This is a genomic window from Actinocorallia aurea (assembly GCF_054783995.1).
Genome location: NZ_BAAGPQ010000038.1, coordinates 1 through 109,050 on the forward strand (window position 1 = coordinate 1; position 109,050 = coordinate 109,050).

General features: G+C 72.5%; 107 protein-coding genes and 4 pseudogenes (1 of these 111 only partly in view). 58 read left to right on the forward strand and 53 right to left on the reverse strand.

Going from position 1 to position 109,050, the window contains the following annotated elements:
- The coding region (locus tag ACYVOM_RS38355; RefSeq protein WP_460308533.1) for a sortase domain-containing protein at window positions 1-509 on the forward strand (509 nt) is incomplete at its 5' end.
- A gap of 6 nt (window positions 510-515) precedes the next feature.
- On the opposite strand, the gene ACYVOM_RS38360 is transcribed toward ACYVOM_RS38355, so the two are convergent.
- Window positions 516-989, reverse strand: a complete 474-nt coding sequence (locus tag ACYVOM_RS38360; protein WP_460308534.1) for a MarR family winged helix-turn-helix transcriptional regulator — start codon at window positions 987-989, stop codon at window positions 516-518.
- Window positions 990-1,046: 57 nt separating this feature from the next.
- On the opposite strand from ACYVOM_RS38360, the gene ACYVOM_RS38365 reads away from it, so the two are divergent.
- Window positions 1,047-1,844, forward strand: a complete 798-nt coding sequence (locus tag ACYVOM_RS38365; RefSeq protein WP_460308535.1) for an alpha/beta fold hydrolase — start codon at window positions 1,047-1,049, stop codon at window positions 1,842-1,844.
- Between the two features lie 6 nt (window positions 1,845-1,850).
- Here the strand turns inward: ACYVOM_RS38365 and ACYVOM_RS38370 are convergent, their stop codons facing one another.
- Window positions 1,851-2,690: a helix-turn-helix domain-containing protein gene (locus ACYVOM_RS38370; RefSeq protein WP_460308536.1), complete on the reverse strand. Its 840-nt coding sequence runs from the start codon at window positions 2,688-2,690 to the stop codon at window positions 1,851-1,853.
- A gap of 102 nt (window positions 2,691-2,792) precedes the next feature.
- On the opposite strand from ACYVOM_RS38370, the gene ACYVOM_RS38375 reads away from it, so the two are divergent.
- The 3 genes from ACYVOM_RS38375 to hemQ all read left to right on the forward strand — a co-directional run bounded on the left by ACYVOM_RS38375 (window position 2,793) and on the right by hemQ (window position 5,606).
- Window positions 2,793-3,386 (forward strand): NADPH-dependent FMN reductase, encoded by a 594-nt coding sequence (locus tag ACYVOM_RS38375; protein WP_460308537.1) that lies wholly within the window; start codon window positions 2,793-2,795, stop codon window positions 3,384-3,386.
- Window positions 3,387-3,510: 124 nt separating this feature from the next.
- Window positions 3,511-4,917: a protoporphyrinogen oxidase gene (hemG, locus tag ACYVOM_RS38380; protein ID WP_460308538.1), complete on the forward strand. Its 1,407-nt coding sequence runs from the start codon at window positions 3,511-3,513 to the stop codon at window positions 4,915-4,917.
- 47 nt (window positions 4,918-4,964) lie between these two features.
- Complete coding sequence (hemQ, locus tag ACYVOM_RS38385; RefSeq protein ID WP_460308904.1) at window positions 4,965-5,606, forward strand: hydrogen peroxide-dependent heme synthase; 642 nt, start codon at window positions 4,965-4,967, stop codon at window positions 5,604-5,606.
- A 119-nt stretch (window positions 5,607-5,725) separates the two neighbouring features.
- On the opposite strand, the gene ACYVOM_RS38390 is transcribed toward hemQ, so the two are convergent.
- Both ACYVOM_RS38390 and msrB read right to left on the reverse strand, forming a co-directional pair.
- A complete protein-coding gene (locus tag ACYVOM_RS38390) occupies window positions 5,726-6,373 on the reverse strand; it encodes a VanZ family protein (protein ID WP_460308539.1) in 648 nt (215 codons plus the stop codon).
- A 107-nt stretch (window positions 6,374-6,480) separates the two neighbouring features.
- Window positions 6,481-6,879, reverse strand: a complete 399-nt coding sequence (gene msrB, locus ACYVOM_RS38395) for a peptide-methionine (R)-S-oxide reductase MsrB (RefSeq protein WP_460308540.1) — start codon at window positions 6,877-6,879, stop codon at window positions 6,481-6,483.
- Window positions 6,880-6,971: 92 nt separating this feature from the next.
- Between msrB and ligD the strand changes: the two genes are divergently transcribed.
- Complete coding sequence (ligD, locus tag ACYVOM_RS38400) at window positions 6,972-8,015, forward strand: non-homologous end-joining DNA ligase (RefSeq protein ID WP_460308541.1); 1,044 nt, start codon at window positions 6,972-6,974, stop codon at window positions 8,013-8,015.
- Window positions 8,016-8,048: 33 nt separating this feature from the next.
- Here ligD and ACYVOM_RS38405 read toward each other — a convergent pair whose 3' ends face one another.
- Entirely contained in the window at window positions 8,049-8,255 is a 207-nt protein-coding gene (locus ACYVOM_RS38405) for a hypervirulence associated TUDOR domain-containing protein (protein WP_460308542.1), read from the reverse strand.
- Between the two features lie 58 nt (window positions 8,256-8,313).
- Between ACYVOM_RS38405 and ACYVOM_RS38410 the strand changes: the two genes are divergently transcribed.
- Complete coding sequence (locus ACYVOM_RS38410; RefSeq protein WP_460308543.1) at window positions 8,314-9,588, forward strand: NAD(P)/FAD-dependent oxidoreductase; 1,275 nt, start codon at window positions 8,314-8,316, stop codon at window positions 9,586-9,588.
- Here ACYVOM_RS38410 and ACYVOM_RS38415 read toward each other — a convergent pair.
- The 4 genes from ACYVOM_RS38415 to ACYVOM_RS38430 all read right to left on the reverse strand — a co-directional run bounded on the left by ACYVOM_RS38415 (window position 9,585) and on the right by ACYVOM_RS38430 (window position 13,447).
- Window positions 9,585-10,118 (reverse strand): hypothetical protein, encoded by a 534-nt coding sequence (locus tag ACYVOM_RS38415; protein ID WP_460308544.1) that lies wholly within the window; start codon window positions 10,116-10,118, stop codon window positions 9,585-9,587. The two genes, ACYVOM_RS38410 and ACYVOM_RS38415, sit on opposite strands and share 4 nt — an antisense overlap.
- A gap of 142 nt (window positions 10,119-10,260) precedes the next feature.
- Window positions 10,261-11,706: an aldehyde dehydrogenase family protein gene (locus ACYVOM_RS38420; RefSeq protein ID WP_460308545.1), complete on the reverse strand. Its 1,446-nt coding sequence runs from the start codon at window positions 11,704-11,706 to the stop codon at window positions 10,261-10,263.
- A gap of 69 nt (window positions 11,707-11,775) precedes the next feature.
- A complete protein-coding gene (locus ACYVOM_RS38425; protein WP_460308546.1) occupies window positions 11,776-12,309 on the reverse strand; it encodes a hypothetical protein in 534 nt (177 codons plus the stop codon).
- An 82-nt stretch (window positions 12,310-12,391) separates the two neighbouring features.
- On the reverse strand, window positions 12,392-13,447 hold the full coding sequence (locus ACYVOM_RS38430) for an ATP-dependent DNA ligase (RefSeq protein ID WP_460308547.1): 1,056 nt from the start codon (window positions 13,445-13,447) through the stop codon (window positions 12,392-12,394).
- Between the two features lie 22 nt (window positions 13,448-13,469).
- Here ACYVOM_RS38430 and ACYVOM_RS38435 point away from each other — a divergent pair, with 22 nt between their 5' ends.
- The 4 genes from ACYVOM_RS38435 (at window position 13,470) to ACYVOM_RS38450 (ending at window position 16,592) form a co-directional block, all read left to right on the forward strand.
- Entirely contained in the window at window positions 13,470-14,186 is a 717-nt protein-coding gene (locus ACYVOM_RS38435; RefSeq protein WP_460308548.1) for a dihydrofolate reductase family protein, read from the forward strand.
- A 142-nt stretch (window positions 14,187-14,328) separates the two neighbouring features.
- Complete coding sequence (locus ACYVOM_RS38440) at window positions 14,329-15,294, forward strand: peptidoglycan-binding domain-containing protein (RefSeq protein WP_460308549.1); 966 nt, start codon at window positions 14,329-14,331, stop codon at window positions 15,292-15,294.
- A 120-nt stretch (window positions 15,295-15,414) separates the two neighbouring features.
- Window positions 15,415-15,951 carry a SigE family RNA polymerase sigma factor gene (locus ACYVOM_RS38445; protein WP_460308550.1) on the forward strand — a complete coding sequence of 179 codons (537 nt, stop codon included), beginning with the start codon at window positions 15,415-15,417 and terminating at the stop codon, window positions 15,949-15,951.
- A complete protein-coding gene (locus ACYVOM_RS38450) occupies window positions 15,948-16,592 on the forward strand; it encodes a hypothetical protein (RefSeq protein ID WP_460308551.1) in 645 nt (214 codons plus the stop codon). Before ACYVOM_RS38445 ends, ACYVOM_RS38450 begins: the two co-directional genes overlap by 4 nt.
- A 150-nt stretch (window positions 16,593-16,742) precedes the next feature.
- Here the strand turns inward: ACYVOM_RS38450 and leuC are convergent, their stop codons facing one another.
- From leuC to purB, 3 genes are all read right to left on the reverse strand, one after another.
- Window positions 16,743-18,140: a 3-isopropylmalate dehydratase large subunit gene (leuC, locus tag ACYVOM_RS38455; RefSeq protein WP_460308552.1), complete on the reverse strand. Its 1,398-nt coding sequence runs from the start codon at window positions 18,138-18,140 to the stop codon at window positions 16,743-16,745.
- Window positions 18,141-18,240: 100 nt separating this feature from the next.
- Window positions 18,241-18,873 carry a TetR/AcrR family transcriptional regulator gene (locus ACYVOM_RS38460; protein ID WP_460308553.1) on the reverse strand — a complete coding sequence of 211 codons (633 nt, stop codon included), beginning with the start codon at window positions 18,871-18,873 and terminating at the stop codon, window positions 18,241-18,243.
- A gap of 82 nt (window positions 18,874-18,955) precedes the next feature.
- Complete coding sequence (gene purB, locus ACYVOM_RS38465; RefSeq protein ID WP_460308554.1) at window positions 18,956-20,389, reverse strand: adenylosuccinate lyase; 1,434 nt, start codon at window positions 20,387-20,389, stop codon at window positions 18,956-18,958.
- Between the two features lie 196 nt (window positions 20,390-20,585).
- Between purB and ACYVOM_RS38470 the strand changes: the two genes are divergently transcribed.
- Window positions 20,586-20,759, forward strand: a complete 174-nt coding sequence (locus ACYVOM_RS38470; protein ID WP_460308555.1) for a hypothetical protein — start codon at window positions 20,586-20,588, stop codon at window positions 20,757-20,759.
- 4 nt (window positions 20,760-20,763) lie between these two features.
- Here ACYVOM_RS38470 and ACYVOM_RS38475 read toward each other — a convergent pair whose 3' ends face one another.
- From ACYVOM_RS38475 to ACYVOM_RS38485, 3 genes are all read right to left on the reverse strand, one after another.
- The gene (locus ACYVOM_RS38475) at window positions 20,764-21,903 is read right to left on the reverse strand and encodes a lipase family protein (protein WP_460308556.1); all 1,140 of its coding nucleotides are present in this window, start codon (window positions 21,901-21,903) and stop codon (window positions 20,764-20,766) included.
- A gap of 151 nt (window positions 21,904-22,054) precedes the next feature.
- Window positions 22,055-22,882 carry an alpha/beta fold hydrolase gene (locus ACYVOM_RS38480; RefSeq protein WP_460308557.1) on the reverse strand — a complete coding sequence of 276 codons (828 nt, stop codon included), beginning with the start codon at window positions 22,880-22,882 and terminating at the stop codon, window positions 22,055-22,057.
- A gap of 117 nt (window positions 22,883-22,999) precedes the next feature.
- A complete protein-coding gene (locus tag ACYVOM_RS38485) occupies window positions 23,000-23,335 on the reverse strand; it encodes a hypothetical protein (RefSeq protein ID WP_460308558.1) in 336 nt (111 codons plus the stop codon).
- Window positions 23,336-23,486: 151 nt separating this feature from the next.
- Between ACYVOM_RS38485 and ACYVOM_RS38490 the strand changes: the two genes are divergently transcribed.
- Window positions 23,487-23,876: a hypothetical protein gene (locus ACYVOM_RS38490; protein ID WP_460308559.1), complete on the forward strand. Its 390-nt coding sequence runs from the start codon at window positions 23,487-23,489 to the stop codon at window positions 23,874-23,876.
- Here ACYVOM_RS38490 and ACYVOM_RS38495 read toward each other — a convergent pair.
- From ACYVOM_RS38495 to ACYVOM_RS38525, 7 genes are all read right to left on the reverse strand, one after another.
- Complete coding sequence (locus tag ACYVOM_RS38495) at window positions 23,837-24,397, reverse strand: DUF6328 family protein (protein ID WP_460308560.1); 561 nt, start codon at window positions 24,395-24,397, stop codon at window positions 23,837-23,839. The two genes, ACYVOM_RS38490 and ACYVOM_RS38495, sit on opposite strands and share 40 nt — an antisense overlap.
- 16 nt (window positions 24,398-24,413) lie before the next feature.
- A complete protein-coding gene (locus ACYVOM_RS38500; protein WP_460308561.1) occupies window positions 24,414-25,802 on the reverse strand; it encodes a cytochrome P450 in 1,389 nt (462 codons plus the stop codon).
- Window positions 25,803-25,916: 114 nt separating this feature from the next.
- Window positions 25,917-27,179: an ABC transporter substrate-binding protein gene (locus ACYVOM_RS38505; RefSeq protein WP_460308562.1), complete on the reverse strand. Its 1,263-nt coding sequence runs from the start codon at window positions 27,177-27,179 to the stop codon at window positions 25,917-25,919.
- The gene (locus ACYVOM_RS38510) at window positions 27,176-28,327 is read right to left on the reverse strand and encodes a branched-chain amino acid ABC transporter permease (protein WP_460308563.1); all 1,152 of its coding nucleotides are present in this window, start codon (window positions 28,325-28,327) and stop codon (window positions 27,176-27,178) included. Before ACYVOM_RS38510 ends, ACYVOM_RS38505 begins: the two co-directional genes overlap by 4 nt.
- The gene (locus ACYVOM_RS38515; protein WP_460308564.1) at window positions 28,320-29,210 is read right to left on the reverse strand and encodes a branched-chain amino acid ABC transporter permease; all 891 of its coding nucleotides are present in this window, start codon (window positions 29,208-29,210) and stop codon (window positions 28,320-28,322) included. The genes ACYVOM_RS38510 and ACYVOM_RS38515 overlap by 8 nt, the downstream gene beginning before the upstream one ends.
- Window positions 29,207-30,025, reverse strand: coding sequence for an ABC transporter ATP-binding protein (locus ACYVOM_RS38520; protein WP_460308565.1), 819 nt, complete (start codon window positions 30,023-30,025; stop codon window positions 29,207-29,209). The genes ACYVOM_RS38515 and ACYVOM_RS38520 overlap by 4 nt, the downstream gene beginning before the upstream one ends.
- Window positions 30,022-30,867 carry an ABC transporter ATP-binding protein gene (locus ACYVOM_RS38525; protein ID WP_460308566.1) on the reverse strand — a complete coding sequence of 282 codons (846 nt, stop codon included), beginning with the start codon at window positions 30,865-30,867 and terminating at the stop codon, window positions 30,022-30,024. The genes ACYVOM_RS38520 and ACYVOM_RS38525 overlap by 4 nt, the downstream gene beginning before the upstream one ends.
- A 191-nt stretch (window positions 30,868-31,058) precedes the next feature.
- On the opposite strand from ACYVOM_RS38525, the gene ACYVOM_RS38530 reads away from it, so the two are divergent.
- Window positions 31,059-32,228: a PucR family transcriptional regulator gene (locus ACYVOM_RS38530; RefSeq protein ID WP_460308567.1), complete on the forward strand. Its 1,170-nt coding sequence runs from the start codon at window positions 31,059-31,061 to the stop codon at window positions 32,226-32,228.
- Window positions 32,229-32,247: 19 nt separating this feature from the next.
- Here ACYVOM_RS38530 and ACYVOM_RS38535 read toward each other — a convergent pair whose 3' ends face one another.
- Window positions 32,248-33,186, reverse strand: coding sequence for a LysR substrate-binding domain-containing protein (locus ACYVOM_RS38535; RefSeq protein WP_460308568.1), 939 nt, complete (start codon window positions 33,184-33,186; stop codon window positions 32,248-32,250).
- Window positions 33,187-33,232: 46 nt separating this feature from the next.
- Here ACYVOM_RS38535 and ACYVOM_RS38540 point away from each other — a divergent pair, with 46 nt between their 5' ends.
- Window positions 33,233-34,177 (forward strand): EamA family transporter, encoded by a 945-nt coding sequence (locus tag ACYVOM_RS38540; RefSeq protein WP_460308569.1) that lies wholly within the window; start codon window positions 33,233-33,235, stop codon window positions 34,175-34,177.
- Here the strand turns inward: ACYVOM_RS38540 and ACYVOM_RS38545 are convergent.
- Window positions 34,128-34,676, reverse strand: a complete 549-nt coding sequence (locus tag ACYVOM_RS38545) for a hypothetical protein (RefSeq protein WP_460308570.1) — start codon at window positions 34,674-34,676, stop codon at window positions 34,128-34,130. The two genes, ACYVOM_RS38540 and ACYVOM_RS38545, sit on opposite strands and share 50 nt — an antisense overlap.
- Before the next feature lie 145 nt (window positions 34,677-34,821).
- Between ACYVOM_RS38545 and ACYVOM_RS38550 the strand changes: the two genes are divergently transcribed.
- The 3 genes from ACYVOM_RS38550 to ACYVOM_RS38560 all read left to right on the forward strand — a co-directional run bounded on the left by ACYVOM_RS38550 (window position 34,822) and on the right by ACYVOM_RS38560 (window position 38,535).
- Window positions 34,822-36,219, forward strand: a complete 1,398-nt coding sequence (locus ACYVOM_RS38550) for a CoA transferase (RefSeq protein WP_460308571.1) — start codon at window positions 34,822-34,824, stop codon at window positions 36,217-36,219.
- 124 nt (window positions 36,220-36,343) lie between these two features.
- A complete protein-coding gene (locus ACYVOM_RS38555) occupies window positions 36,344-37,687 on the forward strand; it encodes an APC family permease (RefSeq protein WP_460308572.1) in 1,344 nt (447 codons plus the stop codon).
- 425 nt (window positions 37,688-38,112) lie between these two features.
- Window positions 38,113-38,535, forward strand: coding sequence for a VOC family protein (locus ACYVOM_RS38560; protein WP_460308573.1), 423 nt, complete (start codon window positions 38,113-38,115; stop codon window positions 38,533-38,535).
- Between the two features lie 45 nt (window positions 38,536-38,580).
- Here ACYVOM_RS38560 and ACYVOM_RS38565 read toward each other — a convergent pair whose 3' ends face one another.
- Window positions 38,581-38,922, reverse strand: a complete 342-nt coding sequence (locus ACYVOM_RS38565; RefSeq protein ID WP_460308574.1) for a DUF5713 family protein — start codon at window positions 38,920-38,922, stop codon at window positions 38,581-38,583.
- Window positions 38,923-39,149: 227 nt separating this feature from the next.
- Here ACYVOM_RS38565 and ACYVOM_RS38570 point away from each other — a divergent pair, with 227 nt between their 5' ends.
- Entirely contained in the window at window positions 39,150-39,914 is a 765-nt protein-coding gene (locus tag ACYVOM_RS38570) for an SDR family NAD(P)-dependent oxidoreductase (RefSeq protein ID WP_460308575.1), read from the forward strand.
- A 27-nt stretch (window positions 39,915-39,941) separates the two neighbouring features.
- Here the strand turns inward: ACYVOM_RS38570 and ACYVOM_RS38575 are convergent, their stop codons facing one another.
- Window positions 39,942-41,183, reverse strand: a complete 1,242-nt coding sequence (locus ACYVOM_RS38575; protein WP_460308576.1) for a multidrug effflux MFS transporter — start codon at window positions 41,181-41,183, stop codon at window positions 39,942-39,944.
- A 51-nt stretch (window positions 41,184-41,234) separates the two neighbouring features.
- Window positions 41,235-41,591, reverse strand: coding sequence for a hypothetical protein (locus tag ACYVOM_RS38580; RefSeq protein ID WP_460308577.1), 357 nt, complete (start codon window positions 41,589-41,591; stop codon window positions 41,235-41,237).
- 214 nt (window positions 41,592-41,805) lie between these two features.
- Here ACYVOM_RS38580 and ACYVOM_RS38585 point away from each other — a divergent pair, with 214 nt between their 5' ends.
- Window positions 41,806-42,183 (forward strand): YidB family protein, encoded by a 378-nt coding sequence (locus ACYVOM_RS38585; RefSeq protein ID WP_460308578.1) that lies wholly within the window; start codon window positions 41,806-41,808, stop codon window positions 42,181-42,183.
- A gap of 91 nt (window positions 42,184-42,274) precedes the next feature.
- Here the strand turns inward: ACYVOM_RS38585 and ACYVOM_RS38590 are convergent, their stop codons facing one another.
- From ACYVOM_RS38590 to ACYVOM_RS38600, 3 genes are all read right to left on the reverse strand, one after another.
- Window positions 42,275-43,075 carry an alpha/beta fold hydrolase gene (locus ACYVOM_RS38590; protein ID WP_460308579.1) on the reverse strand — a complete coding sequence of 267 codons (801 nt, stop codon included), beginning with the start codon at window positions 43,073-43,075 and terminating at the stop codon, window positions 42,275-42,277.
- 101 nt (window positions 43,076-43,176) lie between these two features.
- Window positions 43,177-44,565, reverse strand: coding sequence for a sensor histidine kinase (locus ACYVOM_RS38595; RefSeq protein WP_460308580.1), 1,389 nt, complete (start codon window positions 44,563-44,565; stop codon window positions 43,177-43,179).
- A 4-nt stretch (window positions 44,566-44,569) separates the two neighbouring features.
- On the reverse strand, window positions 44,570-45,247 hold the full coding sequence (locus ACYVOM_RS38600; protein WP_460308581.1) for a response regulator transcription factor: 678 nt from the start codon (window positions 45,245-45,247) through the stop codon (window positions 44,570-44,572).
- 166 nt (window positions 45,248-45,413) lie between these two features.
- On the opposite strand from ACYVOM_RS38600, the gene ACYVOM_RS38605 reads away from it, so the two are divergent.
- Window positions 45,414-46,025 (forward strand): PepSY domain-containing protein, encoded by a 612-nt coding sequence (locus ACYVOM_RS38605; RefSeq protein ID WP_460308582.1) that lies wholly within the window; start codon window positions 45,414-45,416, stop codon window positions 46,023-46,025.
- A 45-nt stretch (window positions 46,026-46,070) separates the two neighbouring features.
- Here the strand turns inward: ACYVOM_RS38605 and ACYVOM_RS38610 are convergent, their stop codons facing one another.
- The 3 genes from ACYVOM_RS38610 to ACYVOM_RS38620 all read right to left on the reverse strand — a co-directional run bounded on the left by ACYVOM_RS38610 (window position 46,071) and on the right by ACYVOM_RS38620 (window position 49,677).
- Complete coding sequence (locus ACYVOM_RS38610; RefSeq protein ID WP_460308583.1) at window positions 46,071-46,802, reverse strand: SIR2 family NAD-dependent protein deacylase; 732 nt, start codon at window positions 46,800-46,802, stop codon at window positions 46,071-46,073.
- Window positions 46,803-47,932: 1,130 nt separating this feature from the next.
- Window positions 47,933-48,436, reverse strand: coding sequence for a hypothetical protein (locus tag ACYVOM_RS38615; protein WP_460308584.1), 504 nt, complete (start codon window positions 48,434-48,436; stop codon window positions 47,933-47,935).
- A 77-nt stretch (window positions 48,437-48,513) separates the two neighbouring features.
- The gene (locus ACYVOM_RS38620; protein WP_460308585.1) at window positions 48,514-49,677 is read right to left on the reverse strand and encodes a metallophosphoesterase; all 1,164 of its coding nucleotides are present in this window, start codon (window positions 49,675-49,677) and stop codon (window positions 48,514-48,516) included.
- A gap of 180 nt (window positions 49,678-49,857) precedes the next feature.
- Between ACYVOM_RS38620 and ACYVOM_RS38625 the strand changes: the two genes are divergently transcribed.
- A complete protein-coding gene (locus tag ACYVOM_RS38625; protein WP_460308905.1) occupies window positions 49,858-51,384 on the forward strand; it encodes a class I adenylate-forming enzyme family protein in 1,527 nt (508 codons plus the stop codon).
- Between the two features lie 248 nt (window positions 51,385-51,632).
- Here the strand turns inward: ACYVOM_RS38625 and ACYVOM_RS38630 are convergent, their stop codons facing one another.
- A complete protein-coding gene (locus ACYVOM_RS38630; protein ID WP_460308586.1) occupies window positions 51,633-52,412 on the reverse strand; it encodes an SDR family NAD(P)-dependent oxidoreductase in 780 nt (259 codons plus the stop codon).
- An 86-nt stretch (window positions 52,413-52,498) separates the two neighbouring features.
- Between ACYVOM_RS38630 and ACYVOM_RS38635 the strand changes: the two genes are divergently transcribed.
- Complete coding sequence (locus ACYVOM_RS38635; protein WP_460308587.1) at window positions 52,499-53,359, forward strand: helix-turn-helix transcriptional regulator; 861 nt, start codon at window positions 52,499-52,501, stop codon at window positions 53,357-53,359.
- Window positions 53,360-53,407: 48 nt separating this feature from the next.
- On the opposite strand, the gene ACYVOM_RS38640 is transcribed toward ACYVOM_RS38635, so the two are convergent.
- Window positions 53,408-54,121: a GntR family transcriptional regulator gene (locus ACYVOM_RS38640; RefSeq protein WP_460308588.1), complete on the reverse strand. Its 714-nt coding sequence runs from the start codon at window positions 54,119-54,121 to the stop codon at window positions 53,408-53,410.
- An 805-nt stretch (window positions 54,122-54,926) separates the two neighbouring features.
- Between ACYVOM_RS38640 and ACYVOM_RS38645 the strand changes: the two are divergent.
- The 11 genes and pseudogenes from ACYVOM_RS38645 to araB all read left to right on the forward strand — a co-directional run.
- Window positions 54,927-55,286: pseudogene (locus tag ACYVOM_RS38645) on the forward strand (hypothetical protein); the annotation flags it as partial.
- A gap of 73 nt (window positions 55,287-55,359) precedes the next feature.
- Window positions 55,360-55,500 carry a hypothetical protein gene (locus ACYVOM_RS38650; protein WP_460308906.1) on the forward strand — a complete coding sequence of 47 codons (141 nt, stop codon included), beginning with the start codon at window positions 55,360-55,362 and terminating at the stop codon, window positions 55,498-55,500.
- Between the two features lie 176 nt (window positions 55,501-55,676).
- Window positions 55,677-55,976 (forward strand): helix-turn-helix domain-containing protein, encoded by a 300-nt coding sequence (locus ACYVOM_RS38655; RefSeq protein ID WP_460308589.1) that lies wholly within the window; start codon window positions 55,677-55,679, stop codon window positions 55,974-55,976.
- A 242-nt stretch (window positions 55,977-56,218) separates the two neighbouring features.
- Complete coding sequence (locus tag ACYVOM_RS38660) at window positions 56,219-57,202, forward strand: LacI family DNA-binding transcriptional regulator (protein ID WP_460308590.1); 984 nt, start codon at window positions 56,219-56,221, stop codon at window positions 57,200-57,202.
- Between the two features lie 186 nt (window positions 57,203-57,388).
- On the forward strand, window positions 57,389-59,512 hold the full coding sequence (locus ACYVOM_RS38665; RefSeq protein WP_460308907.1) for a glycoside hydrolase family 36 protein: 2,124 nt from the start codon (window positions 57,389-57,391) through the stop codon (window positions 59,510-59,512).
- Window positions 59,513-59,576: 64 nt separating this feature from the next.
- The gene (locus ACYVOM_RS38670) at window positions 59,577-60,890 is read left to right on the forward strand and encodes an ABC transporter substrate-binding protein (RefSeq protein ID WP_460308591.1); all 1,314 of its coding nucleotides are present in this window, start codon (window positions 59,577-59,579) and stop codon (window positions 60,888-60,890) included.
- Window positions 60,891-60,960: 70 nt separating this feature from the next.
- Window positions 60,961-61,929 (forward strand): carbohydrate ABC transporter permease, encoded by a 969-nt coding sequence (locus ACYVOM_RS38675; protein ID WP_460308592.1) that lies wholly within the window; start codon window positions 60,961-60,963, stop codon window positions 61,927-61,929.
- The gene (locus tag ACYVOM_RS38680) at window positions 61,926-62,783 is read left to right on the forward strand and encodes a carbohydrate ABC transporter permease (protein ID WP_460308593.1); all 858 of its coding nucleotides are present in this window, start codon (window positions 61,926-61,928) and stop codon (window positions 62,781-62,783) included. Before ACYVOM_RS38675 ends, ACYVOM_RS38680 begins: the two co-directional genes overlap by 4 nt.
- An 81-nt stretch (window positions 62,784-62,864) precedes the next feature.
- Window positions 62,865-63,527 (forward strand): L-ribulose-5-phosphate 4-epimerase, encoded by a 663-nt coding sequence (locus ACYVOM_RS38685; protein ID WP_460308594.1) that lies wholly within the window; start codon window positions 62,865-62,867, stop codon window positions 63,525-63,527.
- Between the two features lie 26 nt (window positions 63,528-63,553).
- Window positions 63,554-65,050 (forward strand): L-arabinose isomerase, encoded by a 1,497-nt coding sequence (gene araA, locus ACYVOM_RS38690; RefSeq protein ID WP_460308595.1) that lies wholly within the window; start codon window positions 63,554-63,556, stop codon window positions 65,048-65,050.
- 73 nt (window positions 65,051-65,123) lie between these two features.
- The gene (gene araB, locus ACYVOM_RS38695; RefSeq protein ID WP_460308596.1) at window positions 65,124-66,767 is read left to right on the forward strand and encodes a ribulokinase; all 1,644 of its coding nucleotides are present in this window, start codon (window positions 65,124-65,126) and stop codon (window positions 66,765-66,767) included.
- A 59-nt stretch (window positions 66,768-66,826) separates the two neighbouring features.
- On the opposite strand, the gene ACYVOM_RS38700 is transcribed toward araB, so the two are convergent.
- The gene (locus ACYVOM_RS38700; RefSeq protein ID WP_460308597.1) at window positions 66,827-67,864 is read right to left on the reverse strand and encodes a saccharopine dehydrogenase family protein; all 1,038 of its coding nucleotides are present in this window, start codon (window positions 67,862-67,864) and stop codon (window positions 66,827-66,829) included.
- 93 nt (window positions 67,865-67,957) lie between these two features.
- Between ACYVOM_RS38700 and ACYVOM_RS38705 the strand changes: the two genes are divergently transcribed.
- Window positions 67,958-68,926: a helix-turn-helix domain-containing protein gene (locus ACYVOM_RS38705; protein WP_460308598.1), complete on the forward strand. Its 969-nt coding sequence runs from the start codon at window positions 67,958-67,960 to the stop codon at window positions 68,924-68,926.
- Between the two features lie 113 nt (window positions 68,927-69,039).
- Here ACYVOM_RS38705 and ACYVOM_RS38710 read toward each other — a convergent pair whose 3' ends face one another.
- Both ACYVOM_RS38710 and ACYVOM_RS38715 read right to left on the reverse strand, forming a co-directional pair.
- The gene (locus tag ACYVOM_RS38710) at window positions 69,040-70,107 is read right to left on the reverse strand and encodes a dipeptidase (protein WP_460308599.1); all 1,068 of its coding nucleotides are present in this window, start codon (window positions 70,105-70,107) and stop codon (window positions 69,040-69,042) included.
- Window positions 70,104-71,405, reverse strand: coding sequence for an amidohydrolase family protein (locus ACYVOM_RS38715; RefSeq protein ID WP_460308600.1), 1,302 nt, complete (start codon window positions 71,403-71,405; stop codon window positions 70,104-70,106). Before ACYVOM_RS38715 ends, ACYVOM_RS38710 begins: the two co-directional genes overlap by 4 nt.
- A gap of 116 nt (window positions 71,406-71,521) precedes the next feature.
- Between ACYVOM_RS38715 and ACYVOM_RS38720 the strand changes: the two genes are divergently transcribed.
- Window positions 71,522-72,265 carry an IclR family transcriptional regulator gene (locus ACYVOM_RS38720; RefSeq protein WP_460308601.1) on the forward strand — a complete coding sequence of 248 codons (744 nt, stop codon included), beginning with the start codon at window positions 71,522-71,524 and terminating at the stop codon, window positions 72,263-72,265.
- On the forward strand, window positions 72,262-73,227 hold the full coding sequence (locus ACYVOM_RS38725) for an ornithine cyclodeaminase family protein (RefSeq protein ID WP_460308602.1): 966 nt from the start codon (window positions 72,262-72,264) through the stop codon (window positions 73,225-73,227). Before ACYVOM_RS38720 ends, ACYVOM_RS38725 begins: the two co-directional genes overlap by 4 nt.
- An 8-nt stretch (window positions 73,228-73,235) precedes the next feature.
- Here ACYVOM_RS38725 and ACYVOM_RS38730 read toward each other — a convergent pair whose 3' ends face one another.
- Both ACYVOM_RS38730 and ACYVOM_RS38735 read right to left on the reverse strand, forming a co-directional pair.
- Window positions 73,236-73,607, reverse strand: coding sequence for a DUF1330 domain-containing protein (locus ACYVOM_RS38730; protein WP_460308603.1), 372 nt, complete (start codon window positions 73,605-73,607; stop codon window positions 73,236-73,238).
- Between the two features lie 28 nt (window positions 73,608-73,635).
- Window positions 73,636-75,264: a protein kinase domain-containing protein gene (locus ACYVOM_RS38735; protein ID WP_460308604.1), complete on the reverse strand. Its 1,629-nt coding sequence runs from the start codon at window positions 75,262-75,264 to the stop codon at window positions 73,636-73,638.
- On the opposite strand from ACYVOM_RS38735, the gene ACYVOM_RS38740 reads away from it, so the two are divergent.
- The gene (locus ACYVOM_RS38740) at window positions 75,163-75,375 is read left to right on the forward strand and encodes a hypothetical protein (RefSeq protein ID WP_460308910.1); all 213 of its coding nucleotides are present in this window, start codon (window positions 75,163-75,165) and stop codon (window positions 75,373-75,375) included. The genes ACYVOM_RS38735 and ACYVOM_RS38740 overlap by 102 nt on opposite strands.
- Before the next feature lie 60 nt (window positions 75,376-75,435).
- Here ACYVOM_RS38740 and ACYVOM_RS38745 read toward each other — a convergent pair.
- Window positions 75,436-75,801: pseudogene (locus ACYVOM_RS38745) on the reverse strand (copper amine oxidase); the annotation flags it as partial.
- 69 nt (window positions 75,802-75,870) lie between these two features.
- A pseudogene (locus ACYVOM_RS38750) lies at window positions 75,871-76,362 on the reverse strand (gamma-glutamyltransferase); the annotation flags it as partial.
- 698 nt (window positions 76,363-77,060) lie between these two features.
- Here ACYVOM_RS38750 and ACYVOM_RS38755 point away from each other — a divergent pair.
- Complete coding sequence (locus ACYVOM_RS38755) at window positions 77,061-77,822, forward strand: hypothetical protein (RefSeq protein ID WP_460308605.1); 762 nt, start codon at window positions 77,061-77,063, stop codon at window positions 77,820-77,822.
- Window positions 77,823-77,853: 31 nt separating this feature from the next.
- On the opposite strand, the gene ACYVOM_RS38760 is transcribed toward ACYVOM_RS38755, so the two are convergent.
- The gene (locus tag ACYVOM_RS38760) at window positions 77,854-79,203 is read right to left on the reverse strand and encodes a type I glutamate--ammonia ligase (protein WP_460308606.1); all 1,350 of its coding nucleotides are present in this window, start codon (window positions 79,201-79,203) and stop codon (window positions 77,854-77,856) included.
- Between the two features lie 340 nt (window positions 79,204-79,543).
- On the opposite strand from ACYVOM_RS38760, the gene ACYVOM_RS38765 reads away from it, so the two are divergent.
- Window positions 79,544-80,689, forward strand: coding sequence for an NDMA-dependent alcohol dehydrogenase (locus ACYVOM_RS38765; RefSeq protein ID WP_460308607.1), 1,146 nt, complete (start codon window positions 79,544-79,546; stop codon window positions 80,687-80,689).
- 260 nt (window positions 80,690-80,949) lie between these two features.
- Window positions 80,950-81,981, forward strand: a complete 1,032-nt coding sequence (locus ACYVOM_RS38770; RefSeq protein ID WP_460308608.1) for a class I SAM-dependent methyltransferase — start codon at window positions 80,950-80,952, stop codon at window positions 81,979-81,981.
- A gap of 291 nt (window positions 81,982-82,272) precedes the next feature.
- Here the strand turns inward: ACYVOM_RS38770 and ACYVOM_RS38775 are convergent.
- Window positions 82,273-82,548 (reverse strand): annotated as a pseudogene (locus ACYVOM_RS38775) (helix-turn-helix domain-containing protein); the annotation flags it as partial.
- 147 nt (window positions 82,549-82,695) lie between these two features.
- Window positions 82,696-83,232, reverse strand: coding sequence for a MarR family winged helix-turn-helix transcriptional regulator (locus ACYVOM_RS38780; RefSeq protein ID WP_460308609.1), 537 nt, complete (start codon window positions 83,230-83,232; stop codon window positions 82,696-82,698).
- Window positions 83,233-83,393: 161 nt separating this feature from the next.
- Between ACYVOM_RS38780 and ACYVOM_RS38785 the strand changes: the two genes are divergently transcribed.
- From ACYVOM_RS38785 to ACYVOM_RS38820, 8 genes are all read left to right on the forward strand, one after another.
- Complete coding sequence (locus ACYVOM_RS38785; RefSeq protein ID WP_460308610.1) at window positions 83,394-84,269, forward strand: FAD binding domain-containing protein; 876 nt, start codon at window positions 83,394-83,396, stop codon at window positions 84,267-84,269.
- Window positions 84,262-84,768: a (2Fe-2S)-binding protein gene (locus tag ACYVOM_RS38790; protein WP_460308611.1), complete on the forward strand. Its 507-nt coding sequence runs from the start codon at window positions 84,262-84,264 to the stop codon at window positions 84,766-84,768. Before ACYVOM_RS38785 ends, ACYVOM_RS38790 begins: the two co-directional genes overlap by 8 nt.
- Entirely contained in the window at window positions 84,765-87,155 is a 2,391-nt protein-coding gene (locus ACYVOM_RS38795; protein ID WP_460308612.1) for a xanthine dehydrogenase family protein molybdopterin-binding subunit, read from the forward strand. Before ACYVOM_RS38790 ends, ACYVOM_RS38795 begins: the two co-directional genes overlap by 4 nt.
- Window positions 87,156-87,166: 11 nt before the next feature.
- Window positions 87,167-87,826 carry an SRPBCC family protein gene (locus ACYVOM_RS38800; RefSeq protein WP_460308613.1) on the forward strand — a complete coding sequence of 220 codons (660 nt, stop codon included), beginning with the start codon at window positions 87,167-87,169 and terminating at the stop codon, window positions 87,824-87,826.
- 105 nt (window positions 87,827-87,931) lie between these two features.
- Window positions 87,932-88,948, forward strand: a complete 1,017-nt coding sequence (locus ACYVOM_RS38805) for an ABC transporter substrate-binding protein (RefSeq protein WP_460308614.1) — start codon at window positions 87,932-87,934, stop codon at window positions 88,946-88,948.
- A gap of 40 nt (window positions 88,949-88,988) precedes the next feature.
- Window positions 88,989-89,831, forward strand: a complete 843-nt coding sequence (locus tag ACYVOM_RS38810; RefSeq protein ID WP_460308615.1) for an ABC transporter ATP-binding protein — start codon at window positions 88,989-88,991, stop codon at window positions 89,829-89,831.
- 3 nt (window positions 89,832-89,834) lie between these two features.
- Window positions 89,835-90,710: an ABC transporter permease gene (locus ACYVOM_RS38815; protein ID WP_460308616.1), complete on the forward strand. Its 876-nt coding sequence runs from the start codon at window positions 89,835-89,837 to the stop codon at window positions 90,708-90,710.
- 11 nt (window positions 90,711-90,721) lie between these two features.
- On the forward strand, window positions 90,722-92,203 hold the full coding sequence (locus ACYVOM_RS38820; protein ID WP_460308617.1) for an aldehyde dehydrogenase: 1,482 nt from the start codon (window positions 90,722-90,724) through the stop codon (window positions 92,201-92,203).
- 100 nt (window positions 92,204-92,303) lie between these two features.
- On the opposite strand, the gene ACYVOM_RS38825 is transcribed toward ACYVOM_RS38820, so the two are convergent.
- The gene (locus ACYVOM_RS38825; RefSeq protein ID WP_460308618.1) at window positions 92,304-93,107 is read right to left on the reverse strand and encodes an aspartate dehydrogenase domain-containing protein; all 804 of its coding nucleotides are present in this window, start codon (window positions 93,105-93,107) and stop codon (window positions 92,304-92,306) included.
- 121 nt (window positions 93,108-93,228) lie between these two features.
- Here ACYVOM_RS38825 and ACYVOM_RS38830 point away from each other — a divergent pair, with 121 nt between their 5' ends.
- From ACYVOM_RS38830 to ACYVOM_RS38850, 5 genes are read left to right on the forward strand one after another with little or no spacing between them, the layout of a single operon-like run.
- Complete coding sequence (locus tag ACYVOM_RS38830; protein ID WP_460308619.1) at window positions 93,229-94,029, forward strand: SDR family oxidoreductase; 801 nt, start codon at window positions 93,229-93,231, stop codon at window positions 94,027-94,029.
- Window positions 94,022-95,689, forward strand: a complete 1,668-nt coding sequence (locus ACYVOM_RS38835) for a thiamine pyrophosphate-binding protein (RefSeq protein ID WP_460308620.1) — start codon at window positions 94,022-94,024, stop codon at window positions 95,687-95,689. The genes ACYVOM_RS38830 and ACYVOM_RS38835 overlap by 8 nt, the downstream gene beginning before the upstream one ends.
- Window positions 95,690-95,745: 56 nt before the next feature.
- Complete coding sequence (locus tag ACYVOM_RS38840; protein ID WP_460308621.1) at window positions 95,746-96,651, forward strand: VOC family protein; 906 nt, start codon at window positions 95,746-95,748, stop codon at window positions 96,649-96,651.
- Between the two features lie 47 nt (window positions 96,652-96,698).
- Window positions 96,699-97,223 carry a cupin domain-containing protein gene (locus ACYVOM_RS38845; protein WP_460308622.1) on the forward strand — a complete coding sequence of 175 codons (525 nt, stop codon included), beginning with the start codon at window positions 96,699-96,701 and terminating at the stop codon, window positions 97,221-97,223.
- Window positions 97,223-98,008 (forward strand): alpha/beta fold hydrolase, encoded by a 786-nt coding sequence (locus ACYVOM_RS38850; RefSeq protein ID WP_460308623.1) that lies wholly within the window; start codon window positions 97,223-97,225, stop codon window positions 98,006-98,008. The genes ACYVOM_RS38845 and ACYVOM_RS38850 overlap by 1 nt, the downstream gene beginning before the upstream one ends.
- Window positions 98,009-98,563: 555 nt before the next feature.
- Here the strand turns inward: ACYVOM_RS38850 and ACYVOM_RS38855 are convergent.
- From ACYVOM_RS38855 to ACYVOM_RS38875, 5 genes are all read right to left on the reverse strand, one after another.
- The gene (locus ACYVOM_RS38855) at window positions 98,564-99,046 is read right to left on the reverse strand and encodes an NUDIX domain-containing protein (RefSeq protein WP_460308624.1); all 483 of its coding nucleotides are present in this window, start codon (window positions 99,044-99,046) and stop codon (window positions 98,564-98,566) included.
- Window positions 99,047-99,089: 43 nt separating this feature from the next.
- Window positions 99,090-99,683, reverse strand: a complete 594-nt coding sequence (locus ACYVOM_RS38860) for a YdcF family protein (RefSeq protein WP_460308625.1) — start codon at window positions 99,681-99,683, stop codon at window positions 99,090-99,092.
- Entirely contained in the window at window positions 99,680-100,963 is a 1,284-nt protein-coding gene (locus ACYVOM_RS38865) for a helix-turn-helix transcriptional regulator (protein ID WP_460308626.1), read from the reverse strand. The genes ACYVOM_RS38860 and ACYVOM_RS38865 overlap by 4 nt, the downstream gene beginning before the upstream one ends.
- Before the next feature lie 316 nt (window positions 100,964-101,279).
- Entirely contained in the window at window positions 101,280-102,086 is an 807-nt protein-coding gene (locus tag ACYVOM_RS38870) for an IclR family transcriptional regulator (protein WP_460308627.1), read from the reverse strand.
- A complete protein-coding gene (locus ACYVOM_RS38875; protein WP_460308628.1) occupies window positions 102,083-103,210 on the reverse strand; it encodes an FAD-dependent monooxygenase in 1,128 nt (375 codons plus the stop codon). The genes ACYVOM_RS38870 and ACYVOM_RS38875 overlap by 4 nt, the downstream gene beginning before the upstream one ends.
- 80 nt (window positions 103,211-103,290) lie before the next feature.
- Between ACYVOM_RS38875 and ACYVOM_RS38880 the strand changes: the two genes are divergently transcribed.
- Window positions 103,291-104,361, forward strand: coding sequence for an XdhC family protein (locus ACYVOM_RS38880; protein ID WP_460308629.1), 1,071 nt, complete (start codon window positions 103,291-103,293; stop codon window positions 104,359-104,361).
- Between the two features lie 14 nt (window positions 104,362-104,375).
- Here ACYVOM_RS38880 and ACYVOM_RS38885 read toward each other — a convergent pair whose 3' ends face one another.
- A complete protein-coding gene (locus ACYVOM_RS38885; RefSeq protein WP_460308630.1) occupies window positions 104,376-104,960 on the reverse strand; it encodes a TetR/AcrR family transcriptional regulator in 585 nt (194 codons plus the stop codon).
- Window positions 104,961-105,117: 157 nt separating this feature from the next.
- Here ACYVOM_RS38885 and ACYVOM_RS38890 point away from each other — a divergent pair, with 157 nt between their 5' ends.
- Together ACYVOM_RS38890 and ACYVOM_RS38895 are read left to right on the forward strand one after the other, a co-directional pair.
- On the forward strand, window positions 105,118-106,305 hold the full coding sequence (locus ACYVOM_RS38890; RefSeq protein ID WP_460308631.1) for a YbfB/YjiJ family MFS transporter: 1,188 nt from the start codon (window positions 105,118-105,120) through the stop codon (window positions 106,303-106,305).
- Window positions 106,302-106,979, forward strand: a complete 678-nt coding sequence (locus tag ACYVOM_RS38895; protein ID WP_460308632.1) for an alpha/beta fold hydrolase — start codon at window positions 106,302-106,304, stop codon at window positions 106,977-106,979. Before ACYVOM_RS38890 ends, ACYVOM_RS38895 begins: the two co-directional genes overlap by 4 nt.
- 7 nt (window positions 106,980-106,986) lie before the next feature.
- Here the strand turns inward: ACYVOM_RS38895 and ACYVOM_RS38900 are convergent, their stop codons facing one another.
- Window positions 106,987-108,549 carry a pentapeptide repeat-containing protein gene (locus ACYVOM_RS38900; RefSeq protein WP_460308633.1) on the reverse strand — a complete coding sequence of 521 codons (1,563 nt, stop codon included), beginning with the start codon at window positions 108,547-108,549 and terminating at the stop codon, window positions 106,987-106,989.
- Window positions 108,550-108,788: 239 nt separating this feature from the next.
- On the opposite strand from ACYVOM_RS38900, the gene cynS reads away from it, so the two are divergent.
- On the forward strand, window positions 108,789-109,050 hold the 5' portion of the coding sequence (cynS, locus tag ACYVOM_RS38905) for a cyanase (RefSeq protein WP_460308634.1). It continues 182 nt past the right edge of the window; only the first 262 of its 444 coding nucleotides appear in the window; the start codon lies at window positions 108,789-108,791; the stop codon falls past the right edge of the window.

The window sequence follows — 109,050 nt, forward strand, 5'->3', positions numbered from 1 at the left end:
CGGACGCCGCGGGCGGGGCGCGGGGCCCCCGGCGGCGCGCCGCGCCGGGCGCGGACCGCGCGGCGAGGGTCGGCGCGCCGGTGCGCCTGCGGATCCCCGCGATCGGGCTCTCGACCGCGCTCGTCCCGCTCGGCCTCGACCGCCGCGACCGGCTCATCGCGCCCGCCCGGTTCGACGTCGCGGGCTGGAACCGCTCGGGTCCCGAGCCGGGCGAGCCGGGCGCGGCGGTGATCGCCGGGCACGTCGACTCGCGGTCGGGCCCCGCCGTCTTCCACCACCTTCCCGACCTGGTTCCGGGCGCCGTCGTCCACGTGGACACCGACCGCTCGCAGACCTTCTCCTTCGCCGTCCGGCGCCTGGAGCACCATCGGAAGGCGGCCGTCCCCGACTCCGTCTACCGGCCCACGGAGTCGCCGGAGCTGCGCCTCATCACCTGCGGCGGCCCCTTCGACCGGGCGGCGGGCTCCTACCGGGACAACGTCGTCGTGTACGCCGCCCTGCGGAGCTGACGGGTTTCAGGAGGGATCGGCGTCGTCGAGGAACCGCAGCAGTCGCGCGAGGACGCGCACGCACCCGTCGAGGTCGGCGGCCGTGAGACCGCCGCCGACGGCCGCCAGCATCTCCCGCTCGCGCGCGAGCAGCCCGGTGATCGCCGAGGTCCCCGCCGGGGTCGGCCGGACCAGGGAGGACCTGCGGTGCGCCGGGTTCTCCGCGAGCTCCACCAGCTCCCGCGCCAGCGCGTCGTTCACCATGCGCTGCACGAACTGGCGGCTCAGCGCCAGCTCCCGGCCCATCTGCGGGACGGTCAGGGGACCGTGTTCGGCCAGGAGGGTGAGCACGGCGCGCACCCCGACGGACATCTCCTCTCCGGGGAGGTAGCCCTCGACCTTGCGCTGGGCGCGCCGGTAGACCGGCCCGACGAGGTCGAAGACCTCGGCGAGGCGTTCGGCGAGGGCTTCTGGCGCGAGCGGGATCTCCCTGTCGGTCACCCGCCCATCATGACACCTGGGTTGTCATCTTCACGCAAAAATGACACCTTGGTTGTCATGATTACCGCAGCGAGCACCGGCGACCTCTTCTGGACCGACACGGGCGCGGGCCGCCCCGTCCTCCTCCTCCACGGCGGCTTCCTCGACCACCGCATGTGGGACGACCAGGCACCGGGCCTGGCCGCCGCGGGCCACCGCGTCATCGCGCCCGACGCGCGCGGCCACGGGCGGTCGGCGAACGCGGCCGGGCCGTTCCGGCACGTCGACGACGCCGCCGCGCTGATCCGGCGCCTGGACGCCGGGCCCGTCGTCTGCGTGGGGGTCTCGATGGGCGCGAGCACCGCCGTGGACCTGGTCCTGGAGTACCCGGAGCTGGTCGAGGCGGTCGTCGTCAGCGGGGCCGGGACGAGCGAGCCGTCCTTCACCGACCCCTGGACCCGCGACGTGCTGGGCCGCTGGCAGGCAGCGATGGCCGGGGGCGACCTCCCGGGCTCGGTGGAGGCGTTCCTCGCGTTCGCCGCGGGGCCGCGCCGCACGCTCGGCGACGTGGCCCCGGAGGTCGTCGCCCGGCTGCGCGCGATGGCCGGGGCGACCATGGCCAAGCACACGGCGGGCGAGCCGGGCGTGCTCGTCCCCGTCGCCGACACCTGGCGCAGGGCCGCGCGGATCGAGCAGCCCGTCCTGGCGCTCTGCGGCGCGCTCGACGCGGCCGACCACCTCGCGATGGCGGACCGGCTCGTCTCGACGGTCCGGCGGGGCCGCGGGATCCGGATCGACGGCGCGGCCCACTACCCGAACATGGAGCGCCCGGAGCGCTTCACCGCTCACCTGGCGGAGTTCCTGGCCGGGCTGTGAGCGCGCTCAGGCCGAGCGCAGCGCGCCCTTGCCGATGAGGCGGCCGAGGGCCAGCTCGGTGGGCGCGTCGGCCGGCAGGTGCACCAGGAGGCGGTGGTCCTCGGCGGCGGCGAGCACCTCAAGGTGCAGGCGCAGCGAGCCCGCCTCCGGGTGGCGGACCGTCTCCACCGACGGGCGGGGGTAGGAGACGGGCGCCGGGCGGAACCTGTCGCTGAAAGCCGCCCCGGCGAGGACGGCGAGCTCGGCGGCGAGGGAGTTCAGATGGTCGTCGTCCGGCGCGGAGGTCAGGCGGACCGCGGAGAGCTCCGCGTCGGCCCTGGCGTCCCAGTCGGGGTGGGCCTCCCTGGCGCGCGGATCGGTGAAGATCCACCGCAGGAGGTTCGGCTCGGGGCCGTCCAGCACGCCCAGCGGGCCCGCGAAGCGCGCGTAGGCCGCGGTGTGGGCGAGCACGTCGCTGATCCGGTTGAGCAGGACGGCCGGGGTCGGCTCCAGGGCTCGCACGAGCGCGTGCAGCGCGGGCCTGACCTCGCTGGCCGGCGGGTCGAAGGCCGCGCACGGGGCCGGATGCCCGCCTGCGGACTTGGCGGCGAACTGGAGGTACATGCGCGCCTCGCGGTCGAGGCGGAGCGCGTCGGCGAGGGCGCCGAGGACCTGCGGCGAGGGATTGCGGTCGCGGCCCTGCTCCAGCCGCGTCAGGTACTCGACGCTGACGCCCGCGAGCATCGCCAGCTCCGACCGGCGGAGCCCGGGGGTGCGGCGCCGGGGCCCCGTCGGCAGGTCGACCGCCTCGGGGGTGAGGAGTTCGCGCCGCTGCCGCAGGAAGGCACCGAGTTCGTTGTCGGCCATGCGCCCGAATCTACTCGGCGGCGCCGGCCGGATCGTGGCCCCGGCAGGGCCAGTCTCGGCGCGGTCTCCCTAGCCGCGGACCCCGGCGGCACTCTGGTCCCCATGACTACTGAAGCACCCCTCAAGCTCGCGGTGATCGTCGGCAGCGTCCGCGACGGCCGGTTCGGCCCCGTGGTCGCCGACTGGTTCGCCGCCCACGCCGCGGCCTCCTTCGAGGTCGACCTCATCGACGCCGCCGAGCACACCGACCTACCGATCGCCCTCCCGGACAAGAGCACGGAACCCTCCGCCGAGGTCGTCGCGGCGATCGGCCGGATCACGCCCCGCCTGGAGGCCGCCGACGCCTTCGCGGTGGTCACCCCCGAGTACAACCACAGCTACCCGGCCTCCGTGAAGCACCTCGTGGACTGGCACTTCACCCAGTGGAAGGCCAAGCCCGTCGGGTTCGTCTCCTACGGCGGGGTGTCGGGCGGGCTGAGGGCCGTCGAGCACCTGAGGGGCGTGTTCGCCGAGCTCCACGCGGTGACCGTCCGCGACCAGGTCTCCTTCGCCTCCTACTGGGAGCGGTTCGGCGAGGACGGCTCCTTCGCTTTCGGCGAGGACGCCGACACCGCGGCCAAGCAGCTGCTCGGGCAGCTCGACTGGTGGGCCAGGTCGCTGGCCGAGGCCAAGGCCCGCCGCCCGTACCCGGACTGATCGCGGCCCCGGCCCCTACGCCGCCCCCGCCCGGCCGCACAGGGGCGATGGTCCCTCGCGACCGTCTGTGTTCTCACACGGGGGTGCGGGCGGGACACCGCGCCGGTTCTGCCATGGTGGAGGGGTGAAGTCGAAGCATGTGGTGGTCGTCGGTGGAGGGATCTCGGGGCTGGGCGCGGCCTGGCACCTGAGCCGGGCGGGGCTGCGCGTGACGGTGCTGGAAGGCGGGCGCCGGCTCGGCGGGAAGCTCAAGGTCAGCGAGCTGGCCGGGGTGCCCCTGGACGAGGGGGCGGAGTCGATGCTGGCCCGGCGGCCCGAGGCCGTGGGGCTGGTCGCCGACCTCGGCCTCGACGATCTGCTGCGGTATCCGGGCACGGCTTCGTCGTCGATCTACAGCCATGGCGGGCTGAAGCCGTTCCCCGCCGGGCAGGTGATGGGGGTGCCGTCCGACCTGACGGCGCTCGCCCAGTCCGGCGTCCTCGACGCCGCGGGCGTCGCGCGGGCCGCCCTCGACCTGGCGCGCAGGCCGACCCCGCGCGGCGGCGACCTCTCGGTGGCCGACTACGTGGGCGACCGCCTCGGCCGCGACGTCGTGGACAGGCTCGTCGAACCCCTGCTGGGCGGCGTGTACGCGGGCCGGTCGGAGCTGCTGTCGTTCGAGGCGACGCTCCCGCAGCTCGCCCACGCCAGCCTCGGTCAGCGCTCCCTCATCCAGGCCGCGAAGGCGATCACGGAGGCCGCCCCGAAGAACCAGGGCCCCGTCTTCACCACGATGCGCGACGGGATGGGCTCCCTGCCCGGCCTCCTCGCGGAGGTCCTCGTCAAGAACGACGTGGAGATCCGGACGGAGGCGATGGCGCAGGAGCTCCACCGGACGCCCGAAGGATGGCGGGTCGTCCTCGGCCCGAAGACGGCGCCCGTGCCGGTGGACGCGGACGCGGTCGTCCTGGCGGTCCCTGCGGCCCCGGCGGCACGGTTGCTCGCGGCCGAGGCGCCCACCGCGTCGGCGGAACTGGCGGGCATCGAGTACGCCAGCATGGCGATCATCAGCCTCGCCTACCGGGCCTCGGCCTTCCCCGAGCGTCCGAAGGGCTCGGGCTACCTCGTGCCGCCGGTGGAAGGCCGCCAGGTGAAGGCGGTGACGTTCAGTTCGGTGAAGTGGCCTTCGCTCACCGAGACGGACCCCGACCTGGTGCTGGTCCGCGCGTCGATCGGCAGGTTCGGCGAGGAACGGACGCTGCAGCGCGACGACGCCGAGCTGAAGGCCGCCGCGATGGCGGAGCTGGCCGACACCTGCGCCGTCCGGGAACTGCCCGTGGACGCCCGGATCACCCGGTGGGGCGGGGGACTTCCGCAGTACAACGTGGGGCACCTCGACCGCGTCGCCAGGACCCGGAGCGCGGTGGCGGGGCACCCCCGGCTCGCCGTCTGCGGGGCGGCCTACGATGGGGTCGGCGTCCCCGCCTGCCTGGCCACCGCCAAGGCGGCGGCCGTCCGCATCATCGATCAGCTGAGGGAAGTGCAACCGTGACCGACAAGCCCAAGGCCCGCGACCTCAACCAGGTCATCCGCTACACCATGTGGTCGGTGTTCAAGGCGAACGGCCTGCCCGAGGGCGACCGCAGCGCAGTCGCGACCGAGGTCCAGGACCTCCTCGAAGGCTACGCGGCCAAGGACGTCACGACCCGCGGTCTCTACGACGTGGCCGGCCTGCGCGCCGACGCCGACTACATGTTCTGGTGGCACGCCGAGAGCAGCGACGACCTCCAGGAGGTCTACCACCGCTTCCGCCGCACCGAATTGGGCCGCAACTCCACCCCGGTGTGGTCGAACATGGCGCTGCACCGGCCCGCGGAGTTCAACAAGAGCCACATCCCGGCGTTCCTCGCTGACGAGGAGGCCCGCGCGTACGTCTGCGTGTACCCGTTCGTCCGCTCCTACGAGTGGTACCTGCTGCCGGACGCCGAGCGCCGCCAGATGCTCGCCGAGCACGGCAAGATGGCCCGCGGCTACGCCGACGTCCGCGCCAACACCGTGTCCAGCTTCGCTCTCGGCGACTACGAGTGGATGCTCGCCTTCGAGGCCGACGAACTCCACCGCATCGTCGACCTGATGCGCCACCTGCGCGCCTCCGAGGCCCGCCGCCACGTCCGCGAAGAGGTCCCCTTCTACACCGGCCGCCGCAAGTCCGTCACCGAACTGGTGACCGAACTCCCGTAGCCCCTGCGCTCCACCCGGCCCTGCGCGCTTACCCGGCCCTGCCCGTCACCGACGGGCAGGGCCGCGTCCGTACCCGGACGAGGATTCTCGCCGAGGGAGCGCGGGGCGCGTCCGCGCTGTCAGGGGCGGCCGAAGAGGCGGGCGGTCAGGGGGCGTTTGCGGCCGTGGATGAGGCGGCTGGCGCGCTTGCCGATGAGGAGGTAGGCGAGGAGGACGCCTACGGAGTTGAGGATGATGTCGTCGACGTCGAAGGTGCGGCCGGCGACGAAGTAGTGCTGGACGATCTCGATGCAGAAGGAGAGGCAGGCGCCCACGATCGTGAGGCGCAGGGGGCCTCGGAGGCGGCTGAAGAGGATCGGGAGCATGAGGCCGAGGGGCGCGAGGAGGGCGAGGTTGCCGCCGATGGCGTGGACGGCCTCCTTGACGCTGGGGCGGTCCAGGTAGAAGCGCAGGGTCTTGCCCGGTTCGCCGTTGCCGATGGCCCAGCCGTTGGGGTCGGGGACGGGCGTGAGGGTGAACCGGTACGCCCAGTAGAAGAACACCACGAGGGCGGCGAGGGTGACGACCGCGGTGAGGAACCGGAAGGTCCGCCGCAGCAGGCCCCGGCTCTTCCGGCGTGGCGGCGCAGCTTTCGGCTCCGCCTCCGCCTTCGGCGCGCGGCGCCAGAAGCGCCGCGCGGGTTCCTTCGGCTCCGTGGCCTCGGCGGGCTCCGCCCGCGTGAACCAGGTGCGCATCGTGCCCGTCGCCTTCGCCGTCTCGCCGCTCAAGGTCAGCCTCCCGGAAACCCTCATTCCCGGATAGATAAGGCGATATTCAATGAACAGGACGGTCAAGGTGTGTCCGGGCCCGGTCAGGACGGGGCCCGGATCGGGCGTCAGGCCTCTTCGAGGCGCAGCGAGACGCTGTTGATGCAGTACCTGTCGTCGGTCGGCGTCCCGTAGCCCTCGCCGTGGAAGACGTGGCCGAGATGCGAATCACAGGCCGCGCACAGCACTTCGACCCGGTGCATGCCGAGGGAGTCGTCCTCGCGCAGGATCACCGCGTCGGAGTCGGTCGGGGCGTAGAAGGACGGCCAGCCGCAGTGGCTGTCGAACTTGGTCTCCGAGCGGAACAGCTCGGCCCCGCAGGCGCGACAGTGATACACGCCGACGGTCTTGGTGTCGGTGTACTCGCCGACGTAGGGGCGCTCGGTCCCCGCCTGGCGCAGGACGCGGAACTCCTCGGGGTTGAGGATCGCCCGCCACTCGCCCTCGGTCTTGTGGACTTTCTCCATGCCCGGCACGCTACTTCCCTTCCTGTCCAGAGGTTGCCATCGGGTGCAACCTTGGACGGGTTGCGGGTGTTCCCTGAGGGTAGGCGTGGACCATGGCCTTCCTCGAACTGCCTGTGGGCGACCGGATCGTCAAGGTGACCAACCCGGACAAGCCGTATTTTCCCCAGGCGGGGCTGACCAAGCTCGATCTCGTCTCCTACTACCTGTCGGTCGGCGAAGGCATCCTGCGCGCTCTGCGGGAGCGTCCGACGACCCTGGAGCGCTGGCCGGGCGGGGTGGTGGAGGGGGCCGTCATGTCCACCCGGGCCGATCCGAGCGGCGGCGACGCCTTCTACCAGAAGCGGGTCCCCAAGGGCGCGCCCGATTACGTCGAGACGGCGAGGATCGACTTCCCCTCCGGCCGCTCCGCCGACGAGGTGCGCCCGACGGAGCTCGCGGTCGTCGCCTGGGCGGCGAACCTCGGCACGATCACCTTCCATCCGTGGCCCGTGCGCGCCGCGGACGTCGACCACCCCGACGAGCTGCGGATCGACCTCGACCCGCAGCCGGGCCGCGACTTCTCCGACACCGTCCGGGTCGCCCGGGAGGGCGTGCTGCCGCTGCTGGACGAACTGGGCATGACGGGCTTCCCGAAGACGTCGGGCGGCAGGGGTCTGCACATCTATGTCCGGATCGAGCCGCGCTGGAGCTTCACCCAGGTCAGGCGGGCCGCTCTCGCGTTCGGCCGTGAGCTGGAGCGGCGGATGCCCGAGACGGTGACGACGAAGTGGTGGAAGGAGGAGCGGGGCGAGACGGTCTTCGTCGACTACAACCAGAATGCCAGGGACCGGACGATCGCCTCCGCCTACAGCGTGCGGGCCCGGCCGAACGCGCCGGTCTCGGCGCCGCTCCTCTGGGACGAGCTCGACGACGCGGATCCGGCCGACTTCACCGTCAAGACGATGCCCGCGAGGTTCGCGGAGGTCGGCGATAGGCACGCCGCCATAGACGACGCCGCCTTCTCCCTGGAGTCTTTGCTGGACATGGCCGACCAGGACGAGAAGGATCGCGGCCTCGGCGACATGCCTTATCCGCCCAACTATCCGAAGATGCCCGGGGAGCCGAAGCGCGTCCAGCCGAGCAAGGCCAAGGACTAGAAGGGCCAACGGCCAGGAGGGCCAGAAACCAGATCAGGCCCGGCGCAACGCGTCGGGCCGGTGGACGGCGGTGCCGCCGGACGCCTCGCTGCGCACGAGGTACTGAGGGTCGTCGGGGGAGGCCCGGACGGTCCGGCCGGCCTCCTCGGTGTCGGAAGTGATCTTCTTGAGGACGGTGCCTTCGGCGGTGGAGCCGTGGGAGTTCCACCGGACGCGGTCGCCCCTCCTGAACTCGGTCATGGGGAAGTCGTACCCGAAGCGGGGAAAACAGCGGGTGATACGGGGGTAAGCGCACGTTATGACGGATACGGATGTGCTGATCATCGGCGCGGGGATGGCGGGGCTGGCGGCGGCGCGAAGGCTGCACCGGTCGGGCCGGCACTTCCTGGTGCTCGAGGCCGCCGACCGGGTGGGCGGGCGGGTCGCCACGGACGAGGTCGACGGGTTCACCCTCGACCGGGGCTTCCAGGTGGTCAACACCGCCTATCCGCGCCTCGCCTCCCTGGTCGACCTCGACGCGCTGCACCTGGGCTTCTTCCGCGCCGGAGTCCTCGTACGGCACCGGGGCGCCCTGGTCCGGTACGCGCACCCGTTCCGCGACCCGCGCGGCCTCCCGGGCATGCTGCGGGGCCTGGCGGGGCACCGGATCGGCTCGGCGGCCGACCAGGCGGCGCTCGCCGCTCTGCTGGCCCGGTACGCGGGCCTGCCGCCGCAGCGCCTGCTGGACGGGCCGGAGCGCACCGCGGCGGACGCGCTGGCCGGGCTCTCCCCGGAGATGGTCGACGGGCTGGTGCGGCCGTATCTCGCGGGGGTGTTCGCCGATCCTGACCTGCGCGTCTCCGAGCACGTCCTGGCCATGGTCGTCCGCTCGTTCGCGCGCGGCAGGATCGGGCTTCCCGCGGCGGGCGTCGCCGCGGTGCCCGAGGCGCTGGCCGCGCGGCTGCCCGCCGGGTGGATCCACCTGTCGCAGCGGGTCGAGCGGCTGGACGGCACCGCGGTCCTCACCTCGGCGGGCCGGATCACCGCCCGGGCCGTCATCGTCGCGACCGATCCGCGGACGGCAGCCGCCCTGCTGCCCGACCTTCCCGCGCCGCGCATGCACCCGCTGACGACCGTCTACCACGCCGCTCCGCGCTCTCCGGCGGCCGAACCCGTCCTGTACGTGAACGGGGACGGACGGCGGTCGGGCGGCGGCGTCGTCAACAGCGTCGTGGTGAGCGACGCGGTGCCGTCCTACGCGCCGCCGGGCCGCGCCCTGATCGCCTCGACGCTCGTCGCCGCGGACGCCGACGAGCGGGCCGTCCGCATCGAGCTGGCCGGCCTGTTCGGGGCGCGGACCGCGGACTGGGAGCACGTGGCGACCGTCCGCATCCCCGAGGCCCTGCCGGACGCCGCGCCGCCCACGCACCGCCTGCGCCGCCCCGCACGCGTCGCCGAAGGCGTCTACGTGGCCGGCGACCACCGCGACAGTCCGTCCGTCCAGGGCGCGCTGACCAGCGGCTGGCGTGCCGCGGGCCTGGCCGAGACCGACCTGGTCCGCCTCGACGGGCGGTTGGCCTCGGCGCACGGCTAGGCGGGGCGGGCCGGACCGCGCAGGACCGTCCAGCCGCAGCCGCCGAGGAGGACGGCCCCCGTGCCGACCCCGGCCGTCAGGGCGATCGCGTCGCCGGACGCGCCGGCCACCGCCATGCCGACGCCGATCGCGCCGAGGAGGGCGGCAGCCCCGCCGACCCAGCCGATCGACGGCTCCCGCCACACGCGGGCGAGCGCGACGAAGTGCGCGCCGACCACGAACGCGATCCAGGCGGGCACCGCGTCCGGCAGGCCGAGGGGACCGTTGAGCAGCGCGTTGCCGCCGAGGAAGGCGGCGAGCTCCACGGCGAGCACCAGCCGGTAGCCGGGTCCGAAGCCCGGCCGTCCCGCGCCGTCGGGCGGGGCGGCTCCGCGGGCGCGCCACAGGCCCGCGAGAACGGCCAGGAAGGCGACGGCTCCGGCGACGCGCAGCACGAGGTCCACCGGGGCGCCCGCCGCGCCCGCGTTCACCTCCACCCACACGAGCCCGAACACCGCGCCGACGAGCACTCCGATGCGATCCGGTGTCATCTCCGCCTCCCCCGCACGACCGGGGCGGACGGTGGCCCGCTGCTGCCCGATCATGCAAAGCTCCGCATTATGGGGGCTCTTGCGGCTTTCGGGCTAACCGGATGTGCCGCGCCGCCCGTCCGGAGCAGTGCGGCACGGGCGCCTAGAGGTCCAGAACGACCGACTTCTCCCGGGTGTTGTCGAGGAGGGCGTCGTGGCCGTAGCCGCTGTCGTTCCAGCCGCCGAAGGGCAGGCCGGGGGCGACGCGGCGGAAGGTGTTGACCCAGACGTAGGCGGCCTGGATGTCCTGGGCGGCGCGCTGGGCGGTGGCCAGGGACTTCGTCCAGACGCCGGAGGCGAGGCCGTAAGGGGAGTCGTTGGCTATCGCGATGGCCTCTTCGTAGGTGTCGAAGGGCAGCACGACCGCGACGGGGCCGAAGATCTCCTCCTGGCAGACGCGCAGGGAGTTGTCGGTGGTCGCCAGAAGGGTGGGCTCCACCCAGTAGCCTCCGGCGAACTCGGCGGGGACGAGGTCGGCGCCGTGCCGTCCGCCGTAGAGGAGTTCGGCGCCTTCCTTCTGGCCGAGTTCGATGTAGGAGAGGACCCGTTCGTACTGCTCGCGGGAGACGATCGGGCCCATGGTCGTCTCGGGGGACTGCGGGTCGCCGAGGCGGATCGCCGCCATCCGCTCCTTGATCTTGCCGATCAGCTCGTCGTAGACGGGCCGCTGGACGAGGATGCGGGAGCCCGCGAGGCAGGCCTGGCCCGCGTTGCCGGTGAAGATCGCGCGGGTGGAGACGCCGTCGGCGGCCTTGTCGAGGTCGGCGTCGGCGAAGACGATGTTGGGCGACTTGCCGCCGAGCTCCAGCGTGAGCGGCTTGATGGAGTCCGTCGAGGCCCTGGTGATGAGCTTGGCGGTCTCGGTGGAGCCGGTCAGGCTGACGCGGCCGACGTCCTTGTGCCGCACGAGCCGGTCGCCGACCTCCTCGCCGAGGCCGGACACGATGTTGAGGACGCCCTTGGGCAGCACGTCCTTGAGCAGTTCGCCGAGCCGCAGCATCGACACCGAAGCCTGCTCCGCGGTCTTGATCACCACGGTGTTGCCGGCGGCGAGCGCGTAGGCGGCCTTGGCGGAGAAGGTCGAGATGGGGGAGTTCCACGGGATGATCCCGACGACGACCCCGTAAGGCTCGCGCCGCGTGTAGCCCATGCTCCCCGGGCCGAAGATCACCGACTTGCCTTCGACGGCCTGGGCCGCCTCGCCCGCGGCGTTCTGCCACAGGTACGTCATGCCGGGCAGGTCGAGTTTGGCGGTCTCGTTGATGATCCGGCCGTTGTCGCGGGTCTCGAGCGCGGCGAGTTCCTTGGCGTTCGCGGTGAAGACCTCGGCGACCTTGCGGAGCATGAAGGTGCGGGCCGGGGCCGACATCGCCGACCACCTCGGGAACGCCTTCTTGGCCGCGGCGACGGCGTCGTCGGCGTCCTGGGCGGTGCCGCGGGGGACGCGCGCCCAGACCTCGCCGGTGGCCGGGTCGACCGAGTCGAGGGTCTGCTCGGAGTGGCGCAGTTCGCCGCCGATCAGATGCGCATAGGTCTTGATCTCGGTCATCGGTTCCCTTCCCGCGAGATAGCGGGACCAAGCGTACGCTTGGTTGTGCGGGAAGGGAACCCGGGGGCGTCAGTCCGCGATGGCCTCGTAGTTCACGACGCGCCAGCCGGTGGCCGGGTACGGGTCGACGAGGTAGTGGCTGGAGCCGCCCTCGTAGCGCCGGTAGCAGTCGAAGGCGTAGCTGTAGCCGTGCTCGCTGCCGGCCTCGCAGCCGTCGAGCTCGTCGGACAGGGGGGCGGAGGCGGCGAAGACCTTCTCCACGGTGCGGGGGCCGGCCGCGATCAGCGCGGCGGTCTTGTCGCCGGCGATCCGCGCCCTGAGCAGGATGGTCACGGCCTCTCTGGCGTCGGCGAACATGACCGCGGTGGGTGACGACGCCGCCGGGCTCGGCTGCGGGCCGCCCGACTCGGCGATGCCCGCCGGGTCGGCGGTCCCGTCCTGCGGGGTCTCGGAGGTCTCGTCCTGCGGGGCGGCGCTCTGGGAGTCGGACGCCGAAGGGGTCGCCGCCGGATCGGGGCGGAGCCCGCCGTCGGTGTCGGCCTTGGTGCAGCCGGCCAGGGCGAGCGAGGCGACGGCGACGGTGAGGACCAGCAGACGGGGCACGGGGACTCATCTCTCTCGGAGATCTCTCGAACTGGGGCGTTCATCCCATCCGATGCGCCGTGCCGAGTCCCGGTTCGCCCCGCTAGGTGAGGATCTGGTCGAGGTCGAACTCGACGGGCATTTCGAGCTGCTCGTAGGTGCACGAGTCGGGTGTCCGGTCGGTGCGCCAGCGGCGGAAGCGCGCGGTGTGGCGGAAGCGGTCGCCTTCCATGTGCTCGTAGGCGACCTCGCAGACGAGTTCCGGGCGCAGCGCCACCCACGACAGGTCCTTCTTGCCGGTCCAGCGCGACACCGCGCCGGGCATGCGGTCCGCCTCGCCCTGGGACGCCCATTCCGACCAGGGATGCCCGGCTATGTCGGACATCCGGTACGGCTCCAGTTCGCCCACGAGCTCCTCGCGCCGCTTCATCGTGAACGACGCGGCCACGCCCACGTGCCGCAGGGCGCCGTCGCCGTCGAAGAGGCCGAGGAGCAGCGACCCGACGACGGGGCCGCTCTTGTGCCACCGGAATCCGGCGACGACGCAGTCGGCGGTCCGCTCGTGCTTGACCTTGAACATCAGCCTCTTGTCCGGCGCGTAAGGCAACCCGACGCCCTTGGCGACGACGCCGTCGAGCCCGGCGCCCTCGAACTCGGCGAACCAGCGCTCGGCCACGTCGAAGGAGTCGGTGATCGGGCTGAGGTGGACCGGCGGCTTCGCCCGCGCAAGGGCCCGCTCCAGAAGCGCTCGCCGCTCCTTGAACGGGGTCTCGAAGTACGTCTCGTCGCCGAGGGCCAGCACGTCGAAGGCGACGAAGGAGGCGGGGGTCCGCTCGGCGAGCATCCTGACCCGGGAATCGGCCGGGTGGATGCGCTGGGACAGGGCGTCGAAGTCGAGCCGCGAGCCGCGCCGGATGATCACCTCGCCGTCGATCACGCAGCGCTCGGGCAGCTCGGCCCTGACCGTCTCGACGAGGTCGGGGAAGTAGCGGGTGAGCGGTTTCTCGCCCCGGCTGGACAGGACGACGTCATCGCCGTCCCGGAAGACGACGCAGCGGAAGCCGTCGAACTTCGGCTCGTAGTAAAGGTCTCCCCGCGGCATGGTCTTGACCGCCTTGGCCAGCATCGGCGCGACGGGCGGGCTGATCGGCAGGTCCATGCCCCAAGATAACCTGGGACGCATGAGGCGTCTGCTGCCGGACCCCAGTGGGCCAGACGAGGTCATCGACCCGTACTACGAGTACGGCGTCGCGGGCGACTGGCTGCGCGTGCACATGGTGGTGAGCGCCGACGGGTCGGCCACCGACGAGGAGGGCTGGTCCGACGGCCTGGGCGGTGACGCCGACTTCCGGGTCTTCCGCGCGCTGCGCGCCCTCGCCGACGGGATCATGGTCGGCGCCTCGACGGTCCGCACCGGGCGGATCAAGCCCGCGCGGCTGACCAAGGAGATGGCGGCCCGGCGTGGCCGCCCGCCGGCGCCGATCATCGTGGTGTCCCGGTCGCTGGACCTCGACTGGGAGGCGGCGCTGTTCGCCGAGGGCGAGCCGATCATCGTCACCTCCGACGGGGCGCACTCGCCCGCGCCGTCGCATGTGCGGGTGGTCTCGGCGGGCGACGGCGACGTGGACCTCCGCCTGGCCGTGCGGAGGCTGCGCGAGGAGCACGGCATCCGCCACCTCCTGTGCGAGGGCGGGCCGGGCCTCACCACGTCGGTCCTGCGCGAGGGCCTCGTCGACGAGCTGTGCCTCAACATCGCGCCGACGCTGCTCGGCACCCCGCACCACACGAGGCTCGTGGGTGATCTGGACGGGCGCCGTGAGCTTGCTCTCGACGCTGTCTACGAGGACGAGGGCGTGCTTTTCCTCCGTTATCGACCGAAGAGCCACCGAACCGCTTGACACCGGACGCAGTGGAAACAGAGTCTCCAGGACAAACAAGTACAACATGTCCATCACAGGCCATCCTCCGATCTTGATCTTGGATGGTCCAGAACGGGAATCTCTGATCATCGTTTCCGCACGGTGCGTCTTAGGAGTCGTCTTGTTCAAGGCCGTCACGGTCCTTGCCGCCCCCCTTCTCGCCTTCGCCCTCGTCTCCCCGGCCCAGGCCGCGGCGCCGCCCGATCTGGTCGAAGGCGCACAGCAAGCGGTCACCGAATCTCTGCCGAACGTGGTGATGACCGGGCACAACGCCGGCACTGTGCCCGGGGAGATCCCCGGAGGCGGTACGGCGAACGTGGAGACCGTGGAGTTCCACGGCGCGAAGACCGTCGCCGTCTCGCGGGCGGTGGGCGCGGTCTATGAGGTGTCACCCGAGACCGTCTCGGGACGGGTCGTGCAGACGACCACCGTCAAGCGCGCCAAGGCGGGCAACCGGAAGGTCCGCTTCGTGCACACCGGCGTGCCCGGTGCGTCGGGTCTGCTCGGCGCGACCTGGACCGAGCGGAGCGGCGTCAACTACAGCGTCGTGGCCCGCGAGCCGGTGACCCGGGGTGAGCTGCTGAAGGTCGTCAAGGCGCTGCCCGCAGACACCGCGCGGGTCCCGGCCAAGGTGCGCAGGCTCGTCGAGAAGGCCGTGCCGCCGAAGCGCGCGGCGGAGCGCTCGGTTTCGAGCCAGTTCGTCGACGGAGCGAACGCCACCAATGACGACTGGGGTGACGAGGCGACGCTGTGCAACGGCTGCGCCTACTCGAACAGCAACTACACGTGGTTGTGGCAGAAGGTCCTCGCCGCAGATGGCATCTCGATCACCATCGACTGCTCCTTCGGTCCGGCCACCGCGACCGCCACCCGCAGTTGGCAGAGCAAGTGGGGACTCGGCGTCGACGGGATCGTTGGTCAGCAGACCCGTAGCTACGCCGACGACAACGTGTGGGCGAACCTCGGTTCGGAGGTCTTCTACGCGGGGACGAGCTCCTTCGTCTACTTCCAGCGGCTGGGCTCGAACGCCTACTACAACTCCAGCGGCACGAAGAAGATCGCGTACACCTACACCTCGCTCTGCTGAGCCGCAGGCGTCCGTGGGGTCCGTGGGTGCCCCCGAGCCCGCCGGGATTCGGGGGCATTCGCGTGACAACCTCCGGAGGCCGCCGGACGTGTATGGGATGTCAGCCAGAGGGAGGGACCTGTGAACGAGACCGAGGCGGACTTCACGCGGTTCGTCAGGGATCGCGGTACTGTGCTGCTCCGGTTCGCAACCGCCCTCACCGGCGATCGCCACCACGCGGAGGACCTGGTCCAGGCCGTGCTGGAGCGGGCCTTCCCGAAGTGGAAGCGGATCTCCCGGCGGGGTGATCCCGAGTGGTACATGCGGCGCTCGATCGTCAACGCGGCGAAGGACGGCTGGCGGAGCGGCACCCGGGCGCTCACCCTTCTGGAACGGGTCGGCGGTGAGGAACCCGTCGTGGTCCCGTTCGATGACTACGTCCGGCGCGACGCCGTCCGGCGGGCGCTGCGCGGGCTGTCACCGGGACAGCGGACGGTGATCGTTCTGCGGTACTGGGAGGGACTGTCCGAGGCCGAGACCGCCGTGCTGATGGAGGTCTCCGTCGGCACGGTGAAGAGCCAGACGCACCGTGCCATGCGCGCGCTGCGCGCATCGGTGGAGCTGGCGGACGCTCCGTCCTCGGACGCGGAGTGCGAGATGGCGGGAGGAAGGCGATGACGGCGGAAGACGAGGTCGCCGCGCGTCTCGCCGCGCTCGTCCGCGAGAGCGTCGAGGAGGACGTGCGGGATGTGGCGGCCCCGCCGGACCTCGCCGCGCAGGTCCTGGCGGGAAGGCGCCGCAGGCGCCCGCCCCGGGGGCTCACCGTGTCCTTCGCCGTGCTCGCGACGGCCGCCGCGGCCGTCACCGTTCCGGTCGTGCTGCGTGTTCCCGCTGCGGAGCCTCGCCCGGCCCCGTCGGAGTTCGCTCTCGAGGCCGTGGACCTGCGGTCGGTCCCGGGGAACCTTCCCGACGGCATGAGAGTGGTGGACGCGGGACCGGAGGTCGCCGAGATCGAGCAGAACGAGGCCGATGGCTGGAAGCGGCGGATCTGGAAGGTGTACGACGCCGAAAGCAGGCGAGCCGTGCAGATCACCGTGATCCAGGGCATGTCACTCCAGACCTACGGCGACGGGCTCTTGTCGAGAGGCACCGGTTCCGGCTCCACGCGCTGGGCGGGATGCGGGTTCAGCGTCGTGACGAAGAGGACCGCGCGCGCCGTGTGCGAGCAGCAGGCCGGCCTGCTGGTGGATGTCATCGGGGTCGGGCTCACACGCGCGAGGGCAGTAGAGATGGCCGCACAACTGGAGGTAGTCCAATGATCGGCAGGATCCACTTCACCAAGAGCAAGGCCCAGCAGGAGGACGAGGAGCGCGACTCCGACTGAGGTCCGCCGAGGATTCGGTGACAAGGCTCCGCCGCCGGCGCGCGGTGGCGGGGACGGAGGCGGCCGCGGCGCGGGGCCGCCTCCGTCAGAGGTCCGCGGGGGCGGCGAGGCGGCCCCGTACGGCGGTCGCGGCGGCGACGGCCGGGGAGACGAGGTGGGTGCGCCCACCCTTGCCCTGCCTGCCTTCGAAGTTGCGGTTGGAGGTCGAGGCGCTGCGCTCGCCGGGCGCGAGCCGGTCGGCGTTCATGGCCTGGCACATCGAGCAGCCCGGGTGGCGCCACTCGGCGCCCGCGTCCGTGAAGACCTCGTGCAGGCCCTCGGCTTCGGCCTGGAGGCGGATCCGCGCCGAGCCGGGGACGACGAGCATCCGGGTGCCCTCGGCGACCCGCCTACCGCGCAGCACCTCGGCGACGACCCGCAGGTCCTCGATGCGCCCGTTGGTGCAGGACCCGACGAAGACCGTGTCGACGGCGATGTCGCGCAGCGGGGTGCCGGGCGCGAGGTCCATGTAGGCGAGGGCGCGCTCGGCGGCGGTGCGCTCGGCCTCGGTGGGGAACGACGCGGGGTCGGGGACCGAGGAGCCGAGCGGCGCGCCCTGCCCGGGGTTGGTGCCCCAGGTGACGAACGGGGTGAGCGCGGAGGCGTCGATGACGAGTTCGGCGTCGAAGACCGCGTCGTCGTCCGTGCGCAGGGTCCGCCAGTAGGCGACGGCTTCGTCCCACGCGGCGCCTGAAGGGGCGTGGGGGCGGCCCCTGAGGTAGGCGAAGGTGGTCTCGTCGGGGGCGATCATCCCGTAGCGGGCGCCCGCCTCGATCGTCATGTTGCAGACCGTCATCCGGCCTTCCATGGACAGCCCGCGGATGGCCGCGCCCCGGTACTCGATGCCGTACCCCGCCCCGCCGCCGGTGCCGAGCCGGGCGATGACGGCGAGGACGAGGTCCTTGGCCCCGACGCCCTGCGGCAGGTCCCCTTCGACGGTGACGGCCATCGTCTTGAACGGCGGTGACGACAGCGTCTGGGTGGCCAGGACGTGTTCGACCTCGGAGGTGCCGATGCCGAACGCGAGCGCCCCGAACGCGCCGAGGGTGGCGGTGTGGGAGTCGCCGCAGACGATCGCCATGCCGGGCTGCACGACGCCGAGCTGCGGCCCGATGACGTGCACGATGCCCTGGTCGGGGTCGCCGAGCGAGTGCAGGGGGACGCCGAACTCGGCGCAGTTGGCGCGCAGGGTGTCGACCTGGGTGCGTGAGAGCGGGTCGCTGATCACACTCGGGTCGTCGGTGGGGACGTTGTGGTCCTCGGTGGCGAGGGTGAGGTCGGGCCGCCGCACCCGCAGGCCCGCGGCGCGCAGCCCGGAGAACGCCTGCGGGCTGCTCACCTCGTGCAGCAGGTGGAGGTCGATGTAGAGCAGGTCGGGCTGGCCCGCCGCGCGCCGCACGGCACGGGAGTCCCAGATCTTCGTCGCGAGGGTCCGGCCGGCCATCGACGCCTCCCAAGGGGGTATGGGGAAACGGCGTATCGCCCTGCGAAACGCCATCGCGGCAAGGCTAGCCCACCGGACGGCGGCGGCGGAAGGGGAGGGGTCAGGCGGAACCGGCGGTGGCCGCCGAGACGAGCGTCGCCATGATCAGCGCCGTGCAGCGGTCGACCAGATCGGGCCGCTCGGCGGGCAGGTCGCCCTGGAGCCAGTCGGTGAGGATCTCGCTGAAGCCGCCCACGATGAAGCGGGCGGCCATCACGATCTCCCGGCTGGGATCACTGTGCAGGATCGGCTCGCCCGTCATCATCTTGGCGAACATCTGCGACGTGGCCAGGCGCCGCTCGGCGAGGACCGGGCTGGCCATGGCCTCGGCGAGGACGAGCCTGCCCTTGCGGGGGTCGTCGCCGTAGAAGTCGACCACCGTCGTGACGACCGCGCGCACCCTCTCGGTGGTCCGGTCGGCGGCCGCCAGCAGCGCGGTCAGGGCCTCCTCGCGCAGGTCCGCGACGACCCCGTCGTAGACGGCGGTGATCAGCGAGTCCAGGTCCTGGAAGCTCTCGTAGAAGTAGCGCGGGGTGAGCCGCGCGCGCTCGATGACGCCGCGCACCGTGGTGCCGCGCAGGCCCTCGGTGCCGAGGAGCTCCAGGCCCGCCTCCAGAAGGCGGGCCCGGCGCTCGGCGACGCGGGCCTCAGGGCTCGCGCCGCCATAGATTCGGCGGCTCGGCACGGCATTCATGCCGACATCCTGACAGAACACCCGTCTCGAGAAGACCCCTCCGTCGAAAGAGTGGAACAGTCGTTGTCAAAAGTGTGGGACGTCACAAGATCGCGCCCGGGGTGTACGAGGCGGCGGCCGGGTGCCGCTTGACGACCTCGGCGATCCGCTCGGCGACGGCGGCGACCTGGGCCGCGGCGGCGCCGGTGAAGGACAGCCGGTCGGCCATCAGCGCGTCGAGGCCCGCGCGGTCCAGCGGGATCCGGGCGTCGGCGGCCAGGCGGTCCAGGAGCTGGTTCTCCGGGCTGCCCTGCTCGCGCATGGCCAGGGCGGACGCCACCGCGTGCTCCTTGATCGCCTCGTGCGCCTCCTCGCGGCCCACGCCCGCCTTGACCGCGGCCATGAGCACCTTGGTGGTGGCCAGGAACGGCAGGTAGCGGTCGAGCTCGCGGGAGATCACGGCGGGGAACGCCCCGAACTCGTCGAGGACGGTCAGGAACGTCTCGATCAGGCCGTCGACGGCGAAGAAGGCGTCGGGCAGCGCGACGCGGCGGACCACCGAGCACGACACGTCGCCCTCGTTCCACTGGTCGCCCGCCAGCTCGGCCGTCATGGAGGCGTAGCCGCGCAGGATGACCATGAAGCCGTTGACGCGCTCGCACGAGCGGGTGTTCATCTTGTGCGGCATCGCCGAGGAGCCGACCTGGCCCTCCTTGAAGCCCTCGGTGACCAGCTCGATCCCGGCCATCAACCGGATGGTCTTGGCCAGCGACGACGGCGAGGCGGCCAGCTGGACCAGGGAGGACAGCACGTCGTGGTCGAGGGAGCGCGGGTAGACCTGGCCGACGCTGACGAACGCGGAGGCGAAGCCGAGGTGCTCGGCGACGCGGTTCTCCAGCTCGGCGAGCTTGGCGGAGTCGCCGCCGAGGAGGTCGAGCATGTCCTGGGCGGTGCCGACCGGGCCCTTGATCCCGCGCAGCGGGTAGCGCTCGATCAGGTCCTCGACCCGGGCGAGCGCGACGAGCAGTTCGTCGGCGGCGCTGGCGAAGCGCTTGCCGAGGGTGGTGGCCTGGGCGGCGACGTTGTGGGAGCGCCCGGCCATGACCAGCTCCGAGTACTGGGCGGCCAGTGAGCCGAGGCGGGCCAGCACGGCGACGGCGCGGTCGCGCACGTGCACGAGGCTGAGCCGGATCTGGAGCTGCTCGACGTTCTCGGTGAGGTCGCGTGAGGTCATGCCCTTGTGCACGTGCTCGTGACCGGCGAGGGCGTTGAACTCCTCGATGCGGGCCTTCACGTCGTGCCGGGTGATCTTCTCGCGCTCGGCGATGGAGGCGAGGTCCACCTGGTCCAGCACCCGCTCGTAGTCGGCGAGTGCCTGCTCGGGGACGTCGATCCCGAGCCCGGCCTGGGCGCGCAGGACGGCGAGCCAGAGCCGCCGCTCCAGCCTCACCTTCTGCTCGGGCGACCAGAGGGAGGCGAGCTCGGGGGAGGCGTAGCGGCCGGCGAGGACATTGGGGATGCGGGGCTTGGTGGTCACGTTGCCCGATTCTATCGGCCTTCGCGGAGAGTCCCAGGTCAGGGCCGTCGGCCAGAACGGCGCAGGTGTTGTGCGAATGTCCATTGAAGCCGGGGCCCCGATCATCAACACTGGTGTCCCGGGTTAGACGGATATATCCGTCAATCTCGGGAACCTGGACACCGGACGATCTCCCCGAACCCCCCGCGGAGCGCACATGTTCAGCACGTCACTGGCCTTCCTCGGCGGCCTCGCCGTGTCCTGGCTGCGGGCCATGGGCCACGCCTACGCCGGCTACCTCGACCCGTACTGGGTCGGCCATGAAGACCACCTGGAGGCCGAGAACTGGGACTGGAGCATCCCCTACCGCTGGTACGAGGCGTCCCGCTGACGGCTCAGCCCCGCAGCAGGCCGCGGACGAACGGGACGGTGTCCGGCAGCGAGGCGAACATGTTCCCGCTGTGGTCGGCGCCCGGGTAGAGCCGGAACGTCAGCGGGGCTCCGTTCAGGCGCAGGTCCGCGGCCAGCTTCAGCACGAGCACCGCGGGGATGTCGGTGTCGCGCGCCCCGTGGGCGACGTAGAAGGGCGCCCCGTAGCCCTTGACCGGGATCGTCAGCGCCTCCCGGAGTGCCCTGCCCAGCTTCCCGTCGACGAGCCGGCGGGAGACGAGGTCGTCGATGCCCACGTCCTCGGCCTCGATCTCGGCCGACATGTCCGGGTAGCAGAGTCTCAGCGCGTCGTCCGCGACGGCCTTCCCGCGCTCGGTGAGGAACCTCTCGATCTTGAGGTCGGGCCGGTTCGCGCGCAGGGACGCCATCACGTAAGAGAAGTAAGTCGTCAGGCCGTGCAGGGGCAGGTCGGGGAGGTAGGGGCCGGCGAGCGGCACGAGGTTCTCCAAGTTGGCCGCGACGCCCGTGGCGACGCCGCCCCGGAAGTCCAGTTCGGGCGCGTAAGCGGCGGCCGCGTGCAGGGTGAACATGGCCGCGTGGCCGCCCTGCGACTGGCCGACCACCACCCACTTGCGGGCGAGCGAAGGCATGACCCGGCGGGCGGCCCGGACGGAGTCGGCGACGTTCTCGGCCTCGCTCGGGCCATGGACGTAGGCGGCCACGCCCGGGGTGCCCAGCCCGACGTAGTCGGTGGCCACGATCGCGTATCCCTGGGCGAGCCACCGCGACAGGTAGCGCACGTCCCGCTCGGAGAAGCCCGTTCGGGAAGGCGCGCACGAGTCGCCGATCCCCACGGTCCCGTGCGCCCAGGCCACCACCGGCCAGCCGCCCTTCGGGGCCTCGCCCTTGGGCAGGTGCAGCATCCCGGTGCTCACCGCGGCCCGGCCGCGGGAGTCCCGCGTCCAGTACCGGAACCGCTTGGCCGCGCCCGCCTCCGGGAGCCACAGGGCCCGTTCCAGCCTCGCGGCCTCGATCACGGCCCCAGGGCCCGTCCTGCGTTCCTCGGCCCGCACCGGCGCGGTGAGGCCCGCGGACAGGAGGTTCGCGGTGGCGACGAGGGCGGCGGTGCTCCGGAAGATCTTCATGCCGCGGTTGTACCGCCGCTCCGCCCTCCACGACAGGGCCCCGGCTGTCCGCTAGCGGACCGCGGACCGCGCGGGGGTCGGCCTCGGAAGGCCGGTGCGGGCCCGAGACGGGAAAGGGCGGGGCCCGACGGCCCCGCCCCTTTCCTCAGGGTCAGCTGCGCAGGAAGTCCAGGAGGTCCTGGTTGAACTTCTCCTTGTCCCCCGGCACCAGGGCGATGCCGTGGGAGCCGCCCGGATAGACCTTGAGCTCGGCGTTCGGGATGAGCTTCGCGGACTTGCGGGCCGTCGCGTCGATCGGGACGACCTGGTCGTCGTCGCCGTGCACGATGAGGGTCGGCACGTCGAACTTCTTGAGGTCCTCGGTGAAGTCCGTCTCGGCGAACGCGGTGACGCAGTCGACGCCCGCCTTGATGCTCTCCTGCATCGCCATGTACCAGAAGGCGTACTTGTTGCCCGGGGTCACCCGGTTGTGCGGCCGGTTGGCGCTGAAGAACCCCTCGGCGGTGTCGAGCCAGAACTGCGAGCGCTCCTCGTGGATGCCGCGCTTGATGTCGTCGAACACCTTGTTCGGCACGCCCTCGGGATTGCCGGCGCTCTGCAGCATCACCGGCGGGATCGCCGACAGCAGGACGGCCTTGGCGACCCGTCCCGTGCCGTGGCGGCCGATGTAGCGGGCGAGTTCACCGCCGCCCATGGAGTGCGCGACGAGGACGACGTCGCGGAGGTCCAGGCCCTCGATGAGCTGGGCGAGGTCGTCGGCGAACGTGTCGAAGTCGTAGCCTCCCCAGGTCTGGGTGGACCTGCCGTGGCCGCGCCGGTCGTGGGCGACGCCGCGGAAGCCGTTCTCGGCGACGACCTTCATCTGGTCCTGCCAGGCGTCCCCGTTGAGCGGCCAGCCGTGGATGAACACGACGGGCTGCCCGGTGCCCCAGTCGTTGTAGAAGATCTCTGCTCCATCGCGCATCTTCACGAAGCCCATGAACGTCCTCCTGGTCGAGCGGACGGCGGTGCGAAATCGGACGAATCCAACTTCTCCGACTGAACCAGGAGATCTCTCAACGTGGGGGAGATCGGTGCCAAAGCTGTGTTTGCCTCGTCAGTCGGAGGCGCCCAGGGCCTTCTTGAGCTCACCCTTGGTCATCTTCGACCTTCCCTCGATGCCCTTCTTCTTGGCCTCGTTGTAGAGCTGGTCCTTGGTGCGGCCCTTCTCCCGGTCCGTTCCCGAGCGCTGTCCGCCGCGCTTCTGCGGGGAGGTGTCCTCGCGGGAGAGCCTGCTCGACGACTTGGCCTCGCCGGACTGCGCGCGGTTCTTGTTGACGGTGCGGGCCGCGACCTCCTTCGCGCGCTTCTCGCCGCGCCCCTGCTTCTTCTGGGACTCCTTGATGTGCTCGTACTGGCGTTCTCGCTTGTCGCTCCAGTCTTGGCGGGGCATAACGCGCCTCCTCCTCCGAATCGGTTCCCTATCGCATCGGTTCCGCAGGTGGCCCTACCCCGGCTCCGTGCCGTGAAAGGTGTAGTTCGTCGCTGTTTGTTGGGTTCTGGTGGGGATAGGGAGTAAGGGACGAGCCGCGAGGGAGGACGCCATGGGAGCCAAGATCGAGCCGGAACCGCCGCCCGAGCCGGAGTCCGCGAAGGCGGCGCGCCGCGTGGCGCGCGGTCTGGACCGCGGCGTTCCGCCGGAGGAACTGGACCAGGCGGACATCGAGCGCACGGCGGAGGCGACCGCCTCGCCGCAGCCGCCCGCCGCCGAGCGCGAGGAGGGGCCGCAGGGCAGTCCGCACGCGGGCACGGGCTCCAGCGCGCAGGTGGGAGGCAAGCCCGGGGACCCGCGCCAGGCCGAGCGCGACAAGCTCGCCGCGAAGGGGCCCCGCGCAGGGCGGGAGGCCCGCCGCGGCCGCGTCACCGGGAATCCGCGCGACGACGACCCGGACCGCTACCGGCCGCGCCGTCCCCCTTCCGACCTGGAAGGCTGAGCGTCCCGGGAAGGCTGAGCGTCCCGGTCCGACCGGAGCTTGCGGCGGCCGCAGAAGACCGGGGCGAAGTACCAGAAGAAGACCAGGACGGCGAGGGCCGCCGCCGACAGGCCCGCCGCCCAGCCGAGCCCGAGGACGACGTCCGTCACCACGAACAGGGCGCCGGACATCGCCAGGGCCAGGGCGGCGAGCCCGAACAGGGCGAAGGACGAGGCCGCGTGGACGAGGTCGCCCTTGCGGCCCTGCCGGAAGACCCTGCGGTGGAAGCCGACGGGGGCGATCAGCAGCGCAGTGGCGACGGTCGCGGACAGCAGCGTCAGGAGGAAGACCGCCCGGTCCAGCGTCGAGGTCCTGGTGAACCCGTACTGGAACGGCAGCGTGAGCAGGAACGCGAAGAGGATCTGCACCCCCGTCTGCGCCACCCGCAGTTCCTGGAGCAGCTCCTCGTAGTTGCGATCGAGCCTCTGGCTCTCGCTCTCGTCGCGGCCGCCCGGCTCGCGGGGCGCCGATCGTGCGGACATCGTCCTGCGCCTCCTCTCAGCGCGCGCTGACGTCTCCGAGCCCATCGATGGCGAGTTCACCGACGCCGAGCCCACTGACGGAGAACCTCAGCCGGTAAGGGCTCAGGCTCCCCGGCAGGGGCGCCTCAGGCCGCATCCGTCGCCCGCCGGTCTGCCGGAAGCGGTGGCCGGCCAGCAGCGCGGCAAGGAAGACGGCGGAGGCGAGCATGACCAGGTCGCGGCCCGGGCAGGCCGCGGGGCCGCCGCTGAACGGCACCACCGACCAGTCCGCCTCGGCAGCCCCGTCGAGCCACACGTCGGGCGTGAAGGCGTCGGCGTAGGGGAGGGCCTCGGGGTCGCGCTGGGTGAACGCCGCGGGCAGGAGCACGCCGGTTCCGGCGGGCAGGAGGTCCGTGCCCCAGGCGACGTCGCGGGTGGTGTCGCGAAGGATCGCCGGGGTGGTCGGCCACAGCCGCACCGACTCAAGGACGCACGCCCGGACGTACCCCAAGGCGACCGGGTCGTTCGCGATCGCCGTGCGCGCGCGGGCCTCGTGCACGGGGTGCGAGGTGAGCAGGGCGAGGGCCCGGAAGATCACGAGCCCGGCCGAGTCGAAGGCGAACAGCCATTGGGGGACCTGGTCGTAGGGCGCGGCCTCCGGGTCGTGCGGAGTGCGCGCGACGATGGCGGCGAGACTGCCTTCCTCCGCACGGCGCAGATGCCCTTCGAGCCTTCCCTTGAACTCCTTGTACGTCCGTTCGCTGCGCGGTGCGAACGCCAGGTTCGCTTCGCGGCGCAGCCTGAACAGGGTGTCCGTGACGGCGTGGTCGTCGCGGGCCCCGTCGCCGAGGACGATCCGGCGCAGTACCCGCGCCCAGGAGACGGCCATCTCGTCCCAGCGCAGCTCTCCGCGGTTCTCGGCGAACTCCAGGAGCACCGCGGCCTCCTCGCGGGCCACCCGCGCGAACGTCTCGGCCTGCCGGGGCAGCCCGCGGCCCGTGTCGAGCACCTCTTCGTTGAACACGCGGCGTGTCCGGCGCTCGGGCCCCGACGAGACGAGCACCCCCTTGGGCTGGAACCGCCCTACGGCGTGCCTCTTCTCCAGGTTCGCGACCGCGAAAGGCTCGGGCTCGCCTTCCAGGACCCGGCGGACGCCCTCGCCGTCCAGGACGAGGGCCAGCCTCCGTCCGGGCAGCCGCACCAGGAGCACCCGGCCCTTCCCGTACTTGGCGCGCAGGCTCCGCAGGAGCCGCGCCGAGATCCGGTCGGCGTCCACGAGATCCCCGAGATCCACCATGAGCGGCCATCGCGCCAGCAGCCCCCGCGCGACCAGCGGCGCCAGCACGCCCGCGCAGATCAGCGCCCCGTCGCCGCGCGACACCCGGGCCACCCCGTCGGCCCGCGTGCGCTCCTGGATCACCACCATCACGCGCCCCCTAGAAAGTGGATGAACCCCGTGATATCCCCTTCCCCTCCCGTCCCGTTCTACGCGGAAGGCCGGTCCCCCCGCGGGGGACCGGCCTTCACGGGAGCGGGCGGATCAGCCCGCAGTGACCGGGTAGGTCGAGGCGAGGTCGGAGACCGCGCCCTCCTTGAAGATCTTCAGACCGCCGACGGCCTCCTTGTCGGCCTTCAGGACGAAGGTCGCGCGGGACGGGGGCTGCGAGGGGTCGGTGAAGTCGTACTTGACGCCGGAGCCGCCGTCCCAGGCGTTCTGGGAGCGGTGCGCGGAGATGATGCCCGCGCGGCTCAGGTCCTTGTTCTCGCAGGCGAGCTTGAGCGCGTCGGCGATGATGATCGAGGACGTGTAACCGGCCATGACGCCGTTGTCGAGCGCGTCGTCGGGGTACTTGGCCTTGTAGTTCTCGATGATCTTCTTCATGATCGGCAGGTCGGCGCTGAGCGGGCTGGTGGCCTGCAGCACGTAGAAGTCGCCGAGCAGCGCCGGGGCCGCCGGGGTCGCCAGCAGCGCGGGCGCGAACGCCGAGTTGCTGCCGAGCATCGGGACCTTGAGCCCGGTGGCCGCCGCGACGCCCGCGAAGGACGCGGTCTGCTTGGGCGCGATCGACAGGATGACGGCCTTGACCCCGGCCTCCTCCATCGTCGACACCTGCGAGCTCATGTCGGCGTCGGTCGCCTTGACCTTCTGCTCGACGACCGTCATGCCGAGTTTCTCGGCCGCGTACTTCGACCCGGCCAGGGAGTCGTCGCCGTAGTCGCCCTCGACGTAGACGTGGCCGATCTTGTCTCCGGCCTTGAGGCCCTTCTCCTTGACCAGGAAGTCCACGCCGTTGACGACGTCGATGGCGTAGGTGGTGCCGGTGATCTGGATCGAGTCCGCGCCGAGCATGCTCGGCGCCCAGGCGAGCGCCAGGGTCAGCGGGCCGCTCGCGGCGAGCTTGTCGCGGACCGCGCCGACCGTCGCCGAGCCGATGAACTGCGGCAGCGCGGCGACCTTCGGCTCCAGTTCGGTGTAGGCCGCGACGCTCTTCTGCACGTCGTAGCCCATGTCGCGGACGAGCGTCTCGACCTTCCGGTCGCAGATGCCGCCTGCGGCGTTGACCTCGTCGAAGTACATCTGCGCGGCCTGGCCGAGGCTCTTGCCGAGCGGCGAGTACGGTCCGGTGAGGTCGGTGATCACGCCGAGGCTGATCGTGTCCTCGGTGACGCCGGGGCCGAGCTTGACGCCGTCGGCGCCGACGGAATCCGCGCCGTCCACGGACTTGCCGCTGGCACAGGAGGTCGCGGCCAGCGCGAGGATCGCTAGGCCGGCGACGCCGGCGCGGAGACGGAATCTGCTCACTGAGCACTCCTTGTAGGGGTGGAGGGGGTGGGAGGAGACACAGAGGTGGAGGGGGTGGGAGAAGACACAGGGGTGGAGCGGAGGGCGCCCGGCAGGCGCCGGCGGACGCGCTGGGCGAGCCCCAGCAGTCCCGCGGGCAGGAACAGGACGACGGCGACCACGACGGCCCCGTAGAGGACGCGCGCGGCCTCCGAGGGCGAGTAGCCGCCGCTCGTGCCCGGCGCGGCGACGAGGGGCAGGGCGTCGCTGTACCGGGTGAGCAGCTGGGGCAGGAGGCTGACCAGGAAGGCGCCGAGCACCGCGCCGCCGACGGACCCGAGCCCGCCGATGACGATCATGGCCAGGTAGTCGAGGGCGAGGACGATGCCGAAGTAGTCCGGGACCGTCCGCTGGAAGACCAGGGCGAGCAGGACGCCGGCGAGTCCCGCGTACATCGACGACAAGACGAACACCCCGGCCCGGTACCGCGAGACGGGCACGCCCATGACGCCCGCGGCGGTCTCGTGGTCGCGAATGGTGTTCATGGCGAGGCCGGGCCTGCCCGTCAGGACGCCCTTGGCGAACCAGGCCGCGAGGACCAGGACGATGACGGCGAGGTACCAGAGCCGCTCCAGGGACCCGAAGGGCACGCCGCCGATGATGAGTTCGGGCGTGTCGCCGAACGAGAACCCGAACAGGTCGAGCGGGGGAACGGCGCGCCCGTTGTAGCCGCCGGTGACTGCCTCGGCGTTGTGCATCAGGTACTGGCCGAGGAAGATCAGCGCGAACGTGGCGATGCCGAGGTAGGCGCCCTTGAGCCTCGCGGAGATCGGGCTGAACAGCCCGCCCGCGACGCCTGCCGCGCAGATCGCGCCGACCGCGGCGACGCCCGTCGGCAGGCCGAGGCCCGCGAGGTGGCCGTCGGACTCGGACGACAGGTAGACGTAGGTGTAGGCGCCGACCGCGAGGAAGAACGCGTGGCCCATGGACAGCTGGCCGGTCGCGCCGGTGAGCAGGTTGAGGCCGATCGCGCCGACCGCCGCGGACATGGCGAACAGGCCCGCCATCAGCCAGAACGCCTCGAGGTAGAACGGGATGAGGATCGCCGCGACGCCGACCGCGGCCCAGAGGGCGAGGCGGACGAAGCGGGCGTTGCGGGTCTCAGACACGGGTCAGCTCCCTCGTTCCGAACAGGCCCGCCGGGCGGATCAGCAGGACGACGATCATCACGAGGAACGGCACGACGTCGCCCAGGCCGCGGCCGAACGAGCCCATCTCGCCCTGGTAGCCGCTCATCAGCGCCTCGGTGACGCCGATCATCAGGCCGCCGACGAGCGCCCCGGTGGTGGAGTCGAGGCCGCCGAGGATCGCCGCGGGGAAGGCCTTCAGCGCGATGAGCCCGGTCGTCCGGTCGAGGCCGGGGGTCGGGAACACGGTGAGGAAGAGCGCGGCGACGGCGGCGAGCGCGCCGGCGACGGCCCAGGCGCCGAGCGAGACCCGGCCGAGCCGCACGCCCATGAGCGCGGCCGCCTCGTGGTCCTCGGCCGCGGCCCGCATGGCCACGCCCCAGCCGGTGTACTTGAAGGCGAGCAGGAACGTCCCGATGAGGCATCCGGCGACGATCAGCGCGACGAGGCGCGTCTCGGGGATGGACACCTCGCCGAAGTGGACCACCGCGTCGCCCCACGGGTCGCCCATGGCCATGACCTCGGTGCCGATCCGGCGGGTCAGCTCGGTGGCGAGGATGATGTCGACGCCGATGGTCACGATCGCGAGCACGCTGTGGTTGGCGGCGCGCGACCTGCGGATGATCACGAACTCCACGAACGCGGCGGTGAGCGCGGCGCCCGCCGCCCCGGCCAGCAGCGCCGGCCAGAAGCCGATCACGGAGTGCAGCTCGGCGATCAGGTAGCCGCCGACGAGCAGCAGCGAGGCGTGCGCGAAGTTCACGACCTCGCTCGCCTTGAAGATGATGACGAAGCCGAGGGCGATGAGCGCGTAGACCGAGCCCATCGAGATCCCGGTCAGCAGCAGTTCGGCGAAGTGGGTCACGCCGTTTCCTCCTTGCGCGGGGCGGGGTCGTCGGCCGCCGCGCCGAGGTAGGCGCGGATGACCTCGGGGTCGCGCTGGACGTCGGCGGGGGCGCCGTCGGCGATCCGCTTTCCGAAGTCCAGGACGGTGACGGCGTCGGCGAGCCGCATGACCATGCCCATGTCGTGCTCGACCAGGAGGAGGGAGATGCCCAGGTCCTCCCGGATCGCCGAGATGAGCCGGGTCATCTCGACGCGTTCGCCGCCGTTCATGCCCGCTACGGGCTCGTCGAGCAGCAGCAGCTTGGGTTCCATGCACAAGGCGCGGGCCAGCTCGACGCGCTTCTGCACGCCGTACGGCAGCAGCCCGACGGGCTCGTGCAGCCTGTCGGCGATCCCGGTGAAGGCCGCGATCTCCGCGACCCGTGCGGCGTGTGCGGCCCGTTCGCGGCGCGCGTGCGGCAGCCGCAGCCCGGCCGAGACGAACCCGGCCCGGGTGAGCCGGTGCCTTCCGAGCATCAGGTTGGCCGCGACGGGCAGGTGCTGGGACAGCGCGATGTTCTGGAACGTGCGGGCCACGCCCAGGCTCGCGATCCTGTGCGTGGGCAGCCGCGTCAGCTCCGCGTCGCCGAACCTGACGCTGCCGGACGTGGCCCGGTAGACGCCCGACAGGACGTTGAAGCAGGTGGACTTGCCCGCGCCGTTGGGCCCGATGACCGCGTGGATCGTGCCGGGCTCGACGGTGAAGCTGACGGCGTCGAGGGCGACGAGCCCGGCGAACCGGACGGTGACGTTCTCGACCTCGAGGCGCGGGGTGGTCGTCTCGAGGGCCTTCATCCGGCCCACCTCGTCAGAACGGGCCTGGGCGCGGACGCGGAGTCGTCGGTCTCCTCCGCGTCGCCTTCGCCCAGGTAGCGGCGGCGCACCTCGTCGCTGGCGGCGAGTTCGCCGGAGGGGCCGCTCATCGCCACCTCGCCGACCTCCAGCACGTAGGCGTGCGAGGAGAGGGCGAGGGCGGTGGCGGCGTTCTGCTCGACGAGCAGGACCGTGGTGCCCTGGGCGTTGATCTCGGTGATGGTCGCGGCGATCTTCTGCTGCATGAGCGGGGCGAGGCCGAGGGTCGGCTCGTCCAGCAGCAGGAGGGACGGCCGTGCCATGAGGGCGCGTCCGATGGCGAGCATCTGCTGCTCGCCTCCCGACAGCAGCCCTGCGCGCTGTCCGGCGCGCTCCGCCAGGACGGGGAAGAGGTCGAGTACCCGTGCGCGCGCTTCGGCCGTCGCCTTGCGTCCTGCCCCGCCGAGGGCGCCTGCGCGGAGGTTCTCGGCGACGGTCATCCGGCCGAAGATCCGGCGGCCCTCGGGCGCCTGGGTGACGCCGCGGGCGACGACGGCGGCGGCGTCCATTCCGGTCAGCGGGGCGCCCGCGAACTCGACGGAGCCCGCGGTGACCGCGCCCTTGTGGTAGCGCAGCGTGCCGGAGACGGCCCGCAGCAGAGTGGTCTTGCCCGCTCCGTTCGCGCCGAGCACGGCGACGACCGAGCCCTGCGGCGCCTCCAGCGAGACCCCGCGCAGGGACTGGACCCGCCCGTAGGCGACCTCCAGGTCGTGGACGCGCAGGCCGGGGGCACCGTGGGGTGGTGCTCCGGTGCGGTCGGGCGGCAGCTTGGCTGCTGCGTCCATTCGGTGTCCTCCCGGTGGATGTGCGATGGCTCACACAAACGGGCGGCGCGGCCGGGCGTCCAGAGCGGGGGCGAAAGTGGTGGCGGCTGCACAAGGCGCCGCGCGTTACGAACGATGAAGTGTGTGCAAACGCACATTCATCCGATAACGTGCGTTTGACGTTCAAACCGCTCGCTTGTGGGGGTGGTGCCTTGCCGGGTGCCTCGAAGACGGACCAGGACAGCGCAGTGCTCATGCGGCGCGTCGCCGCCCGGCTGATGGACCGGGTCCCCGACATGGCCGGGAAACTCCTCGCCGCCCTGCGGGTCGACGAGGACGCCTACCGGGTGCTCCCCGAGGCCGACCTCCGCGGCGACATGGAGCGGAGCTTCGCCGCCGGCGTCGCCGCGATCTACCAGGAGCGCACCGAGCGGCGCGACGTCGCCGTCGCGTCGGCCACCGCGGCCCGCCGCGCCGAGCAGGGCGTGCCGCTCGACTCGATGCTGCGCGGCTACCGGCTCGCCACCCAGATCACCTGGGACACCATGGCCGAGGTGATAGCCCGCGAGCACCCGGACGCCGCGGTCGACTTCCTGCACTCGGCAGGGCGGATCTGGCAGGGGGTGGACCGGCAGGCGATCGCCGCGGTCACCGCCTACCGCCGCCGCGAGGCCGAACTGAGCAGGCGCAGCGCGGAGCGCGCCGAGGCGCTGCTCGACGCGCTGCTGGAGGGCAGGGCCGACACCGACGTCGTGCGCGAGGCCGCCGGCGCCCTCGGCGTGCCGCAGTACGGCGGCTACCTGGTCGTCGCCTGTCGTCCCGAAGCCACCTCGCCCACCTGCCCGCCCGCCGCGCTCGACGGCCTGCGCGTGCTCCGCAGGTCCCGCATGGACGGCGACATCCTCGTCGTCTGGCTGAACGGCGAAGATCCCGGCGAAGCCCTCACCGCGCTCGCCCCGCCGGGGCCGGCGGGGGTGAGCCCGCCCCTCGCGGGGCTCCTTGACCTCTCCGAAGGCCGCAGGCTCGCCATGACGGCCCTGCGCACCTGCCGGGAGTCCGAGGTCGTCAGGCTCGACGACAGGCTGCCCGCCGCGCTCGCCGTCAGCCGCCCCGACCTCGCGCAGCGGCTGGTCGGCGCGGTGCTCGGCCCCGTCCTCGCCCTGGAGGCGCCCGAACGCGACACCCTGCTGCACACCCTCGCGTCCCTGCTGGACTGCGACGGGTCGGTGACGCGGACCGCGGCGGTCCTGTACTGCCACCGCAACACGGTCTTCAACCGCCTGCGCCGCATCGAGGCCCTCACCGGCCGCTCGCCCGACCGCCCGCGCGACGTCGTGGAACTCGCCCTCGCCCTCGACGCCCACCGCCTCGCCGCCACCTGACGACGGCCGCCGCCCCCGGTTACGCCCCGCTCCTGGCGCGGACTCCGCCTGCGGACGCCGGCGCGGACGTCGGCAGGGAGTGGACCAGTTCGTCGAGGAACGCGGCGACGGACGGGCGGACGGGGCCGATTCCCGGCTCTCGGACCACCGCGTAGAGGGTCCGGGCGTGGGCGACGGGTGCGGTGGCGACCCCGTCGGGCAGGTCGCGCAGGCCGAGCCGCGGGATGGCCGCGACCCCGAGGCCCTCGGCCACCAGGTCGAGCGCCAAGGCGAAGTCCATGACGGTGTGCCGTACGTCGGGGGAGAAGCCCGCGTCGTGGCAGGCCTGCCGGGTGGAGTCCCCGCACGGGGTGCCGGGGGCCGCCGCGATCCACGGGGCGTCACGCAGGTCCCCCAGCGACGACGCCTCCGCGAACGGACCCGACGCCGGTACGCAGAGGTGAAGGGGGTCGCGCAGAAGCGCGTGCCTTACGAGCCCCGCAGGGAAGGTCACGGGTACGTGGTCGTACTCCTGCGCGATGACCACGTCGAGGGAGGCGAGCCTCAGGTCGGCGAGGGACCTGCCGTCCTCTCCCTCGCTGACGCGCACGTCGAGGTCGGGATGGCGGCGCAGCGCACGCGCCACGGCGGGCCCGACCAGGGCGCGGGCCGCACTCGGGAAGGCGCCTACGCGGACGGTTCCGCTGATCCCCCTGCGCGCCGCCGCCACGGCGGCCTCCGCCCGGTCGAGGGCGTGCAGGACCTCTTCGGCCGCGGAGGCGAGGGCCCGACCCGCCGGGGTGAGGGCGATCCCGCGGCCGGCCCGCTCCACGAGGTCGCAGCCGGCCTCCCGCTCCAGAAGGGCGAGCTGCTGGCTGACCGCCGAAGGCGAGACGCACAAGGTGTCGGCGGCGGCGGTCACCCCGCCCCGGACGGCGACGGTGTGCAGCACACGAAGGCGCCGGGCGTCGAGTTCCATGAAGGCATGCTACAAAGTCACTGAAGATTATTTAACTTGTCCTGAAATGTCGATGCTGGGCAGGCTGGACGCCGTGTCCCCTCGCCATCGCGCCCTCGCCGTCCTCGTCGCCGCCATCTGGGGCGTCAACTTCGTGGTGATCGACCTCGGTCTCCGCGAGGTCCCCCCGCTCCTGCTCACCGCGCTCAGGTTCCTCGCGAGCGCGCTCCCGCTTGTCTTCCTCGTCCCCCGGCCCACCTCCGCCGCGCGGCATGTGATCGCCTACGGCGTCGTCCTCGGCGTCGCGAAGTTCGGGCTGCTGTTCACCGCGATGGCCCACGGGATGCCCGCCGGACTGGCCTCCCTCGTCCTCCAGGCGCAGGCGCTGTTCTCGGTGCTCCTGGCCGCGACGGTGCTCGGCGAGCGCGTCCGTCCGGTCCAGGCCGCAGGGGTGGCGATCGCCTCGGCCGGGATCGCGCTGCTCGCCGTCCACCGCGGTGAGCACGCCGCCTTGGCGGGCCTGCTCCTGACCCTCTGCGCCGCGCTGTCGTGGGCCTGCGCCAACGTGATCGTCCGCCGCGGCGGAGAGCGCCGCCCGCTCTCCCTGCTCGCCTACTCCAGCCTCGTGCCGCCGCTGCCGCTCTTCGGTCTCTCCGCGGCTACCGAAGGCTGGGACGCCACCGTGCGCGCGCTCACGCACCTGTCCATCGCGGCGGTGCTGGCGGTCGCCTTCATCGCCTACGCCTCCACCATCCTTGGCTTCGGCCTGTGGAACAGGCTCCTGGCCGACCACGGGGTGGCGACGGTGGCGCCCTACAGCCTTCTCGTGCCCGTCTTCGGGATCGCCGCCGCAGCCGTCGTCCTCGGCGAACCGGTGACCCCGACCGTCGTCGCGGCCTCCGCCGTCGTGCTGCTCGGGCTCTTCCTCGTCGGCAGGGCCCCGCGCCCGACGGCCCCGCCCGTCACCGCGCCCGAGCCGGTTCGGGACGCGTCGCCGGCCAGCGGAACGTGACCGAGCCGCCCACCGGCAGCGCCGCCCAGCGCTCGGCGAAGGCGTCGAGGGCCGGCAGGACCCGGCGCACCAGCGCCTCGACCTCCGGGTCGATCCCGCGGGGCGCGGCCCACTCGGGGCGGCGCGCGCCGCGCGATCTGCGCCAGGCCAGGTCGACCGCGTCCGCGAGTTCCTCGGACAAGCCCATCTCGCCGCCGCTCGCGTGGTCTTCGGCGCGCAGCGCCGACTCCTTGCGCTTGCGCCTGCGGATCGCCCGGCGGCGCGCCCTGGCGTCCTCGCCGTCCTGGACGGCGGCGGGCATCCCCCCGCCGCCGCGCGCGATCCGCCCGTAGAGCCCGCCGACCAGGCCGAGCTCCGCCTCGATGAGGTAGTGCACGGCGTCATGGGGAATCCGGTCGTCATAACCGGGCGCCGGATCCATCTTCTGCGCGGGCAGCCCTGGAGGCTCTGCCACCACCGCGTACCTGCGCTCGCCCGTCCGGCGGAAGGTCACGTCCATCCTCCGACGGTAGGACAGCGGGGCCATGCGGGTCATCCGGTTTTCGCCGCGGCCCCGGGAGGCCACTTACCGGGCATTGGCCGGTGACACGACCCCCGGCCAGGGCGTTCACTGGAACCATCGCAAGCGGGAAGGGCGGGACTTGATGAAGAACGCGGAGACGGGCGTCGGACGGTTCGGGCGGCGGGCCTGGCTGGACCTCGGGCTGGACGAGGAGATCCTCGGCGCGGTGGCGGCCCCGGACCCCGCGCCGGACCTGCCCTCCCGGCTCGCGGTCGCCGAACTCGCCTGCGACAGCGTCGCCCTCAGCGCGCTGGCACTGAACCTCGCCCTCGCCCACAGGGCCGGGGACGGAACCGGAACCGTTCGTGCGGAGCCCGTCGCCCTGGATGGCGACCGGGTGGCCGCGTCGTTCCAGAGCGACCGGCACCTGCTCGTCGACGGACGGAGACCGGACGTCTGGTCGCCCTTCTCGGGCTTCTGGCGCACGGCCGACGGCTGGGTCCGCACCCACGGCAACTACCCCCACCACGAGCGGGCCCTCCGCGCGCTCCTCGGGGCCGCGGAAGGCGCCACCAAGGACGACGTCGCAAGGCTGATCGCCGAACGCGGTGCGCACGAACTGGAGGACAAGGCGGTGGGAGAAGGCGCGATCGTCGTCGCGGTGCGCACGCCGGAGGAGTGGCGCGAGCACCCGCAGGCGAGGGCGCTCAAGGACACGCCGCTCATCCGCGTCCGCACGCGCGCCGAGGGCTCGGCGCGGCCTTGGCGCACGGACGGCGGGCCGCCCCTCGCCGGGGTGCGCGTCCTCGACCTGACCCGGGTGATCGCCGGGCCCGTCGCCGCACGCGACCTGGCCTTCGGCGGCGCTGACGTGCTCCGGATCGACTCCCCGGCACTGCCGGAGATCGGCTGGCAGCACCTCGACACCGGCCACGGCAAGCGCAGCGCCCTGCTCGACCTGCGCTCGCGCTCCGGACGCGCGACCCTGGAGGACCTGCTCGCCGCGGCGGACGCCGTCGTCACCGGCTACCGGCCGGGCGCGCTCGCCGGCTTCGGCCTCGATCCCGACGACCTCCTCGACCGCTTCCCCGGTCTCGTCGTCGGCACCGTGAGCGCGTGGGGCGAGACCGGCCCCTGGGCGGGCCGCCGCGGGTTCGACAGCATCGTCCAGGCCGCCTCCGGCATAGCCCTCGTCGAGAGCCCGGACGGGACCACGCCCGGCGCCCTGCCCGCGCAGGCCCTGGACCACTCGGCGGGCCACTTCCTCGCCGCGTCCGTCACCGCGGCCCTCACCGCCCGGCGCCTCGAAGGGGGCGGCGCGCATGTCGCCGTCTCCCTGGCCCGGCTGGGCCTGGAACTGCTGGCCCGCCCCTCGGCGAACTCCGTCGGCTCCTCCTCCCCGCGCCCCGCGCCCGTCCAGACCGTGGCGACCGAATCCGGCACGCTCACCACACCCGTCCCCGCCTTCACCTACGCCTCCGGCCCCGCCGCCTACCCGCCGCCCCGCCCGTGGGGCGCGGACCTCCCGACCTGGACCTGACGCCGAGCGCGTCCCCCCGGGGCGACGAAAGGTTTTCCACAGGCGATCCGAACAGGTGCGCGGATCGGCGGCATAATCTCAACCACGGAGCGTTTCCAGGCGGGTGCGGAACGGGGTGGTGGTCATGGTGGGAGCGGTGTCCGAGCAGCCGGAGCAGGGCGAGCTCAAGAAGGTCATCGGACGGAAGGTGCTGCTGCTCTTCGTCGTGGGGGACATCCTCGGCGCCGGCATCTACGCGCTCGTCGGGCAGGTCGCGGGGGAGGTGGGCGGCGCGATCTGGGTGCCGTTCCTCGCCGCGTTCGTCCTCGCGTCGCTGACGGCCACGGCGTACGCGGAACTGGTGGGCAAGTACCCCAAGGCGTCGGGGGCGGCGCTCTACACGCACAAGGCGTTCGGGCTGCCCTTCGTCACCTTCATGGTGGCGTTCACGGTGATGATGAGCGGCGTCACCTCGGCCAGCGCCGCCGCGCGGGCGTTCGGCGGGAGGTACCTCGCCGAGTTCATCACACTGCCCGTCATCGTCGGGGCCCTCGTGTTCCTCGCGCTGGTCACGGTCGTCAACCTGCTCGGGATCTCCGAGTCGATCAAGGTGAACGTCCTGCTGACGGCGATCGAGGCGTTCGGGCTGCTCGTCATCGTCGCCATCGGGATCTGGGCGCTCATCCAGGGCGACGGGGAGCCCGCGCGGGCGCTGGAGTTCCATCCGCAGAACGGCGCGATCCTCGGCGTCCTCGGCGGCACCGCGCTGGCGTTCTACGCGCTGCTCGGCTTCGAGGACTCCGTCAACCTCGCCGAGGAGACCAAGAACCCCCAGGCGGACTTCCCCCGCGCGCTGTTCGGCGGGCTGATCGTCACCGCGATCATCTACCTGGCCGTCTCCTTCACCGCGACCATGCTCGTCGACACCACGACCCTGGAGAGCTCGACGGGACCGCTGCTCGAGGTCGTGAAGGTCGCGGGGCTGTCGTTCCCGCCCAAGCTGTTCGCGCTCATCGCGCTGCTCGCCGTCGGCAACACCGCGCTCATCAACATGATCATGGCCTCGCGCCTCGTCTACGGGATGGCCCGCGAAGGCATCGTCCCCTCCGTCCTCGGCAAGGTCGCGCCGGTCCGCGCCACCCCGTGGACCGCGATCCTGTTCACGGTGGCGGTCGCCGTCGTGCTGGTCAGCACCGGCGACGTCGGCGGCCTCGCCGACACCACGGTCCTGCTCCTCCTGCTCGTCTTCGCCCTGGTGAACGTGTGCGTGCTCCTCCTGCGCCGCGACCCCGTCGAGCACGCCCACTTCCGCGCCCCCACGTGGATGCCCGCGATCGGCTCCGTCGTCTGCCTGGTCCTCGCCTCGCCGCTCACCGGCCGCGACGGCGCGGTCTACGCCCGCGCCGCCATCCTCATCGCCGTAGGCGTAGCCCTCTGGCTCCTCAACCACCTCTTCACCCGCCACCGCTCAGCCCGCCTCCCAAGCTGACCCCCTTCCCCAGCCCCGACCCCGAAGCCGCGATCCGAACAGCACGGCCAACGCCCCCGCCGGTCCGCCACCCGCAGGAAGCCATCCCACGCAACAGCCCGCCGTCCCCGCCACTGGAGCAGCTCCCGACCCAGGCGATCCGAGCACCGATTCGACCCGCGATCAGGGACCCGATCCGAGCCCGGCCCCGGGCCGTGATCTGGACAGCGTTGCCGACCGACAGCGACCCAGGCCCCGACCCGACCCCTGGGCCAAGATCCGGGCCGCGCCGGCCGTGACCCGGGCTGGTTTCCGGGCCGCGGGTCGCAGGTTGTGAACTGGGCCGGGGTTCGGGTCGGGGTTGGCCTTGGGTGGTGGTTCGTGGGTGGGAAGTGTCGGTGGGGCGGCGGATGATGGAGGGGTTGGGAACGGTGAGGGAGGTAGGGATGGGCGAGCAGGTGCGGGAGTTGCAGGACGCGGCGGTGACTGTGGCGCTGCCGATTGCGGATCGGGGGGTTTCGTATCGCTTCTATCGGGAGGTGTTCGGGTGGGAGGCGGCCGGGGCGGTCGCCGACGACGGGGTGCCGGAACCGCTGGAGTTCGGCGTCAACGCGGGGTTGCGGGTGATGCTCGTCCCCACGGGCGGGTTCGGCTGGGCCATCGGCGACCACGAGGTGGCCGAGACGGGGCGCAGCGAATGCGTCTTCAACCTCGGGTTGCCCGCCGACGCCGCCGTCGACGGGCTCATCGAGCGGGCCCGCGCCCACGGGGCCCGCATCGTGGTGGAGCCGGCCCGCCTGCCCTGGGGGTACACCGGTACCTTCGCCGACCCCGACGGGCACCTGTGGTCCCTGCTCACCGTCCCCTGAAGAGCCGGTCGTGCGCGGTGCGGGCTCGTACGGGGCCGGCCTGCGTCACCAGTCGCGGGGCGCGACGAGTTCCTCGTGGTCGGCGTCCGGGAAGCCGTAGGCGGCGGCGATGAAGGCGACGTCCGCGCTGATCTCCTCGCGGGCCACCGTCTCGATCTCGCTGTCCGCCGCCTGGGGTTGGTGGTCGAGCGCGTTGAACTCCTCGGTCGCGGCATGGGTGAGGACGTAGAGCGCGGCGAGGTCGGCGGGCCGCTCCCGCTCGATCCGCTCGCACAGTCGCAGCAGGATCGCCCTGCCCTTGTCGACGAGTGGGTCGGGGAAGTAGTCGTCCTCGTACATTTCGGGCAGGAACTCGTGGGCGAGAAGGCGCTCGTTCGCGAGGGGCACCGCGGTCTCCGTTCGTCGCGCCGGGGATCGTCGCGGCCATCCTGCCGCCCGCCGCCGACACTTCCCGTCCCGTGCGCGGACGGATGCGGGGCGGGCGCTCGGGACGAGTGGACGCTGGGACGCGGCACTTGGGAGCGCGGTGGGCACGGAACGAGTGCTCAGGGCGAGCGCTCATGGGGGCGGGTGGGTGCGGGAGGATTGGGGGGACAGAGAAGAGAGGGAGTGGCATGGGGTATCTGGGGGATCTGTTCGGGCTCGCGGGGAAGGTGGCGCTGGTCACCGGGGGAAGTTCCGGGATCGGGCGGGGCATCGCGGTCGCGCTGGGCAGGGCGGGGGCGTCCGTCGTGGTGGTGGCTCGGGGGGAGGAGGGGCTGCGGGACACCGTGGCGGAGCTCGCGGGGCACGGGTGCAAGGCGGCCTGGGTGAGCGCCGATCTCGGGGACCGGGCGGCGGTGAAGGACGCGGCGGAGCGGGCGGTGGCGGCGTTCGGGGAGGTCGACGTGCTGGTGAACTCCGCAGGGGTGAACCCCAGGCCGCACATGGACGAGCTCACCGAGGCCGACTGGGACCTCTCGATGGCCGTGAACCTGACCGCCCCGTTCCTGCTGGGGCAGCGGTTCGGACCCGCGATGGCGGCGCGCGGCTGGGGCCGAATCCTCAACGTCGGCTCGCAGCAGGCGTTCCGGGCGTTCCTCAACAGCGGCGGCTACGGCGTGTCCAAGGCGGGCATCACGGCGCTGAGCCGCTCCCAGGCCGAAGCCTGGTCGGCGCGCGGCGTCACCGCCAACACGCTGGTCCCCGGCTTCGTCCGCACGCCGCTGACCACTCACGTCACCGAGGAGGGCCTGCGCGAACTCGCCGCCGGCACGATGATCGGCCGCAACGGTGTTCCGGACGACTTCGCCGGCGCGGCGGTCTTCCTCGCCTCCCCGTCCGCCTCCTACGTGACCGGCCAGACCCTCTTCATAGACGGCGGCCTCAGCACCCACTGAGGCCCGCCCGGTAGGCGGGCGCGGGGGTCAGGGGGCGAGGAGGGGGTCGGGGAGGGAACGCCAGGGGCGGAGGAGGGCGGTGAAGGCCAGGTGGGCGAGGAGGGAGAAGACGAGGATGGCGAGGGACATGGGGAGGGCGGAGGTGGTGTCGCCCAGGCCGGTCAGGACGGGGGAGAGGGCGGCGGTGCCGAACTGGGCGGCGCCGAGGAAGGCCGAGGCGGTGCCGGCGGCGGAGCCCGCGCGGTCGAGGGCGAGGGTCGTGGTGGTGGGGAGGATGAGGCCGATGGCCGAGGTGCAGCAGAACAGGAGGGCGGACACCCAGGGCAGTGACGCCCCGGTCTCGGACACGGCGATCAGCCCGGCGCCGCTGAGGGACAGCACGGTGAGGCCGGTGCCGAGGACGGTGTGGGCGCGGAACCTGCCGAGCAGGACCTTGCCGGTGAGCTGGCCCGCCGCGGCGAGGCCGAGCGCGTTGAGCGCGAACAGGAGGCTGAACACGGTGGGCGTGGCCCCGTACCCGTCCTGGAGGACGAGGGAGGAGCCGCCGATGTAGGCGAAGACCCCGGCGAAGGCGAGGGCGCCGGTGAGCATGTAGCCGGTGAAGGACGGGTCGCGCAGCAGTCCCCAGCCCGCGTGGAGGCTCGCGCCGAGTCCGCCGGTGACCCTGCGCTCGCGCGGCAGGGTCTCGGGGATGACGAAGACGCATCCGGCGACCATGGCCGCGCCGAGCAGCGCCAGCACCACGAAGACCCCGCGCCACACGGTGACCTGGAGGATGCCGCCGCCGAGGACCGGCGCGATGATCGGCGCGAGCGCCGACACCATCATCAGCGTGCTGAAGAACCGCGCGGCGGCAAGGCCGTGGAACATGTCGCGCACGATCGCGCGGGCGATCACCAGCCCGGCGGCGCCGCCGAGGCCCTGCACCAGCCGCGCCCCGATGAGCATCTCGACGCTCGGGGCCAGCGCGCACGCGAGCGTCGCCGCGAAGTAGGCGCTCATCCCGATCACCAGGGGCCGCTTGCGCCCGAAGGTGTCGCTGAGTGGCCCGGCGACGAGCTGACCCGCGGCGAGCCCGATGAGGCAGGTGGTGAGGGTCAGCTGGACGAGGTCGCCGGACGTCCCGAGCCGCTCGGCGATCTGCGGGAACGCGGGCAGGTAGAGGTCCATCGACAGCGGCCCGAGCGCGGACAGCGAGCCGAGCGCGAGGATCAGGAGGAGGCCGGGGCGCATCTCGGCGGGCCGGGACGGTGAGGACGGCGAGGTCATGCGGGCGGACTCCGGCGGGGAGGGAGGGAGAGACGTGCGGGGGGTGAAGCGTCAGCCGAAGGGCGAATCCCCGGTTATCTGCAACATGTCCAAGGCCAGGGTAATCCGGGCGATGTCCCGGTAGGACCTCAGGTCGAGGCCGGTGACCTGCTGGATCCGCTGGATCCGCTGGATCCGCTGGATCCGCTGGATCCGCTGGTGCAGCGTGTTGGCGGCAAGGCCGTGGCAGAGGTTGAGGAGCGCGGTGGGCAGGGCGAGGGTGCTGAGCGCGGAGTCCATCTCCTTGGCCTGGAGGTGGCTGCCCATGACGAGGGCGGCCTGCCGGGTGATGACGCGGGTTACTCGTCCTCGGGGCTGAGCGGTGCAGTGAGGACGAGGGAGCCCTGGGCGGCGGGGGAGCGCAGTCATGGCTGTGTCCATGTTGAGAGGCCGGATTCTCTCAAGGCGCTCACATTGTCGGTCGGTGCTCCGCTGGTCCACGTGCTGTCCGGGCGCGTCGGCCTGGGCCGGGGGCCCCGGGCATGCGCGGGGCATGGCTGTCCTTGGGCATTCCTTGGGCCCGGGTTGGACGGTGCCCGAGCGATCGCTCTCTAGCGTGAAAGTACGTCAAGGGAGGAATTCGATGGATCTGTCCCAGTTGATGAAGCTCGCCCAGGACCCGCAGGTCCAGCAGATGGTGAAGTCCGTGATCAGCGGCCTCGGCTCCGGATCGGCCGCCGGGGCGCAGGGCAAGGGCGGAGGCGGCCTCCAGGACCTCCTCGGGCAGCTCGCCGGCGGCGGTCTCGACAAGCAGGTGAAGTCCTGGGTCGGCGACGGGGCCAACGAGCCCGTGACCGGGAAGGAGGTCGAGCAGGCGCTCGGCCCGGACACCGTCCAGCAGATGGCCCAGGCCGCGGGCGTGCCTCCCGAGAAGGCCGCGGACGACCTCGCCAACGCGCTCCCCGGACTCGTCGACAAGGCGACCCCGCCCGGGTCCGTCGACCCCGGCGCCCCGCACTGACCGCACGCTGAACCGAGGGCCGTCCCTCCCGGGGCGGCTTTCGGCGCTCCACGTGCCCCGCCGCGGTCCCGATCGGGACGGGAGCCTGGGCCTAGGCGGCCGTCCGCACCGGGACCGGACGGCTCCCGCGCAGGATCGCCATCGCGACGCGGTAGGGGTCGTCGTTCATGGGGACGTGCCCGCAGCCCCGCAGCAGCAAATGTTCGGCGTGCGGGAGGAGCCGCCGGGCGGCCTTCGCCTGGTGGACGGGCAGGACGACGTCCCGGGTCGACCACGCGACGGTCACCGGCACGTCCCGCGGGATCGCGGCGGTGAACGGGGTGCTCTCGGCGAAGAACTCCAGCACCTCGGGGCGGGCGCGCAGCAGCCCGCGGAAGTCGCCCAGCGCCGCGTCCGGCGCGAGCCAGGTCGGGTGGCTGAGGATCCAGGAGAACAGCGCGGCGCGGCCGGGGCGGGTGCGCAGCAGCGGCTCGGCGTACGGGTCGAGCCGCCCGGCGAGCGCCATGACGGTCCGGAACAGCGCGACCGTGTAGCGGAACTCCGCGGCGGTGCGCCAGAACCCGGCGGGCGACAGCGCCGTCGCGCTGCGCGCCGCGCCCCGGGCCGCCAGCTCCAGGGCGAGCCGTCCGCCGAGCGAGTTGCCCGCGACGTGCGGCCGGTCCAGCCCGAGCGCGTCGAAGAGATCGAGCAGGTCGGCCAGCATCCGGTCGCCGGGCGGCTCGGCCCCCGCGCGCAGCGACGGCGACTCGCCGTGCCCCGGCAGGTCCACCAGGATGATCTCGCGGTGCTCGGCGAGGTGGTCGGCCACGGGCAGCCAGGCCTGCCGCCGGTGGGTGATCCCGTGCAGCAGGACGAGCGGCTCGCCCGCCCCGCGACGCTCGTACGCCAGCATGTGCGAACACCTTTCGATCCGGTTGCGCCCAGGCAAGTCCACAGCCTTCCGCCGGGTCGAATCCACTCACCGAACGACGGATTGCCCGGGTATCGGTGTGCTCACGTTCGGTGGCCGACGTCGGGCGGCACGGCAGGGAAGGACATCTCGAAAAGGGCGCCAGGGCCGTCCGGATCGAGGCAGGCGAGCGAGCCGCCGTCGGCTTCGACGAGCTCGCGGGCCAGGGGCAGGCCCAGGCCCGCGCCGCCCTCATCGGCGGCGCGGGCGTCGTCGAGGCGGACGAAGCGGGCGAAGACCCGCTCCCGGTCCTCGCGCGGGACACCGGGCCCGTCGTCGCGGACCGACACGAGCGCGCGCGGAGCAGGTCCGGGCCCGGCGGAGAGCGTGACGCTGACGCGCGAGGCGGCGTGGCGCTGCGCGTTGTCGAGGAGGTTGCCCAGCGCGCGGGTGAGGTGGCGCGGACGGACGGCGGCCCACGGTTCGGCCGGCGCCTCGTAGGAGACGGGGATCCGGTCGGTCGCGGTACGCGCGGCGAGGACTTCGGCGACGAGATCGGCCAGGGAGACCCGGACCGGGGGCGGCCCCGCGTCGGCGGCGTCGAGGCGGGCCAGCAGGAGCAGGTCCGAGGCGAGGTGCTGGAGCCGGTGGACGTCCTTGACGGTCTCGTCGAGGTCGAGGAGCCCGGGGTGCTCGCGCGCTATCTCCAGCTGGGCGCGCAGCGAGGCGATGGGGGTGCGCAGTTCGTGCGAGGCGTCCGCGACGAACCTGCGCTGCCGCTCGGTCGAGCGCTCCAGCGCCGCGAGGGTCCGGTTGGTGGTGGCGGCGAGGCGGGCGATCTCGTCGCGGGACGCGGGCACCGGCACCCGGGCGGCGAGGTCGCCCGCCGCGGTGATCCCGGCGAGCCTGGCCCGGATCGCCTCGACGGGGCGCAGCGCCCGGCCGGCCAGCAGCCAGGTCGCCGCGGCGGTCACCGCGAGGACCGGAGGCAGTCCGAGCAGCAGGCCGCGCACGGCCGTCGCGACGGCCTCGCGCGCGTCCCTGAGGTCGGCGCCGCCGTAGACGACGGCGGCCGCGCCGTCCGGGCCGGTCGCGGAGATCGCGGCGAACCGGTAGGCGGCCGGTTCCCCGCCGAACAGGGCGGTCCGGGTGACGAACCCGGTCTCGGGGTCGGCGTCGTCGTCGTGGTCGGCGGCGCCCGGCGGGACCGTGGGCAGGCCGTCGAGGACCAGGCCGGGGCTCTGCGCGAGGACGCGCCCGTCGAGGTCGACGACCCGGATCGGGCCGCCTTCGGGCAGCCGCAGCGCGGACGGCGCGACCCCGGCCGTCCACTGGGCGGCGACCCGCTGCGCCGACGACTCGGCCGAGACGGACACGCCGCCGAGCAGTTCCGCGCGCAGCGCCAGCACCACCGGGACCGCGGCGGTGACGAGCGCGAGCGCCACCACGGCCGTCGCGGCGAAGGCCGTGCGGGCGCGGACCGAGCCGAGCACCGCCTCACACCCGGCCCGCGGTGAGCCGGTAGCCGGAGCCGCGCACCGTCTCGATCGACCGCCGCCCGTACGGCGCGTCGACCTTCCGGCGCAGCGCGCTGACGTGCACCTCGACCACGTTCGGGTCGCCGTCGTAGGCGGAGTCCCACACGTGATCCAGGATGCGCCGCTTGGAGACGACCTCCTCGGCGTGCGCGGCGAGGAACTCCAGCACGGCGAACTCCCGCGACGTCACCACGACCTCGTCGGCCCCGCGGTGCACCCGCTGCGCGGCCGGGTCGACCTTCAGGTCGCCGATCTCGATGACCGGCGCGCCCGTCCGCTGCCTGCGGCGCAGCAGCGCCCGGATGCGCGAGCGCAGGACGAGGTAGGAGAACGGCTTGGTCACGTAGTCGTCGGCCCCGCAGTCCAGTCCCTCGGCCTCGTCGTACTCGCCGTCCTTCGCGGTCAGCATCAGGATCGGCGTGGCCACGCCGTCCCTCCTGAGGGACGACGCGATCCGGTAGCCGTTCAGGCCCGGGAGCATGACGTCGAGGAGGATCAGGTCGAACTCCTCCTCGCCCGCCCGGAACAGCCCCTCGTGCCCGTCGTGGACGACGTCGACGGCGTAGCCCTCGGCGCGCAGCCCGCGGGCCAGCGAGAGCGCGAGCCGGCGCTCGTCCTCGACGATCAGCAGCCTCATACCCTCACTTCTTGCCCGAAGCAGGCTGAAGCACCCTTCAGTAACCTTCAGGGCTTCTTCAGGACTCGCCGGGCAGCGTGGGCGCTAGATCGACATCCGTCTCGAACCCGGATCGACATCCGGCTCGAACCGTGGGATCGACATCCCGTCGAAGTAGGGAGCACCGATGCGCGCCAAGACCGTGATCGCCCTCGCGTTCACCGCGACCGCCGCCGTGGGCGCGGCCGCGGGGGCCGCCCTGGCGTCAGCCGACTCCGCCGCGAAGGCGCCGGCCGTCGTGGTGACCGAGACGCCCACCGACACGCCGACGGACGAGGCGACCCCTTCCCCGACCGGCGGCACCCAGTCCGCGGCCCCGGCCGTCGCACCGGACCAGGCCATGAACAAGGCGCTGGAGAAGGCGCCCGGCCTGGTGGCGGGCGCCGAACTCGAGGAAGACGGCGGGAAGCGCTCCTGGCAGATCGACGTGCTCACCGAGGACGAGAAGTGGCGGGAGATCACCGTCGACGCCGAATCCGGCGAGGTCACCCAGGACCAGGAGACCGACGGGGACACCGACGAGGCCACCGCGATCCGCGACGCCAAGGTGACCGCGGCCGCCGCCGTCAAGACGGCCACCGAGACCCAGCCCGGCACCCTCCAGTCGATCGAGTTCGACGACGAGGGCGGCAAGCCGATATGGGAGGTGGACATCAAGTCCGACGACGGGAACGAGCACACGCTCCAGGTGCCCGCCGACGCCGACACGCCGACCGCGACCCCGTCGCCCACCTCCTGACGCGCTCCGGCCCGGACGCCCGGCGGGGGTGTCCGGGCCGGACCGTCAGGACATGAGGGCGGCGCAGATCGCCGGGATCGCCTCGCCGATGGGCGTGCGGATGACGGCGGTGGCCCGGTCGTCGTACGGGGTGGGGTCGCGGTTGACGATGACGACCCGGGCCCCGAGGTCGGCGGCCAGGCCGCACAGGGAGGCGGCGGGCTCGACCTGGAGGGTCGTGCCGATCACCAGGAACAGCTCGGACGCCGCGGCGATCCGGCGCGCCTCGCTCAGCACCTGGGAGTCGAGGAACTCGCCGAACATGATGATCGACGGCTTGAGCGGGCCGCCGCACCCGCACAGGGGTTCGGCGGGGAGTTGGGCGAGGGCGGCTTCGGCGGTGGTCCGCGCGCCGCAGTCCAGGCAGGACGCGGTGGTCAGGGAGCCGTGAAGCTCCACGACCTTGCGCGGGGAGGAGCCGGCCTTCTGGTGGAGGCCGTCGACGTTCTGGGTGACGATCCGCACGGCCTTGCCCGAGGCCTCGAGGTCGGCCAGCGCGCGGTGCGCGACGTTGGGCAGCACCTCGCCCTGGCGGCCGGAGAACACCTCCCAGAAGCGGCGGCGCACGGCGCCGTCGGCGAGGAAGCGGTCGTAGGTGAAGATGTCGGCCGCGGTCGGGTCCTGCGTCCACAGGCCCTGCGGTCCCCGGTAGTCGGGCACGCCCGAGTCCGTCGAGATTCCGGCTCCGGTGAACGCGGTGATCCGCTGCACGCCCTTGGCCCAGGAATAGTCCTCCATGGCGTGCAAGATAAGGGCAGCACCGCCCCAGGGCAAAAGGCGGGACTGTTGCCGGTTGAGTGTCTCTCAGTGTTCATGAGTGTTCTCTGGTCGCATGAGTGCTGTGGGTAAGTTTCTGTGGTGATCGGGATCGTGTCTCCTGAAAGGACCGGGCTTGCCGGCGGCGTCGGGTGGGGTGGCGGGAGAAGGCCGCTGCGGTCGGTCGTGGCGCCGTTCGTGGTGGAGGCGGCGCACGAGCGGGTGCTGCGCCTGGTCGGCGAGCACCTCGGCCGGTTGGCGTCCCTGGACCTTAAAAGCCCGGTGCGCCGACGGGCTGGGACACGATGCGGGCAGATGGGCGGCCCGCAAACAGGCGCTCCCCGCCGTCTCATCCTCCCGCTGGGCAGGGAGCATCACCAAAGCCAGCCACGACCAGTGGGCGCTGTCGCGGCGCGTGCCAGACCGCGCACATCCGGTCCTTCGAAGCCGGTATCGCGACCCTGTCGCATCGCTTGCCCAGGCCGATCAGGGCGGTCCTGCAACATCGCCCGGTATGTCCTTTCCTGCACGATGGCGTTCGCGCACCGGGGCGCGGAATGGCGCGACCGCATCGAAGCCCACCGGGCGGTCGCCTACCGCATTCATCGATGCCGACCGGAAAGCTCAAAGCCCGGCTCGTGTCCATGGCCACCGAACACGGCCTGGCGATCGTGGCGGTGGACCCGGCGTACACCTCGATGCGGGGCGACCAGCACTGGCGCAGACCCCTCACCAGCAGTAAGCGAAAAATGTCCCGTCACGATGCCGCAAGCATCGCGATCGGCAGACGCGCCCTTAGACACCCGATCCGGCGACGGACGGCACCGCCCCCTATCGACCAGAGCGATCGGTACGGGCATCGGACCGTCCAGGCCGGACCAGGTGCACGGGGCGTGCGGAAACCCGCCCACCCGTCACGGAGCATGCACATGATGCACCTCGCCGGACGGGGATGAGAGTGAACGCGGGAGACCAGCGCATCCAACGGAGACCAGCGCATCCGACACCGTTCGGGATACGCGCAGCACCAGGAGACAGGATCAGACACTCCTGGACACTGTTAAGGAACGGTTTCCGGGCCCCCACGCGGCCGGGGCCCGGAAAACGCCGGATCAGCGGGGCACGAGGCTGCCGAACAGCCCGCTGAGGGGACTGCCCAGCGGGTTCTTCTTGCCGAGGGTGCCGCCCCGCTTCTTCTTGCCGGCCGCGACCTTCTTGGTGCTGGCCGTGCTGTGCAGCTTGACGCCCTCGGTGCTGTGCAGCTCGGTGGTGATCGTGGTCATCTCGCCCGCGACGAGCGGCCCGTTGCGCTTGACCGGGACCCGGACGGAGTGGCGGCGCAGCGTGCCGCACTCGACCTTCTCGCGCAGCCGTCCGGCGGGCGCGGTGTCCTCGATCTCGCCCAGCGGGCTCTTGGGCTGCCCGAACGAGACGGTCAGGATCGCGGTCTCGCCCTTCGGTTCGCACGAGTAGAGGAGCAGGACGTCCAGCGCCTTGCCCTCCGCCTCGACCGCCTTCATCGGGACGGACATCCCCGAGGTGGCGGGCCCCGCCGAGGCGGCGGTGGCGGGCAGGACGAGCAGCGCGACGGCGGCGAGCGCGTAGAGAGAACGCATAACCGCACAGGGTAGTGAGGCCGCTGCTCGGGGCGATGCTGGCTTTCCGCCGCTTTTACCGCCTCATGTGCGCGGGTTCACCCGGCGGCGCGGAGGGTGAGGAGGGTGATCTCGCTGGGGGCGAAGATCCGGAAGGGCGGGCCCCAGAAGCCGGTGCCGCGGCTCGTGTAGATCTGGGTGCGGCCGGTGCGCCGGGACAGGCCCGCGACCTCGGGCTGGTCGATGCGCACCAGGTGGTGGAACGGCCAGATCTGCCCGCCGTGGGTGTGGCCGGACAGCTGGAGGTCGACGCCCGCGGCCTCGGCCTGGGCGACCTGCTTGGGCTGGTGCGCGAGCAGGACGACGGGCAGGTCGGGGTCGGCGTCGGACAGGGCCGCGGTGAGGTCGGCGCGGTGGCCCGGGTGGCCGGAGTGATGGGCGGTGAAGTCGTCGATCCCGGCGAGGACGAGGCGGTCGCCGCCGCGCTCGACCACGAGGTGGTCGTTGCGCAGGGGCTGCCAGCCGAGCGCGGCGAGGTGTGCGACCCAGCCGAGCGGGTCGCCGTAGTACTCGTGGTTGCCGGTGACGTAGACGCGGGCGAGCCCGGCCCGGATGTCGGCGAGCGGCGCGGCCTGGTCGCGGCGCTGCGCGACGGTGCCGTCGGCGATGTCCCCGGTGTGCGCCACGATGTCGGGTTCGAGGGCGTTGACGGCCTCGGTGACCTTCGCCGACCACGCCGCCCGGTTCGTCGGGCCGTAGTGGGTGTCGGTGAGCAGGACGAGCCGCGTGCCGTCCAGGCCCGCGCCGAGCCGGGGCAGGACGACGTCGACCTTCTTCACGCGTGGCACCCGCATCGCCTCGCGGTAGCCCCACAGGAGCAGGCCCGCCGAGACCGCGGCGACCCAGGCCGCGGTGATCCGCGCCGCGCTCTGCACGCCCGCGGCCTCAAGCCCGAGCCGGACGGCGACGGCGATGACGGACTGGCTGAACAGCACCCAGGCCGAGCCGAGCAGCACGCTCCCGGCCACCGAAAGCCGGTCTCCGTTCTCGCGGCGGCCCGCGAACATGAGGAAGGGGGCGGCGACGGCCGCGGCGCCGAACAGCGCGGAGCCCGCCGCGAAGACGGGCCCGCTCCAGCCGGGCGCGGCCACGAGGGTCCACCAGGGCACCCCGAACAGCAGGCCGAGCACCGTCACCAGCGCGCCGCCTATGAGCAACGGGCGCAGCGCCGAAGGCCGCCGTGCCGCAGAGTCCACCGCCATACCGCCACCCTCTTCCCACCGGATCTTCCGCTTGCGGCAACGATCGCCCGTCGCGCTCTGTTCCCGGCCGCACAGGGCTGTCCCCGCTCGGACAGTGTGCAGGCAGTGCGCGGGCCCGTGCCCGATGCCCGCGATCTCTTTATTCGCCCCACAGTGAAATCTATGCTCACGATCATGCCGATGATTGAGTTTTCTGGTGGTTTGTGGGGTTTGGTGGCGGCGCGAGCGGAAGCGAGCCCGTTCGCGGAGATGCTGGTGGACGAACACGGCAGGGCGCTGAGTTTCGGGGTGTTCCGGGATGCCGCTGAACGGACCGCCGGATGGCTCGCGGAACGGGGCGTCCACGCAGGAACCCCCGTGACCTGGCGGCTGCCGACGACCGTCGAGGCACTCGTCCTGACGGCGGCGCTGGCCCGCGTCGGGGCCGTGCAGAACCCGGTGATGCCCGTGCTCGGCGCGCGCGAGCTCCGCTTCGCCCTCGCCCAGACCGGCGCGCGGCTCCTGGTGTCGGCGGCGACGGCCGGAGGCCGCGACCTGGCCCGCGAGGCGTGGGAGGCCGCCGACGGCCTGCCCGGACTGGAGACGGTGATCCTCGACGGCGGCCTGCCCGAGGCCGAGCCGCTCGAAGCGCCGCCCGCGCCCGCCGACGGAGACCCCGTGCGCTGGGTTTTCTACACCTCGGGGACGACCGCCGACCCCAAGGGCGCCCGGCACACCGACGCCTCGGTGCTGGCCTCGTCCCGCGCGATGGGGGAGCGGATCGCCTGCACCGAGGCGGACCGGGTCGGCCTGGTCTTCCCCGTCGCGCACATCGGCGGCTGCGGCACGTGGCTCGGCGCCTGCCTACTGTCCGGCTGCACCCTGATCCTCGACGCGTCCTTCGAGCCCGAGCGCAGCACCGAACACCAGCGGCGAGAGGGCGTCACGCTCGCGGGATCGGGCACCGTGTTCATCCAGTCCTACCTCGCCCTGGCCCGGCGGCGGACCGGGCGGCTGTTCCCGCAGGTCCGCGCGATGACGGCAGGGGCCGCGCCCAAGCCGCCGGCGCTGCACGCCGAGGTGAAGGAGCTGCTCGGCGGCGCAGGGGTGCTGTCGGGTTACGGGATGACCGAGGCGCCGGTCCTCGCGATGGGCGGCCCGGACGACCCCGACGGAGCCCTCGCCCGCACCGAGGGCCGCGCCACGCGGGGCGTCGACCTGCGCGTCGTGGACCCCGCCGGGCGCGTGCTCGGACCGGGGCAGGAGGGCGAGTTGCGCGCGAAGGGCCCGCAGGTGATGCGCGGCTACGCCGATCCCGCCTTGGACGCCGCGGCCTTCGACGCCGACGGCTACCTGCGCACCGGCGACCTCGCCGTGCTCGACGCCGAGGGCTTCGTGACGATCACCGGGCGGCTGAAGGACATCATCATCCGCAAGGGCGAGAACATCAGCGCGCTGGCCGTCGAGCAGGCCGTCGCGGCCCATCCGGAGATCGCGGAGGCCGCGGTCGTCGCGCTGCCCGACCCGGCGCGGGGCGAGCTGGCCTGCGCGGTCGTGGTCCCCGTGCCGGGCGGCCAGCCGCCCAGCCTGCCGGAGCTGACGGCCTTCCTGAAAGCCGGGGACGTCCCGGCGCGGCTGTGGCCGGAGCGGGTGGAGGCGGTGGCCGAGCTGCCGCGCAACGCGACGGGCAAGGTCCGCAAGGCCGATCTCCAGGCCCGGTTCGACTGACGGACGGTCGGTCGACGCGCGGCCCGCGCCCACGCCGACGCGCGCTGGCGGGGCATGCCGCCGCCTGCTCCGGCCACGGCCCCAAGTTCGGACCCGCCATCGGAGAGGCCCTGGCCGACCTCGTCCGGTCCGTGCCGCGCCCCGATCTGGAGTTCCTGGACCCGTCCCACCTGCTGCGGTCGGCGTAGCGCCACGCCCTGAGGCGGCGGCCCGCGAGGACCGCCGCCTCATCCCGGGCGGGCGCCGGGTCAGGCGCCGGCGCCGCCGTCCACGGGGAGGATGGCCCCGGTGACCATGGAGGCCCGGTCGCTGAGGAGCCAGGCCGCGGCCTCGGCGACCTCACGGGGCTCGGCCATGCGGCCGAGCGGGATCGCGGAGCCGAGCTTCGCGACGATGCCCGGGGTGGCGGCCTCCCAGGCGTCGATCATCGCGGTCGCGGTGCCGCCGGGGGTGATGCCGTTCACGCGGATCCCGTGGGCGGCCCAGGTGACCGCGGCGGTCTCGGTGATGCTGTTGAGCGCGCGCTTCATCGCGCCGTAGGCGGGCAGGGCGGGGTTGGCGCGGCGGCTGCCGATGCTGGAGGTGTTGACGATCGCGCCGCCGCCGCTCCGGCGCATGAGCGCGGCCTCGGCCGTCATCGCCGTCCAATGGCCGCGGAAGTTGACGGCGTACTGCTCGTCGAGGTCGGCTTCGACCGTGGTGTCCAGGGGGCCGGGCGGCTGGATGGCGGCGCCGTTGTTGAAGGCCCCGTCGAGCCTTCCGTGCAGGGCCTCGACACGGTCGACCGCCGCGCGGACGCTCGCCGGGTCGGCGAGGTCGAGGGCGACGGCGTCGGCGGTTCCGCCGTCGGCGCGGATCTCGGCGGCGACCGCCTCCAACGCGTCGGCGCCGCGGGCGGCGAGGACGACGGCTGCGCCCTCGCGGGCGAAGAGACGGGCCGCGGCCGCGCCGATGCCGCGGCTGGCGCCGGTGATGAAGACGACCTTGCCCGTGAGCAGGCCGAGGGTTGTGGTTGCGGTGTTCGTCATGCCCGCAAGCCTCGCCGCCGGCCGGATCCGGAGGCAGGCACAGGCGGTACCAGGATCCGCGGCCGCTCGGCGGGCAGACTGGGGCCATGGACAGACAGGAACTCGGCGCTTTCCTCCGGACCCGTCGCGAGCGGCTCCGGCCGGAGGACGTGGGCCTGCCCTCGGGCCCCCGCCGCAGAACCCCGGGACTGCGCCGCGAGGAGGTCGCGGTCCTCGCGCACATCTCGACCGAGTACTACGTCCGGCTGGAGCAGGGCAGGGCGCCCCGCCCGTCCGGCGAGGTGCTCGCCGGGATCGCGGACGCGCTGCGGCTCACCGACGCCGAGTCCGATCACCTGCACGTCCTGGCGGGCACCGCCCCGGCCCGGACCGGGCTGCACCGGCGCGACGTCCGCCCGAGCATCCGCGCGCTGCTGGACCGGCTGCCGCAGACGGCGGGCTTCGTCACGTCCGCCGTGTTCGAGGTGCTCGCCTGGAACGATCTCGCGGCGGCCCTCATGGAGGACTTCGGCGCGCTCGCCCCGCGCGACCGCAACCTCGCCCGCAAGGCGTTCCGCACGCCGTCCGATCCCGGCACGGCGCCGTACGGGGTCTCCGACGGCGCCGAGTTCCGCCACCACGTCGTCATGCGGCTGCGCGCCGCCCTCGCCCGCTACCCGTCCGACCCCGACGTCACCGGGCTCGTCGACGAACTCCGCGAGGGCAGCCGCACCTTCGCCCGGCTCTGGGAGCGGCACGACGTCCAGGAGTCGCACATGCTGACCAAGACGTTCGAGCACCCGGTCGTCGGGCCGATCACCGTCGACTGCGATGCCCTCGCCCTCTCCGGCCAGGACCAGCACCTCGTCCTGTACACCGCCCCGCCGGGTTCCTCCGACGCCGAGGCGCTGGCCCTCCTGGGCGTTCTCGGCGCCCAGGGCGTCCGCGAGGCCCTGGGCCGGGGGTGAGGCGGGCTCCCGCCGCGCCCGGTGCCGAAGCGGCCGGACCCGGGCGGGTCAGCCGCGGAAGACCGTGGCGGTGCGGCGCTCGTACCAGCGGGCGAGCTGCTCGCCGGCGGCCAGGACGTGGTCGCGCATCTCGCGGCGGGCCAGCTTCGGGTCCTCCGATTCGAGGGCGGCGACGATGCGCTCGTGCTCGTGGAGGTTGTCGGTCTGGTGGCGCGGGTCGTCCTGCAGGACGTTGGCCGAGACGTTGCGGGGGAAGGCCTCGTTGATCTCGCGGATGGTGCGGGTGAGGCGGTCGTTGCCGGCGATCTCGTGGATCAGGGCGTGGAAGCGGTCGTTGGCGAGCGTGGTCGGCGACATCGGCTCGCCGGGCGCCGGGGGCGTGGCGGGCCGTTCGCTCGTGCGGAGCACCTCGTTGGTGGCGCGCAGCTCGTCCAGCAGGGTGCGGGTGACGCGGCGGACGGCGCGTTCGGCGGCGAGGCCCTCGAGTTCGGCGCGGACCTCGTAGGCCTCGCGCACCTCCCACGGCGACGGCACGCGCACGACCGCGCCCCGCCGGGGCAGCACCTCGATGAGGCCGCCGGCCTGGAGCTGGCGCAGCGCCTCGCGGATGGGGGTGCGGCTGATGCCGAGCCGCGCCGCGAGTTCGGCCTGGCGGAGCTGCGCGCCGATCGGGATCTCGCCCGACATGATGCGGGCGCGGATGGCGGCGGCGGTCTCGTCCACCAGGGCGCTGCGGCCCAGGGAGGTCGCGTCGGAGTCCACGGTGCTGGGACCTTTCGGAGGGCGGCCCGCGCCCGCGCCGCGATGACGGGCTCGGCGCGAGTCGCATGGATCCAATAGATCGGTTCTGGGACCGATGATAGCAAGCGGTCTCCCGGCACGTCGTCCGGTCCGGCGGGGACCGCGGCATCGATCCGTGCCGAATGCCCGGTTCGTGGATCCTCGATCGCGAGTTCGGGATGCGGAACTTCTCGATCTTCCCCGGCTGTGACGTGCGGGGCGCGGATCGGCCGGGGCCTGGGCGCTTCCGGCTCTGTTCCGTCGCGCCGTGAGGCTTTGGGGTCCATCCAAGGGCAGGACGGGCGATCCACGCCTGCCCGTGGCGGTGGTCGCCGGTGTGGTGCGGGACGCTTCCTGCGCTCGGGTGCAGGGATGTTCACGCAGGTGACGGCAGTGTTAACGGCCCTCGTGGTCCGGAAACGCCGCTCAAAGCCTGAATTCGACCCACTGTCCGTACTCACGGGATATGGGATGGCGTCATATGGCGTACTTGTTACGGGTTTCGGAAAATTGGATCCAAACTTGCCATCCTTAGATCCATAGTGCGATATTTGGGATCGCCAGTGTGGGCGACGTCCTCGTGCCCGACCCCGCGACGTTCCGGGTGCTGCCCTGGTCGGAGTGGACCGGCCTGCTCCTCGCCGACCTGCGCTACCCGACGGCGGCGCGGTCCCGTACTGCACGCGGCATCCCGCGGCGCTGTCTCGCCGCGCTCGCCGACCGCGACCTCGCCCTCACCGTCGGCCCCGAGCTGGAGTTCCACGTGTTCGCCCGCGCCGCCGACGGCATGGACCCCGCGAGCGTCGGCCGGCCGGGGCGTCCCGGCGCCTCCACCGACCCCTCCCGCGTCCTGTCAGACGACGGGCTGCACTACCTCGGCGGCCTCCTGGGGCACGCGACGGCCGCCGTGTTCACCACCCCGACCGTCAACGGCTACAAGCGCTACCAGCCGTTCTCCCTCGCCCCCGACCGGATCCTCTGGGGCCTGGACAACAAGGGCGCGATGGTCCGCGTCGTCGGCATGGCCGGCGACCCGAACGCGCACCTGGAGAACCGCTCGGGCGAACCCGCCGCGAACCCGTACCTGTACATCGCCTACCAGCTCGTGAGCGGCCTGGACGGCCTGGACCGCGCCACCTCACCGGGCCCGCCCACCGAGCCCCCCCTGCGCCGACGAGGCCGTCCGCCTGCCCGGCACCCTGGGCCACGCCATCGACGCCCTGGCCGCCTCGGCGACCTTCCGCAAGGCCCTCGGCGACAACATCATCGACTGGTACGTCCACCTCAAGAGAGCAGAGTTCTCCCGATACCTGTCAGAAGTCTCAGACTGGGAACAACGTGAATACTTCGACTTGCTCTGAGCCTTCCGCCCTCGGCAAGGCCGCCGGGCGAACAGGTGCGGCGCTGACGATCGTCTGCGCCGCCGCCCACCTCCCCTCCTCCAGCGCATGCGTGAGAGGGCCGAGATCGAACGGGCGGTGCGGGCCATGGAGCGATGCATCGCCCAGGCGCACCCGGTGGACGAGGAGTGGTCTGCATGAGCGAGCGCAGGGCCTGGGCGGACAAGCGGGCCGAGATCATGAGCCGTCCCGGTGCCGGAGCCGCCTATGAGGCGGCTCGCCTCCGTTTCGAACTGGGCTCGGCCGTGCGCCGTCGCCGTGAGGAACTAGGCCTCACCCAGACGGTGCTCGCCGAACGCGCGGGACTCAAGCAGTCGGCGGTCGCGCGGTTCGAAGCGGGCGGCACCATGCCGACGGTCCCCATGCTGGAGCGCCTCGCCGAAGCCCTCGAAGTGCATCTGAGCATCCAGTTCCAGCCCCTCCGCAAGGCGGGCTGAGCCGAGTCCGCGGGTGCGGCGACCGCGGCACCGGGTTCTCTCGTCGTCGGAGGTCGGCCCCAGGCCAAGATCGTTGAGAGGGTTTCGGCGTCGTCCAACCGGAGGGGCGCGGGGCCGTGCGAGCTCTGTGGCAGGGGAGAATCGCCGCGGGGGTAAGGTTTCGGGGCGTTGGACGAGGTGCGCGCGGTTGGGTGCGGGCGGGCCGCGGGGGAGTGAGGGGTGTGGTGGCGAGTATCAGGGATGTGGCGGCGGCTGCGGGGGTTTCGTATCAGACGGTCTCTCGGGTGCTGAATGAGTCGCCTCGGGTCAGTGCGGAGACGAGGGCTCGGGTCGTCGAGGCGATGGGGCGGTTGGGGTACCGGCCCAGTCGGGCGGCTCGGGCGCTGGGGCTGGGGCGGGCTCGGGCGGTGACCGTGGTGACGTCGAATACGACGCTTTATGGGTATGCGTCGGTGTTGCAGGGGATCGAGGGGGAGGCTCGGGAGCAGGGGTTCTCGGTGGGGGTGCGGGTGATCGAGTCGGGGCGGCAGGCCGACGTTCGGCAGGCCGTCGAGTACGCGAGTGATCCGACGGCCGGGGGAGTGGTCGTGGTGGCGTTCGACGCGGAGGGGATGGCGGCGTTGAGGCTCCTGCCGGCGGACGTGCCGGCCGTGGCGGCCGTCGAGCCGGGGGCGGTGGTGGAGAGCGAGCGGACCGTGATCTGCCTCGACGAAGGGCCCGCGGCGGCGGACGCGACACGGCATCTGCTCGGGCTGGGGCATCGGACGGTGCACCACGTGGCGATCCCGTCGGAGTCGGGGACGCGGGGCCGCGAGGCCGGGTGGCGGCAGGCGCTCGACGAGGCGGGGGCGCCCGTGCCGGAAGTGGTTCCCGCCGGGTGGGACACGCGGTCGGCCTACGAGGCGGGGCGGACTCTCGCAGGGGATGCCGAGGTCACGGCGATCCTGTGCGGCAACGACGACACCGCCCTGGCCGTCCGGCGCGCCCTCTACGACGCGGGCCGCGACGTGCCCGGCGACGTGAGCGTCGTGGGTTTCGACGACGTTCCCGGTTCGGCCTACTGGACGCCCGCGCTCACCACGGTCCGGATCGATTTCGCGGCTCTCGGCAGGGCCTGCCTGGCGGCTCTCGCGGCCGAGATGGACGGGCTTGCGGGCCCTTCCGCGACGCTCCCGGTGCCGCATCTGGTGCTCCGCGAGTCCACAGCACCCCCCGGTCGGCAGTAGGTTACTCCCCACCGGACCTGAAGTTACTTTCATGTAACGGAACGGCAAAGAACACTTCCCATGTAGCCATGTGACCGTTCACACTCCAAGATGTGACCGGTCACATGACCAGATGCGGGACGACGACGACCCCCCACGCCGCCGACCGCCACCCCGAGTGATCTTGAGGAGCTGGACTTGAACGCAGTGGACGCCGCGCAGCGCCTGGTGTGGGGGCATGCCGCGCTGACCCTCGTGGTCGACACCGCCCAGGGCGCCCCGGTGAGCGTGCGCGCGATCGCCGCGGCCCCCGCCGACGCCCCGCTCGCCCAGACCGCGGCGACCGCGCAGCCGCTCGTGGAGATCCTCACCCCCGGGCAGGGCAGGGGCCACGTCTCCGGCCGCTTCTCCGAGACGACGATCGGCCGCCGCCTCGCCTTCACCGGCTCCGAGGCGGGCCGCGACGGCGTCTGGCACACCCTCCGGATCGACCTGCGTGACGCCGTCACCGGCCTCGCCGCCCGCGTCCACCTCCGCTCCGCCGACGGCGTCGCCGCGGTCCAGGCCCGGACCGAGATCGTGAACGAGGGCGCCGAGCCGGTCCTGCTGCTGGGCGTCACGTCCTTCGCGGCGGGCTTCCACGGGCTGTCCGTGGCGGGCCTGGAAGTGGTGCGCGGCGAGGGCGAGTGGCTCGGCGAGGGCCGTTTCACCAGGACCGCGCTGCGCGAGGGCCCCGCCGTCGAACTCGACCTGCCCGCGCACGGCCCCCAGCACGGCCGCGGCAGGTTCGCCGCGATCAGCACCGGCGCCTGGTCCACCGGCGGCGCGCTGCCGACCGGCGCGCTCCTCGACCCGGCGTCCGGGCAGGCCTGGGTGTGGCAGGTCGAGCACAACGGCGCCTGGCGCTGGGAGGTCGCCGAGCGCCTCGACGGCGCCTACGCCGCCTTCACCGGCCCGAACGACATCGACCACCAGTGGTCGCAGCGCCTCGCCCCGGGCGGGTCCTTCACGACGGTGCCGGTCTCCCTCGCCACCTCCGCCGCGGGCTTCGACGGGGCGGTCGCCGCGCTCAGCGCGCACCGCCGCGCGATCCGCCGCCCGCACCCCGACACCGCGGCCCTCGCCCTGGTCTTCAACGACTACATGAACACCCTCATGGGCGACCCGACGACCGAGAAGCTGCTCCCGCTGATCGACGCCGCGGCCGAGGCGGGCGCGGAGATCTTCTGCATCGACGCCGGCTGGTACGACGACACCGGCGACTGGTGGGACGGCGTCGGCGCCTGGGAGGAGTCGACCACCCGGTTCCCCGGCGGCCTGGAGAAGGTCGTCGCGCACATCCGCGAGCGCGGCATGCGGCCTGGCCTGTGGCTGGAGCCCGAGGTGATCGGCGTCCGCAGCCCGCTGGCCGGCACGCTGCCCGCCGAGGCCTTCCTCCAGCGGGACGGCGTCCGGGTCGTCGAGCACGGCCGCTACCACCTTGACCTGCGCCACCCGGCCGCGGTCGCGCACCTCGACGCGACCGTCGACCGCCTGGTCGAGCGGTACGGGGTCGGCTTCTTCAAGCTCGACTACAACATCGACCCGGGCGCGGGCACCGACCTCGCCGCCGACAGCGTCGGCGCGGGCCTGCTGGAGCACAACCGGGCGCACCTGGCCTGGCTCGACGGCGTCCTGGACCGCCACCCGGACCTGGTCCTGGAGAACTGCGGCTCAGGCGCGATGCGCATGGACTACGCGCTGCTGTCCCGGCTGCAGCTCCAGTCGACGACCGACCAGCAGAACTTCACCCTGTACCCGCCGATCGCCGCCTCGGCGCCGCTGTCGGTGCTGCCCGAGCAGGCCGGCAACTGGGCCTACCCGCAGCCGGAAATGACGCCCGAGGAGGCAGCGTTCTGCCTCGTCACGGGCATGCCCGGCCGCATGTACCTGTCCGGCCACCTGGCCCGGATGACGGACGCGCAGCTCGCCTCCGTCCGCGAGGCCGTCGCCGTCCACAAGGACGTCCGCGCCGAGCTGGCCGGGTCCGTCCCGGTCTGGCCGCTGGGCCTGCCCGGCTGGTCCGACCCGTGGACGGCCGTCGCCCTCGTCGCCGGGGACACCACCTACCTGGCCCTCTGGCACCGGGGCGGCGACGCCTCCGTCGAGCTGTCCTTCCCGCACCTCGCGGGCCGCGATGTGGTCTTGGACACCCTGTACCCCCGCGACCTGACCGCCTACGAGACGTCCTTCGACGCGGGAACCGGCCTCCTGTCGGTCTCCGACCCCGTCGAGGCCCCCTGTACCGCACGCTTCCTCCGAATCCGATCTGTCGCCGAGCGCACACAGTGAGCAGTTACCTTTGTCTGTTCCGCGCCGTGGACCGGATCTCCCCCACCCGAGAAAGAGATCACCGATGAAAAAGTGGAAGGTCATTGCCGCAGCGGCCTCGCTGGCCCTCGGCGCGGCGGCCTGCAGCGACCCGGGCGCGAGCACCTCGTCCGACGACGCCGCGGCCGTCACCTGGGCGGACCCCACCGCCAAGCTGGACGGCGAGAAGCTGACGATCTGGGCCGCCCAGAGCAGCAGCACGGTCCCCGAGAAGGTCGTCGAAGGCTTCGAGGCCGCCACCGGCGCCGAGGTCGAGATCGTCACCATCCCGGACCCCTACGAGCAGGGCGTCCAGACCAAGGTCGCGACCGGTGACAAGCCGGACCTGGCCTTCTGGCAGCCGACCGCGTCCATGCTGACCGCGATCAACGCCAAGAACAACCTCCAGCCGCTCGACGACGCGCCCTGGCTGTCGAAGCTCACGCCGGAGCTCAAGGACCTCGCGGGCCTCCTCGACGGCACCCGCTACGCCGCGCTCGTGTCGAGCCCGGCCGTGCAGGGCGTCTACTACAACAAGGAAGTCTTCGCGAAGGCCGGGATCAAGGCCACCCCGAAGAACTTCGCGGACATGGCCGACACCGCCCGCGAGATCAAGGGCAAGGGCGTCACGCCGTTCCACGAGATGGCCGCCGACCGCTGGGGCACCCAGTGGTGGATCCAGGTCCAGCTCGCCGAGGCCGCCAAGGCGGGCCTGTGGGACAAGGTGAACGCGGGCGAGACCAAGTTCACCGACGCCCCCATCCTCGACGCGATCAAGAACTACAAGTCGCTGATCGACGAGGGCCTGTTCAACAAGGACATCAAGACCGCGACCTTCGCCGACCAGGGCGAGGCCCTGCTGAACGGCGACGCGGCCATGGTCGTCCAGACGAACACCTTCTTCAGCCAGCTCCAGTCGCTCGCCGACACCAAGGAGCTGAACAAGAAGATCGGCTTCTTCCCGATCTCGCAGGACGGCAACACCGGCACCTACATCCCGGACCAGGCCAACGCGCTCGTCGCGTTCAAGACCGGTGACGCCGACCGCGAGTCGGCCGCCCGCCAGCTCATGTCCTACTGGATGGGCCCCGGCTACGCCGACTTCGTCGCCGACCAGCAGACCGTCTCCCTGGAGACCGCCGTCAAGAACCCCGCGGGCGTCCCGCGGGCCCTCCTCGACGTGCACGCCTCCCTCGGCGACGCGGCAGGGTCCATGCAGGCCCTCGCGATCGCCAACCCGGACCTGTACATCAACCTCGCGGACATGATCACCGGCCAGATGACGCCGGAGCAGGTCGCCGAGGCCACACAGGACCAGTTCGCCCAGCTCGCCCAGGCGGCCGGAGCCCCGGGCTTCTAGCCCGGGACGCCGACCCCGCTACCGGACGGCCCGGGACCCCCGGGCCGTCCGGCCGGCAAGGAGCCGCACCATGCAGACGATCATCGAAACGGCCTCAGAGCCGGAGCCGGCGCAGCCCGCCCGGCCGCACCGCGCCGCGAAGAAGGCGGCCCCGAAGAAGGCGCGCGACCGCGTCGTGAAGCGCACGCACCCGATGTGGTTCCTGGCGCCCGCGTTCGCGATCCTGTTCGTGTTCTTCTTCCTGCCGACGGTCTTCAACTTCATCTACGCCTTCACCGACTGGTCGAGCTTCAAAGCTGAGATCAACGCGGTCGGCACGGCCAACTTCGAGAACCTCGCGTCCAACGGGACCCTGTTCCGCGCGCTGCGGATCACGCTCGTCTACGCGGTCCTTGTCGCGATCTTCCAGAATCTGTTCGGCTTCCTCCTCGCGGTCCTGCTGGAGCGCGACACCAAGGTCAACCGGACCGCCCGGGTGTTCTTCCTCATCCCCGTGATGATGTCGGCCCTGGCCGTCGGCTACATCTTCCAGGCGCTGCTCAAGCCCGACGGAAGCCTCAATGCCGCGCTCACCTCGCTGCTGCGCCACGACATCGACTACGCCTGGCTCGCCGACCCGAACTGGACGATCGTCACCGTGTCGGTCGTGCACGCCTGGAAGTGGATGGGCCTGTCGATGCTCATCTACCTGGCCGGCCTGAAGACGATCCCGTCGGACGTCCTGGAGGCCGGGAAGATCGACGGCGCGTCCCGCTGGAAGATGTTCTGGAAGATCCGCTTCCCGTTCCTCGCCCCGGCCGTCACCTTCAACGTCTCCACGTCGCTGCTCGGCTCGATGAACGGCTTCGACATCGTCCAGGCGACGACCGAGGGCGGCCCCGCCCGGACGACGGAGATCCTCAACATCTTCATCTACCGGACGTTCGGCCAGGGCCTGTTCGCCCAGGCCACGACCATGAGCCTCGTGCTGTTCCTCATCGTGGCGCTCATGGCGTTCCCCGTCATCGCCCTGCTGCGCAAGAGGGAGCAGATCCTGTGAAAGCCTCCTCCACGGTCCGCCAGGGGCTGAGCGACTCCAAGGCCTGGACCCGGATCCAGCCGTTCTTCACCGTCGTGTTGACGGTCGTGGTGATCGGCGTGCCGCTGTGGCTCGTCGTCGCGACGGCGGGCAAGTCGCGCGGCGAGGCCCTCCAGCCGGACCTCTCGATGCCGTCGCAGTGGCAGCTGTGGGACAACCTCAAGCAGGTCTGGACGGACGGCAACATCCCGGCGGGCTTCTTCGGCAGCCTCCTCGTGGTGATCCCTTCGGTGTTCGGCGTGCTGGTCGTCGGCTCGATGGCCGCGTGGGTCCTCGCGCGCCGCTCGTCCAAGCTCAACGCGGCGCTGTACGCGCTGGCGATCAGCGGGATCGTGCTGCCGCCGGCCGTCGTCACGCTCGTGCTGCTGCTGCGCCAGCTGGGCCTCGCGGGCAGCGCGGTCGGGATGATCGGCGTGTACATGGGCATCTACCTGTCCACGGTGATCTTCTTCGTGACCGGGTTCGTCAGGACGATCCCCGCGTCCCTGGAGGAGGCGGCGCAGATCGACGGCGCCGGGCCCGTGAAGGTGTTCCTCAGGGTGGTGCTGCCGCTGCTGCGCCCCGTGCTGGCGACCGCCACGATCCTCGTCTGCCTCTATGTCTGGAACGACGTGTTCTACGCGTTCTTCGTCGTCGGCGGACGGCTGGAGACCCTGCCGCTCAACCTGTTCCAGGTGGCGAGCGCGGGCCTCTACCTCAACAACTGGCATCTGATCTTCGCCTACGTGATCCTCATGAGCCTCCCGCTCGTCGCGGTCTTCGCCGTGGCCCAGCGGAAGATCATCTCCGGCATCACCAGCGGCGCCGTGAAGTAGCCGGAAGGGCGCTTCCGGCGCCCTTCTTCACCCGGCCCTGCGGGGCCGCCGAATGTTAGCGCTAACAAGAAGGTGAGCAAGGTGACGAGCCCTGCCGTACTGTCCGACGTCCGCCGCGAGCTGGCCGACCTGCACCAGGCCCTCATCGACTCCGGCCTCGTCGTGTGGACCGCGGGCAACGTGTCGGCGCGCGTGGACGACGGGCACTTCCTCATCAAGCCCAGCGGGCTGGCCTACGAGGAGCTGACCCCGGAGTCCATGGTGCTGTGCGACATGTACGGCAAGGCGGTCGACCCCGGCGCGCTCAAGCCGTCCTCCGACGTGTTCGCGCACGCCTACGTCTACCGGCACCGCGCCGACGTCGGCGGCGTCGTCCACACGCACTCGACCTACGCGACGGCCTGGGCGGCCCGCAACGAGGCGATCCCCTGCGTGCTGACGGCGATGGCGGACGAGTTCGGCGGCGAGATCCCCGTCGGCCCGTTCGCGCTGATCGGCGGCGACGAGATCGGCAAGGGCATCGTGGAGACCCTCGACGGGCACCGCAGCCCGGCCGTCCTCATGCGCAACCACGGCGTGTTCACCATCGGCGGCTCGGCCCGCTCGGCCGTCAAGGCGGCGGTGATGTGCGAGGACGTCGCCCGGACCGTGCACATCTCCCGCCAGCTCGGCGCCCCGCTGCCGCTGCCGCAGGACGACGTCGACTCCCTCTACGACCGCTACCAGAACGTCTACGGCCAGTGACGGCCCCGAACATCAAGGAGGCCGCCATGGCTGAGACGACCCGCGAGATCTGGTTCCTCACCGGGAGCCAGGGCCTGTACGGGGAGGACACCCTCCGCCAGGTCGCCGACCAGTCCAAGGAGATCGCCGCGAAGCTCGGCGAGGCCCTGCCCGTCAGGCTCAAGTGGCTGCCCGTCCTCACCGACGCCGCCGCGATCCGCCGGGTCTTCCTGGAGGCCAACGCCGACGACTCGTGCGCCGGCCTCATCGCCTGGATGCACACCTTCTCCCCGGCGAAGATGTGGATCTCCGGCCTGGACGCGCTGGCGAAGCCGTTCCTGCACCTGCACACGCAGGCCAACGTCGAACTGCCCTGGGGCACCATCGACATGGACTTCATGAACCTGAACCAGGCCGCGCACGGCGACCGCGAGTTCGGATTCGTGCAGGCCAGACTGAACGTGCCGCGCAAGACCGTCGCGGGCCATGTGTCCGACCCGGTCGTGGCGGCGCGGGTCGAGTCGTGGGCGCGGGCCGCTCTCGGCGTGGCGGAGTTGCGGACGCTGCGGCTGGCGCGCTTCGGCGACAACATGCGCGACGTGGCCGTGACCGAAGGCGACAAGGTCGAGGCACAGCTCAAGCTGGGCGTCTCGGTCAACACCTACGGCGTCAACGACCTGGTCGACGTCGTCGACGCGATCGCGGACGCGGAGATCACCGATCTCGTCAAGGAGTACGAGGACACCTACGACGTCGTGCCCGAACTGCGGGCGGGCGGCGAGCGGCACGAGTCGCTGCGCTACGGCGCGCGGATCGAACTCGGCCTGCGGACCTTCCTCGAAGCCGGTGACTTCGGGGCGTTCACGAGCAACTTCGAGGACCTGGGCGGGCTCCGGCAGCTCCCCGGCCTCGCCGTCCAGCGGCTCATGGCCGACGGCTACGGGTTCGGCGGTGAAGGGGACTGGAAGACCGCGACCCTGCTGCGCACCCTCAAGACCGCCGCCGCGGGCCTGCCCGGAGGCACCTCCTTCATGGAGGACTACACCTACAACCTGGTGCCCGGCTCGGAGCTGATCCTGGGTGCGCACATGTTGGAGGTCTGCCCGACGATCGCGTCCGGGAAGCCGTCGCTGGAGATCCACGCGCTCGGCATCGGCGGCCGTGAGGACCCGGTCCGGCTGGTGTTCGACGCCGACCCCGGCCCCGCCGTGGTGATAGGCATGGCCGACATGGGGGACCGGTTCCGGCTCGTCGCGAACGAGATCGAGGTCGTGACCCCGCCGGAGCCGCTTCCGGCGCTGCCGGTGGCGCGCGCCGTGTGGAAGCCGCTGCCGAACCTGCGGACCTCCACCGAGGCGTGGCTGACCGCGGGCGGTCCGCACCACACCGTCCTGACCCGCGCGCTGGACGCCGAGACGCTCTACGACATGTCCGAGATGCTCGGCGTGGAGCTGCTCACCATCGGCGCCGACACCACCCCGCGCCGCTTCGCGCAGGAGATCCGCTGGAACCAGGCGTACTACCGCCTGGCCCAGGGCTTCTGACCCGTCTGATGACTCCCCGGGGGCGTGCTCAGTGCCCGAGCGCGCGCCCCGGGGTCCCAGGAGAGCACCGAAAATGAGCACCGCACCCCGCTACACCGTCGGCGTCGACTACGGCACCCTGTCCGGCCGGGCCGTCGTCGTCCGCGTCTCCGACGGGGCCGAGATCGCCTCGGCCGTCCACGATTACTCGCACGCCGTCATCGACCGCGCCCTGCCCGACGGCACCCCGCTCGGCCCGGACTGGGCGCTGCAGTCGCCCGCCGACTGGATCGAGGTGCTGCGCACCGCCGTGCCCGAGGCCGTCGCCGCCTCCGGCGTCGACCCCGCCGACATCGTCGGCGTCGGCACGGACTTCACCGCCTGCACGGTGCTGCCGACGACCGAGGACGGCACGCCGCTGTCCGATCTGTTCCCGTCGCGGCCGCACGCGTGGCCGAAGCTGTGGAAGCACCACGCCGCGCAGGAGCACGCCGACCGCATCAACGCCCTGGCCGCCGAACGCGGCGAGGCGTGGCTGCCGCGCTACGGCGGCAAGATCTCCTCGGAGTGGCAGTTCGCCAAGGGCCTCCAGCTCCTGGAGGAGGACCCAGAGCTGTACGCGCGCGCCGACCGCTGGATCGAGGCCGCCGACTGGATCATCTGGCGGCTCACCGGCGTCGAGACCCGCAACGTCTGCACCGCCGGATACAAGGGCATCTACCAGGACGGATACCCGTCCGCGGAGTTCCTTTCCGCGCTGAACCCGGGCTTCGCGTCGTTCCCCGACAAGCTCGCCCACGAGCTGTCCCCGCTCGGCGGCCTCGCGGGCCGCCTCAGCGCGGAGGCCGCCGTGTGGACGGGGCTGCCGGAGGGCATCGCCGTCGCCGTCGGGAACGTGGACGCCCACGTCACCGCTGCCGCCGCCGACGCGGTGCGCCCCGGCCAGATGGTCGCCATCATGGGCACCTCGACCTGCCACATCATGCCCTCCGACAGGCTCGCCGAAGTCCCCGGCATGTGCGGCGTCGTCGCCGACGGCATCGTGCCCGGCCTGTACGGCTACGAAGCGGGCCAGTCCGGCGTGGGCGACATCTTCGCCTGGTACATCGACAACCAGGTCCCCGCCTCCTACGCGACGGCGGCCGAAGAAGCCGGCATCAGCCTCCACGAGCACCTGACGGCGCTCGCCGCAGCCCAGCAGGTCGGCCAGCACGGGCTCGTCGCCCTCGACTGGCACAACGGCAACCGCTCCACCCTCGTCGACCACACCCTGTCCGGCCTCATCGTCGGCCAGACCCTGGCCACCAAGCCCGAGGACGTCTACCGCGCCCTCATCGAGGCCACCGCCTTCGGTGCCCGGCACATCGTCGAGACCTTCGAGAGGTCCGGCGTCCCGGTGCAGGAGTTCATCATCGCCGGCGGCCTGGTGAAGAACACCTTCCTCATGCAGACCTACGCCGACATCCTCGGCCGCCCCCTGTCCGTCATCGGCTCCACCCAGGGCCCCGCCCTCGGCTCCGCTATCCACGCCGCCGTCGCCGCGGGACAGTACCCCGACATCACCACGGCCTCGGCCGCCATGGGCCACCGCGACCAGGCCGTCTACACCCCCGACTCGGAGCGCGCCACCGCCTACGACGCCCTCTACGCCCTCTACCTCACCCTCCACGACACCTTCGCCGACGGCGCCGTCATGCACCGCCTCCGCGCCCTCCGCGCCCAGGCCTTCCCCGCCTGACCACCGCTCGACCCCGGCCCCGCTTCCGCGGCGCCGGGCCGCGGCGTGTTCACGGCAGGTCAGGGCGTCGCCGCGGGTGCGGGCAGTTCGACGGTGACGTGGGGGGACAGGGCGCGGAGGAAGTCGGGGGCGTCGAAGATCTCTCCCGCGGAGGCGACGCCGGTCGTTCTCGTGCGGCCGGTGAGGATGCGGTCGAGCGCCTCGGCGGCGAGGGGGGCGGTGACGGCGTAGATGTCGCGGCCTTTGGCGATGGCGCGGCGTTCGGCGGATCCGGAGCGCACCCTCACGTCCACGAGGAAGGTCTGGGCGGAGCGGCCGGAGCCGTCGGACGGGGCAGGCGCGGGGGTGTCGGGGGAGGCGAGTTCTCCGGCCGCCTCGACGGTCATGTAGGTGCTGACCTCGGGGATCGCCAGGTGGCTGGGGACGGTGACGACGTCGGCCATGGAGAACTCGGCGATGACGGGGCGGGGGCCCACCGGGTCGGGGAAAGGCCAGTCCAGCCTCGGGGCGGCGTCGTCGCGGTATTCCAGGCGGCCGTGCGTGTAGCGGACGCGTCGGCCGGCGCGGCGCTCGCGGGAGACCGCGCCCGCGGCGCGGGTTCCCTCGGTGGGGTGCCAGCCGCTCAGGCCGTAGGCGATGTGGGCCTCGTCCGCAGCCGTCCAGTCGCCCATGGCGGCGGTGGCCAGGAGGTCGCCGAGGCCGCCGTAGAAGGCCATCGCGGGGACGATGACCGCGCCGGCGGCGCGGGCCCGGTCGGCGAAGTGGGCGAAGGTGTCGGCGTTGGCCTCGATCTCGGCGGCCACGTCCAGGTAGGGGATTCCGGCGCGCAGCGCGGCCTCGATCACCGGGGCCGCCGTCGTGGCGAAGGGGCCCGCGCAGTTGATGACGGCGGCCGCGCCGGACAGGGCGCGGTCGAGGGAGGCAAGGTCGGCGACCGAAGCCGTGCGGGCCTCCAGGCCCGACTCCTGCGCCAGTTCCGCCAGTTTGCCGGCGTCCCGTCCGGAGAGCACCGGGACGAACCCGCGCGCTTGCAGCTCCGCCACCACGAAGCGTCCCGTGTGCCCGTAGGCGCCGTACACCGCGACCTTGAATCCCATGTCCGCTCCTTCGGTTCTCCGCTGTGCTCACTCTGGCCGGGAAGGACGCGGACGACGAGTGGCGGTAACGCCGTCATCCGTACAATTCCGGACATGAGCACTGTCGCGCTGGCCGTCACCGACGGGATGCTGCACTTCGAGCTGTCCCTGGCCCACGAGGTGTTCGGCTTCGCGCCGGACGGCGTGCGGGGTCCCTGGTACGACGTCGCCCTCTGCGGCCCCGGGCCGGTGCGCTTCGGCAGGTTCCGCCTGGATCCCGACCACGGCCTCGACCACCTCGCACTGGCGGACACCGTGATCGTCCCGGGCTGGGCCGACATCGACGTGGACCCGCCCGCCGAACTGCTCGCCGCCGTCCGCGCCGCGCGCGAGGCGGGCGCGCGCGTCGCGTCCTTGTGCACGGGCGCGTTCGTGCTGGCCGCCGCCGGACTCCTGGACGGCAGGCGGGCCACCACCCACTGGGCGCACACCCGGGAACTCGCCCTGCGCCACCCGAAGGTGCGGGTCGATCCCGACGTCCTCTACGTCGACGAAGGCGGCGTGCTCACCTCCGCGGGCAAGGCCGCCGCCATGGACCTGTGCCTGCACCTCGTCCGCCTCGACCGCGGCTCGGCGACCGCGAACACGGTCGCCCGCCGCCTCGTCGTCCCTCCGCACCGCGAGGGAGGGCAGGCCCAGTTCGTCCAGGCGCCCGTCCCCGCGTCGCCGGACCACCCGCTCGCCGCCCTCCTGCCGTGGGCGCTCGCCCGCCTGGACCGGCCGCTCACCGTCGCCGACCTCGCCCGGGAGGCCCGCATGAGCCCCCGCACCCTGACGCGGCAGTTCAAGGCGGCGACCGGCACCACCCCGCTGCAGTGGTTGCTGATCCAGCGCATCCGCCGCGCCCGGGAGATCCTGGAGACGACCGACACCGCCATCGACGCCGTCGCCGCCACCACCGGTATGGGCACCGCCACGACGCTGCGCCGCCACTTCCACCGCACGGTGGGGGTCCCCCCGGACACCTACCGCCGCACCTTCCGTGCCCGCGGCGTCACCCGGTCCGCGACACCGACCGGGTGACGCCGCGTCGACGCTTCGCCTTGCCGGGGAATCCCGCCGTTGAGGACGCGGCCATGGGGTGACCATCTGACGCTCGACAGCGCCCCCCTGGTGCCGCGCTGGTTTCGCGCGGGTCAGCCCCAGACGCGTTCGGCGTAAGCGAGGAAGTTGAGGCCGAGGATCTTCTCGATACGGGTCGAGGTGAAGCCCTTCTCCTCCAGCAGGCGGACGAGGGTGCGGAACTGGTCGGCGCCGCGCAGGTCGACGACGAAGGGGAACGTGTCGGGGCCTTCGCCGGTGGCGGCCACGCCCGCGGCGACCCGGGCGGCGGTGTGGTCGGCCAGGTGGGCGCGGTAGGCGTCGAGGTCGTCGTAGCTGGTGATGCCGCCGTCGGTGCCGATCCCCACGGCGTCCTCGCCGCACACGTTCACCGCGTGCGCGAGGTGCTCGACCACGTCGGCGGCGCGGGCCTGGCCGTCGGGCGCGAGGTAGGGCATGAAGTAGATGCCGACGAAGCCGCCCCGCTCGGCGACGAGGCGGAGTTCCTCGTCGGTCTTGTTGCGCGGCAGGTCGGTGACGGCCCGGCAGCCCGTGTGGTTGATCGAGACGGGTGCGGTGGAGTAGCGGGCGGCGTCCAGGCAGGTGTTCTCGCCGCTGTGCGAGAGGTCGACCATGACGCGGGCCTCGTTCAGCGCGGCGACGGCCTCGCGGCCGAAGAAGGTGAGGCCGCGGTTCTCCGGCGCCATGGACCCGTCGCCGAGGTGGTTGGCCTGGTTGTAGGTGAGCTGCACGACCCGGACGCCGAGGTCGGCGAACTCCCGCGCGCGCGAGAGGTCGTCGCCGAGCTGGACGGCGTTCTGGAACCCGTAGATGACGCCGATCTCGTCGTGCGCGCGGGCGTCGGTGATGTCGGCGGCGCGCAGGACCTTGCGCAGGTCGCCCGGGTGGTCGGCGACGACGCGGTCCCAGTGGGCGATCTCGGCGAGGCTGTGCTCGTAAGGGGGCAGGTCGCCCATGACGTACCCGAGGGTGACGTTCACGGCGGTGAGGCCGGACGCGCGGGCATCGGCGATCGCGCGGGCGTCGACGGTCATCTCGTCGCTGTTCTGCATGAGCGCGTTCGCGGCGGCGAGGGAGGACTCGGCGTTGGGGTTGTCGAGCGCGCCGAGCGCGTTGACGATCAGGGGGAGGTCGCTGTTCACGGCTCGGTTCCGTTCTCGAAGTCGGCGCGGTCGAACCACCTGCCGCGTTTGAGGGTGCCGACGACCGTCCGCAGCGCGGCGATGTCGGCGTGGGGGTCCTCGGCGAGGACGACGAGGTTGGCGAGCTTGCCCGGCTCGACGGTGCCCATGGCGCCGCCCGCGGCCATGGCCTCGGCGCCGACGAGCGTGGCCGCGCGGATCGCCTGCGCGGTGGTGAACCCGCACCGCGCGACGAGGAACTCGATCTCGTCGATGAGCGACGGGTAGGGCGCGTCGGCGTCGGTCTCGTAGTCGGTGCCCGCGCAGATCTCGACGCCCGCGGCGTGCGCCTGCCGGGTCAGGTGGACGGCGAGCGCGGCCATCTCGGGCCCGTGCGGGAAGTCCGCATCGGCGGAGAGCACCGAGTACAGGACCGCGGTCGCGTCGAGGATCGTGCCGCGCTCGCGCATCAGCCCGAACAGGGCGGCCATGACGGGGTCGTCCTCGCCGGCGAAGCGGGCGAAGTCGATCGGCGGTTTCGCGGCGTAGCTCGCACCGCCGTTCTCGGCGGACGCCTCGTGCGCGAGGAGCGTCGCGTGCGAGACGACATCGACGCCCGCCTCGACGATGTCGCGCGGGGTCGCGGGGAAGACCGCAGCGTGCGCCCACACGTGCAGGCCCTGCCGGTGCGCCTCGGCGGTGAGTTCGGCGACGAGCCGGGCCGGCAGGTCGGCGTACACCTTCAGGGCGATCGCGCCGGTGCCGCGGGCCAGCGCGACGGCCAGGGGGAGGTCGGTCGCGTCGGTGATCGCCTGCATGTGCGGGACCGCGCCGGGCGCCGCGCCGCGCGAGACCTCCCAGGTGCGCGGGTCGCCGAAGAACCCGGGACCCGCGGTGAGGGCGGCGTAGCCGAGGTCGGGGCCGGGGATCTCGCCCACCAGGGTGGCGCGGGCGAGGTCGGAGACCTGGCGCAGGTCGTCGGCCATGTCGCGGATCGCGGTGACGCCGCCGTAGACCTGGCGGCGCAGCGCGAACTCCGCGACGGGCCGGTCGGGCGGGGTGGCGAGGTGCTGGTGGGTGTCGATGAGGCCGGGGATGACGTACCGGCCGGCGAGGTCGACGGTCCGTGCCGTCGCGAACCCGGCGGGGAGGTCGGCGTCGGGGCCGACGTAGGCGAGCACCGCGCCCTTGACCGCGATCGAGGTGCCCGGACGGGAGGGGCCGCCCCTGCCGTCGATGAGCGCGGCCCCCTGGTAGACGGTGACCGCGTCTTCCGGCGCGGGGGCGTACGGGGTCGGCGCGCCCGGGAACTCCAGCAACGCCCCACCTCCTGTCCCAGGCTGTTACGTAGTACGTAACAATCGTCTTGTCTGGTGTAATCTGCCCACACGGTAGCGCGATTCGCGACCGTTGGTGCAGGTGGGGGAGGGGATCGGTGCCCAGATCGGCGAACTCGGCGGTCGACAAGGCCCTCGACGTCATCGAGATCACCGCGTCCGCCGGGCGTCCGCTGCGGCTCAGCGAGATCGCCGAGGCGGCCGGGCTGCACCGCGCGACCGCCCATCGGGTGCTCGCCGACCTCGTCGGACGGGGCTGGATCCTGCGCGCCGGAGACGCCTACCTTCCGGGCGCGGGCATCCTGCGGCTGGCCCGCACGCCCGTTGGCGCTTCCTTGACGGCGCTGGCCAGGCCCGTCGTGGAGCACCTCGCCGCGCGGACGGGGCTGATGGTGAACCTCCAGGTCCCGCAGGCCGACACCTCCCTCGTCCTCGACGCCTTCCGGCCCGCGCGGCTGCACATGATCACCGATCTGGTCGGTGAGGCCCTGCCCGCCCACAAGTTCGCCGGGCCGCTCGCCCTCGTCGCCGCGCTGCCCGCCGACGCCCGCGCGCCCTACCTGCGCGCCGCGGAGGCCGACGGCGGGCTCGGGCTCTCGGACGAGTTCCGCGCCGCCCTCGCCGAGGCCGAGCGGACCGGCTTCGCCGTCGAGCACGGCCGCGCCGACAGGATGGTCGCCTCCGCGGCCCGCGCCGTCCTCGTCGACGGCAGGCCCGTGTGCGCGCTCACCCTCGTCGGCCCCGGCGGCGAGTTCACCCCCGAAGCCCTCCCGACCCTCCTCGCCGCCCTGGCCGAAGCCGCCGCCACCCTCGCCGCCGCACTCATCGGAGCCGCCCCATGACCCCCGAAGCCTCCCGTCCGACCGGCACGCTCGTCCTCGACGGAGCCGCGACCGCCGCCGCGCTCGACCCGGCCGAGGTCGTCGCGGCGGTCGCCGTCGCGCTCACCGCCGTCGCCGACGGGACCGCGTCCGCCCCGCCCCGGGTCGCGGCGTTCGCCCCCGGCGGGCTGCTGGGCGCGATGCCTGGCTACGTGCCCGGGCTGGGCCTCGCCGCGAAGCTCGTCTCGGTCTTCGGCGACCCGCTGCGCTCCGGCCGCAGCTCGCACCAGGGCGTCGTCGCGCTCTTCGACGAGCAGGACGGCGGCGTCCTCGCGATCATGGACGCCGAGCCGATCACGGCGGTCCGCACGGCGGCCGTCGCCACCGTCGCGATGCGCGCGCTCGCCCGCCCCGACGCCCGCCGCGCCGCCGTCATCGGCACCGGCACGCAGGCCGCCGCGCAGGTCGCCCTCCTCGCGGCGCTCCACCCGGCTCTGCCGGTGACCGTCGCGGGCCGCAGCCCCGAGGCGGCCGAGGCGCTCGCCGCCCGCCACCCCGAAGGCTCCGCCGCCGCGATCGAGGACGCCGTGCGCGCCGCCGACATCGTGCTGTGCTGCACCGACGCCACGGCCCCCGTGTTCGAGCACTCCTGGCTCGCGCCGGGCACGCACGTCGGCTCCGTCGGCGGCTTCCACGGCCCGGAGGTCGGCCCCGAGACCGTCGCGTCCGCGATCCTGTTCGCCGAATGGCCCGGCGCGGCGGCCGCTCCTCTCCCCGCCGGAGCCCACGAACTCCAGGGCGTCCCGCCCGAGCGCGTCACCTCCCTGGGCGACGTCCTCGCGGGCCGCAGCCCCGGCCGCCCCTCCCCGGACGCCCTCACCTTCTTCAAGTCCACAGGCCACGCCGCCCTCGACGTCGCCGCGGCCCACGTCGTCCACACCCGCGCCCGCGCCCAGGGCCTCGGCCTCCGCCTCGGCGGCTGAACCGCGGGTCAGGGGCTGCCGGGCCAGGCGGACGTCGGCTGGAGAACCGCTTCGGCGAGGGCACGCTCGCGCAGGGCGGCGACCTCCAGGTAGCCGGGGTCGGCGATCATCTGGAGGAACGCGTCGCGGCTGGGGTAGCGGATGACGAGCACCGCGTCCCACGCCTGCCCCGCCTCGGCGACGAGCGCGTCGCGGCCCTGCCCCGCGTACAGGAGCGTGCCGCCGTAACGCGCCAGGAAGGGCGCCGCCCGCTTGGAGTACTCGCTGTAGAGCGCCTGCCCGCCCTCGGCGAACCGCAGCAGGTTCAGCATGACGACGGGCTCCCCGTCGTCCTCGCCGAGGAACCTCCGCAGCCCCTCGTCCCCGGGATTCACCGCCATGCCCGACCTCCTCGGCTCCGCCCCGAGTCTAGGAAGCGGCCCCGGCCCCGGACAGGCGCAGACCCGCATCCTGTGCGCCGTCACACCCGCCGAGGGCGACGCGCCCGCCCTGCGGCTCCGCTCCGCAGGTCAGGACGGGTCGGTGAGGGTGAGGCCCTTGACGTGGCCGCCGAGGATGAGGGAGATGTTGTTCGGCGCGCCCTTCGGGCAGACGAGTTCGCCCGAGCCGTAGCGGCGGGAGATGGTGACGCGCACGGTAGCGGTGCTCCCTTCGACCTCGAAGCGGTCGAGCGCCACCATCCACTCGGCGTCCCGGAAGATCTGGCGGTCGAAGGGGTAGCGGCCCTGTGCGGGCGGGGCGGGCGACGGCCACCTGGACGGGCGGCTCGGGGCGCAGGATCACGGCGGCGGCGATCACTGAGGCGGCGAGCAGCGCCGCCGCCCCGACGAGCCCTGCCGTGACGGGCACGGACCGCCGCGCCGGACGGGTGGGCGGCGGCTCGGGCGGGGAGGCGTAGGCGTCCAGGCCGGTCGCGGCGCGCGCGGGCGGCCAGTCCACGGTCGTCGCGCCAGGATCGGCGGGCAGCGCCTCCAGGACCGAGGAGACCGTCGGCCGGTCGGCGGGGTCCTTGGCCAGGCAGGAGCCCACGAGGGGGAGCAGATCCTCGGGGCAGCCGGACAGGTCGGGCTCGGCGTGCAGAATCCGGTACAGCACCGCGGCCAAGTCGCCCTCGCCGAACGGCGGGCGGCCGGTGGCGGCGTAGAGCACGGTCGCGCCGAACGCGAAGACGTCGGCGGGCGGCCCCGCGCTCGTGCCCGCGGCCTGCTCGGGCGACATGAAATGCGGCGAGCCCATGCGTGCCCCGGTGCGGGTGAGCGGGGCGGCGTCGGCGGCGCGGGCGATCCCGAAGTCGATGACGCGGGGGCCATCGGCCGACAGCAGGACGTTGCCGGGCTTCAGGTCGCGGTGCACGAGGCCGGCGGCGTGCACGGCGGCCAGCGCCTCGGCGACGCCGAGGGCCGGCACTCGCACCGATCCGGCGGGCAGCGGCCCGTGCGCGGCGACGGCGGCGGCCAGCGACGGCCCCGGCACGTAGGCGGTCGCCAGCCAGGGTGGGAGCCGTCGGGGTCGGCGTCCACGACGGGCGCGGTGTAGATCCCGCGCACCCGCTCCGCCGCTTCGGCCTCGCGCCGGAACCTGTCGCGGAAGTGCTCGTCGTCGGCGTACTCCGGCCGGATCACCTTGATCGCCAGGAGGCGTCCGCTGCGCTTCGTGCCGAGGTAGACACGGCCCATGCCGCCGGAGCCGAGCAGCGCCGTGATCCGGTAGCCGCCGACGGCCTAGAAGAGCTTTATGCCGGCCCCGACGGCCGCGTCGACCTAGACCTCCCCGCCATGGCCACCGTTGACCTCGACCCGTCCCCGCAGCGACACCCCCACCCCTGGACCACCTCACCGCACTCGCCGAATTCGCCTTCCATGCCTTCCACGTTGGCGCATAATGCACATGTCGACTAGTGACGTATGGGCGATATGTAGAGATAAGTTCACTCTCGTGAAGATCTTCAAGGCCGCGGAGCCCTCTCGGATCAGCCTCCCCAACGGGCAGGTCCTCGCCTGCGTCGTCTGCCGGTACGACCACTTCCACACGCGCCACTACAAGCTCAACACCACGGGCATGGAGTTCATGAAGCTGGCCTGGGCCAACATGGACGCGACCTGCCTGGTCTGCGCGTCGTGCACGCACATCCACTGGTTCGCGCTCTGATCCCTGCGCCGCGGCCGACGAGTCCGGGGGCTCGGAGCACGGGCTCCGAGCCCGGCCCGTTCAGTGGCAGCAGGAGTCGGTGACGGACTCTGGCGGGGCGCAGTGGCGGCTGGGGGTGGGGAGGCCGGGGGAGGGGTTGCGGTCGAAGAAGCCGTCGGGTTCCAGGCGCATGCCGATGCGGTGGACGGGCATGATGGGCCACTCTTCGGGGCGGGGGGCGTGGTGGACGCCCACGACGGGCCAGAGGACGAGTTCGGCGCCGTCGAGGGAGCGGTCGGCCTCCTGCCAGGCGTGGACGCCGGCAGGGTCGCCGAGGGGGGGCTGGTCCGGGTACTCGCCGGCGATGAAGCGCTGGGCGCCGTCGTAGACGGTCGCCCACAGGTGCCTGGAGACGAACGGGGCCTTGCGCTCCGCGACGCTGCCCGGCTTCGGTGAGGGGGTCGGTCCAGTGCCGGGTGCTCATCGGTGCTCCTGTCGGGGGTCTGGCGGGAGGGGTCAGGGGTGCAGGACCGCGGCGGCGCCGTCGGCGCGGGGGTGGGTGGCGGCGTCGAGGCGGCCCGGCATGCGGCGCGCGACCTGGACGTGCCCCGCCTCGTCGACCGCGGCGACGTCCACGGGGGCGGTGCGCGGATCGCCGAGCTCCCGGTCGCGCATGTCCATGGCGCGCAGGCTCGCCTCGACGAGCCCCGCCTCCCGGCCGGAGGCGGCGGCCTCGACGGCGGCGGGCAGCACGATGAGCAGCAGCGCCCCCTGCGACGGCGGCGGCGCGACCCACCACCGGACCCCGCCGACCTCCCGGCCGAGCGCGGGCACGGTCTCGGCCTCGTGCGCGGCGAGGTCGGCCGTGGTGTGCGCCCCGCCGAACGCGGCGAGCCCTTCGGCGAGCCGTCCGGCGACGGCGCCGGTGTAGAACGACGCGGGGTCCTCCGCGAGTTCTTCGAGCGTCGCCGCGAGCGCGGGCCGCATGAACACGTCGCCCGCGCCGAGGCATCGGCGCGTCCGCGAGCGCGGCTAGGTCGAGCCCCGCGGGCACGGTCCCCGCGGAGAGGACCGCGAGGGGATCGCCTCCGCTCCGCCGGTCGTGCACGAGCGCGATGAGGTCCCCGCCGAGCGAGCGCTGATGGGGGTGCACGACGGTCAGCGCCGCCGCCGCGGCCAAGGCCCCCTCCGAGACGCTCAGACCCACCGAGTACCCCACACAGCCATGGTCCGTCATATGGGATCCAAAACTAGCATTACGGGATACTGAGATTGCGACCCCTGGCGCCCGGGTCGCTCCCACCGCGCGTGCTACTCGTCAAGCACCTCGCACATGGACATTCCACCCCGGGGTGTGCTGGGGCCGCACGACCCCGGCCCGCTTCCCCGCCCCGGAAGACCCCGATCCCGGAGCCGCACGCCGATCAAGCCTCCGTCCCCGACCTCCTTCCGATAGGACTTGAACCCATCTCTTATTCTCCATGTGCTGCCAAATGGAGCTGGTTCCGATAAATCCCATCGCAGCTCACTTTTGCGGGTAATTCGCTCAACCGACGGAACGCCAGAATGTCTCCCGGTATTTTTCCGGCATGCCTTCCCCTCGTCACGACAGCCTCAACAGCATCTTCCGTCGGCGTCCGAGTCTCGCCGTGGAACTCCTGCACGATCTCTGCGGTGTCCCCGTCGGCAGAACGAGCATCGCCCGGGTGGAGTCCAACGACTTCAACACCCGCCCCTCGGGTGACTTCACTCCCGACACGGTCATCGTCGCGGGGCCTCCGCAGTCGCCCGAGTTCGGGGTGATAGTCGAGGTCCAGTACGAGAAATGCGAACGCAAGCGCCGTCAGCTGGCGCGGTACGCCATGCAGCTGTGCCTGATGCTCGACAGGCCCGCGCACGTCCTGGTGATCGCGCCGGTCCCGGCGGTCGCCGCCTTCTATGACATCCCGCTCGTCACGATCCTCCCCGGCTACACCTTCCACCCGCATGTGGTCGGGCCCGGTGCCATTCCTCCCATCACGGATCCGGTCGAGGCGGCCGCCAACATCGAACTCTCGCTCCTCAGCGTCATGGCTCACGGGGAGGCGGACAAGGACGTCGTGCGGACCTTTCTCGACGTCGTCAAGTCCATTCCGCACGCGAAGGGGAACACCTACACTGAACACTGCTGGAACATATCGACGAATGCGGTCCGTGCCATCATGGAGGAAATCATGAAAACTGAAGAATGGCCCGTTTTCTCCCCCTTTGCCCGTGAGCACTTCGGCAAGGGCAAGGCCGAGGGGCGGGCCGAGGGGCGGGCCGAGTCATTGGCAGACGCGGTGCTCGTTGTCTTGGCGAGCCGCGGGATCACGCTGGACGAGGGGGCGCGGGAGCGCATCGAGTCGTGCCGGGACTCCGAGGTCCTGACATCGTGGCTCGCCCGCGCGGTCAACGCGCAGACCGTCGAGGGGCTGTTCGCCGAATAGGCGGGCTCCCGCGAGAGCTCCCGCATTCGGGTCAGTGGCGCCAGCGGGTGCGGGGGATGACCTCCTCGGGGGAGGTGTCGGGGAAGAGGGCGGTCTCGGCTGTGCGGACGGCCTGGACTGCTTCGCACATCGGGGCGCCCAGGGCTTCGGTGAGGACGGGGTCGGCGGCGAAGGCGGCGGTCGTCTCGGGCAGGGAGGAGGGGAGGCGGCGGGCCGTCGCGTCCGTGGGGGCGCCGATGACGGGGTCGGGCAGGGGCGCGGACGTGGCGAGGCCGTGGCGGGCGGCGGCCAGCGTCGCGGCCAGGGCCAGGTAGGGGTTGGCGGTGGCGTCGAAGCACTTGATCTCGATGTTGGCGCAGCGGGACGTGCCCGCGGGGCCGGTGATGAAGCGGAGGGCGGCCTCGCGGTTCTCCAGGCCCCAGCAGGCGTAGGCGCCCGCCCAGCGGTCGGGGACGAGGCGCAGGTAGCTGGCGACGGAAGGGGAGCCGACCGCCAGGAGGGCGGGAAGGCGGGCGAGGACGCCCGCGACGAAGGACGCCCCTTCGGCCGTCATCCCGTACCGTAGCGGGCCGCCCGACATCATCGGGACGTCACCGTGCCACAGGCTGAGATGGACATGCCCCCCGTTACCGACGAGACCGGGCGCGGGCTGGGGCGCGAACGAGGCGCGCAGTCCGTGCGCCGCCGACACGGCCCGGACCGTTTCGCGGACCAGCACCGCGGTGTCGGCCGCGCCGACGGGGTCCTCAGGCGCGGTCGACAGCTCGAACTGGCCCGGCGTGTACTCGGGGTGGAACTGCTCGACCGAGACCCCGGCCCTGCCGAGCGCGGAGAGCACCTCGGCCGGATAGTCGCCCAGCGCGCTGAGGCGGGACATCCCGTACGCGGGCCCCGTGCAGGCGGGAGTGAACTCCTCGCCTTCGCCGCGCGAGACCGTCCACTCGACCTCGATCCCGGCGAGGACCCGCCACCCGTCGGCGGCGAGCCGGAGGCACTCGCGGCGCAGGAGCGCGCGGCCGTCGCGGGAGTGGGCGAGTCCGTCCTGGTCGTAGCGGTCGCCCGGCGCCCACGCCCAGCCGGGCAGGGCCGTGCGCCCGACGAGCCGGTCGAGGTCCGGGTGCAGCCTGAGATCGCCGACGGGGGAGGCGCCGGGCGCTGCCGAGTCGTCCAGCAGGAACAGGTCGAACACCGGGGAGGCGCCGACGCCCCAGCCCGCGGCGTGCCCGAGCCGTCCGACGGGCACGCCCTTCACCCGGGTGATGCCGCTGGTGTCGACCCAGGTGACGGCGACGCCTTCGATCCCGTCGCGCACGAGATCCTCGGCGAGCGCCCTGCCGCGGGCCGCGCGCCGCGCCCGCTCGTCCTCAGCCAACCGTTCCACGATCGATCACTCTAAGTGATCGATGGTCCCGTGACGCGGCACGAGGACGGTGCGGCGGCACAGCCACCGGTCAAGACGGCTGTGCGACGGCCCCTTCCCGATATTGTCCGCTGAGTCTGTTACGTGACATGCTGCGTGGCGAAGGCCTCCTGCCACCCCCTTCGGAGGTGCCGAAATGACTTTTGAGCGGAAGACAGAACCGCGGCCCGGCCACGGGCCGGTCCGGGCGCGGCGATCTCTCGCGCAGTGAGGACCTGAAGTATTCGACCGCACCTGTCTGGAAGCCGCGTCTAGGCGCGAGCGCGACTGCCACGACGGTCCGACCCCCTAAGGGGAACACATGCAGACTCGGGCAGCGATCCTGTGGGAACAGAACGGTGACTGGAAGGTCGAGGACATCCAGCTCGACGACCCGAAGGCCGGCGAGGTCAAGATCAAGCTGGCGGCGTCCGGGCTGTGCCACTCCGACGAGCACCTCGTCACCGGTGACATGGTGCTCGGGCCCGACATCTCGGAGCTGATGGGCGTCCAGCAGTTCCCGATCATCGGCGGCCACGAGGGCGCGGGCGAGGTCGTGGAGGTCGGCCCCGGCGTGACGACGCTGAAGGAGGGCGACCACGTCGTCCTGTCCTTCATCCCCGCCTGCGGGCGCTGCCCGTCGTGCGCGCGGGGCCGCCAGCACCTGTGCGACCTCGGCGCGTTCATCCTCGCCGGCCGCCAGATCACCGACATGACGGCCCGCCACCACGCGATGGACGGCACCGACCTCGGCATCATGGCCTGCACGGGCACCTTCGCGCCCTACACGGTCGTCAGCGAGACGTCCTGCATCAAGATCGACGACTGGATCCCGCTCGACAAGGCGGCCCTCGTCGGCTGCGGCGTCACCACGGGCTGGGGTTCGGCCGTCAACGCCGCCGACGTGCGCGCGGGCGAGACGGTCGTGGTCATCGGCCTCGGCGGCATCGGCATCAACGCGGTCCAGGGCGCGGCGCTGGCCGGCGCCCGCCACGTCGTCGCGATCGAGCCGGTGGAGTGGAAGCGCGAGAAGTCCTTCGAGTTCGGCGCGACCCACGCGGTCGCCACCGTCGAGGAGGCGTTCGCGAAGGTCGGCGAGCTGACGTGGGGCGCGATGGCCGACAAGGCGATCCTCACCACCGGCGTGGCCTACGGCGACCTCATCGGCCAGATGATGTCCCTGGTCACCAAGGGCGGCCGCGGCGTCGTCACCGCAGTCGCGCCGATCATGCAGGAGGACGTCAAGCTCAACCTGTTCGACCTGTCGATGCAGCGCAAGGAACTGGTCGGCTGCCTCTTCGGCAACTCCAACCCACGCCGCGACATCACCCGCCTCCTGCGTCTCTACGAGGAGGGCAGGCTCAAGCTCGACGAGCTCATCACCACCACCTACACCCTGGACGACGTCAACCAGGGCTACCAGGACATGCGCGACGGCAAGAACCTCCGCGGCGTCATCAAGTACTGACCCGCGTCTTGCGACGGCCCGGCTGCTCCTCTGGAGCAGCCGGGCCGTCGTGGTTCTGGCCGTTGTGGTTCGGGCACCGCCATCCCTGTTACGAAGAGTTTTCGGAAAAAGGAGGCGTCTCATTCCTTGGACAATTTACGAAAAGGGGCTGACTGTCAACAAGACGGATGGGTCGTCGCAGGTCATGGCGGTGGATGTGATGTAGATCACAGAAATGAAAATGGGCGTTTTTCGGGGTTGTCTGAGTACATTTGGCCGCTATGACTGCTGAAGCGGAAGCGCGGGCGTTCTATGGGGCGGAGGTCGCCCGGGGGGTGGAGAGATTCCTGGAGCCCCGGCGCACCGAGTGCGTGTGGTGCGGGTCGGCGGAGCTGGAGAAGCGGGCGGTGACGCCGGACATCGTGCAGCACAAGCCCGGGGTCTTCACGCTCGACGGGTGCCGGGCGTGCGGGCACGTGTTCCAGAATCCCCGGCTCAGCGGGGAAGGGCTGGACTTCTATTACCGGGACACCTATGACGGCCTCGGGGAGGCGTCCACGGAATTCGGGTTCGGGCTGGCGACCCGGGATTACCGGCGCCGCGCGCGGTCACTCCTCGACCACACCGGGAACGCCAAGCGCTGGCTCGACGTGGGCGCGGGATTCGGGCACTTCTGCAAAGAGGCGCAGAAGGTGTGGCCGGGCACCGAATTCGCTGGGCTCGACCAGGGGGCGGGCATTCTCAAGGGGCTCGCGCGCGGCTGGGTCGCCGAGGCGCACCGGGGCCGGTTCACGGAGCTGGCGCCGGAGCTCGCCGGCCGCTACGACGTGGTGAGCATGCACCACTACCTGGAGCACACGATCGATCCGCGGGCCGAGATCGCGGCGGCGGCCCGCGTGCTCGATCCCGGGGGCTTCCTCCAGATCGAGGTCCCCGACCCCGAGTGCGCGCTCGCGCGGCTGCTCGGCGACCGCTGGTTCCAGTGGATGCAGCCCCAGCACCTGCACATGTACCCGTCGGGGAACCTCGCCGACGCGGTCGCCGAAGCGGGGTTCGAGGTCGTCGAGATCGTGCGGGGCAAGGCCGACCTCGGGTACGACTTCGTCTTCGCGACGCTGGTCGCCCTCAACGCGTTCGGGCCGAAGCCGTCACGGCCCTGGGCGGTGTCGACCTTCCAGGGGCGCCTCAGGCACGTCGCCGCCCTGGTCGCGGCGGTCCCGGCCGTCGCCGTCGCCTTCCTGCTCGACCAGACGGTCCGCCGCCTCGTTCCGGGGCATGCGAACGCCTACCGGCTGATCGCCCGGCGCCGCTGACCCGGCGCGGCCCGCGGGATCCGGAGCATCCGGAGCACCCGGGGGATCGGCCGCGGGGAAGTCCTCGGTGAACCGCTCGCCCGCGAGGACCGCGTCAACGCGGGCGCGGATGTGGGCCCCGGTCACGGGACAGTTCAGCGGGTGGTCGCCCGGGCAGTCCAGGAGGTGGTTCAGCACCTGGGCCGCCCGCTCCAGCCTGCGGATCCTGGCCCGGGTGGTCTCCAGTTGGGCGGCGATCCGCGCATGCCGGTCGGCCGCCTGGCTGGTCCGCATGGTCGCCTGGGTGTCGGCGAGGGTCATCATGCCGTCCTCGTGCCACAGCTGGGCGTAGGCCAGGCGCTCCAGCGCCGCCCGGTCGTAGTGCCTGACCCTGCCGCGCCGCGCCGAGGAGGGCACGAGCCCGATCTCCTCGTAGAAGCGCAGCGTCGCCACCGAGACGCCGAACAGCTCCGACACCTCGCTGATCGAGTACATCCGGGTCAAGATTCGCCACTCCCGTCGCGCGTGCCCCTTGCTCTCAAGCGTACTTGAGTCAGCACACTGGAACCCGTCGAAACCGGACATCATGCGGCTCTGACCTGGGGTGATCCCTGCGCGGCGTGCCCGGACGGCCTGGACCGACGGGTGCGGACGCGCCGCCGAGCACGGGGCGGCGGGACAGGGGGCGGCATGGGTGCGTGGGAAGTCCGTCGATCCGGGGCCCCGCCTTCCGGATCAGCCTTCGGCGAGGCGGCGGCCCGCCTCGTCGACCGACGCCCCCAGCTTGCGCAGGAGCGCGGCGAGTTGGGCGGCCTCCTCCTTGTCGAGGAGGGACAGCATGCTCTGCTCGGTGGCCAGGTGGTCGGCGAAGACCTCGTCGATCTTGGCCAGGCCCAGTTCGGTGAGCTCGGCGTAGACGACCCGGCGGTCCTCCTTGGAGCGGGTCCGGCGGATGAGGCCGTCGGCCTCCATCTTGTCGAGCCGGAAGGTGATGCCGCCCGAGGTGAGCAGCGATGACTCGGCGAGTTCGCCCGCGGTCTTGCGGTGCGGCTCGCCCGAGCGCCGCAGGTTCGCCAGGACGTCGAAGGCGGCGAGGGTCAGGCCGTGCCGCTCGTGGACCTCGCGGAGGATCGCGCGCTGGGTGTGGTAGATGCGGGTGACCCGGCCGAAGACGCCGATCGCCTCGGGGGAGACGTCGGGGCGCTGCTCGCGCCACTGCTCGACGATCTCGTCGACCTCGTCGCGGAAGCTCTCGCCGAGTTCGGCTGCCATGCGGATCTCACCATCCCGGTCTCCAGATCTCTCTGGATTAAGTATCTTTGGCCTAAGCTATAAAACTCAGTATCAAGACTTCTAGTCTACGGGGCCGGGCGGCACCGGGAGAGTCCAGGAGAGGAAGTCACCCCCATGACCACACACCAGCGGCGGGAGCCGTGAAGCCGGCGCCGTTCACCTATCGGCGGGTCGCCTCGCTGACCGAGGCCGCCGACCTGCTGGCCGCCGACCCCGACGCCAAGATCCTCGCCGGCGGGCAGTCCCTCGTGCCGATGCTCAACATGCGCCTGGCCAGGCCGGGCACCGTCGTCGACATCGGCGCGCTCCGCGGCCTCGACTACGTCGACCTCGTCGCGGGCAGCCTTGAGGTCGGCGCGACCGCGGTCCAGGCCGACGTCGCCGCGCACCCCCTCGTCCGGGCGCACCTGCCGATCCTCGCCGCCGCGATCTCCCGGATCGGGCACTCCCAGATCCGCAACCGCGGCACGGTCTGCGGCAGCATCGTCCACCACGACCCGTCCGCGGAGCTGCCCGCGGTCGCGCGCGCCCTCGACGCCCGTCTCCTGGCCTTCGGCCCGCGCGGTCCCGTCGTCTACGAGGCGGCGTCGTTCTTCACCGGGACGTTCGACACGGTCCTGCCCGCCGACGAGATCGTCACCGCGGTGCAGTTCCCGCTGCCCGCGCCGGGCACCGGCTGGGCCTTCGAGGAGGTCGCGCGGCGCAGCGGCGACTTCGCCCTCGTCGGGTGCGCCACGCTGCTTCGCGCGGACGCCGCCGGGACCGTCCGGGAGGTCCGCCTGACGCTGTGCGGCGTCGGCTCCACCCCCGTCCGGCTCACCGAGGTCGAGGAGCTGCTCACCGGCGGGCCCGCCACCGAAGCGGCGTTCGAGGCCGCCGCCCGCCGCACCGCGGAGATCCTCGAGCCCGCGTCCGACAGCCACGCCTCCGGCGAGTACCGCCGCGAGGTCGCCGCCCACCTGGTCCGCGCCACGCTGGCCGACGCGTCCGCCTCCGGGAGCCCCACCGATGCCTGAGATCACCCTGAACGTCAACGGCCGCGAGCACCGCGTCGACGTGCCCGACCGCATGCTGCTCACCGACGCGCTGCGCGACCGCCTCGGCCTGACCGGCACCCACGTCGGCTGCGAGCACGGCGTCTGCGGCGCCTGCACGATCCTCCTGGACGACAGGCCCGTGCGGGCCTGCCTGACCCTCGCCGTCCAGGCCGAGGGCCGCCGGATCCGCACGGTCGAGTCCGTCGCGCCGTCCGATTCCGAGCTGCACCCGGTGCAGCAGGCCATGCGCGACTGCCACGGCCTCCAGTGCGGCTTCTGCACGCCCGGCATCGTGATGAGCCTCGTCGCGCTGCACGAGAAGGCCGAAGGCGACGAGGCCGTCACCGAGGACGAGATCGACGAGACCCTGTCGGGCCACCTCTGCCGTTGCACCGGCTACCGCAACATCAGCGCCGCCGCCCGCCGCGCCCTCGGCGTGCCGGAGTGCGCGCACTCTTCCGAAGGAGCGAAGCGATGAGCGCAGCCCACGCGACCGAGCCGGCCGGGCTGATCGGCCGCCCCGTCCTGCGCAAGGAGGACGACGCCCTTCTGCGCGGCAAGGGCCGCTTCATCGCCGACCTGTCCCTGCCGGGCGCGCTGGAGATCGCGTTCGTGCGCAGCCCCTACGCGCACGCCGAGATCACCCGGATCGACTGCGCGGCGGCCCGCGCGATGCCCGGCGTCGTCGCCGTCTACACCTGGGACGACATCCGCGACACCGTCTCGGCGCTGTTCCTCGAAGCCGAGATGCGCGTCCCCGACCTGGTGCGCGAGCGGGTCAAACCGCTGTCGCGCCCGCAGCCGGTGCCGCTGCTCGCCGACGGCCGGGTCACCTGCGTCGGCCAGGCCGTGGCGATGGTCGTCGCCGAGGACAGGTACGTCGCCGAGGACGCGCTGGAGCTCGTCGAGGTCGAGTACGCGGCGCTGCCCGTCGTGGTGGACCCGCTGGAGGCGCTCGCCCCCGGCGCGCCGATCGTGGTGCCCGGCACCGAGGACAACCTGGCGATCTCCGTCGAGGGCAAGTACGGCGACGTCGACGAGGCGCTCGCCGGAGCCGCCTTCGTGGTGACCGAGAGGTACCGGTCGCACCGGTACGTCGCCTCGCCGATGGAGACCCGCGGCGTCGCGGTCACCCTCGACCCGCGCGACGGCTCGCTCACCGTGTTCTCCTCCACGCAGACCCCGCACCGCCTCCGCGAGGTCATCGCGGGCGCGCTCCGGCTGGAGCCCTCGGACGTGCGGGTCACCGCCCCCGACATCGGCGGCGGCTTCGGCCAGAAGGGCGTGCAGTACGTCGAGGACGTGCTCGTGCCCTACGCGGGCGTCCGCCTCGGCCGCCCGGTCCGCTGGATCGAGGACCGCACCGAGAACCTGACGTCCTCCGCGCACGCCCGCGAGCAGGTCCACGACATCACGCTCGCCTGCGACGCCGACGGGAAGTTCCTCGCCCTGCGCGACGACGCCGTCCTCAACCTCGGCAACGCCAACCTCACCGGCCTGGTCGTCCCCTACAACACGCTGACGCATGTCATCGGCCCGTACGTGATCCCGGCCCTTGACCTGCGGGTCCGCGGCGCGGTCACCACCACGATGATGACCACCCCCTACCGGGGCGCGGGGCGTCCCGAGGCGGTCTTCGCGATGGAGCGGGCGATCGACCGGCTCGCCCGCAAGATCGGGATCGAGCCGCACGAGCTGCGCGCCCGCAACCTGGTGCAGCCCGAGAACATGCCGCACCAGACGGGCCTGCTGTACCGCGACGGCACCATGCAGACCTACGACTCGGGCGACTTCCCCGAGCTGCTGCGCCGCGCCGTCGAGCACCTGAAGATCGACGAGATCCGGGAGCGGCAGCGCACCGGGGACGTCGCGCCCGGCAAGCGCCTCGGCGTCGGCCTCGCCCTCTACATCGAGGGCACCGGCCTCGGCCCGTTCGAGAGCGGCTCGGTGACGGTCCTGCCGACCGGCCGGATCCGCGTCGCGACCGGCGCCAGCTCCCAGGGCCAGGCGCACCAGACGGTCTTCGCCCAGGTCGCCGCCGACGCGCTCGGCGTCCCGATCGACCGGATCGACCTGAAGGAGGGCGACACCGGGGTGATCGGCCACGGCGTCGGCACCCTCGCCAGCCGGAGCATGGTCACCGCGGGCAACGCGATCCACCTCGCCGCCCTCGCCGTCCGCGACCAGGTGCTCGCCGACGCGTCCGGGCTGCTGGGCGTCGCGGTGGAGGAGCTGGAGATCGTCGACGCGATCGTCCGCCCGGTCGGCAAGCCGGAGGCCGGGATCGACCTCGCCGACCTCGCCGCCCGCCGCGCCCCGCTGCTCGTGCCCGGCACCAGCACCGGCCCCGGCGCGGTGATCCACGAGACCACCTTCTTCAAGCCGCCGACGGTGACCGTGGCCAGCGCCGCGCACGGCGCGATCGTCGAGGTGGACGAGCGGACCGGCAAGACCGAGATCCTCTCCTACGTGGTCGTGCACGACTGCGGCCGGGTCGTGAACCCGATGGTCGCCGACGGCCAGACCACCGGCGGCGTCATGCAGGGCATCGGCGGCGCGCTCTACGAGGAGCTGGAGATCGCCCCGGACGGGCAGCCGCGCTCGGTCACCTACATGGACTACCTGGTCCCGACGGCCGCCGAGGCGCCGCCGTACATCCTCGACCACGTCGAGACGCTGTCGACCCTCAACCCCCTCGGGGTGAAGGGCCTCGGCGAGGGCGGCGCGATCGCCCCGCCCGCCTGCATCGCCAACGCCGTCGAGGACGCCCTCGGGCCCGACCGCGTCCACATCACCCGCGGCCCGCTCACCCCGAGCCGGGTCAAGGACCTCATCCGCGCCGCGTCGTCCGACGCCCGGCCCTGAAAGGCAAGACCATGGAGCTTCAGCACTCCTTCACCGTGCCCGTCCCCCTCGCCGAGGCGGTCGACGTGCTGCACGACGTCACACGGCTCGCCCCGTGCATGCCGGGCGCGGTCCTCGAAGGGTTCGACGGGGATGAGTTCACCGGCCGGATGAGCGTCAAGGTCGGCGCGATCACCATGTCCTACCGGGGCAAGGGCCGCTTCACCGACACCGCCGGCGACCCATCGTCCACGGTGGCGCTGCGCGTCGAGGCGGCCGAGACCAAGGGCGCGGGCGCCGTGGCCGCGGATGTGGTGTGCCGGCTCAGCGACGAGGCGGGCGTGACCCGGGTCGTCGTGGACACCAGGGTCGACATCTCGGGCCGGGCCGCCCAGTTCGGGCGCGGGGTCATCAGCGAGGTCGGCGACAAGGTGGTGGCGGCGTTCGCGGCCAACATCCAGACGGCGCTTTCCGGCGGCGCCCAGCCGACCCCGGCCGCTCCTACGGCTCCTACGGCGGCTTCGGTGGCGGCTTCGGTGGCGGCTCCCGCGGCGGCCCCGCCGCTGGACCTCGGCTCGGTGGCCGGGCCCGTGCTGGCCAGGAAGGCCGCGCCGTTCGCGGTCGTGCTGGGCCTCCTGCTCGCGTTCCTGCTCGGCCGCCGGACCTCCGGCTACCGGCTGACGCGCGCTTGACCAGTGGTTTAACACAATCGTTACAGCAAGAGCCTAGGCATTAAAATTCTTAGCACTAATACTTCTAGAACTAAGAAGTCATGTTCTGAGAGAAGGATCACCCCCATGTCGAAGAAGCTTCTGGCCACCGCCGTCCTGGCGGGCACGGCAGTGCTCGCCTCCGCCTGCGGCGGCGACGACACGGCCACCGCGTCCGGCGACGTGACCGTCGCGCTCCCGTTCGCCAGCTGCCTGTCCTGGTACCCGCTGTACGTGGCCGAGGACAAGGGCTACTTCGACGAGGAAGGCATCAACGCCTCCTTCGAGGCGACCGACGGGTCGGGCGGCGCGGTCCAGGCGACGCTCACCGGCAAGGCCGAGCTCGCCGCGGCCGCGCCCAACGCCTACCTGTCGGCCGCCGCGACCGGCGCGAAGATCCAGGCGTTCTACGCGCTGTACCAGAAGAGCACCTTCGCGGTCGTCACCCCGGCCGGCTCGGGCATCACCGACGTCGCCGGGCTCAAGGGCAAGACCGTCGGCATCAGCGCTCCCGGCGGCGGCGACGTCATCTACCAGGAATGGCTGGCCTCGCAGGCGGGCCTGTCGAAGGACGGCGACTACGAGCAGATGGCGGTCGGGGACGGCTCCTCGGCGGCCACCGCCCTGAAGAGCGGCACGGTCGACGCCTACTCCGCCTCGTTCTTCGACGAGGAGGTCATCAAGAGCGGCGACCTGGAGGTGACCCAGCTGCACGTGGCGAACGAGCCGCAGCTCGTGGACAACTTCCTCGTCGCCACCGACAAGTGGGCCGCGGCCAACGGCGAGACCATCGACGGCTTCGGCCGCGCCCTCGCCCGCGGCACCGAGTGGGGCCTGGCCAACCCCGACGGCGTCATCGAGCTCTGCGGCAAGCACGCGCCGGAGGAGACCGAGGACCCGGCGTTCGCCAAGGTCATCTACGACCGGGTGAGCGACCTGCTCGCGCTGCCCGACAGCGCCCAGGGCAAGTACGGCCACATCGAGACCGACGGCTTCAAGGCGTTCGCCGACCAGCTCGCCGAACTGAAGCTCATCGAGTCGGCCGACGGCGCCCAGGCCGTCACCAACGACCACGTCGAAGCCTGGAACACGACTGGCAAGTAGCACCCTGCGCGGCAGCGCCGGGGTGAGCTGAGAGGGAAGCATGCCACAGCACCGAATGACCGCGGAACGACCCGCGGCCGACCCGGCAACGACGGGGGCGTCCGTGCACGTCCTCGACGTGGTCCGGACCTTCACGCGCGACGGCGAGACCGTCCACGCGCTCGGCCCCGTCTCCCTGGACATCGAGCCCGGGGAGTTCGTGGCCCTGCTCGGTCCCTCTGGATGCGGGAAGAGCACCCTCCTCAACATCATCGGCGGCCTCCTGCCGCAGACCTCGGGGGTCGTCCAGGTCGGTGGGAAGGACGTCGACGGCGTGCCCGACGAGGTCGGGATGATGTTCCAGAAGGCGGTCCTGCTCGCCTGGCGCACGATCCGGGAGAACGTCCTGCTCCCGATCGAGATCGCGCACGGCCGCAAGGCCGCCAAGGCGGCGCAGTCCCGGGCCGACGAACTCCTCGACCTCGTCGGCCTGGGCTCCTTCGCCGACAAGATGCCGAACGAGCTGTCCGGCGGCATGCAGCAGCGCGCGGCGATCTGCCGCATGCTGATCCAGGAGCCGGGCGTCCTGCTGCTCGACGAGCCGTTCGGCGCACTCGACGAGTTCACCCGCGAGCACATGAACGTGGAACTCGCGCGGATCTGCAAGATGACCGGCCGCACCGCCGTGTTCGTCACCCACTCCATCAGCGAGGCGGTCTTCCTCGCCGACCGCGTCGTGGTGATGAGCGCCCGGCCCGGCCGCATCGCCGGCATCGTCGACGTCGACCTCGCCAAGCCGCGCGACCCCGAGGTGATGACCTCGGCCCCGTTCCAGACCTACGTCCGGGAGGCCCGCGATCTGCTGAAGATCGGCTACGACGCGGCCTCCTCCGAGGAGCACTGACCCATGACGCAGTCCGCCACTGCGGTTCCGGCGACGGCGCCGGCCGGCAAAGGCCCGGCCGCGCCGCGCGCCAAGGCCGCCAAGCCGCTCATGGAGCGCATCCCCACCCCCGTCCTGCTCACCGCCGCCCTCGTCGTGCTCGTCGCGGTGTGGCAGGGGGTCATCTCGATCGGGTGGGTCAACGAGTACACCCTGCCGACCCCTTGGGACACCGCGACGGCCCTGGGGGACGTCACCAAGGACCTGTTCACCGGCGGCCCGGTGTTCGACAACTTCCTCATCTCCGCGCAGGAGACCCTCTACGGCCTGCTCATCGCGGCCGTCGCCGGCGTCGTGCTCGGCGTCCTCATCGCCGAGACGGTGATCGGCCGCCGCGTCCTGCAGCCGCTGATGATCGCGCTGTACGCGGCGCCGAAGGTCGCGCTCGCCCCGCTGTTCGTCGCCTGGTTCGGCTTCGACATGGCGCCCAAGGTCGTCATGGCCGCGGTGATCGCGTTCTTCCCCGTCATGGTCGACACCGCGGCGGGCCTCGCCGGGATCGACGAGGACGAGGACAAGCTGTTCAAGTCGCTGCGCGCCAACGCGTGGCAGCGGTTCGTCAAGCTCAAGCTCATGAACGCGCTCCCGTTCGTGTTCGCGGGCCTGAAGTCGGCGTCGGTCCTGGCCGTCATCGGCGCGATCGTCGCGGAGTTCCTCGGCGGTGGGGAGGGCCTCGGCGTCATGGTGAAGACGGCGTCGGTCGGCTTCGCCCTGGACCGGGTGTTCGCGTTCGTCATCCTGCTGTCGGTCATGGCGTTCCTGGTCTACCTCGCGGTCGACCTGATCGAGCGCAAGGTGATCTTCTGGCGGCAGACCGGCTTCCTGCCGACCGAGTCCTGAGGCGGCACATCATGTCCGAGAACACCGCACCTCCCCTTCCGATCATCATCGGCGGCGTCCTGCAGGACGGCCGCGGACCCGCGCTGACCAGCTACGACCCGGCCGAAGGCACCCCCGTCGCCACCGTGGCCGCAGCGTCCGCCGAGGACGTCGACCTGGCCGTCGAGCGGGCGGTCGCCGCGCAGGCCGACCCCGCCTGGCTGCGGATGCTCCCGCACGTCAGGGCCCGGCTGCTCACCCGCACGGCCGAGCTGATCGAGTCGCGCAGTGAAGAGCTGGCGGTCCTGCAGTCGCGCGACAACGGCAAACCGATCACCGAGACGCGCGGCCTCGTCGCCAGCGCCGCGGGCACCTTCCGCTACGTCGCGGCGGTCCTGGAGAGCTCCGACGAGCGCCTCACCGTCCCGCGCGGGCAGTACCTCACGATGTCGGTGCACGAGCCGATCGGCGTGGTCGGCGCGATCACCCCGTGGAACTCGCCCATCGCCTCCGACGCGCAGAAGCTCGCGCCGTCCCTGGCCGGCGGCAACGCGGTGATCCTCAAGCCCGCGGGCTGGGCGCCGCTGGTCTCGCTCGAAGTGGGGAAGATCCTGCTGGAGGCCGGGTTCCCGGCCGGTCTCGTCAGCGTCCTGCCGGGCGCGGGCGGCACCGTCGGGCAGCGCATCGTCGACCACCCGGCGGTCGGGCACGTCTCCTTCACCGGCGGCACCGACACCGGGCGGAACCTCGCGGCGTCGGCGGCGCGCAAGCTCATGACCACCTCGCTGGAGCTCGGCGGCAAGTCCCCGACGATCGTCTTCGCCGACGCCGACCTCGATCTGGCCGTGAACGGCGTCCTGTACGGCATCTTCAGCTCCCAGGGGCAGTCGTGCATCGCCGGATCGCGCCTGTTCGTGCAGCGCCCGGTCTTCGACGAGGTCGTCGCCCGGCTCGCCGAGAAGGCGGACGCCCTGCGCGTCGGCCACCCCCGCGACGAACGCACCCAGATGGGCCCGCTCATCACCGACCGGCACCGCACCTCGGTCGAGGAGTACATCGGGCTCGGGGTCGCCGAAGGCGGCAAGGTCGTCGCCGGAGGAGTCCGGCCGGACGACCCGACCCTCGCGAGCGGGACGTACCTGCGGCCGACGATCATCACTGGGGTGGACAACTCCTCCCGGATCGCCCAGGAGGAGATCTTCGGCCCGGTCCTCGTGGTGATCCCGTTCGACGACGAGGCCGACCTCGTCGCGCAGGCCAACGACACCGTCTACGGCCTGGCCGCGGGCGTGTGGACGCGGGACTTCCCCAAGGCGTGGCGGACGGCCCGCGCCGTCCAGGCCGGACAGGTGTGGGTCAACACCTACAAGCAGCTGTCCATCGCCACGCCCTTCGGCGGGTTCAAGGACTCGGGGTCCACCCGCGAGAAGGGCATGGACGCCATCCGCGCCTACCAGCGGCAGAAGAGCGTCTACGTCGACGTCAGCGGCACGCCCATCCCCTGGGCGGACTGACCCGGCACGTCGAAGGCGCCGTCCTCAAGGGAGGACGGCGCCTTCGCCTTTCCGGAGAACCGACAAGGCCGCGGACCGGGGTCCGCGGCCTTTGCACCGGTCAGAGCGCGTCGCGCAGCGTCCGCAGGACCGCGTAGGGGACGACCTGGCTCGTCCGGGGGTTGTTCGGCGACGGCTGGTTGCGCACCTCGAAGCGGTAGGAGCCGACCGGGCCTTCGGCGGAGACGACGTGGCTGACGAGGTCGGCGGCCGGGTCGGCGACGAGCTCCACCTCGACCGGGGTGCCGGGCAGGGCCAGCGCCAGCGTCGCGGCGACGTTGAGGGACCTGGGGAACAGGCCCGCGGCCTCCTCTGCCGAGCCCTGGAAGACCGTGAGAGGAGCGGCCGCGTGCAGCAGCTCCGCCTTGCGCGCTTCGTCCATCCAGTCCTGCACGAGCGCGCCCGGCTTCTTGGTGGTGGTGAGCCGCACCGAGGTGAACGGGGCGGCCGACGCCGCGGCGGACAGCAGGTCGAGCCCGCCGAGGGCGCCGGTGGTGATGAAGAGCCTGCCGGGGCCCGCGGCGCGGAGCTCATCGTGCAGCGCGGTGTCGGTGAGCGCGCCCGCCGACGACACGACGAGGTCGACGCCCGCCTTCAGGGCGGCGAGCCCGTGGGCGGCCAGCGCGCCGTGCCCGGCGCACTCCACGAGCACGTCGGCCCGCGCGATCGCCTCCTCGGCGGTCACCAGCGGCACCGGGGCGTCGGCTCCGTCCTGGCTGACGACGCAGTCGAGGCGCGCTCCGGGGACGGCCCCGGCGAGCAGCCTGCCGCACACGACCGATCCGATCGCGCCGTGGCCGAGGACCGCGACGGCCTTCTCCCGCGGGGCGGAGGCCGCGCGCTTCACCGTCGTCGTTTCCGACATCTGTGCTCCTTCCAGGCCGGCCGAGTCTTCGACCCGCATTGGCTTTGTGCTGAATAGCTTAGAGCTAATAACTTACTACCAAAGATACTTAGGTCTGAGATTTTATGGTAGCGTGCCGCTCATGGAACTGGGATTGGCAGGGCGCACCGCCCTAGTCACCGGGGGGAGCTCCGGCATCGGGCTCGCCACCGCGCGGTCGCTGCTCGCCGAAGGGGCGAACGTGGCGACCTGCGGGCGCGACCCCGATAGGCTCCGGACCGCGCTGGCCCCGCTGCGCGAGCAGTACGGCGACCGCCTGCACACCGGCACCGCCGACGTCCTCGACGCCGAGCGGATCGGCGCCTTCGTGGCGGAGTCCGCACAGGTGTTCGGCGGGATCGACATCCTGGTCAACAACGCGGGCCGCTCGCACACCTCCACCTTCGCGACGACCACCGACGACGCCTGGCGCGCGGAGCTCGACCTGAAGTTCTTCGGCGTGCTCAACCCGACCCGCGCCGCCCTGGAGGCGCTGCGCGCGTCCGACGCCGCCGCGATCGTCAACATGAACGCCGTGCTCGCCCGCCAGCCCGAGCCGCACCTCGTGGCCACCGCCGCCGCCCGCGCCGGACTGCTCAACCTCTCGACGTCGATGGCGGCCGAGTTCGCCCCCGACGGCATCCGCGTCAACTCCGTCTGCGTCGGGCTGATCGACACCGGCCAGTGGCGCCGCCGCTACGACACCGCGGTCGAAGAGGGCAGGTCTCCCGGCTCCTACGAGGAGTGGTCCCGTTCCATCGCCGCCGACCGGCGGATCGCCGCCGGACGTTTCGGCACCGCCGATGAGGTCGCCGCGGCCATCGTGTTCCTCGCGTCGCCGCGCGCCTCCTACGTCACCGGCACCCAGCTCGAGGTCTCCGGAGGAGTCGCCCGCTATGTCTGAAGAAACCCCCCGCCGCGCCCTCGACGTCGTCAACGGCGGCGACCTGCTCGTCGCCCTGATGGAGGCGCTCGGCGTCGACACGGCGTTCGGCGTCGTCAGCGTCCACAACATGCCGCTCGTCGACGCGGTGTCGGAGAGGCTGCGGTTCGTCCCGGTCCGGCATGAGGCCGCCGCCGTCAACGCCGCCGACGCCTACGGCCGCGTCCGCGGCACCGTCGGCATCGCGCTCACCAGCACCGGCACCGGCGCGGGCAACGCCGCCGGCTCCCTCATCGAGGCGCTCGCCACCGGCTCCCGCGTGCTGCACATCACCGGCCAGATCGAGAGCCGCTACCTCGGCCAGGGCCGCGGCTTCATCCACGAGACCAAGGACCAGCCGGGCATGCTCGCCGCGGTCAGCAAGACCGCGCACACCGTCACCGACGTGGAGGGCGCGCCGGCGCTGCTCGCCCGCGCCGCCCGCGAGGCCGCGACCGCGCCGTTCGGGCCGGTCAGCGTCGAATGGCCGATCGACCTCCAGTACCGGCGGCACGAGATCCCCGCCCTGGACGTCGCGCCCCGCCCGGACGCGCCCGCGCCGTCCGACGCCGCGCTCGACGAGGTCGCCGCGCTCATCTCCGAGGCGAAGCGGCCCCTCCTGTGGGTCGGCGGCGGCGCCGTCGAGGCCCGCGACGAGGTCCTCGACCTCCTCACCAGGACCCGCGCCGGGCTCCTCACCAGCAACTCCGGGCGAGGCGTCGTCGGCGAGGGGCACGGCGCGTGCATCGGCAACTTCGCGATGAACCCGGCGGTCGCGCCGGTCCGCGAACGCGCCGACCTGCTCATCAGCATCGGCACCCACTTCCGCAGCAACGAGACGGGCGACTACGCGCTCAAGCTGCCCGCCGCGCACGTCCAGATCGACCTCGACCCCGAGGCGATCGGCCGCGTCCACCCCGCGACCGCGGGCCTCGCGGGCGACGCCGCCACCGTGATCCGCGGCCTCCTCGACCGGCTGCCCGCGCGCACCGCCACCGAGGACACCTGGCTCACCGAGATCGCCGCCGCCCGGCGCGGCGCCCGCACCGGCCTGCGCGAGTCCATCGGCTGGCAGGCCGAGATCTGCGACGCCGTCCGCTCGGCCTTCCCGGCGTCGGCGGTCCTCGCCCGGGACGTCACCATCCCGTCCAGCATGTGGGGCAACCGGCTGCTGTCCGTCGAGGACCCGTCGGTCAACGTGTTCCCGCGCGGCGGCGGCATCGGCCAGGGCCTGGCCATGGGCATCGGCGGCGCCATCGCCCGCCCCGACGTGCCCTCGCTGATCCTCGCCGGCGACGGCGGCTTCGCCGTCCACCTCGGCGAACTCGGCACCCTCGCGCAGGAGAACCCCTGGGCCGTCGTGCTGCTGTTCAACGACGGCGGCTACGGAGTCCTGCGCAACACCCAGGACGGATTCGTCGGCCGCCGTGCCGGCGTCGACCTCCGCACGCCCGACTTCGGCCTCCTCGCCCAGGCGTACGGACTGCCGTACTGGAACGTCAAGAGCACCGACGAGATCGAGGGCGCGCTCGCCGCCGCCCTGTCCGTCCGCGGCGCGGCCTTCGTCGAGGTCGACGTGGACGCGCTCGGCCCGATCCCCAAGCCGTTCACCCCGCCCGTCTCGATCCCCGGCGCCGAGTAGCCGGTACGCGAGACCGCCCCCCGACTCTTTTCCGCACCGATCCGAGAGGAAAGCCGATGACCGCACCGGCACCCCCCAAGATCAGAGCCCTGCGCCACGTGGCACTCCGGACGACGGCCCTCGAAGATTCGGTCGCCTTCTACAGCGGCCCCTGGGGGCTGGAGCTCCAGGAACGCACCGAGGACGCCGCCTACCTGCGCGCCGCCGGCCCCGAGCACCACGTGCTCCAGCTGCACCGGGCCGACCGCAACGCCCTCGACCACCTCGCGTTCGCGCTGCCCACCCCCGAAGAGGTCGACGCCGCCGCGGCGTGGGTCGCCGCCGAAGGGGCGAAGATCATCGAGGGGCCGGGGCGGATCGACCGGCCCGGAGGCGGGTACGGCTTCCGCTTCCTCGACCCGGAGAACCGGATCCTGGAGATCAGCGCCAACGTCTTCGCCGTGGCCGAGCGCCCCCTGGACGTCCCCGTCCCGCGCAAGGTCGCGCACAGCGTGCTCAACACCACCGACATCGACGCGCTCACCGCCTGGTACACCCGCGTCCTCGGCCTGCGCGTCAGCGACTGGTCGGAGCACCAGATGGTGTTCCTGCGCGCCGTGGGCGACCACCACGTCATCGCCTTCAACCAGGCCGAGTGGGCCGCGCCCAACCACGTCGCCTACGAGGTCGAGAACCTCGACGCGTGGCTGCGCAGCATCGGCCGGCTCAAGGTCGCCGGCCACGAGACCGCCTGGGGACCCGGCCGCCACGGGCCCGGCGACAACGCGTTCGCCTACTACGTCGACCCCGCCGGGCTCGTCCCGGAGATGACCGCCGAGGTCATGCAGATCGACGACGACACCTGGATGCCGCGCGTCTGGCCGCGCATCCCCGAACTCTCCGACCTCTTCCGGACGGCCGGGCCGCCGAGCCCGCACATCCGGAAGCACATGGGCGGCGTGCCCGACCCGGGCTGGGCCTGAGCACCGTCCGCCCCAGCACCACCTGCGAACTGAGAAAGGCCTTCACCATGACCGAGACCACGAACGCCACGAGCACCCCCGAACTCGAAGCCCTCATCGACAAGTGCCTGGCCTCCAGCGCCACGCGCAACATCGACTTCGACACCCTGAAGTTCCAGACCAAGGCCGGCGACAAGTTCCGCCGCGCCCAGGTCCGCTACATCGGCTCGGGCGCCACCGGCAACCACGAGGGCGACTCGTCGATCATCCCCTCGGACCACTTCACCTTCTCGAACATGATCCTCCCCTCGGGCTGCGTCGGCCCCGAGCACACCCACCCGGACGTCGAAGAGGCCTTCTTCGTCCTTGAGGGCCAGGTCGAGTTCTCCGTCCACGACGTGGAGGACGGCACCAAGACCGCCAGCCGCGTCCTCGGCAAGTACGACCTGCTGTGCGTCCCGGCCGGCGTGCCCCGCAGCCTGAAGACCGTGTCGGAGGAGGACGCCCGCATCTGCGTCATCATCGGCACCAAGAAGCCCGCCATCCCGAGCTACCCGGCCACCTCCGAGATGCACGGCGTCACCCGCGACTGATGTCCTTCGACGCAGCCGCCTCCGTCCGCCTCCTGCACACGCGGGAGGCGGGCGACGGCCCCCTCTTCCTCTGCCTGCACGGCATAGGCTCCAGCTCGGCCTCCTTCGAGCCGCAGCTCTCGGCCTTCGCCGACCGCCACCACGTCGTCGCCTGGGACGCCCCCGGCTACGCCGCCTCCGCCGCGCTGCCTTCGGCCCCCGGCATGGACGGCTACGCCGACCTCGCCGCAGCCCTGATCTCCGCACACGGAGCCCCCGCCGTGGTCCTGGGCATGTCCTGGGGCGGCGTCATCGCCATGCGCCTGGCCCAGCGCCACCCCTCTGTGGTCCGCGCCCTGATCCTCGGCGACAGCACCCGAGGCTCCGCCGCCACCCCCGAGAAGGCCGCCGCCATGCGCGCCAGGGGCCCCGAACTGGCCTCTTCGGGCCCGAAGGCCTTCGCCGCCGCCCGCGCCCCCCGCCTCCTGCGCCCGACGGCCCCCGCCCCCGAGGTCGAGGCCACCACGGCGGCCATGGCCACCGCCATCCGCCTGCCCGGCTACGCCCACGCCGCAGACGCCATGGCCACCACCTACCTAGAGGGCTCCCTGGGCGACATCACCGCCCCCACCCTCGTCCTCTACGGCGAACACGACCACATCACGGGCCGCCCGGAGAGCTCGGCCATCGCGACCCAGATCCCCGGCGCCGTCCTCCGCGTCGTCCCGGACGCGGGCCACCTCGCCAACCAGGAGAACCCGGCAGCCTTCAACAAGGAAGTCACCACCTTCCTGGCCGCCCTCTAGACCCCGTGCCCGCCCCACGGCGAGCACGGCTCCCACAGGGCGCTCACCCTTGCCAACGCCGCCAAGGCCGAGCGCCCGAGCCAGGCCCCGGGCCCCGTCAGCGCCGACGGGGCCCGGGGCCGCTCCGCTCAGACCTCCGCCGGATCCCGCAACCCCAACGCCTCCGCCTCGGTGAGCCCGGCCCTCTGCCCAGCCCGCCTTCGCGCGTTCACCTCTGCCCTGGTCCGGGGCCGCGCCTTCGGCTCCCGACCACACCCGCAGGCCTCGAACCCCTCATACCGCAACCCGGCCCCGAGCACCGCCGCCACCGCCGCCCACCCACTGTCATCCCCCTTACGCGGCGCCGCGAAATCATGCCCCGCACAGACCATGGCCTCCCCACACCGACTGCACATCAGCCCCCCATCAGCCCAGACCCGCTTACAACTCCACCGACACGACACACATACATAGTGAAGCTTGTAGGCAAGTTCCGCATAGGTGCACATCCGTCCACGGTAAAGAGGACCACCCGCCCCCGCACCTGAGATTCCGCCCCCGGGTACCGCCGCCGCCTCACCCCGTGGACCGCTCGGTGAACCTCCCATGCTCCAGATAACGAGTGGTACCCGCAGCCCGTGCGATCCCGGCCTCATGAATACGCCGCGCCAAGCGCGGAATGACGAGCCCGGGCACGTCGGCCGGCGCGTGGAACCCGACAGCCCCGATCTCCTCCGGATCCAGCCGCATCCCCGCGACCTGCCCCGCGCCGATCCGTCCCCCGTCGAACACGTAGAGCACCTTGTCGCCCTCGACCTCATCAGGCGCCCAGTCCGTGACGAGCAGCCGCCCGATAGGCGGACTGATCCCCAACTCCTCTTGAACCTCACGCACCGCCCCCTCCCAAGGCGTCTCCCCACCCTCCACATATCCGCCCGGAATATCCAACTCATCCTTGTAGGTGGGCACAACGAGCATCACCCGATCCCGCTCGTCAAAGAACAACACCCCGGCCGCCACAAACGGCCGAGCCCGCCCGGCCCCCCAGTCACCACTCACGCCCCCGACCCTAGGCGCAAAAGGCACCCCCGCACCGCACCCCTCAGATCCACGCTCCGTCGAGGAGACGCACGGGCGCCGTTGTGCGCCTCAGTTCGTCCCGTTCACGCAGGACTCGGCGGCTTCCGTCGGTAATGTCCGGCCAGTTCGACCGAGTGACGGGAAGTCCCTCGTAGACGGGTTCCCAGCCGAGGGCATAGAAGGCACCCAGCTCAGGCGTGTGCTTCTTGAGGGCGTGCAGGGCGCGGCGGTGGAACCACTTGCTGACGGCGGTGATCGGTAGATCGCCGCGTAGCGCCTCTCGGATGTGCGTTACGGAGTTCTCGACGTTCTGCCAGGTGTTCGAGGAGCGGTCCTCCACGCGGATCGCGCCGGATGGGACGCCGGCTTCGACGAGAGCGCGACGGAACTCCCGCCCTTCGATGATGCCGGTGTGACGGTTGATGCCGCCCGTCACGATGATCAGGGGAGCGAGCCCCCGCCGGTGTCTGTCGGCGACGAGGGGGGCGACAACGTCGAGTTGGTTGGTTCCGAAGACGAAGTGGGCGGTGAGGAGGGCGTCGGGTGGCGGTGCGTGGATGTCGACCTCGGCGGCGATGGCGGCGGCGTTCTCCGGGGTGATGTGGTCCTCGGTCACCGTCCGGGCTCCGTTGCTGAGCTGATGGAGTGCGTCAGATCTTGGTAGCGGGCGACATAGGCGGTGGTGAAGGTGTTCGGTGCAGCGGTGGTGAGGGCGTCGGCGAGTTGCGTGGCGAGTTTGAGGGTGGGCCAGGTGGGGTGGCCGGTGTTCAGGGCGGTGAGCCCGGTGTCGGCGGCTTTCCCCGGGTCGCCCGCTCCGACTTGGGCGAGGGCGAGGATGAAAAGGGCGCGGGCGTAGCCGGGGAGATTGCCGTGGTGATGGCGGCTTTCCTCGTGGTAGGTGGTCTGAATGACCCGTCGGGCGGCTCCGGCGGCCTCGTGGTGGTGGCCGGTGAGGAGGAGCGACGTGGCGGTGTAAGGCGGGTCCTCCGATGGGGTGATCGAATAGACGCCGCTCTCGGGGACGTCGGCGGGGAGAGCGGACATGGCGGCCACGGCTTGGCGTCGGGCCTTGGAGGTGGCGGCGCCGTCCCCGGTCATGGCGGTGGCGCGCATGTACTGCGCGGAGAGTCTGGCGTGCGCGACCGTGCCGAGGGGCGCGTATCGCCGACCTTGGGAGGCGAGGTCGGCGGCCTGGCGAGGAAGGCGCTGATAGTGGGCGATCACCGAGCGGGTGAGGTGGGACCAGCCCGCGAGTTCGGGTTGCCCGGCCTCCCGGCTGCGGCGTTCGGTGTCGGAGCACCAGAGGCGGGCCGCCCCGTGCCGTCCGAGGTTCTGCGCGGCGATCGCCAGAAGGCCGGACAGTCGCCCGCACTGGAGGGCGAGGTCGACTCTGCGTGGGTTCGTCTTCGTTCGGTCGAGGAAGGAACCACCGTAGGAACGAATGGCGACGAGTTCGTCGTAGACCCCTGCGGGCGGTAGTGACGGCAGTGCTTGGGCGTAGTGCTCGACGAGTTCACCGAGGCCGTCGGCGATCGTGGCGGGATCGCCGTCTCCGATGACCTCCAGGGCGTGCAGGACCGGCGGCAGGGCCGTGAGGGCCACGGCCTTGGCGAGGAACTCCCGGCGCAGCACGTCGCTCATCTGCTCCCACGGATCCGATGTGTCCTGGCAGGACTGTAGGCCCGATCCGGTGGCCGACGCAGGTGCCTCGCAGAGGTCGCCGACCTTGACGCCGAGGGCGTGGGCCAGTGCGTCGAGCCAGGCGGTGGGGGTGCGTGCGCCGCGTTCCCAGCGGCTGATCTCATGTCGGGTGAGGGTCGTGACCCCGGTGATCAGGCAGAGCCTGGCGGCGAGCCCGCCTTGTGAAAGCCCGGCTCGCCTTCGATGGGCCACCATGCGCTCTGCCGAGAATGCGGCGTTTTCGTGCACCTTCGGACCTTGGGGTCATGGCCTGTGGGCCAGGTGTGGGCCAGCGTCGGGGCCCTACGAGGCCCCTCTCATCGTGCCCTGATCAACGGTTACGTGACAGGCGAATCACTCAGTGTCGCGGCACGACCGGGAGGACTCATGGAAAAGGCACTGGATGATCTGAGACGAAGGTATGAGCCCTGCTGGGAGATTCGGGAGACGCGGGACTTTCTCACGGCTCGGCGTCGGGTGGGGCTCACCTGGGCGCAGATGGGGGCAGGGCTGCTGGCGACGGTCGTTGCGCCTACGGCGGACGAGCTGGAGGAGGCGCTGAAGCGTCAGGGGCGGATCGCGGAAGGCTATGCGCGGGGGGTGTTGTGAGAACGGGCCCGTGCCCGGTTGGGGTGCGGGCCCGGGTTCCTCGGGCGGGGCGGGGCGAAGAGGGCTGGGAGCGGGTGGCGGACAGGAGGGTGGCGAGGTCGGTTACCGCTGTTCGGAGGGCGGTTTCTACCTCGGTGCGGCGGGTGGGGGTGGAGTCCAGGAGGCCGGTGGGGGCGGCGAGGCTGAGGGCGGCGACGGGGGCGGCCGGGGTGGGGGTGATGGGGGCCGCGACGGAGTCGATGCCGGGTTCGTAGCCGGAGTGGCTCCAGGTGGGGGAGTCGTCGCCTTGGCGGGCGGCGGTGATGGCTCGGCCGCCGGTGGTGGCTTCCAAAGGGACTACGGTGCCTACGCCTATGTGGGAGACCAGGGGGGTGTCGGGGATGGAGCGGAGGAGGTACGTCAGGTGGGTGTCGTCGGCGACCACGAGGTAGGCGGAGACGCCCAGAGTCCGGCTGAGGTGGTCGCAGGAGCGTTGGCCCAGGGAGGTGAGGTCCTGGTTGGAGAGGGAGGTGGCGGCCAGGCGGAGGAGGCGGGGGCCCAGGCGGTGGTCGGAGCCGGTGCGTTCCAGGGCGCCTTGGGATTCCAGGTCGGCGAGGAGGCGCATCGCCGTGATGCGGTTGAGGCCTGTGGCGCGGGACAGTTCGGAGAGGTTGGCGGTGGTGCCGCCGTCCGCGACGTGCTCCAGGAGGGTGAGGACGCGGGCGGCGGCGGAGTCCGGCGGAGGGGTCATGCGACGGGGACGGACCAGGCGTCGTAGCCGTAGACCCAGTCGCCCGTGCCGGACTCTTTCAGCCAGGCGTTGTCGCGGGACGAGATCTGGATGCGGGCGGTGCGCTCGCGGCGGGCCGCCTCGTAGGCGGCGAACGCGGCCTCCAAGGTGGGGTTCGCGTCGACGGCGCGGGCGAGGACGACGCCGTCTTCGATGGCCTGGCCGGCGCCCTGGGCCATGAACGGCATCATCGGGTGGCAGGCGTCGCCCAGCAGCGTCGCCCGGCCGACGGTCCAGGACGCCAGCGGGTCGCGGACGTACAGGGCCGACTTCAGCACCTCGTCGCAGGCCGCGAGGAGCCGCCGCGCCTCGGGGTGGAAGCCCTTGTAGAGCTCGCCCAGTTCGGCGACGTTGCCGGGCTGGGTCCAGGACTCCTCGTGCCATCCCTCCTGCGGGATCGTCGCGAAGATGAACAGATCGCGGCCCGAGTTGAGGGGGAACGTCACGATCTGTGTGTCCTTGTCGGGCCCCCACCACTTGGTGAAGGCGTCGAGGTTGTCCACGCCCGCGAGCGTCTCGACGGGGACGACGGCCCGGAACGCGACGACGCCGGTGAAGTCGGGGCTCTCCTGGCCGAACAGGGCCTTGCGCACGGAGGAGTGGATGCCGTCCGCGCCGATGACGGCGTCGTGGCGGGCCGTCGTGCCGTCGGCGAACTCCAGGATGACGCCCTCGTCGTCCTGGGTGAGGCCGGTGACCTGGGCGGAGAACCGGATGGCCGAGGCGGGGACGGCGGCTTCGAGGGCCGTCATGAGGTCGGCGCGGTGCATGGTGAGCTGCGGCGCGCCGTACTGCCGCTCGGCGGTGTCGCCCATGGGCAGCCGGGAGGTCTCCTCGCCGGTGTCGTAGGTCCGGCTGATCCGGTGGGTGGGCCGGGCGGCGGTCTCGCGGAGCGCGTCGCCGACGCCGAGGCCGTCGAGGGCGCGGACGGCGTTCGGGGTCAGGTTGATGTCGGCGCCGACCCGGGCGAACTTGGGGGCCTGCTCGTAGACGACGACCTCGTGGCCGAGCGCGCGGAGCGCGATCGCGGCGGACAGGCCGCCGATGCCGGCCCCGCTGATGGCGATGGAGCGCTGGGTGCTCATCCTGTTCTCCTTTGAACGCATTGTTCAAAGAATGTTAGTCCTAAGATATATTCCTAGGCAAACAGGACGAAGGGGGACGGATGCGGGAGATCGTCGAGCGGCTCGCGGCCTGGCACCGGGCCGGCACCCGGTACGCCCTGGCCACGGTCACCGGCACCGGCGGCAGCGCCCCCCGGACGCCCGGCGCGGCCATGGCCGTGGCCGAGGACGGCGAGGCCGTCGGCAGCGTCTCCGGCGGCTGCGTCGAGGGCGCCGTATACGAGCTGTGCCAGCGCGCGCTGGAGAGTGGCGAGGCCGTCCGGGAGAGCTTCGGGTACTCCGCCGAGACCGCCTTCGCCGTCGGCCTGACCTGCGGCGGCACCGTCGAGGTCCTCGTGCAGCCCGCGCCGCCCGCCCCGGTCGTCGCGGCCGTGGCCGAGGCGCTGGCCGAAGGGCGCCCGGTCGCCGTCGCCCACCTCCTGGACGCCTCGGGCGCGACCCTCGCCGTCGACGCGGCCGGGTCCACCGGCACCACCGGTGATCCCGAGGTCGACGTGGTGGTCCTGGCGGAGGCCCGCGCGATGCTCGACAGCGGGATCACCGGCGTCCGCTCCGTCCGCTGCCGTCCTGATCTGGAGGTCTTCGTCGCCTCGTTCGCGACGCCGCCCCGGCTCCTCGTCTACGGCGCGATCGACTACGCCGCCTCCGTCGCCTCGCTCGGCCGCTTCCTCGGCTACCGGGTGACGGTCTGCGACGCCCGCCCCGTCTTCGCGACCCCCGCCCGGTTCCCCGACGCGCACGAGGTGGTCCGCGACTGGCCGCACCGCCACCTCGCGGCGGCCTCCGTCGACTCCAGGACCGCCGTCGTCGTCCTCACCCACGACGTGAAGTTCGACGTCCCCCTCCTGGAGGTGGCGCTGCGCCTGCCCGTCGGCTACGTGGGCGCGATGGGCTCGCGCCGCACCCACGCCGAGCGGCTGGACCGGCTGCGCGAGGCGGGCCTCGCCGACGCCGAACTCGCCCGCCTGCACTCGCCCATCGGCCTCGACCTCGGCGCCCGCACCCCCGAGGAGACCGCGGTGTCGATCCTCGCCGAGATCGTCGCGGCCCGCCGCGGCGGCCCCGCCCTGCCGCTCGCCGCGACGACCGGCCCCATCCACCGCGACCGCTGACGCCGCGCCCCGCCTCAGCGGGCGGCGGCGGCCAGGAGGGCGAGGGCCGCGGCTTTGGCCTGGGCCGCGGTGTCCGGCGGTCCCTGGTGGGCGGCGACGACGGTGGCGCCCTCGACGAGCATCAGGAGCTGGCGGCCCAGCGTCGCGGGGTCCGCGGCGCCGGCGCGGACGGCGACGTCGGTGAGCAGGTCCAGGTAGCGGTCCAGGTGCCGGGCGGTGAGGGCGCGGACGTCCTCGGCGTGGTGCTGGGTCGCCGCGTTCACCATCGCGCAGCCCCGGAACACCGGCTCGGCGTACCAGCCTCCGAGCGCGTCGAACACCGCGCCGAGCCGCGCCGCCGGATCGTCGCCGGCCTCCTCCACGGCCGCGCCCAGCCAGCTCACGACGTGGTCGCTGCGCTGCTCCAGCACGGCGCGGACCAGGCCGTCCTTGGTCCCGAAGTGGCGGTAGAGGGTCTCCTTGGACACGCCGAGCTCGGCGCACAGCTCCGCGACGCCGATGCCGTCGAGGCCGCGCGCGTAGAGCACGGGGGCGGCCGCGGCGAGGATGGCGGCCCGGGTGCGGGCCGGGTCGATCGTGGACCCCTTGGGTACGGGCATGCATGAGATGGTACCGCTCAGTTCGATGAGCTGCTAGCGTCCGAGATCGTAACGAACGGTTCGATCTCGGGGAGCCTCCTTTGACCGCCCTTCCGCGCCGCGCGCCCGCGCCGCCGTTCTCCGACCCGCCGCCGCACACCCCGTTCGGGGGCTTCCGATGAGATCGCCCACCGCACAGGCGATCCGGCTGGCCTTCGGAACCGCTTCCGCGCTCGGCCTCGCCCGGTTCGCCTACGGGCTGCTCCTGCCCGCCATGCGCGACGACCTGGGGTGGAGCCTCGCCCAGGCGGGGGCGCTCAGCGCCGCCAACGGATTCGGCTACCTCCTCGGCGCGCTGATCACCCCCCTGGCCGTGCGGCGCGCAGGCGACGCCGCGGCCTTCCGGGGGAGCATGACGCTCACCGCCGCGGCGCTCGCGGCCACCTCCGCCACCGGCTCCTACCCCGTGCTGCTCGCCCTCAGGACTGCCGCGGGCCTGACGGGGGCCGTCGTCTTCATCACCGGGGGCGTCATCGCCGCGCGCCTCGCCGCACGGGCCGCGTCCGGCGCTCCGCTCACCCTCTACTTCGCCGGGACCGGCCTCGGCATCGCGCTCGGCGGCGCGGTCGTCCCGGCGCTCGGCGGGCACTGGCGCGCGGCCTGGCTCCTCCTCGGCGCGGCAGGGGCGGTGGCGACCGCGGTGAGCTGGTCCGCGGCGCGCGCCGGTGCGGCGGACCGAAGCGCCGCGCAGACCGGACGGGCACGGATCCGCCCGCTGTGGCGCGTCGCCGTCGCCTATCTGCTCTTCGCCGCCGGATACATCACCTACATCACCTTCCTGTCCGCCTACCTCGCCGACCTGCGTGCCCCGGTCGTCCAGGTCTCGCTCGTCTGGACGGTCCTGGGCCTCGCCGTCGTGGCCGCGCCCGCCCTGTGGAGCGGGCCCCTCACCACCTGGCCGGGAGGGCGCGCCCTCGCCGTCCTGCTCGCCCTCCTCGGCGGCGGCGCGGCCTTGGCCCTCCTCTCCCCGGCCCGCCCTGTCGTGTTCGCGTCCGCCCTCGTCTACGGGGCCACCTTCATGTGCGTGCCCGCCGCGGTCACCGCGCTCATCCGCGGCCGCACCCCGTCCGGCGACTGGACGGCCACCCTGTCGGCCTTCACCGTGCTGTTCGCCCTCGGCCAGACCGCAGGCCCCTGGCTCGCCGGAGTCCTGGCCGACCGCACCTCGACCGACGCGACCCTCGCCTGGACCGCGGTCCTGTGCGCCGCCGCGGCCCTCGTCGCCGCCACCGTCCGGCCCGCGCCGGCGTCCCGACCCCCGGTCCCCGCGGACCGGACCGCCTCCCGACAAGGAGAACACCAGTGACCACCTTCGTCCTCATCCCCGGCATGTGCCACGGCGGATGGTGCTACCGCGACCTCGCCGAAGGGCTGCGCGAGCGGGGACACCGCGTCCTGCCCGTGACGCTGACGGGCGTCGCGGAGCGGAGCCACCTCCTGCACGGCGGCGTCAACCTGGAGACGCACCTCCACGACGTGACGGCCCTGCTGGAGGCCGAACAGGTCGAGGAAGCGGTCCTCGTCGGGCACAGCTACGGCGGAATGGTCATCACCGGCGCCGCCGACCGCACGCCCGCGCGAGTGCGCTCACTCGTCTACGTCGACGCGGTCGTGCCCGGGAACGGCGACTCCATGTGGGCGCTGGTCTCCGACCGGGAGCGGCAGTGGTACCTCGACGTCGTCGACACCGGCGACGCGGTCCGCCCGCTGCCGTTCTTCGACCCCCGCGCCACCCCGCACCCCCTCGCCTCCCTGCTCCAGCCGCTGCGCACCACCGGCGACCTCGCGCACGTCCGGCGCAGCGTCTACGTGTACGCGGCCGCCTGGCCAGGCCCGTCGCCCTTCACCGCCACCTACGAGCGCCTGCGCGACGACCCGTCCTGGACCGTCCACGCCCTCGACGGCGGCCACAACCTCATGCGCGACGCCCCGGACGCCCTCCTGAAGGCCGTCCTCGACGCCGCTCCCGACGTCCGCTGAACGCGGCTCACTCGGGCGGAGCGGTCCAGCCGGGGGAGGGGAGGAGACCCGGGACGGGGCCGGGCGGGAGGGCGGACGGCCGGGGGCCTGAGGCGCGGGTGAAGTCCAGGACGGAGCCGGCGAAGACCGTGCCGTCGAACCCCAGGCCGGACCCGGGGTCGGTGGCCTCGGCGAAGTCGAGGGAGCCGGAGTCGAGGGAGGCGCGGCCGAAGTCGGCGGTGCCGCCGGTGAAGGAGGACCTGCGGAAGGCGAGGGAGGCGCCCGCCAGGCGGGACTCGTAGAAGGTGATCTTGCCGGCGGCGAAGGTCGCGCGGGAGAAGTCCAGGGTGCCGCCGGACAGGTCGGTGTCCCAGAGGTTGACGTCGCCGCCGGAGAAGCGGGCGTCCTTGAAGTCGATGAGGCCCGCGGTGAGGGAGGTCTTGCCGAAGTCGGCGAGGCCGCCGGTGAAGGCGGCGCCGACGAAGCCCACGACGGCCCCGCCGAGGACCGATTCCCAGAACGTCACCTTGCCGTCGGAGAGCAGCAGGCCGTGGAAGTCGACGATGCCGCTCGCGAGGTCGGTTTCCCACAGGTTGACGGTGCCGCCGGCGACCTCCGTGTCGGTGAAGTCGAGGGTGCCGCCGGTGAAGCGCGCCTTGCCGAAGTCCACGAGGGCCCGCGCGACGATCCGGGCCCCCTTGAACTCGACGGTCCCGCCCCGGAACTCCGCCTCCCAGAAGGTGACCTTTCCGGCGCTGAGCTCCGCCCCGCCGAAGTCGGCGGTGCCGTGGAGGAAGCGGGCCTTCCACAGGTCGACGGTGCCTCCGGTGAACCTCGCGTTCCAGAAGTTCACCATCGCCCCGGCGAACTCGGCCTCGGTGAGGTCGACGCGGCCCGAGGCGAACTCGGCGTTCTGGAAGGTCACGGTGCCGCCGGAGAAGACGGCGCCGCTCAGGTCGCCGCCGTCGAAGACGACGTCGGTGAAGTCGAAGTCGTGGCCCTGCCAGGAGCGCGGGTCGTGCTCGCGCAGCCGCAGGTGGTTGCCGATGAGCCGCAGCACCGTGTGCCGCACCTCCCGCTCGGCCCGGTAGGCGCGGTGCGCCCGTGCGTCCGACGGGTCGGGTTCGGGCTCGTAGGGCAGCCGAAGGTAGGCGCACAGCACGTCGATGCACGTCTGGCGCAGGTCCCGGGCGTCGTCGGCGATGCCGGCGAGCGCCTGGACGGCGCCGAGGCGGACCGCGGTGGAGGCCTCCCCGAGCTGGGCGACGGCGGCGGTGAACCTGTCGTTGGTCTGCCCGCGGGCGGCGAGCTCGACGTTGTCGGCCGCGGTCTGCGCGGTGCGCCGCGCCGACGCGGCGTTGGCCGCCGTGTAGTAGACCGCGACGACCGCGAGGATCCCGGTGGCGAGCCCGACGATCCTGCCGCGCGCCTTGTCGAACGCGTCCAGCTTGTCCTTGTCGGCCTCGGAGAGCTTGTCCGCGTCCGCGACGTTCACGCCGTACAGATGGCGCAGCACCCAGTCGGGTTCGAGCAGCGCCGCGACCATGGCGGCAAGCCCGACGACCCCGACGACGAGGAGCGCCCACCTCATCCAAGCGCGCCCCTCAGACGCTCCGTTTTCGGCCATGCCCTGACGATATGAACAGTTCACCGCATTAGCCCGAAGCCGCTCCGCGGACCCTCAGCGGCCAGATCCGGCCGCCGCTCTGGGGCGTACGGCGGTTTCACGTCGGAGGGCGCGATCTGGCGTCTGGAGCTGTGAAAGCTCACCGCGTTCGGGTGTGACGTGCATTTCACCTGGGTGAAATCCGGGTCGCCTAGCTTGCGATCATGGACAAGATGCGGGCGATGGAGCTGGTGCTGGAGGCGAAGGCCAGGAAAGGGCTGACGTTCTCGGAGATAGCCGAGGCGGTGGACCGGCACACGGTGTGGACGACGTCGGCGCTGCTCGGCCAGCAGCAGATGAGCATGTCCGAGGCCGACGCGGTGGTGGATCTGCTCGGCCTCGACATGGACGTCGCGCGGGCGCTCCAGGCCCCGGCGGACAAGGGCTCCCTGCCCGCCCCCGTGCCGACCGACCCGCTCATCCACC

What these genes read in the sequence shown, in the direction of transcription:
- ACYVOM_RS38885 (WP_460308630.1), bottom strand. Translation starts at nt 104,960, where the DNA reads ATGCCCGTACCCAAGGGGTCCACGATCGACCCGGCCCGCACCCGGGCC.
- ACYVOM_RS38490 (WP_460308559.1), top strand. Translation starts at nt 23,487, where the DNA reads ATGGGAGCCAAGATCGAGCCGGAACCGCCGCCCGAGCCGGAGTCCGCG.
- araA (WP_460308595.1), top strand. Translation starts at nt 63,554, where the DNA reads ATGGCTGAGACGACCCGCGAGATCTGGTTCCTCACCGGGAGCCAGGGC.
- ACYVOM_RS38525 (WP_460308566.1), bottom strand. Translation starts at nt 30,867, where the DNA reads ATGGACGCAGCAGCCAAGCTGCCGCCCGACCGCACCGGAGCACCACCC.
- ACYVOM_RS38795 (WP_460308612.1), top strand. Translation starts at nt 84,765, where the DNA reads ATGAGCGCAGCCCACGCGACCGAGCCGGCCGGGCTGATCGGCCGCCCC.
- ACYVOM_RS38405 (WP_460308542.1), bottom strand. Translation starts at nt 8,255, where the DNA reads ATGACCGAGTTCAGGAGGGGCGACCGCGTCCGGTGGAACTCCCACGGC.
- hemQ (WP_460308904.1), top strand. Translation starts at nt 4,965, where the DNA reads ATGTGGTCGGTGTTCAAGGCGAACGGCCTGCCCGAGGGCGACCGCAGC.
- ACYVOM_RS38850 (WP_460308623.1), top strand. Translation starts at nt 97,223, where the DNA reads ATGTCCTTCGACGCAGCCGCCTCCGTCCGCCTCCTGCACACGCGGGAG.
- ACYVOM_RS38765 (WP_460308607.1), top strand. Translation starts at nt 79,544, where the DNA reads ATGCAGACTCGGGCAGCGATCCTGTGGGAACAGAACGGTGACTGGAAG.
- ACYVOM_RS38535 (WP_460308568.1), bottom strand. Translation starts at nt 33,186, where the DNA reads ATGGAACTCGACGCCCGGCGCCTTCGTGTGCTGCACACCGTCGCCGTC.
- ACYVOM_RS38540 (WP_460308569.1), top strand. Translation starts at nt 33,233, where the DNA reads ATGTCGATGCTGGGCAGGCTGGACGCCGTGTCCCCTCGCCATCGCGCC.
- ACYVOM_RS38675 (WP_460308592.1), top strand. Translation starts at nt 60,961, where the DNA reads ATGCAGACGATCATCGAAACGGCCTCAGAGCCGGAGCCGGCGCAGCCC.
- ACYVOM_RS38495 (WP_460308560.1), bottom strand. Translation starts at nt 24,397, where the DNA reads ATGTCCGCACGATCGGCGCCCCGCGAGCCGGGCGGCCGCGACGAGAGC.
- ACYVOM_RS38600 (WP_460308581.1), bottom strand. Translation starts at nt 45,247, where the DNA reads ATGAGGCTGCTGATCGTCGAGGACGAGCGCCGGCTCGCGCTCTCGCTG.
- ACYVOM_RS38800 (WP_460308613.1), top strand. Translation starts at nt 87,167, where the DNA reads ATGGAGCTTCAGCACTCCTTCACCGTGCCCGTCCCCCTCGCCGAGGCG.
- ACYVOM_RS38570 (WP_460308575.1), top strand. Translation starts at nt 39,150, where the DNA reads ATGGGGTATCTGGGGGATCTGTTCGGGCTCGCGGGGAAGGTGGCGCTG.
- ACYVOM_RS38805 (WP_460308614.1), top strand. Translation starts at nt 87,932, where the DNA reads ATGTCGAAGAAGCTTCTGGCCACCGCCGTCCTGGCGGGCACGGCAGTG.
- ACYVOM_RS38415 (WP_460308544.1), bottom strand. Translation starts at nt 10,118, where the DNA reads ATGACACCGGATCGCATCGGAGTGCTCGTCGGCGCGGTGTTCGGGCTC.
- ACYVOM_RS38780 (WP_460308609.1), bottom strand. Translation starts at nt 83,232, where the DNA reads ATGGCAGCCGAACTCGGCGAGAGCTTCCGCGACGAGGTCGACGAGATC.
- ligD (WP_460308541.1), top strand. Translation starts at nt 6,972, where the DNA reads ATGGCCTTCCTCGAACTGCCTGTGGGCGACCGGATCGTCAAGGTGACC.
- msrB (WP_460308540.1), bottom strand. Translation starts at nt 6,879, where the DNA reads ATGGAGAAAGTCCACAAGACCGAGGGCGAGTGGCGGGCGATCCTCAAC.
- ACYVOM_RS38430 (WP_460308547.1), bottom strand. Translation starts at nt 13,447, where the DNA reads ATGGACCTGCCGATCAGCCCGCCCGTCGCGCCGATGCTGGCCAAGGCG.
- ACYVOM_RS38575 (WP_460308576.1), bottom strand. Translation starts at nt 41,183, where the DNA reads ATGACCTCGCCGTCCTCACCGTCCCGGCCCGCCGAGATGCGCCCCGGC.
- ACYVOM_RS38435 (WP_460308548.1), top strand. Translation starts at nt 13,470, where the DNA reads ATGAGGCGTCTGCTGCCGGACCCCAGTGGGCCAGACGAGGTCATCGAC.
- ACYVOM_RS38635 (WP_460308587.1), top strand. Translation starts at nt 52,499, where the DNA reads ATGGACAGACAGGAACTCGGCGCTTTCCTCCGGACCCGTCGCGAGCGG.
- ACYVOM_RS38840 (WP_460308621.1), top strand. Translation starts at nt 95,746, where the DNA reads ATGACCGCACCGGCACCCCCCAAGATCAGAGCCCTGCGCCACGTGGCA.
- ACYVOM_RS38605 (WP_460308582.1), top strand. Translation starts at nt 45,414, where the DNA reads ATGCGCGCCAAGACCGTGATCGCCCTCGCGTTCACCGCGACCGCCGCC.
- ACYVOM_RS38520 (WP_460308565.1), bottom strand. Translation starts at nt 30,025, where the DNA reads ATGAAGGCCCTCGAGACGACCACCCCGCGCCTCGAGGTCGAGAACGTC.
- ACYVOM_RS38875 (WP_460308628.1), bottom strand. Translation starts at nt 103,210, where the DNA reads ATGAGCACCCAGCGCTCCATCGCCATCAGCGGGGCCGGCATCGGCGGC.
- ACYVOM_RS38585 (WP_460308578.1), top strand. Translation starts at nt 41,806, where the DNA reads ATGGATCTGTCCCAGTTGATGAAGCTCGCCCAGGACCCGCAGGTCCAG.
- ACYVOM_RS38610 (WP_460308583.1), bottom strand. Translation starts at nt 46,802, where the DNA reads ATGGAGGACTATTCCTGGGCCAAGGGCGTGCAGCGGATCACCGCGTTC.
- ACYVOM_RS38365 (WP_460308535.1), top strand. Translation starts at nt 1,047, where the DNA reads ATGATTACCGCAGCGAGCACCGGCGACCTCTTCTGGACCGACACGGGC.
- ACYVOM_RS38545 (WP_460308570.1), bottom strand. Translation starts at nt 34,676, where the DNA reads ATGGACGTGACCTTCCGCCGGACGGGCGAGCGCAGGTACGCGGTGGTG.
- ACYVOM_RS38560 (WP_460308573.1), top strand. Translation starts at nt 38,113, where the DNA reads ATGGGCGAGCAGGTGCGGGAGTTGCAGGACGCGGCGGTGACTGTGGCG.
- ACYVOM_RS38820 (WP_460308617.1), top strand. Translation starts at nt 90,722, where the DNA reads ATGTCCGAGAACACCGCACCTCCCCTTCCGATCATCATCGGCGGCGTC.
- ACYVOM_RS38500 (WP_460308561.1), bottom strand. Translation starts at nt 25,802, where the DNA reads ATGGTGGTGATCCAGGAGCGCACGCGGGCCGACGGGGTGGCCCGGGTG.
- ACYVOM_RS38835 (WP_460308620.1), top strand. Translation starts at nt 94,022, where the DNA reads ATGTCTGAAGAAACCCCCCGCCGCGCCCTCGACGTCGTCAACGGCGGC.
- ACYVOM_RS38655 (WP_460308589.1), top strand. Translation starts at nt 55,677, where the DNA reads ATGAGCGAGCGCAGGGCCTGGGCGGACAAGCGGGCCGAGATCATGAGC.
- ACYVOM_RS38670 (WP_460308591.1), top strand. Translation starts at nt 59,577, where the DNA reads ATGAAAAAGTGGAAGGTCATTGCCGCAGCGGCCTCGCTGGCCCTCGGC.
- ACYVOM_RS38865 (WP_460308626.1), bottom strand. Translation starts at nt 100,963, where the DNA reads ATGGTGGCCCATCGAAGGCGAGCCGGGCTTTCACAAGGCGGGCTCGCC.
- ACYVOM_RS38475 (WP_460308556.1), bottom strand. Translation starts at nt 21,903, where the DNA reads ATGAAGATCTTCCGGAGCACCGCCGCCCTCGTCGCCACCGCGAACCTC.
- ACYVOM_RS38725 (WP_460308602.1), top strand. Translation starts at nt 72,262, where the DNA reads ATGACCCCCGAAGCCTCCCGTCCGACCGGCACGCTCGTCCTCGACGGA.
- ACYVOM_RS38825 (WP_460308618.1), bottom strand. Translation starts at nt 93,107, where the DNA reads ATGTCGGAAACGACGACGGTGAAGCGCGCGGCCTCCGCCCCGCGGGAG.
- ACYVOM_RS38420 (WP_460308545.1), bottom strand. Translation starts at nt 11,706, where the DNA reads ATGACCGAGATCAAGACCTATGCGCATCTGATCGGCGGCGAACTGCGC.
- ACYVOM_RS38880 (WP_460308629.1), top strand. Translation starts at nt 103,291, where the DNA reads ATGCGGGAGATCGTCGAGCGGCTCGCGGCCTGGCACCGGGCCGGCACC.
- ACYVOM_RS38550 (WP_460308571.1), top strand. Translation starts at nt 34,822, where the DNA reads ATGAAGAACGCGGAGACGGGCGTCGGACGGTTCGGGCGGCGGGCCTGG.
- ACYVOM_RS38810 (WP_460308615.1), top strand. Translation starts at nt 88,989, where the DNA reads ATGCCACAGCACCGAATGACCGCGGAACGACCCGCGGCCGACCCGGCA.
- ACYVOM_RS38485 (WP_460308558.1), bottom strand. Translation starts at nt 23,335, where the DNA reads ATGCCCCGCCAAGACTGGAGCGACAAGCGAGAACGCCAGTACGAGCAC.
- ACYVOM_RS38890 (WP_460308631.1), top strand. Translation starts at nt 105,118, where the DNA reads ATGAGATCGCCCACCGCACAGGCGATCCGGCTGGCCTTCGGAACCGCT.
- ACYVOM_RS38620 (WP_460308585.1), bottom strand. Translation starts at nt 49,677, where the DNA reads ATGGCGGTGGACTCTGCGGCACGGCGGCCTTCGGCGCTGCGCCCGTTG.
- ACYVOM_RS38700 (WP_460308597.1), bottom strand. Translation starts at nt 67,864, where the DNA reads ATGGGATTCAAGGTCGCGGTGTACGGCGCCTACGGGCACACGGGACGC.
- ACYVOM_RS38815 (WP_460308616.1), top strand. Translation starts at nt 89,835, where the DNA reads ATGACGCAGTCCGCCACTGCGGTTCCGGCGACGGCGCCGGCCGGCAAA.
- ACYVOM_RS38730 (WP_460308603.1), bottom strand. Translation starts at nt 73,607, where the DNA reads ATGGCGGTGAATCCCGGGGACGAGGGGCTGCGGAGGTTCCTCGGCGAG.
- ACYVOM_RS38480 (WP_460308557.1), bottom strand. Translation starts at nt 22,882, where the DNA reads ATGGGCTTCGTGAAGATGCGCGATGGAGCAGAGATCTTCTACAACGAC.
- ACYVOM_RS38870 (WP_460308627.1), bottom strand. Translation starts at nt 102,086, where the DNA reads ATGACCCCTCCGCCGGACTCCGCCGCCGCCCGCGTCCTCACCCTCCTG.
- ACYVOM_RS38375 (WP_460308537.1), top strand. Translation starts at nt 2,793, where the DNA reads ATGACTACTGAAGCACCCCTCAAGCTCGCGGTGATCGTCGGCAGCGTC.
- ACYVOM_RS38450 (WP_460308551.1), top strand. Translation starts at nt 15,948, where the DNA reads ATGACGGCGGAAGACGAGGTCGCCGCGCGTCTCGCCGCGCTCGTCCGC.
- ACYVOM_RS38630 (WP_460308586.1), bottom strand. Translation starts at nt 52,412, where the DNA reads ATGACGAACACCGCAACCACAACCCTCGGCCTGCTCACGGGCAAGGTC.
- araB (WP_460308596.1), top strand. Translation starts at nt 65,124, where the DNA reads ATGAGCACCGCACCCCGCTACACCGTCGGCGTCGACTACGGCACCCTG.
- ACYVOM_RS38410 (WP_460308543.1), top strand. Translation starts at nt 8,314, where the DNA reads ATGACGGATACGGATGTGCTGATCATCGGCGCGGGGATGGCGGGGCTG.
- ACYVOM_RS38370 (WP_460308536.1), bottom strand. Translation starts at nt 2,690, where the DNA reads ATGGCCGACAACGAACTCGGTGCCTTCCTGCGGCAGCGGCGCGAACTC.
- leuC (WP_460308552.1), bottom strand. Translation starts at nt 18,140, where the DNA reads ATGGCCGGCCGGACCCTCGCGACGAAGATCTGGGACTCCCGTGCCGTG.
- ACYVOM_RS38555 (WP_460308572.1), top strand. Translation starts at nt 36,344, where the DNA reads ATGGTGGGAGCGGTGTCCGAGCAGCCGGAGCAGGGCGAGCTCAAGAAG.
- ACYVOM_RS38705 (WP_460308598.1), top strand. Translation starts at nt 67,958, where the DNA reads ATGAGCACTGTCGCGCTGGCCGTCACCGACGGGATGCTGCACTTCGAG.
- ACYVOM_RS38625 (WP_460308905.1), top strand. Translation starts at nt 49,858, where the DNA reads ATGATTGAGTTTTCTGGTGGTTTGTGGGGTTTGGTGGCGGCGCGAGCG.
- ACYVOM_RS38830 (WP_460308619.1), top strand. Translation starts at nt 93,229, where the DNA reads ATGGAACTGGGATTGGCAGGGCGCACCGCCCTAGTCACCGGGGGGAGC.
- ACYVOM_RS38590 (WP_460308579.1), bottom strand. Translation starts at nt 43,075, where the DNA reads ATGCTGGCGTACGAGCGTCGCGGGGCGGGCGAGCCGCTCGTCCTGCTG.
- ACYVOM_RS38615 (WP_460308584.1), bottom strand. Translation starts at nt 48,436, where the DNA reads ATGCGTTCTCTCTACGCGCTCGCCGCCGTCGCGCTGCTCGTCCTGCCC.
- ACYVOM_RS38470 (WP_460308555.1), top strand. Translation starts at nt 20,586, where the DNA reads ATGTTCAGCACGTCACTGGCCTTCCTCGGCGGCCTCGCCGTGTCCTGG.
- ACYVOM_RS38580 (WP_460308577.1), bottom strand. Translation starts at nt 41,591, where the DNA reads ATGACTGCGCTCCCCCGCCGCCCAGGGCTCCCTCGTCCTCACTGCACC.
- ACYVOM_RS38460 (WP_460308553.1), bottom strand. Translation starts at nt 18,873, where the DNA reads ATGAATGCCGTGCCGAGCCGCCGAATCTATGGCGGCGCGAGCCCTGAG.
- ACYVOM_RS38790 (WP_460308611.1), top strand. Translation starts at nt 84,262, where the DNA reads ATGCCTGAGATCACCCTGAACGTCAACGGCCGCGAGCACCGCGTCGAC.
- ACYVOM_RS38845 (WP_460308622.1), top strand. Translation starts at nt 96,699, where the DNA reads ATGACCGAGACCACGAACGCCACGAGCACCCCCGAACTCGAAGCCCTC.
- ACYVOM_RS38900 (WP_460308633.1), bottom strand. Translation starts at nt 108,549, where the DNA reads ATGAGGTGGGCGCTCCTCGTCGTCGGGGTCGTCGGGCTTGCCGCCATG.
- ACYVOM_RS38770 (WP_460308608.1), top strand. Translation starts at nt 80,950, where the DNA reads ATGACTGCTGAAGCGGAAGCGCGGGCGTTCTATGGGGCGGAGGTCGCC.